We start from the raw sequence: 115343 nt of genomic DNA, 5'->3' as shown, positions 1-115343 counted from the left end.
GTTGATAAAGATAAATTGAAAAAGAATTTAGATACTTTAAAACATGTTTCTGAATCTACAGGTGCGCATATTCTTTTGGCTCAAAAAGCTTTTTCTATGTATAAACTTTATCCGTTTATTGGTGAATATTTAAGTGGAACGACAGCAAGCGGACTATATGAAGCCAGACTGGGATCTGAAGAAATGAGCGGAAAAGAGGTTCATGTTTTTTCGCCTGCTTATCAAGAAACGGACATGAAACAGCTTGTAAAGATTTGCGACCATATTGTATTTAATACTCCGGCTCAATGGAACCGTTTCCGTCATATGGTAGAGAATGCAAAGAAAAGAATCAGTTGCGGAATAAGAGTGAATCCGGAGTATTCAGAGATAGAAACGGATATTTATAATCCTTGTTTTACGAATTCCAGAATGGGAACGACATTAGAGAATTTGAAAGATGCGGATTTAAAAGGGATTGAAGGTCTACATTTCCATACAATGTGCGAACAGAATGCAGATGTTCTGGAGAGAACTTTAAAAGTTGTAGAAGAAAAATTTGGAGACTTGTTGTTTCAAATGAAGTGGATTAATTTTGGTGGTGGTCATCATATTACTAGAACGGATTATGATATTGAGAAATTAATTTCTTGCATCCATTCTATAAAAAGAAAATATGAAGTCGAAGTTTATTTGGAACCGGGAGAAGCAGTTGCTTTGCAGGCAGGTTATCTGGTGGCTACCGTATTAGATGTTATGAAAAATGGTATGGAAATCGCTATTTTGGATACGTCAGCAGCCTGTCATATGCCTGATGTGTTGGAGATGCCATATAGACCTGAAATAGAGGGAGCAGGAGATCCGGGTGAAAAAAAGGTTACCTATCGATTGGCAGGACCTACTTGTCTGGCAGGAGATATCATAGGAGATTATTCATTTGATTATAATTTGAAGCCTGGAGATAAAATAGTGTTTTATGATATGGCAATTTATAGTATGGTCAAGAATAACACATTTAATGGAATGCCTCTTCCTTCCATAGCGATTCAAGAGGGGGATAAGGTCGATGTAATTAAAACGTTTAGTTATGAAGATTTTAAAATGAGGTTGTCATAATAACTGGGATAAGGTCGAAGGGCTTTATCCTTTTCTTTGTGTTATTTAAGCATTTTGAGGGAAGTATATAGGAAAAAAATAGTTAACGAAATTAAAAATTAGTTGACAAATTATTTTTTTGAGAGTAGTTTAATTTAGGAAGGATTTTTTGAATGAGAAATTATTAGGAGGAAAAAATGAGTTTTAATAAAGATATACGTAAGAATATCATTAAAGTTTTGATTACAATAGTAATACTGATTTTATATTTAAAACTGCTTTCTTACGGAAGTTTTACAATATTTAATATAAAGAAATTATGTTGTAGTGTGCTTGTAATAGCATCAATAGCATTAATATGGATAAAAAATCCGTTAAATGAGAAATGGAATCAGATTTTAGCATGGATTTTGTTTTGGTTATCTCCATTAGTAAGTTATGCACTGATTGAGTTTTTTAATGGGACATTCTTCTTTAAAATGGAGTTGTTAAGTATATTTTTGAATCTATTTATTTATATTACTTTATTATTATTATTTCTGCTTATTACAAATAGAGTCAAAATCGCACCATTGATATTGCTTTGGACAAGCTTTTTATTTGGTATTATAAGTTTTAATGTATGTGTGTTTCGAGGTTCTGCTTTAGTTGTTTCTGATTTTGCAGCGATTTCAACAGCAGCAAGTGTAGCAGATGAGTATCATTTTAAAATGCGGGAGATGGATTATTTCATATTTTTTTCCTATTTATTGTTTTCTGTTGCTATATGTAAAGTGAAGTATCATAAAAAGCTGAACTGGAAAATCCGGGTTGCTAATTTAGCAGTATTTCTATTGTTGGCAGGTTATTTTGTTAATACTTTTTATTTAACGAATCAAACCGTGAAGTGGAATTACGGAATTAGTATATGGAATCCCCAAAAGACGTATCGGAAGATAGGAACCGCATTAACGCTGGCGATTAGTGGTAAATTTTTATTTCCAGAAAAACCGGATGGGTATACGGTTGAAAAAGTAAGAGAAATTACTCAGCCTTATATTGAAAAAAAAGAAAAAGAAAGTCAAATATCAGCAGAAAGTCCAAATGTGATTGTTATTATGAATGAAGCTTTCTCAGATTTTAGTATGATTGGAGATTTTAAGGTCAATCAGGATTATCTTCCGTTTTTCAGAAGTTTAAAAGAAAACACAATAAAGGGGAAGGCGTATGTTTCCGTTTTAGGTGGAAGAACTGCGAATTCTGAGTTTGAATTTTTGACAGGCACTACGTTAGCATTTTTCCCAAAATCCTCGGTACCTCTTCAGTTGTATGTAAAGAAGAAAATCCCGAGTATCAATTATATATTTAGGGATCAGGGATATTCCGGAATCAGTGCTTTACATCCATATAAACCAGAAGGGTGGGGGCGTAATAAAGCATATCCGTTATTGGGTTTTGATTCATTTATTACAAGGGATGCATTTAAGGATCCGGAATTGGTGAGAAAGTATATTTCAGATAAGGAGGATTTTAATAAAGTAATTGAAGAATATGAGAATTCACAAAAAGAATCTTCCGCTCCATTTTATATGTTTAATGTAACGATGCAGAACCATGGAGGTTATTCAACGAATTATGATAATCTACCCAGAATCATTAAAGTTACAGATAAAGAGCTAAATCAAGAACAATTTCAGGTGAATGAAGTCGAAAATTATCTCAATTTAATTAAAAAATCGGATTCAGCATTTGAATATTTAATCAAATATTTTGAGAAAGTGGATCGACCAACAATAATAGTGATGTATGGTGATCATCAACCGTTAATTGCAAAGTTTCAAAAAAGATTGTCAGAAAGAGATGGCAGCAGTGAAAAACTATACAATTATCAGGTACCATTTATTATCTGGGCTAATTATGAAATAGATAAGAAAAAGATTGAAAAAACAAGTTTGAATTACCTTTCCTCGCACCTTATGGACATAGCGGGTGTTCAAAAAACTGCTTATCAAGAATATTTATTAGATTTGTATCATGAAATACCGGTTATTAATGCATTCGGATATTTTGGTTCCGATGGAAAGTTTTATGAATTTGATGACATGAAATCTCCATATTATGAAAAAATTAAAGAATATCGATATTTACAGTATAATCAGATGTTTGATACAAAAAATAGAATAGATGCGTTTTTCTTTTTAAATAAAGAATAGAGCGAAAAAAATGCAATCGTATGATTGCATTTTTTTAAAGGAGAGAGTTCAAAACTCTTATCTATATAAAGGTGATAATTATTAGGCGAAGCAAGTCGACCAAGTGCATTTGCAAGCTATATCGGTTGCCTCATAAAATTATAAAATGTGACTCCTTTTGGAGCTAAAAATAGTATATCCAAAAATTGTGAATGGTGTGTGACGAGGTAGTAAAAATCGTATGAATAATAAATAAAAATAAAATAAAGAAAAATGTATTTATAGTTTATAAATATATTACTTATAAAATATTGTAGAATGTAAAATAAATAATAAAATAAAATGGAATTAAGTGATTTAATCACAGACAGATATTTATGAGATAACTATAATATTTATGCAAGTTAAATTTGAGAGAATAAAAAGAAAGGAGATGTGAAGTTGCCATATTTAATATCTTTTTTAGAGGGGATCATTACATTTATCTCTCCATGCTTATTACCGATGATACCTCTGTACATTACGTATTTTGCAAGAGGAAGTGAAAATAAGAAAAAAACATTAATCAATGCGGTCGGTTTTGTTATAGGATTTACAATTGTTTTTGTCTCATTAGGAGCTTTTGCAGGAAGTCTTGGAAGTCTGGTAAGAGGACATCGTAATATAGTAAATATTATAACCGGAAGTGTTGTTGTTGTTTTAGGACTTAACTTTCTGGGAATTATCAAAATAAATTTTTTGAACAGTACTCATAAATTACAGTTTGAAAATAAAGGAAACGGATTTGTAACATCCATTATTTTTGGTATTGTATTTTCCATTGGCTGGACCCCTTGTGTAGGAGCATTTTTAGGTTCTGCACTTATGCTTGCCTCAAAACAGGGTTCAGCATTACAAGGAATATTTATGCTGATTGCATATTCCATAGGTCTTGGAATTCCTTTTATTGTAAGTGCGTTTCTGATAGACAGAATGAAAGGGACATTTGATTTTATTAAAAAGCATTACAATATAATTAATAAAATAGCTGGTATTTTTTTGTTAATAGTTGGAATTGCTATGATGACGGGATATATGGGATATTTTTTATCATTTTTAAGTTAGGTAATTGTAATTATTTTTGAAAGGAGATAGCATGAATAAATATTTGAAACTGATTATCTTGATTGTAGCAATGCTTGTTTTGATTGGAGGAAGTACTTGGGCATATAAAGTATTTACTAATAAGTATAAAGAACAAGACAAATGGCAGATCTCAGACAACAAAGAAACCAATGGTCAGACAACAGATGAAAAGTATAAAGCTCCTGATTTTAAAGTATATGATGAGGATGGGAATACAGTCAATTTAGAAAGTAAGAAAGGTAAACCGGTTGTTTTAAATTTTTGGGCGAGCTGGTGTCCTCCGTGCAGATCGGAAATGAGTGATTTCCAAAATGTTTTTGACGAATTAGGAACCGAGGTTGAATTTATGATGATAAATATGACCGATGGAAAGAAGGAAACGCAGGAAAAGGCAATATCCTATATAGAAGAGCAAGGCTATACTTTTCCGGTATATTTTGATAAAAAACTGGAAGCAGCTAATATTTATCAGGTTTTTTCAATACCTACTACTTATTTTATTGATGCTGAGGGAAATATCTCTACTTATACAAAAAGAGCGATCGATGAGAAGACTTTACGAAAAGCAATAAATTTAATCCAATAATATAAAAAAATTTCCGGTAAACACTGGGAATTTTTTTTCTTATATAGGTTATCCTATTATATTAAAGAAAAGTAAGAGAGGGATTAAAATTGAAAAAATACATTTTCAAATGCTTCAAAACTCCAAAACAATACTATGTTTATGATAGACATACCAATACTGTATTTTCCGTATCAGAAAGTGAATATAATGAATTTTGTCGTATTGAAAATGGAGTATTGGAAGCTGATGAAAGCGATATTTTTCAAAAGTATCAAAAAATGGGCGTATTGCAGGAAAATATAATAGAAGAAATTGAGCATCCGGCTATGATTTATTTAGAACATCATTCAATGAACCGCTTATATCAATTAATCTTACAGGTTACACAGCAGTGCAATTTGCGGTGTAGTTATTGTGCGTATTCTGGAATTTATGAAAATAATAGACAACATTCCAATAAAACAATGGATTTAGAGACGGCAAAAAAGGCAATTGATTTTTTTGTAGAGCGAACATTAGAGATGGATAAAATCCATATCTCTTTTTATGGAGGAGAACCGTTATTAGAATTTGATTTAATCAAAAAATGTGTAGAATATGCAAAAAGCAGAGTGGAAGGTAAAGAGTTGACTTTTGGAATAACTACAAATGGTACCTTATTAACGGATGAAGTAGTTTCTTTTTTATGGGAAAAAGAGTTTCAATTAATGATTAGTTTGGATGGTTCAAAACAAGAACATGATATGAACCGGAAATTTCTTTCGGGAGAAGGTTCTTTTGATATTATCATGGCTCATGTAAAAAGAATCAAAGAAAATTACCCTGAATATGGTAAGAAAATCATGTTTAATACCGTAATTAATCCAAAGGCAAATTTAAGTTGTGTTATGGAATTCTTTAATACAGATGATATATTAGGGGATAATCATATTATATTTAATAGTGTAAGTCCGGATGGATTAAAAGTAAATATGGATTATGATGAAAGTTACAATATTATAAGAAAATATGAATATTTAAAATTACTGCTAATGTTAATAGGGAAAGTTTCAAAAGATAGTGTTAGTAAATTAATGTTAGACGCTTCTGTACAAAATAAGGAGTTTTATAGTATTTTAAATAAACATTATCCAATTTTAAAAAAATTTCATCATAATGGTCCCTGTATGCCTGGAATAAGAAGGTTATTTGTATCCACAGAAGGAAAATTTTTTCCATGTGAAAAAGTAAGTGAAACCTCAGATTTTTACTGTATTGGCTCCTTAGATACAGGATTTTCGTTAGAGAAAATGAAAAAACTATTAAATATAGGTGAGATTACGAAAGAAGAATGTAAAGATTGCTGGATTCTCCAAAACTGCTCAATTTGTGCAGATCAATTTGAATTAAGTGAAGATTGTTCTGTTTGTAAAAAAAGTAAACTTGAAAAATGTGATGCAGAGAAAAACAGAATCATTGATGATATTTACGAAATCTGTGTTTTAAGAGAATTTGGGTATGAGCCATTGGTAGAAAGTGAGGCAGCATTGTGAAGAATTTAGTGGTCTATCCATACAACCACGATGTAGAAATATTGTTGAAATATAAGGAGTGGTTAATGGATTATCATATTACAGGTGCAGTATCTTTTAAAGAACATTCTCTTATCATGGAAAAGCTTCAAAAGAAACATAAGTTTATGGAATCTCAAAATCTCAAGTCTGTGTTGGATTTTGCACAAATTTTATATTTATGTGATCCAATGGGCGAGTATATTTCAGAACAATATTCATTTGCCATAGAGGAGGCTGTGAAAAATAAAAAAGAAATTCTTTTGAGCAGAGCACTTTTTAATAAATTGAACGATCAACTGTTGAAAAAAAACAGATTAAGGCCAGAATGTATTTTGAAAAACGATTATATTATGAAAAATGTATATAATACTAATCGTTTATTAGAACTACCGATTCCTGTGATTGCAATTGCAGGCTTAGGAGAAAAATGCAGTAAATTTGAAACGCAGATCTTGGTGAACCAAGTTGTTAGTGAGATGGGATACCGACCACTTACTTTTTCAACGAATATTTTGGGGAGTCTGTTTGGAATGTATAGCCTGCCTGATATGTTATTTGGGAAAGAGTTTTCATATCAAGAAAAAATTATTCAATTCAATCATTATGTTTATGATATTTGCAAAAGTCAGAATCCGGATGTAATTATAATAGGTTACCCAAGTGGAGTTATGCCTTTGGGTGAACACTATTACAATTATTTTGGGGAGATTCCTTCCATTATGTCGTATGCGGTACCGTCTGATATTGGAATTTTGAATCTTTATTATGCTGAAAATATGGAGGAGGAATATCTTAAGAATTTACAAAATTATTGTATGCAAAAATATAGTTTTCCCGTAGAGGCATTTTGTGTGGCAGCCCAAAGAGTAGAATATTCTCCAGCAGATAAAGTATTTGAGTTCTATTTTTTAGGTGATGAATTTTTGGAAAAGCATTATCCGCAAATAGATCAAAATAGTTTGCGTATGATTAATATAACTGATATATGTGGAGCGAAACAAGTAATTGAATCACTGATTCAGTTATTAGAACAGAATGTTAATAGTTTATAGGAGTTAAAAAAATGATAGAAGAGTTAGAGGATGTTGAAAAACGGATACAAAATACCATCTATAAAATATGTGGTAAAAAAATTGAAGATATAAATTCTAATTTACTGAGTGAAAAAAATCAGGTGATTTTGGTTGACTGGCTGTATGTTTTAGAGGAATTAGAGAAAAACTATCATTATCCGGTATATAAAATATTGGAAAAGAGTAATTATACAATATTTACAATTCACAACTTGGCAAAAAGAATAATATCCTAATGTAATTTGAAAGGAGCATATTTATGAAACAATTGAACAAGCGTTTTGAAAAGCCGATGAATAATGTAACAGCTTATGTAAGATGTTATAGCTGCTATGTGAATTGCTGGTGTAAAAAGGATTCTACTGCAGATTCTCAACAACAGACACAGCAGGCTTGGCAGCGTGCTAATAATTATAACTTCAGTAATGTATAAGCTGTAAAATGTATGTGGGTAGAAATATAGTAATTGCTGTCCTTAATCTGAAATTTAAGATTAAGGACAGTTTTTTTATTGTATAAAATATTAAAAAATTTGTGACAATTCTAAAAAAATCATCATATTATATTCCAACCATGTAGTTAATTTTTAGGAGAGGATAAATATTATGGTAACCAGACAGGAATGTAGTAATACAGTTGATTATTCTACGGTTATAGGCGACGTTATTTTGCCATTTCGTTTTACTTTAAATTTGGAGGATTCAATTCTTTTTCCAGAAGCTGGTGAATTACAAAAGTTTTGTTATGATATTGTAGGGGTAGGAGAAGATACGAGTGAATTTGGCGACTTAAGTCACTTTTTATTTGGTATTTGTGAGAATATTACACTGGATACGATTGCATCTGTAACGGTTGTAATTGATGGAATTCCACAAGAAGTAATTTTGGGTGAAAATGTTGAAATAAAAACGCCTGCTAATCCTGATAATCCAACAGGCTGTTTAGGTCTTAAATTTGATTTTGGACTGAATAAAGCAGGAGGGACAATGCAGGTTTGCTATGAATTAAATCAGACATACGAAGTTGGCCCAGTCAACGTATGTTTATTTGGTGCGAATACTACAGCAACAGGTTTGGCTATTTGTGGTCCGGTTTGTAGTTTGGGACCGGGTTGTGATTCTGTATTTTATCAGATTGAAACGGTTTGTGTTCCAGTAAAAATAACTCCTTTTGCAGATCCGGGAGAAGCTACAGCAACCTGTTGTGGTGAGCCAACTATAGTTAATGGAGGGACATCATGTCCGGGAGCTTCAGGAAGCTGTTTCTTTACAGTTACGCAAAGATTATGCATTAGAATACCAATTTCATTTGGAGCTGTAATTGAAACAGGTGATGCAAAGGTACAATGTGGTGAAGTTACTGAAGTTGAGTGTGATTGTTCCGAACCGGCAATACCCGCAGATGGAATTGGAACTGTAAGAAAACGTAAATGTGGTTGCAATACGGAATCTTTAGATAATATTACTTCTAGCAGATCAATATTTACGAAACCGAAAAAAAGTTAATCTGTAAATGATAAGGAAGAAATCTTAAGGATTTTGTCCTAAGATTTCTTCCTCTAAAAAAATTACCAAATAATTGATAAAATTGGAATAATGAGGAATACTTCTAATAGAAAAAATACTAAGGAGTGTAATTATGAGAATTCCCAGACATATAGGCATTATTCCAGATGGTAACAGAAGATGGGCGAAAGCAAACGGTCTGAAAAAAGAAGATGGGTACGAATATGGTCTGACCCCTGGACTGAAGCTTTTGCGGGAAGCTAAGAAATATGGTGTAAAAGAGATTACTTATTATGGCTTTACGGTTGATAATTGTAAACGTCCTAAGGAACAGGTGAAAGCATTTCAAGAGGCTTGTGTTGAAGCCGTCAAAATGATAGAGAAAGAAGATGTATCGCTTCTGGTAATTGGAAATACCGAATCCGAATGCTTTCCTAAAGAACTGTTAGCGTACACAAAAAGAGGTAATCATATCAATCAGGAAAAGATAAGAGTAAATTTCCTGGTGAATTACGGATGGGAATGGGATTTGAACGATGGTGTCAAATCAAAAGAGGTCTCTCGAATTGATATGATAATCCGCTGGGGAGGGATGTGCCGTTTATCAGGTTTTCTGCCTGTGCAGTCTGTTTATGCTGATTTCTATATTATAAAAGATTTGTGGCCTGATTTTAAGGAAGAACAATTCGCAAATGCATTAGCATGGTATCAAAAGCAGGATGTAACATTAGGTGGATGAACCGTTGCATAATATTTTTCTACTTGAAGAATAATTAACTGATTTTCACCTATACTAAACATATCAAATAGATTAGTACAGGTGATTTTTTTATGGAAGAGAAAGAAAGATGGATTAGTAAAGCTTTTTTTTTAGGAATTGTTTTTTTTCTTGCAATTTTTATGGTGAAACCGATTGGTATATCCAAACAATATAGTATGATTAGCGGTATACTCTATCATTTAGCGGAACCTTCCTTGATCAGAGAAGATTCACATAGAAGTTCAGGGTATCGAAGCAGTAATCTGTATTTTGATAAAAATGAAGGAGAACTTGCCGAAAAAATTAAAAACCCTTGGAATTATGATTTGATTTTTCTGTTTTCTATACCAATTGGCGCAATTATTGCGCATTTATTTTTATCAAAACAGGAAAAAATGTATGCGAGAAAAAATAAGAGACAAATTACTTATGAAGAAGAGTTTATTGAGATTACAAAGGTAAGGTGGAAGCGGTCAAGGAAATTTTTAAGAGCATTTTTGGCAGGAATTTTGCTGCTATATGGAGCAGAATTAGCAAATGCAGACATAGACGGTCAAATTTTAAGTGCTTTGATGCAAGGAAGTATTAGTGCATATTTATTTGCAGCAATTGTATTTGCAGTTGCTATTCCGGTTGCAATTGTCAGTGGATATGATAAGAGCGCATAAAGGATAAAGGAGAGATTACATGAAATACGTAGTTGCAATAATATTAGGAGGCTTACTGGGAGTCGGCTTATATTGGATGGGTGCCTCCAATCCTAAAAAAACATTGAATATGCTAAAATTAGAAAATATGAATATGCTGAAAATATATCTGTTTGCGTTAGGAGTTTCAAGTGTGCTATTGGCGGCTTCTTGTATGATTGGAATTTTTGATAAATCACACTTAAATATTGGCAGTACACATTTAGGAGTGGTACTTGGAGCTCTATTATTCGGATTGGGTTTTGGATGGGCAGGTACCAATCCTGATAGTTGTATGGCTTCCATAGGATCGGATTCCATAAAATGTGGAATTTTTACTTTAATAGGTGGGCTCACTGGAGCGTTTTTTTATACTATCACATACTCTTGGTGGCATGAAATCGGATTTTTTCGTTTGTTCCAATTTCATTCACTCACATTTTTTCAGATATCCGATGATATTCCCGGGTTGTTTTCAATGGGAGAGGAAGGGATGCTGGGTTTAGGAATCATATTTATGATTATTGCGTTGATATTACCGAACAAAGGAGTCAGTGATTAAAAAATCACACATTTGATTAAAACCCATATCATACTAATATAGAAAAGGAGGCGGTAAAATTTGTGCGGAATTGCAGGAATATGTAATTTTCATTATGATTTAAGAAAACATAAAAAAGAGTATAATTTAATTGTCGAGAAAATGGGACAAACAATTCGTCATAGAGGACCTGATGATTCAGGTACATACATAGGGGAACACGCAGCGTTTGTCCATGCACGTCTGGCTGTAATGGATCCTGAGAGAGGGATACAGCCGATGGTGTATAAAAAAGGGAATGAGCAGATCTGCATTATATATAATGGTGAATTATACAATACAGAAGAAGTAAGAAGAGAGTTAACACAAAAAGGATATCATTTTAATACTACTTCAGATACGGAAGTGGTTTTATTAGCTTATGCGGAATACGGTGAAAAATGTGTAGAGCAGTTTAACGGAATTTTTGCCTTTGCCATTTGGGATAGTGTTTTAAAGACTTGTTTTATGTGTCGGGACCGTTTCGGTATTAAGCCGCTTTTTTATTATTGTAATCAAGAACAGGTCATATTTGCATCTGAAATAAAAGCGATTTTTGCAAATTCGGACATAAAACCCGAATTAGATGGGTACGGTCTATGCGAAATTTTTGGTCTGGGCCCGGCAAGGAGTCCGGGTTGTGGAGTATTTAAAGGGATTCATGAAGTTCCACCAGGATACTGCGCGAGAATTGATTACAGTGGCATGAGAGTATACCCTTATTGGGAGCTTCAAGCAGTAGAACATGAAGAAACTTATGAAGAAACAGTCAGCCATACCAGAGAACTACTTTTAGATTCCATTAAAAGACAATTAGTCAGTGATGTACCTATTTGTACTTTATTGTCGGGAGGAATTGACTCAAGTATTGTTTCATCTATAGCCTCGCAAGTAAAAAAAGAACAGGGAGAGACGTTAGATACCTATTCTTTTGATTTTGCCGGAAACAGCAGATATTTCAAGGCTTCTGATTTTCAGCCATCACAAGACAGACCATATGTTGATATGATGACAAAATTCATTCAATCCAACCATCATTATTTAGAATGTGAGATAGAAAACTTGTATGATGAATTAATACCTGCTATGTTAGCAAAAGACCTTCCGGGTATGGCAGATGTGGATTCTTCTTTATTATATTTTTGCAGAAAAATAAAAGAAAATCATACAGTTTGTCTATCAGGAGAATGTGCTGATGAAATTTTTGGGGGTTATCCGTGGTTTCGAAATCCAAAATCATATAGTACCAGGACTTTTCCTTGGTCATCCAATATTCAGACTCGTTTGTCTGTTCTGTCGCCTAATTTAAGAGAAGAATTGCACTTAGAAGAATATATTTCAGCACAGTATGAGAAGACCATAAAAGCGACCCCTCAATTAGGTAATGAATCGGTAGAAGTAATCAGGCAAAGAGAAATTAGTTATCTGAATATCAGATGGTTTATGACGACACTTCTGGATCGGAAAGATAGAATGACGATGGCAAGTGGTTTAGAAGTCAGAGTACCTTTTGCAGATCATCGCTTAGTGCAATATATTTATAATGTACCATGGGAATATAAATATCATAATCAAGTAACAAAAGCACTTTTAAGAGACGCGTCAACTGGATTGCTTCCCAAGGAAATATTGTGGAGGAAAAAAAGTCCATATCCGAAAACTTATCATCCACAGTATGAAAAATTATTAAAAAATTCTTTATGGAATATTTTGTCGGATACGAAGGCCCCAATTCAATCATTGGTTCACACACAATACCTGAAAAACCTTTTAAAATCAAACAATACGCCGTCTACACCTTGGTTTGGACAGCTGATGTCTACCCCGCAATTATACGCTTATTTGATTCAAATGAATGCATGGTTGGAAAGATATAGTCTTCATTTTTAAAAAAAGTAGTTCTATAATGGACTTGAACTGAATAAATATATTAATACAGAAAAATATACGATAGGTCATCAGCGCAATGGGGATATGAAATAAGCGTGATGGCTTGTGAGGAAGGGAGCACATCATTTATGTCAGATAAGGTCATTGAAAACAATCAAGTAACCATTATAGGGGAAATTGTATCAGGATTCCAATTCAGCCATGAAGTATTCGGGGAGGGATTTTATTTTGTTCAGGTATCTGTAAACCGACTTAGCAATATGGCTGATAACATTCCGCTAATGGTTTCAGAAAGGCTCATTGATGTAAAACAAAATTACGAAGGAAGCCTGATTAAGGTAAACGGACAGTTTCGATCTTATAACAGACACGAGGAAAAAAAGAACCGTTTAGTGTTGTCTGTATTTGTAAGGGAACTGGAATTTCTTGAAGAGTTGGAAGATAATATGAAAACAAATCAAATCTTCTTAGACGGCTATATCTGTAAAGAGCCGGTTTACCGCAAGACTCCATTGGGACGTGAAATAGCAGATCTGTTAGTAGCTGTGAATCGTTCCTATGGAAAATCAGATTACATACCTTGCATTTGCTGGGGGAGGAATGCAAGATTCGCTTCGCGTTTTGAAATTGGAGGACATGTCCAAATTTGGGGAAGAATTCAAAGTAGGGAGTACGTGAAAAAAATGGAAAATGAAGAAACTCAAAAGCGAGTTGCATATGAAGTTTCTGTAAGCAAAATAGAATATTTAGATTAGTACAATTGCTTTAAGGACATTTTTGAGATTAAATTTGCAATTTTGTTATGTTATGTGGTATTATAATTCCTATATCTGTAACATTGAACTATGAGATACCAAATCGGTAGATGGAGGTAATTATGGGGAACGGAATTGTTCAAATTTATTGTGGAGTAGGAAAAGGTAAGACTACCGCAGCCTTAGGGCAGGCAATAAAGGAAGCAAGCCAGGGAAAATCAGTTATTATCATTCAGTTCCTGAAAGGTAAGAGTGAAGAAGAAATCCATTTTATCAGTAAACTAGAACCAGATATAAAGCTATTCCGTTTTGAAAAATCAAATGCATGTTTTGACCAGTTAACGAAAGAACAACAGGAAGAAGAGCGGATGAACATAAAAAATGGTTTGAATTTTGCAAAAAAGGTTCTGGATACCGGAGAATGTGACGTCTTGATATTAGACGAAATCCTGGGACTTTTGGATTATAAGGTTATTACCGCAGGAGAATTAATTAATTTAATTCAATTGAAAGAAGAAACAAATGTGATATTAACAGGAAGAACTTTAGATGAAAAATTGATAGCTGTAGCAGATTCTGTATATAATATAGAGATAATAAAGTAATTGACAATATATTTTATTAATGCTATAGTGAGTATAACAATTGAATGAAATGATAGAGGTTGCGTTTTTCATAAGTATATTATTGGATGTGGCAGACACAGTTGAAGATAAAGGAAAGGGAACAACGCCGAAAGAATGTAATTTTCTGCGGTTACATTTTTGGGCATATAATGAATAATTATATGACTGTCATCTGAGAAGATGGGGGGCTATCTAAAGAGTAAATTATTTACAATTAGTAATATGGTTATCTTTAGAGTCGGCTCATTTTAGTCGACTCTTTTAAATTATAGGAAAGGCCTTGTAATATAAAATGTAAAGTATGGTTCTACTATAATAAAAATTACTTAGCAGGATTTTGCCCAAAACCTTATCACATAAGAAGGAGGAAATAAAATGGCAATTTTTACAGGCGCTGGTGTAGCAATTATTACACCTTTCAAAGAGAACTATGAGGTGAATTTTGAAAAACTAGAAGAATTAATTGATGATCAGATTGCCCAAGGTACAGATAGTATTGTAATAGTCGGTACCACAGGAGAAGCATCCACACTCTCACATGAAGAACACTTAGAATGTATTAGAGTAGCCGTAAACAAAACAAACAAGAGAGTTCCGGTTATTGCAGGTACCGGTTCTAACTGTACGGAAACAGCAATTTATCTCTCAAAAGAAGCACAGGCTCATGGAGCAGATGCGGTATTAGTGGTAACGCCGTATTATAATAAAGCCACACAAAATGGATTGATTCAGCATTATTCAAAGATAGCCGGTGCAATAGATTTACCTATCGTTATGTACAATGTACCAGGAAGGACCGGATGTAATATTAATCCGGAAACAGCTGCGACACTTGCAAAAACAGTAGATAATATAGTGGCGGTTAAAGAAGCAAGTGGAAACATCGCAAACGTGTTAAAAATGATGCAGTTAGCAGAGGGACATCTGGATTTATATTCTGGAAATGACGATCAGATCGTACCGATCATGTCAGCAGGTGGAAAAGGGGTAATTTCTGTATTATCTAATATTGCACCCAAACAGGTACATGATATGGCTGCAAAATATCTAGAAGGTAATGTACAGGAAAGTTTAGAATTACAATTAAAAGCACTTCCGTTGATTAGTGAATTATTCTGTGAGGTGAATCCTATTCCGGTCAAAATGGCAATGAATTTAATGGGATGGGGAACAGGATCCGTAAGAGCACCTCTGACAGAACTTGAGCAGGCACATGTAGAAAGACTTTCAAAAGCAATGAAAGAATACGGAATAAAGTTAGTTTAGAGCATAAAATCGGTGGTATCCAATCGGAAACCATCGATTTATGGATAAAGGAGATTAATAGTATGATTAGAGTAATTATGCATGGTTGTAATGGAAAAATGGGACAGGTTATATCTAATTTGTTAAAGGAAGATCAGGAAGCAGAAATTGTTGCAGGAGTTGATGTTTCAGATCATATTCAAAATGAATATCCTGTATTTAAAAATATAGCAGAATGTGATATAGAAGCAGATGTTATTATTGATTTTGCATCTGTGAAAGCGATTGAAGATTTATTGAATTACAGCATTGAAAAACAGGTACCGGTGGTGGTTTGCACAACAGGACTGACAGAAGAACAGTTAGCTAAGATTAAAAAGGCCAGTGAAGAAGTGGCTGTTTTGAGATCAGCAAATATGTCATTGGGTATCAATATGTTAATGAAATTATTACAGACTGCTGCTCAAGTTTTGGTGCCAGCCGGATTTGATATTGAGATAGTTGAAAAACATCATAAATTAAAGTTAGATGCTCCAAGCGGAACTGCAATTGCTTTAGCTGATTCAATTAATGATTCATTGGATCAACGTTATGATTATCAATATGACAGAAGCAGGGAACTGAAAAGAAGAGAGAAAAATGAAATTGGTATCCAGGCTGTCCGTGGAGGAACTATTGTAGGAGAACATGAAGTGATTTTTGCCGGGATTGATGAAGTGATTGAATTTAAGCATACTGCCTATACGAAAGCAATTTTTGGAAAGGGAGCCATACAGGCTGCAAAATTTTTGGCTGGAAAGCCGGCAGGTTTTTATGATATGAGTCATGTAATAGAGGGAAATGTACAATTAAATAAAACTTGAATTAAGGGGACTTATTAAAATGAATAATGTAGAATTTAAATACCTAAAAAGTCTGGCTAAGCAATTTCCAACAATTGCATCTGCAGCAACAGAGATTATAAATTTGAAATCAATTTTAAATCTTCCAAAAGGGACGGAACATTTTCTCACGGATATTCATGGAGAGAATGAGCAGTTCCATCATATTCTGAAAAATGGATCAGGCTCTGTTAGAAGAAAGATTGATGAAGAATTTGGAAATACCTTAAGTAATAAAGATAAAAAATCATTAGCAACATTAATTTACTATCCGGAACGCAAACTGGAGTATGTGAAAAAACAGGAAGAAAACATAGACGATTGGTATCGGATCACTTTATATCGGTTGATTCAGATTTCTAAAAGAGTTTCATGGAAATATACACGATCGAAAGTCCGTAAAGCATTGCCGAAAGATTTTGCTTATGTTATTGAAGAGCTTATAACGGAGAAAGCTGATCTTCAAGATAAAGAAGCGTATTATAACGAAATTATAAATACAATTTTATCGATTCACAGGGCTCCTGAATTTATTGTAGCACTAAGTCATCTGATTCAACGTTTGGTAGTAGATCATCTTCATATTGTTGGAGACATTTTCGACAGAGGTTCAGGCCCACACATTATATTAGATACACTTATGAATTATCATTCTGTGGATATTCAATGGGGCAATCATGATGTATTGTGGATGGGAGCTGCTGCTGGTAACACGGCATGTATTGCTAATGTCATACGTTTATCAGCCAAATATGGGAATCTAAATATGCTGGAAGATGGATATGGGATTAATTTGATTCCTTTAGCGACCTTTGCACTTGAGACCTATAAAGAGGACACTTGTGAGTGTTTTAATATTGATTATATGGAAAAAGATTATAATGTAAAAGACTTAGAGCTGGATCGGAAGATGCATAAAGCAATTACAATTATCCAATTCAAATTAGAAGGACAGCTTATCAAGAACCGTCCGGAATTCCGTATGGAAAAAAGGCTGCTTTTGGATAAGATTAATTTTGATAAAGGAATTGTAACAGTTGAGGGTAAGGATTATCCTATGAAGGATATTAAGTTTCCGACCGTTGATCCTAAGGATCCGTATACGCTTTCTCCAGGTGAGGAAGAAGTGGTAGAACGATTAAGGACCGCTTTTATCAATTGTGAGAAACTGCAAAGACATATCCGGTTTTTATTTTCAAAAGGAAGTTTGTATAAAGTATACAATTCTAATTTGTTATATCATGGATGCGTACCATTTGATGAAGATGGTTCATTTAGAAAAGTTAATGTATATGGCAAAGAATATAGTGGAAAAGCCTTATATGATGTCTTGGATAGTTATGCCAGAAAAGGTTATTATGCAGACGATATGGCAGAAAGAAAAAAAGGACAAGATATTTTGTGGTACTTGTGGTCCTGCGAAGATTCCCCGGTATATGGAAAAACAAAAATGGCTACATTTGAGCGTTATGTTTTATCCGACAAAAAAATTCAGGCAGAGAAAAAAAATCCATATTATACATTAATTGAAGAAGAAGAATTCGTGAATAAAATCATGGAAGAATTCGGTCTGGATACAGAACATTCACACATTATCAACGGTCATATGCCGGTTGAATTGAAAAAGGGAGAGACACCTTTAAAATGTAATGGTAAAGTATTGATTATTGACGGAGGACTTTCAAAGGCTTATCAAAGTAAAACCGGAATAGCAGGTTATACCTTAGTATATAATTCTTACGGTCTTAGACTGGTTGCTCATGAACCATTCGAATCTTTAGAGAAAGTAATCAAAAATGAAACTGATATCCATTCTGAGACTACGGTCGTTGAGCAGGTTATGCGTCGGCGCTTGGTTGCAGATACAGATACAGGAGAGCAAATACGTGAGAGCATAAAAGAGTTAAAAGAATTGTTAAAAGCATATCGTACCGGAATTATAAATGAAACAGATGTATCATAAATAAAACAAGTAAAGGAAATTGCAATCTTAATTTGGAGCGCAGCTTCCTTTTTTGTTTTGTATTAAATTAGTTTTTTTTCTTGATTTTGAAGATAATTACTATACGTTCACAGAAAAAACACACATTGTTGGAATATTCAACACATTTTTTTGGTAATTTAAAGTAGGTTTTAAAAAGGAAAGTCAGGAGGGAAAATCGTTGATTGAAGTAAAAAATTTAGTCAAGAAATATGGAAACCATTTGGCTGTAGATCATTTGGATTTTACAGTAGAAAAGGGCCAAATCTATGGGTTTCTGGGTCCTAATGGCGCTGGAAAATCTACGACCATGAATATTATAACGGGTTATATTTCAGCTACAGAGGGGCAGGTATTAATAAACGGTCATGATATTTTTGAAGAACCGGAAAATGCGAAAAAAGCAATTGGGTATTTACCGGAAATTCCCCCATTATATATGGATATGACCTCAAAAGAATATTTACAATTTGCAGCAGAACTCAAAAAGATTCCCAAAGATCAAAGAAAAAGAATGATAAACGAAGTGATGGAGTTAACAAAGATTGACTCCGTAAAAGACAGATTGATAAAAAATTTATCTAAGGGGTATCGACAGAGAGTTGGACTTGCACAGGCGATTTTAGGATATCCGGAGATAATTATACTAGATGAACCTACCGTTGGACTTGATCCAAAGCAAATAATTGAAATACGAGATTTAATTAAAGAATTGAGTAAAAAACATACCGTTATTTTGAGTTCTCATATTCTATCAGAAGTGAGTGCTTTATGCGACCATGTTTTAATTATTTCCAATGGAAAATTGGTTGCCAGTGATACTCCGGAACATTTAGGAGAATTGATGGCCGGTTCCAATACAGTTGTCTTAACAGTGAAAGGAAGTACTGAAAAGATTAAATCTGTGTTGAACAGTATAAATGAGATACGTGACTATCAAATTACCAAATCAATGGAATCCGGTTCTAAAGATATTAAAATACAAATGAAAAGTCAGACGGATATTCGAGAAAAACTCTTTTTTACATTTGCTGAGCAAAGATGTCCGATTCTAATGATGGATTCAACAAAAATCTCTTTGGAGGATGTTTTCTTAGAATTAACAAGCAAAGAGCAGATAAATGAAGAGATACCGGAAAATTTACAAGAAGAGGTTGAAGTTAAAGTAGAGGAGGAGGAACAAAATGAAAGCAATTTATAAAAAAGAAATAAGATCCTACTTTACATCCGTGCTGGGGTACTTATTCATTGGGTTTTTGTTATTTGTAATTGGCTTGTATTTCACTGCGTATAATTTAAATTACGCTTATCCGGAAATCGGTTATACGTTATCAAGCTCAATTTTTGTATTTTTAATCATTGTTCCAATTTTGACGATGAAGATCATGGCGGATGAAAGAAGGTTGAAAACAGATCAGATGTTATTAACTGCTCCTGTTCGAAATACAGATATAATTATAGGAAAATATCTGGCTCTTTTAACGGTATTTTTGTTACCTGTTATTTTATGTTGTATTTATCCGGTCATTTTGTCTTCTTTTGGAAGTGTGAACTTTAAAATGTCTTATACAGCAATTTTAGGATTTTTCTTATTTGGAGCATTAGCATTAGCTATTGGGATGTTTATTTCTTCTTTAACGGAAAGCCAGGTAATTGCAGCGGTGTTATCCTTCGCTCTACTTTTGATCATGTTTATGATGAATGGAATCACTTCATTTATTTCGGGTACTGCATTTGCTTCACTTGTTGGTCTCATTTTAATTTTGATCATTATAGGATATATTTTATATCATATGACACAGAATTACATTCTGGCAGCAGGTGTAAGTGCGATAGGTGCAATTATCTGCATTATTTTATATGTCATTGATTCTTCCAAATTTGCTGGAAAATTAACAAATATTTTAAGTGTTCTTAATGTAACAGAGAAATTTTCCAATTTTGCCGGCGGAACTTTTGATGTCACTGGGGTGGTTTATTACCTTTCTTTAACAAGCTTATTTTTGTTTTTGACAATACAGGCGATTCAAAAAAGACGCTGGAGTTAGGAGGGAGATATTAAATGATATTCAAAAAAGATATGTTTCAAACAAAGAAGTTTAAAAACGGTTCTTACAGTACGCTTTTAGCTGTGATAGCCATTGCAATGGTTATTGTTCTTAATTTAATTGTAAATGCGATACCTGCTAATTATACAAAGTTTGATGTCAGTACACAAAAGCTGACAAAGATTTCTAAACAGACCAAAGAAATACTTTCTAATTTATCAGAGGACGTTACTATTTACCAGATAACACAACAAAAAAATAAAGATAAGACGATATCAGCACTGTTAGAACGATATAAAGCAGGTTCTTCCCGTATCAAAATAGAGGAAATCGATCCGGCGACGAATCCTAACTTTGCCTCAAATTATACCTCGGATACATTGAAAGAGAATAGTGTTATTATCAAAAGCGAAAAACGTTCTAAAGTAATTCCATATGATTCTATTTATGCATCATCAATGGATAGCGCAACTTATCAACAAACGACTTCTTTCGATGGAGAAGGTCAGATTACAAGTGGTGTTGATTATGTAACTACGAATGATTTACCGGTAGTTTATGAATTAGAAGGACATGGAGAAACAAAATTGTCTGCAGCTTATATCAGTGCAATTGAAAAGCAGAACATTTCAGTTAAATCTGTAAATTTAGTTACTTCAGAAACGCTTCCCAAGGATTGTGATTGTCTCTTTATTATGGCACCAAAGCAAGACTTAACAGAGAGCGAATTGAAAAAGATAAATGCTTATCTGGAAAAAGGAGGCAACATTTTTATTGCTTCCGGGTATGAAAAAACAGATTTAAAAAATTTAGAGTCAATATTGGGCTCTTATCAAATGAAAGTGAAAGATGGACTTATCGTTGAAAATGATAATAGCCATTTTGTAAATCAATATCCATATTATTTAGTTCCGGATTTAACAGAACATAAGGTGACGAGCGATTTGATTTCAGAAAACCTAAGGGTTATTGTTCCAGAGTCTAGAGCAATTGAACTTGTTGAATCAAAAGATAAAAATATAAGCACAACAAGCTTATTGACCACTTCTGATAAAGCTTATAAAAAAGTATTAGAAGGGAATGATACATCTCTGGTTCAAGAAGATTCTGACGAGACCGGTACATTTAATGTAGCAGCTGCAGCAACGAAAAAACTTAAGGATAAGGAATCCCATTTAATTTATTTAGCATCTTCTAAATTTTTTGTGGATGATATTAATCAATTAGTAGCTGGTGCCAATGAAGATTTTGCTATAAATGGACTAAGCTGGATGTGTGAACATGAAAGCGGTATTGCAATACATTCAAAAAGTTTGGATACTCAAAAGCTTGTATTATCAGCAGGTCAAGTTAATTTCTGGAGTTTATTGTTAATGATCGTGATACCAATTACTGTCATTATAGCAGGAATTGTTGTTTGGTTAAGGAGGAGACGTAAATAATGTCAAAGAAAGTAAAGCACCTTATTATAATGGGTGTGGCATTTATTATTTTATTAATCGCTTATGCAGGGGTAAAAAAAATAAATGAAAATCAGACCAAGAAGAAAGAAGCAAAAGAAAAAGCGGAACAAATTACAGTATTAAAAATTCCAACAAGTAATATAACGAGTTTTTCTTATAATTATAATGGAAGTAATTATGTTTTTGAAAAAGATGGAGACACTTGGTTTTGTCAACAAGATAAAAATATAAAGCTTGTACAGGCAGATATAGAGACGATGCTAGGAACTGTAGATGATTTAAAAGCGGAGCGTTTGATTGAAAAATCGGATCAAAATTATGCTGCTTATGGTTTAAATACTCCATCTCAAACGATTAAGATAAAAGATAAAAACGGAAATTCTACGGTCATATTAATTGGTGATATTAATAATACCACAAGTTCCTATTATTTAGCGATAAAGGATCAAAAAACAGTATATGCGGTAGATACTGCAACTGCAACTGCTTTTCAAAAGACGTTAGAAGATTTGAAGCAAAAAGAACAGACACCAGATGAAACACCAGATCAATCCACTACATCTAAATAAATCTTAAAAATTTTGGATATTAAGAATAAATTTTTCCATTATGAACATATTATAGACATAGAATAAATATAAAGGAGAATTTATTTATGAAGAAGTTAAAGAAATTAATTTTTGTTGTACTTATGGCATCTATGTTTTGTTTTTTAACCGCTTGTACTGATAAAGATAAGGATGATAATGCAGGCGCAGATACGACTACAACAGAGGATGCAGCGGACAAAGGCGGAGCAACAGGCGGTACTGCAGATGATAATACAACAACAGATGGTGATACAACAGATACAGTGAATGATACAGATGAAAATGGTACTGTTGAAGATGCAGCTGAAGACGCAGCAGATGATGTTAAAGACACAGCTGAAGATTTAAAAGATGGTGCTGATGAAGCTGCAGATGATGTAACTGAAAATGCAGATGATGCAAATAATGAATAATAAACATAAATAATTTTAGTTTAATAAAGAAAATACTCTTAGTATGGAAATGATTCCAACCAAGAGTATTTTTGTTTGGTTCTATTACATTTCAAAAATTTTTTTCAGCTTTTCTGCTAAGTCGACAGAATTTTGAACGGTAGCAGACAGTTCTTCCATAGCAGCAGATTGGTCTTCGGTAATAGCTAAAGTGGAACTCGAACTCTTTATAGTAGTATCAAGTTTATCAAAAATCTGCGCATTCAGTGAATTAATCAGTTGGGCTGTTTTTTTTGTGCTTTCAGACAAATTCTGGATACGGTTGGCAACGACAGTAAAACCGCGCCCATCATTTCCAAGTCTGGCAGCTTCGATGGAAGCATTGATTCCGATTAATTTTGTTTGATCTGCCACTTTTGTGATATCAACCAATACTTGTGAAATTTGACGTGTCACATTATTAATTTCATTAATCTCAGTACTTAATTCATGCTGACTTGTTGTGATGTTTTGTGCAGATTCAGCCAGGATGTCAACGGTGGTAGAAATCTGCATAAAGTTTTCGGCTAAGCTTGTAGATAAAAGTTCATTTTCTACACGATTATACCCGGTCTGAGCAAGAGCATTTACAACGATGAATAATACTTCAGCAGCAGCTTCAATATTTTTCTTTTGTACGATATCAATTTTCTGTGCAGCACTCCACAACTCGTCTCCTGGAAGGTTAAGCTCATTTGCTACTTTTCGGATATTTGTTTCATTAGGATTTTTGTCTAGAATTTGTCCACCTAATACAGTTCCCAATAACTCTCCTTTTACAATAATTGGAGCAGCAAAATCTATAAGACCTGCATGACATGGTCCGATAAAGGGACGTCCAATTTTGGCAGACTCTTCTCCCATTTTGTTATGGCAGACAGCGCATCCTTTGTCACCAACAGGGGATCTGTGTATGTAATTCTGACAAAATTCACGATAATAACTTGGTTTTGTAATTTCCTTTCCATCACGATCTACGGATACAGCGGCACAATTCATTCCTAATGCAAAGTTGTCCAAAAAACTCTGTAATACATTTACATCTATTATGTCTTCTACATTAAGCTGGGTTAAATCAATTTCCCCATTTTTTAAAGTAATCATATAATGTCCTCCTCGATTCATTAATATATAAAAAATAAAAATTTAGTAACTTACAATAACGTCGTTAGTTATATTTTAATACAAAATTGTGAAAACAGCAAGAAATATTATTAAAAAATGCGAAAATAAAGTCAATATTTCCAATATTATGGAACACAACAAGAAAAGAATGGGCAAAAGTACAAATAATGTTAAAATAAATTTAAAAAAATAGAAAAATATTACAATAAATAAATTTATGGAGTAGAGAAAAAAGTATACTTGTATTTTTAATAAGTTTCGCTATAATTAAAACTAGAAAATAAAAGGGAGGTTTTGGATGAAATTCAGACCCTGTATTGATATACATAATGGATTAGTGAAGCAAATCGTAGGAGGGACTTTGCTGGATAAAGGAGATTATGCGAAAGAGAATTTTGTTTCCGGTCGTGATGCTTCTTTTTATGCTTCTTTCTATAAAAAAGATAATTTAAAAGGCGGACATATTGTTTTATTGAATTCCGAGAATTCGGAGTATTATGAAGCGAGTAGGGAACAGGCAGTGAAAGCATTGAAAGCCTATCCGGGAGGTCTGCAGATTGGAGGCGGTATCAATGACCAAAATGGAGCTTTTTATATTGAAAATGGTGCCACGCATGTGATAGTCACCTCATTTGTTTTTAAAGACGGAAAGATCAACTATGATAATCTGGAGAAAATGCAGAGAGCAGTAGGTAAAAAGCATCTTGTATTAGATTTAAGCTGTAGAAAAAAAGATGGAAACTATTATATTGTGACAGATCGATGGCAGAAGTTCACACAGGAAATAGTTACTCATGAACTACTGGACAAGCTTTCTGAATGGTGTGATGAGTTTTTGGTACATGCTGTAGATGTAGAAGGAAAAGCTTCGGGAATTGAAAAGGAATTAGTTTCTATATTAGGAGAATGGAATGGAATACCGATTACTTATGCAGGAGGAATTGGAACTTTCGGAGATTTAGAAGAGTTAAGAGAACTTGGAAAAGGCAAATTGGATGTTACTATCGGGAGTGCCTTGGATTTGTTCGGGGGCTCTATGGTGTATAAAGAGATACTGAATTTTATGAAGAATTAGGAGTAGCGTATGACGTCTTTATTAGTGAAATTATTTATTAAAAATGAGAAAAATGTTGATGATGTCAAAGTGCGGACTGCATATGGAGTTTTAGCAAGTATCGTAGGAATTTTATGTAATGTGTTTTTATTTGCATGTAAATTAGCTGTGGGTATGCTGTTAAACAGTATTGCGGTAATTGCGGATGCATTTAATAATTTATCGGATGCCGCATCAGCTGTAATTAGTTTTATCGGAATCAAAATGGCAGAAAAACCTGCGGATGAAAAGCATCCCTTTGGACATGGCAGAATGGAATATATTGCTGCTTTTGTAGTTGCATTTTTGGTACTTCAAGTCGGGTTTTCATTCTTTAAAGATTCATTTGATAAGATCAGACATCCACAGCAGATTGTTTTTCAAATATCTTCTATTATTATCTTGGTAGTTTCTGTAATTATTAAGTTGTGGCTGGGGCTCTTTTATAGAAAATTAGGTAAACGGATAAATTCAAACGTTTTACAGGCTACTTCTACAGATGCATTCGGAGACGCTATTATTACAAGTGTTACGATTGTGGCTATTCTGGTCGGATATCTGACTGGTTTAGCGATTGATGGTTATGCGGGGATATTAGTTTCGCTGGTAGTTATCTGGGCTGGAATAGGGATTGCAAGAGAGACATTAGAGCCATTGATTGGCCAGGCAGTGCCGCCGGAAGTATATTTAAGGATTACTCAAAAAGTGGAAAGTTATGAAGGAATTGTTGGTAGTCATGATTTGATCGTACATAATTATGGACCATCAAGAAATATGGCTACAATACATGCAGAAGTATCTAAAGATGCGGATATTGAAGATTCTCATGAGTTAGTGGATATGATAGAAAGAGATGTTTTTAAAGAATTAGGAATTTTTTTAGTAATTCATATGGATCCGGTTGAAGTAAAAGATGAGAAAATCCTTCAAGTGCGGGAACAAGTGCAACAGAAAGTTGAAAAGATAGATCCTAAATTTTCAATTCATGATTTTCGATATGTTGGAGGAACGACACAAATTAATTTGATTTTTGATTTGGTAGTACCAAGAACATATCAACAAGATCAAGATGAAGAAATAAAACATTTTATAGAAGAAGAACTGCAGAAAATAGACAATAGGTTCCGATGCAAGATTACGGTAGAAAGAAGCTTTATTCAGGAAAAGTCTTAAGGTTGACAAAAGACAGTTTCATTGATATTATTTATTAAGAACAAAGGGGTTCTCTGCTATTGAGGACCTTTATTTATAGAAGGTATTGCCTGAGGATCAGGATAATGGGAAAGGATGGTTCTCTTAATAGAAGAGAAATCCTTTTTTTCTGTTACTTCGAAAATGATAGTAACATAAATACAATTGGGAGTTTGGAAATATACTGACTACCGTCTAAAAGGAGAGATTAGGATGAACAAATACAAGAAAGAAGATATTATTCGTATCGTAGAAGAAGAGGATATTGAATTTATCCGTCTCCAATTCACGGATATTTTCGGAGCTTTGAAGAATGTAGCCATTACAGCGAATCAATTGGAAGATACCCTTAATAATAAGTGTATGTTTGATGGTGCGGCGATTGATGGTTTTGTGAGGGTTGAAGAGTCAGATATGTTTTTATATCCTGACTTGGATACTTTTGAAATCATTCCATGGAGACCTCAGCAAGGTAAAGTAGCAAGAATAATTTGTGATATTTATTATCCGGATGGGACTCCGTTCGAAGGTGATCCAAGATATATTTTGAAAAATATGATCAAACAGGCGAAAGAATTAGGATTTGGATTTGATGTGGGTCCCGAATGTGAATTTTTTTTATTTCACATAAACGATAATGGAGAACCGACGACAGTCAGTCATGAGAGAGCCGGTTATTTCGATTTGGGTCCAACTGATTTTGGTGAAAATGCAAGAAGAGATATGGTTCTTACCTTAGCGGAAATGGGATTTGAAATTGAAGCATCTCATCATGAAGCTGCTCCTGCCCAGCATGAAATTGATTTTAAATATGGGGAAGCTTTGAAGACCGCTGATAGTATTATGACATTCAAATTAGTTGTGAAGACGATAGCCAAGCGACACGGTCTGTATGCAACTTTTATGCCGAAACCGAAGATGGGTATCAATGGTTCAGGTATGCATATCAATATGTCTTTATCTAAAGAGGGAAAGAATATTTTTGGTGATAGTGCTGACACGAATGGTTTAAGCGAAGAAGCTTATTATTTTATTGGTGGAATCATGAAACATATGAAAGGTATGACACTTTTTACAAATCCATTAGTTAATTCGTATAAAAGATTTGTACCGGGATATGAAGCACCGATTCATATTGCCTGGTCTCTTAGAAACAGAAGTCCATTGATACGTATTCCTGCCGTTTCCAGTAATCAGATGAGGGTAGAATTAAGAAATCCGGATCCTTCCTGTAATCCTTATTTAGCACTTGCTGTATGTTTGGCAGCAGGATTAGAAGGGATTAAGAATAAAATCATGCCACCTGAAAGTATTGATGGTAATATATTCAATATGACAGAGGAAGAGATGAAAGAAGTGGGAATCCAATCACTTCCAAGAACTTTGAAAGAAGCGATTGATGAGTTTAAGGCAGATACATTTATTCAAAATGTTTTGGGAGAACATATTTCAACAAAGTATATAGAAGCAAAAACAAAAGAATGGGAAGACTATTGTCAGAAGGTATCAGAGTGGGAATTGGAACAATATCTTTATAAGTTTTAATGTATACACGGGGGAGAAAACCTAGGAGTTAAAAAGATCTCTTTCAGTTACAACAGGAATGTAAGAGAGTAACAGGAGGTGTATACATGGCAAATATTGTAGTGCTGTTTTCTAAATTAGAAAATGCCAAGAATATAAAGAATATTTTAGTTCGAAGTGGTTTTTCGGTTGCGGCTGTGTGTACAACGGGTGCCCAGGCAATTCAAAGTGCTGATAGTCTGGATGATGGTATTTTGGTATGTGGATACCGATATTCAGATATGCTATATTCAGAATTACGAGATTATCTTCCCGGAAATTTTGAAATGTTACTGGTTGCTTCCAAACATTTACTGAATGAATGTTTAGGAACGAATATTATGTCTCTGACTATGCCGATTCAGGTACATGATTTGGTGAGTACCGTAGAAATGATGGAGTATAATATTGAGCGTCGCAAGAAAAAACTTCGTTCTAAGCCTAAAGCAAGAAATGAAAAGGATAAGGAAATTCTTTGGGAGGCAAAAGTGCTTTTAATGGAACGAAATAATATGACAGAAGAAGAAGCCCATCGTTATATACAAAAGTCTAGTATGGACAATGGAGTGAATTTGATCGAAACGGCTCAGATGGTATTAAGCCTAATGCGTAGCTAAGATAATAGAATGGAGAAAAATATGAAATTTACAAAAATGCATGGACTTGGAAATGATTATGTATATGTGAACTGTTTTGAAGAAACAATTGAAAACCCGGAAGAGTTGGCTAGGTTTATCAGCGACAGACATTTTGGAGTTGGTTCCGATGGACTTATTTTAATTCATCCATCAAAGGTTGCAGATTTTGAAATGATTATGTATAATGCAGATGGTTCCAGAGGTGAAATGTGTGGAAACGGGATTCGATGTGTAGCTAAATATGTATATGATTATAAATTAACAGAAAAAACAGAAATAAGTGTTGAGACTCTGGGAGGAATTAAATATCTGGAGCTCAATGTAAAAGATGAGAAAGTAGAATCTGTTAAAGTCAACATGGGATCGCCTGAATTGGCTGCAGATAAAATACCTGTTAAATCACAGAATCAAAAAGTAATGAACGAACCTATTGATGTCGAAGGGATAACATATCATATGACTTGTGTTTCAATGGGAAACCCACATGCAGTTATTTTTGTAAATGATATAAAAGATCTAGATTTGGAAAAAATTGGACCTAAGTTTGAAAATCATGAAAGATTTCCGAACAGAATCAATACTGAATTTGTTCGAGTGATTGATAAAGAGACAGTTGAAATGAGAGTATGGGAAAGAGGTTCAGGTGAAACGCTTGCATGCGGAACCGGAGCCTGTGCGACAGTTGTAGCTTGTATTTTAAATGGTTATACGAATGATGAAGTAACAGTTCATTTACTAGGCGGGGATTTGCAAATACAATGGGATAAAAAAGAGAACCTGATTTATATGACAGGACCCGCAACCATTGTATTTGATGGTGAAATTCAAATATAATATTAAAACTAGGAGGAACACATGTTTAAAATTAATGAAAATTTTTTAAAATTGCCGGGAAGTTATTTGTTTTCTACAATTGGCAAAAAGGTCACTGCATTTAAGGAGCAAAATCCAGAGAAAAAGATTATTAGTCTGGGAATAGGAGATGTAACCCAGCCATTGGCACCGGCAATAATTGAAACATTACATGGTGCAGTTGATGATATGAGTAATGCGGAGACGTTTAAAGGATATGCACCTGATTTGGGCTATGAATTCTTACGTACTACAATTGCTCAAAATGATTACAAAGATCATGGATGTGATATTTCCGCAGATGAAATTTTTGTTTCAGATGGTGCCAAATGTGATTCCGGTAATATTCAGGAAATTTTCAGCCAGGAAAATAAGATAGCTGTTTGTGATCCAGTTTATCCGGTATATGTAGACAGTAATGTAATGGCAGGAAGAACCGGAATTTATGATACTAAATCAGAAGTGTGGAGCAATGTAATTTATATGCCATGTACGGCAGAAAATAATTTTGCACCTCAACTGCCAAAAGAAACACCGGATATCATCTATCTTTGTTTTCCGAACAATCCTACTGGTGCTACCGTGAATAAAGCGCAGTTACAAGAATGGGTAGATTATGCGAATAAAGTTGGAGCTGTCATTATATATGATGCTGCATATGAAGCGTATATCTCCGAGGAGGATGTACCACATTCTATTTATGAATGTGATGGAGCAAGAACATGTGCCATTGAACTCAGAAGTTTTTCCAAAAATGCAGGATTTACTGGTGTTCGTCTGGGATTCACTGTTATTCCCAAAGAATTAAAAGCTGGTGATGTTTCTTTACATTCACTTTGGGCAAGACGTCATGGAACCAAATATAATGGAGCACCTTATATTGTTCAAAAAGCGGGAACAGCAGTTTATTCAGAAGCTGGAAAAGCACAGTTAAAAGAGCAGGTAGCTTATTATATGAATAATGCTAAATTAGTTTATGATGGTTTGAAATCTGCAGGTTATACAGTATCAGGTGGTGTCAATGCGCCATATATCTGGTTGCAGACACCAAATAAAATGAAATCATGGGATTTCTTTGATTATTTATTAGAGAATGCAAATGTTGTAGGAACTCCTGGATCAGGATTTGGGCCAAGTGGAGAAGGTTATTTCAGACTTACTGCATTTGGAAGTTATGAGAATACTGTAGAAGCAATGAATCGAATTAAAGCTTTATAATAATATGCCGTCCCAGAATATGAAAAATATTCTAGGGGCGGTTTTTCATAATAGAATTTTAGTCATGTATTTTTTAAAATAACATATACTAGTCAAAAATAAAAGTAAGAGAAAAATTAAATGCGATCAATTAATAATAATATAGGAAATAATATTGTTGTAGGTGAAAAAGTAGAAGTTCCTATAGTTAATGGAGAGTATGTACATTCCATTGATTTTGATAATGCAGCAACTACACCTCCATTTTGTTCAGTACTCAACGATATAAATAATTTTGCGCCGTGGTACTCATCAATACATAGAGGCGCAGGATATAAATCTGAATTATCATCAAAAGTTTATGATAATGCAAGATATCTGGTTCAGGATTTTGTTCATGCCGATAAGGATAAAGATGTAGTTATATTTACAAAAAATACCACGGAGTCCATAAATCTACTTTCTTATGTTTTATCCCAGCAAACCGAACATCAAAATGTAGTTCTGTCAAGTTGGATGGAACATGCTTCTAATGATTTGCCTTGGAGAGGTAAATTTCTTTTGGATTATATAGAAATTGACTCTTTGGGACGCTTATCTCTAAATGACTTAGAAAATAAATTGATAAAATACAAAGGTAGTGTAAAACTGGTCACTATCACTGGAACTGCTAATGTTACAGGTTATATAAATCCGATACATGAAATAGCATCCATTACACATAAATATGGTGCTAAGATCATGGTTGACGGAGCCCAGATGGTTCCTCATATTCCTGTCGATATGATGCCTTTCAATACCCCTGAGCATATTGATTTTTTAGTTTTTTCAGCACATAAAATGTATGCACCTTTTGGAATTGGTGTACTCATTGGTCCCAAAACAGTGTTCAAAAAAAGTGAAGCACTTATACTTGGAGGAGGTACATTTCGTTTATATACACACGGCAAGATACAGTGGTCTGATCCTCCGCTAAAAGACGAAGCAGGAACACCAAATGTTATGGGGGTAGCAGCATTAAGTTCAGCTATACAGACTCTTATTTCTATAGGAATGAATGAAATATTTAGCTATGAAAAGGCTTTATATGACTACATGGTAGAAAAAATGAGTCATATTCCAGGGATATGTTTTTATAGTGATACCAGTAAAGAAGATACGGTTAGTATTGTTCCTTTTAATATGGTTAATATCTCTCACCAATTAATGGCAACTATTCTTGCAAATGAATCTGGTATTGCTGTTAGAAATGGATTTTTCTGTGCACACCCTTATTGTGAACGACTTTTGGGGCTTTCTGAAAGTGATATGGAATATTATTTTAATCATAAAAATGTAAAACTTCCTGGCATGGTCAGAGTTAGTCTTGGATTGTATAATACTTACGAAGAAATAGATAAATTTATAAAAACTCTTTTGTTAATTTCACAAAACCAGGAATATTTTATACAAAAGTATACGGATAAAATTATTGCATTAGAAAATCCGGGATGTTAATGAGGGTAGATAGATTTTTAAAATGAGGAAAAAAATATAGTAAAATTTGTTAAAAACAAAAGTAAATTAATTTTTTATTGTAATTTAAAAATAATTGTGTTAGGATACAATAGTAAATGCGAGGAAAGAGACTCTGTATTATGGAACTTGACAGGAAGAAGACGTCACCGACTGAGAGCGTCTTCATGAGGAATTAGTATAAGGGAACACTCTGGAGCAGACTGGTTGAAAAATTTAGAGTAGGTCAGTACGTTGTACGCGTTAAGTACTTAGAGTGGAGAAATAGATTTATTTCTCAATGCGGGTGGTACCGCGGGAAAAGTATAGTCCCGTCCCGGAATATGTCATGTATTCCAGGGACGGTTTTTTTAGTTTTAAATACCTCCTTGGAAGCAAATATTTGAAAAGGAATGGTGTCATTATGGAATTTATGACAGGTGTTAAGCCAAAAGAAAACAAAGAACTAAGTGAATTGATCAATGGAATGGAAGGTGCTCAGGTAAAAGTTAACGGAGCCGTGCATACAATTCGTGATATGGGAAATATTGCTTTTGTAGTCCTGCGTAAAAGGGAAGGCTTGTTACAATGTGTATTTGAAGAAGGGGAAACTCAATTTGAATTACGAAACCTGAAAGAAGCTTCTACTGTTGAAGTTATGGGTGTTGTTGCAAAATCAGAAAAAGCTCCGAATGGAATTGAAATTTTACTAAAAACGATCACGATTTTATCAGAACCGGCAGAAACTATGCCGATTCCTATTGCAAAATGGAAGATGAATACATCGTTAGAAACAAATTTGAATTTACGCCCCATAGCTCTTAGAAATATTAAAGAGAGGGCAAAATTTAAAATACAAGAAGCCGTAGTAAGAGGGTTTCGAGATTTTTTATTCGAACAGGGCTTCACAGAAATCCATACACCAAAAATCGGTGCAAAAGGTGCAGAGGGCGGAGCCAATATTTTTAAACTAGATTATTTTCATAAACCTGCTGTCTTGGCACAAAGCCCTCAATTCTATAAACAGATGATGGTAGGTGTATTTGACAGAGTATTTGAAGCAGCACCGGTATTTAGGGCAGAGAAGCATAATACAAAGCGTCATTTGAATGAATATACATCTCTGGATTTTGAGATGGGTTATATAGAAAGTTTTGAAGATATCATGGAGATGGAAACCGGATGCCTTCAAAGAATTATGAAGTTAATTGAAGAGAATTATGAAAAAGAAGCTAAGATTTTAGGATTAAATCTTCCAAAAACAGATGAAATTCCGTGTGTACGATTCGATAAAGCAAAAGAGTTGGTATCAGAAAAATATGACAGACCGATTCGTAATCCATATGATTTAGAGCCGGAAGAAGAAATTTTAATCAGTCGTTATTTTAAAGAAGAAATGGATGCTGATTTTGTATTCGTAACCCACTATCCGTCCAAAAAGCGTCCTTTTTATGCGCTGGATGATCCTGAAGATACAACATTTACATTAAGTTTTGATTTATTGTTTAAAGGAATGGAAATAACTACAGGAGGGCAGCGTATTCATGATTATCAAATGTTATTAGATAAAATTAAGGCACGTGGTATGGAAACAGAAGGTATGGAACATTATTTGATGGCGTTCAAGCATGGAATGCCGCCACATGGTGGATTAGGTATTGGATTAGAACGTTTGACCATGAAACTCTTAGATGAAGAAAATGTAAGAGAGACTACTTTATTTCCAAGAGATTTGAATCGATTAGAACCATAAGAGGAAGGTGACGAAATGGCAAATAAAATCAGTGATGAAACAATAGAATATGTCAGTATCTTGTCTAAACTAAAACTTACTGACAAGGAAAAAAAACAGGCTAAGAAAGAAATAGGAAATATGCTTGATTATTTTGACAAATTGAATGAATTGGATACTACAGGAGTAGAACCTATGAGTCATGTATTTCCAATCAATAATGTATTTAGAGAAGATGTTATCAAAAATGAAGATCAAAGAGAAGATATTTTGAAAAATGCACCGGGAGTCAAAGATGGTATGTTTAAAGTACCACGTACAGTAGAGTAAGGAGGACGTAATGAGTATTTTGAGTTTGACCGCTGTCGAACTGGCAGCTAAAATTAAGGCAAAAGAAGTTACCGTTCTTCAAGCAGTAGAAGAAGTAATTTCACAAATAGAAGCGAAGGAAGAATTGTATAAATGCTATGTTACGATAGCAAAAAATAGAGCAATAGAAAGAGCGAAACAGGTGCAGGAGCAAATAGATTCCGGTAATTTGACGGGACCTCTGGCAGGGGTTCCGGTTGCAATTAAAGATAATATGTGTATTAAGGATATGCTTACTACTTGCAGTTCCAAAATTTTAAGTAATTTCATTCCTACTTATTCGAGTGAAGCAGTTATTAAATTGGAAGAAGCAGGAGCTATTATTATAGGAAAGACCAATATGGATGAATTTGCAATGGGAAGTACAACAGAAACCTCGGCTTATGGAGTAACCAAAAATCCAAGAAATCCGGAACATGTACCTGGAGGGTCTTCAGGAGGCTCAGCGGCTGCTGTGGCAGCAGAAGAGTGTTTCTTCGCTTTAGGATCAGATACAGGTGGCTCCATACGTCAGCCGGCATCTTATTGCGGAGTAGTAGGAATGAAGCCGACTTATGGCACAGTATCACGTTATGGATTAATTGCGTATGCATCTTCTTTAGACCAGATAGGACCATTGGCAAAGGATGTGACAGATTGTGCGACTATATTAGAAGTGATAGCATCTCATGATGAAAAAGATTCTACGTCCATAAAAAGAGAGGATACAGACTTTACGAAAGCTTTGGTGAATGATGTAACAGGTATGAAAATAGGAATTCCTCAAGATTATTTCATGAAGGGGCTGGCTCCGCAAGTAAAAGAAGCCATATTAAATGCAGCTAAAGTCTTGAAAGATAAGGGAGCAATTGTAGAGGAGTTTGATTTAGGATTAGTTGAGTATGCCATTCCAACTTACTATACGATAGCAGCGGCAGAAGTCAGTTCAAATTTGGAAAGATTTGACGGCATTAAATATGGTTACCGCACAAATGAATTTGATGGACTTCATGACATGTATAAAAAGACTCGTTCTGAAGGATTTGGAAAAGAAGTGAAAAGCAGAATCATGCTAGGATCATTCGTACTGAGTTCAGGATATTATGATGCTTATTATTTAAAGGCACTTAGGACGAAAGCTTTAATTAAAAAAGCATTTGATACAGCATTTGAAAAATATGATGTGATTTTGGGACCTGTAGCACCAACTACAGCTCCAAAGCTTGGCTCATCTTTAAATGATCCGATGAAAATGTATCTCAGTGATATTTATACTATTTCTGCTAATTTAGCTGGTCTTCCGGGAATTACCCTTCCTTGTGGAAAGGATGAAAAAGGTCTGCCTATCGGGCTTCAGCTGACAGGCAATTGTTATCAGGAAAAGAAAATCATTCAAGCAGCTTATACGTATGAAAAAGCTAGAGGAAAAATTGAATGGGATCAACATAGTGAGGAGGTGTAGAAATGGCAAAACAATATGAAACAGTCATTGGGCTTGAGGTCCATGTCGAATTAGCGACCAAAACGAAAATTTTCTGCTCCTGCAGTACCGAATTTGGGGGAGCTCCCAATTCGCATACTTGTCCGGTATGTACTGGTATGCCAGGTTCTTTGCCTGTTCTTAATAAACAGGTAGTAGAATATGCAATCGCAGTGGGACTTGCTACCAATTGTAAAATTACTCAATATTGTAAGTTCGATAGAAAAAATTATTTCTATCCCGATAATGCGCAAAATTATCAAATTTCACAGTTATATCTGCCGATCTGCCGGGATGGAAAAATAGAAATTGAGACTTCTACAGGCACCAAATCGATTGGAATCCATGAAATTCATATGGAAGAAGATGCAGGAAAGCTAATTCATGATGAATGGGAAAATTGTTCATTAGTAGATTATAATCGTTCCGGTGTGCCTTTGATTGAAATTGTTTCGGAACCGGATATGCGTTCTGCTGAAGAAGTTATTGCATATTTAGAGAAACTAAGACTTATTGTTCAGTATTTAGAAGCTTCTGATTGTAAATTACAGGAAGGATCTATGAGAGTGGATGTTAATCTTTCCGTTCGCGAAGCTGGAGCTGAAGAATATGGAACGAGGACGGAGATGAAAAATCTAAACTCTTTTAAAGCAATTTCAAGGGCAATTGAAGGAGAGAGAGCACGTCAGATAGAGTTGATAGAAGAAGGAAAGCAAGTAATTCAGGAAACAAGACGCTGGGATGACAATAAAGAGCAGTCATTTGCAATGCGTTCCAAAGAAGACGCTCAAGATTATCGTTATTTTCCGGAACCGGATTTAGTACCGATAGAGATTAGTGATGAATGGTTAGAACGTATACGTGCAAATCAGCCGGAGTTACGTACAGAAAAATTAAAACGTTATAAAGAAGAATATGATATCCCAGAATATGATGCACAAATTATAACGGGTTCTAAAAAACTGGCAGATCTTTTTGAAAAGACTTCTGCGATTTGCCAGAAACCGAAAAAAGTTTCTAATTGGCTTATGGTAGAGACAATGCGGTTATTAAAGGAAAATGATATGGAACCGGAAGATATTTCTTTTGCACCGGAAAATTTGGCAAAACTCATAGAATTGGCTGAGAGTGGTACCATTAATAGTACAGTTGCCAAAGAAGTATTTGAAGAAATTTTCAGAAATAATATCGATCCCAATCAGTACGTAGAAGAGAAAGGTTTAAAAACTGTAAATGACGAGGGAGAACTTCGTTCTACAATAGAAAAGATTATCGCTGAGAATCCTCAATCTGTAGAAGACTATAAAAATGGTAAAGAAAAAGCAATTGGTTTTCTGGTAGGACAGACTATGAAAGCTATGAAAGGAAAAGCAAATCCTGGTCTCGTAAATCAAATATTAAAAGAATTGTTATAGTTCATCTACAAAAATACTGACATCAGTAATTAATTGCTGAATATGTCGGTATTTTTGTTTGAGTAAAAGTAATACTAGTAATGACATTAAATCTGGGGAAATTCATATATTATAGTATTAAATAATTGGAGAGATATTAATGTATGATGAAAATAATTTTATATTAAATGAAAGACTCTACATACAACAAAATGAAAAGCAAGCAAGAATATTAGATCCCGATGTCATTAGTGTACCATGGGGCTACCAGGTAGAAGTGTTTGCACAAGGATTGAATACTCCTGTTGGATTAGATTTTAATGAGGAAGGAGATATGTTGATTGCAGAATCTGGTGAAGCGTCAGGGAATGCTCAGGTTTTATTATTAAAAAATGGTGAGCTGGAAAAGGTGGCAGAAGATTTTCATATACCAATTACCGGAATTAATTATTATGATGGTAGAATTTTTGTTTCACATAAAGGAGTTATTACCGTTTTGCATGAGGACGGAATGAGAGAAGATATCATAAGTGGACTACCTAGTAATGGAGATTTTGGTAATAATAGAGTGGAAATAAGCAAGAACAATAAAATGTATTACGGTCAGGGAACGGCTACGAATTCAGGTATCGTTGGTTTGGATAATAAGTGGTTATTTGAACATCCATTTTTTCATGATTTCGTTGGTTCCCCGGTGATTTTAAAAGGAATTAATTATAAAACAAAAAATATATTAATACCTGCTGAAGAAGCTGCTTATACAGGTGCTTTTTCTGCTTTTGGTGTCCCAAATACGAATGAGTATACGATGGAAGAGGGCAGAACGTTGGCTACCGGCAGTATTATGAGAGCGAATCTGGATGGTTCTGAATTAGAAATGGTTGCTTGGGGATTACGTAATCCATTTCAAGTAAAGTTCGATAAGTTTGATAGACTGATTATATCAAATCAAGGTCCTGACAATAGAGGAAGCAGGCCAATTGCAAATGGACTGGATGAATTGCATTTATTTAAAGAAGGAACTTGGTATGGCTGGCCTGATTATGTAGCTGCTGAACCGGTAACAATGCCACGATTTACACCTATAGGTGCGAAACAACCCGATTTATTGTTAGAAACAGTTCCATCAGTTCCGCCATCAGTTCCACCGCTTCCAATTGCAACCTTTCCAGCCGGAGCTAATATCTGTGGTTTTGATTTTAATTATAATGAAGACTTTGGACCTCTAGGTGATGCATATGTTGCACAATTTGGCAGTTTGCAGTTTGAAGAATCAAAAGATTACATTCGTTCAGGTGTAGGACATAGGGTAGTCAGGGTAAATATGAATACAGGTGAAACATCTACATTTGCTATTAATAAAACAGGATTTCCACAAGAGGAAGGCTTTGGAAGACCAATAGACGTTGTTTTTGGACCCGATAGTGCAATGTATATAGCAGATTATTCAACTGACATAGGGGAATTTCCTAACGTATTTTCACCTAATACAGGGGTTATATGGAGAATATCGAAAGTATAATATAGAATATAGCATAAAAATATTAAATAAGGAAATCATTGTACAAAATATATAAAAAGTGTAGAATGGTTATTGGAGATAAACTGAAAACTAAGAACAAACAGAAAGTGGTGTACAACAAAATGAATTATGTCTTAGATACCCACTCACATACAATTGTAAGTGGACATGCATATAATACCATTAATGAAATGGCAATGGCAGCATCAGAGAAGAAACTAGAGTTACTAGCAATTACAGAGCATGCACCAAGTATGCCGGGTTCTTGCCAGGAAATTTATTTTCGTAATTTGAAAGTACTAGAGAGAAATAAGTATGGCGTAGAGTTGTTATTCGGAGCGGAATTAAATATTATTGATAAGTGGGGAAGAGTCGATTTACCAAATCATGTTTTAGAAAAACTGGATATTGGAATTGCAAGTCTTCACCCGCCCTGTATAAAACCTGGAACAATGGAAGAGAATACAGCGGCCTATGTGAATGTAATGAAGAATCCATACATAGACATTATCGGGCATCCGGATGATGACAGGTTTCCGATTGACTATAAAATACTGGTAGAAACAGCCAAAGAACAAAATGTACTGTTGGAGGTCAATAACAGTTCTATTGGACATACAGATCGTAAAGGAGCCAAAGAGCATATTCTTCAAATGCTCAAATTGTGTAAAGAGAAGAATGTTTCTGTTGTCATTGGTAGTGATGCGCATGCAGACACATCGGTCGGAAATCATGGAGCGGCTTTTGCACTAATGAAAGAAGTTGAGTTTCCGGAAGAGTTGGTTGTAAACAGATCAGTTAATGTATTAAAATCATTCTTACACAAATTCTGATAGATCGATGGGACATATTGCTTTACTTTAAAACTTTAGTATGTTAAAATAATGAGATAAGAATAATTAAATTCAAGATTTATGGTGTTGGAGGGAATGGTTATGAGCAAAAAAATCAGAACCAAAGCGGTTGACCATTTATTTCAGGCAATATTAAGCCTAAAAGATGCAGAAGAGTGTTATATATTTTTTGAAGATGTATGTACCGTAAATGAATTATTATCATTATCTCAAAGATTTGAAGTAGCTAGAATGCTGAGGGATCAAAAAACCTATTTAGAAATTGCAGAGGAGACAGGTGCTTCTACAGCAACTATTAGTAGAGTGAATCGTTCTTTGAATTATGGTAATGATGGTTATGATATGGTATTTGAAAGAATGGCTCCAATAAAAGATAATGAATAAGCATGAAATATTTGATAAAAAAGGAGTGCCGCACTAAATAGTGTGGCACCCTTTTCTTATTTTTTTAATACCTTTATGGGTATCTTTTATTTCTCCTGCTTTTTCAAGAGCTATTTTAGCAACAACAGGTCCGATAATGGAATAAATAAATGTGGAACAAAGTATAGTAGTTCGGATACTGCTGGAATAATCCGGAACGATCTTACTTGCTACAACGATTAATCCTAATGCCACTCCGGCTTGGGGCATAAGTGTAGGTCCCAAATATTTGCTTATCTTTTTCTCTTGGTGTGTTATTCTTCCACCAATATAAGCTCCAAACATTTTTCCAATAATTCGAACGATAACATATAATGTTCCGATGAATCCTATACTTTTTAACGCAGATACTTCAAATCCGGCACCAGAGATTATAAAAAATATCATATAGATAGGTGGTGAAAATTCGTCTATAATATCAGATATTTCATCCGTTTCGCTTGATATATTTGCTATAGTTGCTCCAAGTGCCATACAGGCCATTAATGCAGAACCATGCAGCATTTCAGAGCACCAATATATTCCAGTAGTAAAAGCGATAATAATAGGTAGTCGATTAGACTGCTTTTTAAAATATCTTAAAATCAGTTTTAAACCTATACCAAATATAATCCCAAGTAGTAATGATACTCCAATTTCATAGAAAGGGCTTAAAATAGATAGAGCAATATTGGTATTTTTAGTTGATAAAGTTTTTACGATTGTAACTGCAAATCCAAAACCAATTAAAGCTACAGCATCATCAATCGCTACCACACTTAGTAACATGCTTGTTAATGAACCCTTTGCTTTGTACTGATTTATCACCATAATAGTCTGTGCAGGGGCAGTAGCAGCTGCGATCGCACCCAGCATAATAGCAAATTTCGGATCAAATCCACACAAGATAGGAATTACTGACACTAATATAATAGCACCAAATGATTCGCATATTGCTATTATGATTGGCGCAGAACCTACCTTTTTAAAGTATGTGAATTTAAAACCAAGACCAATTGAAAAAGCAATAAATGCCAGTGCTAAATCGGAGATAACACCAAATCCATGAACCATTGCAGTGGGAATAATGTTCATAAAAGATGGACCTAATAATAATCCGGCGATTAAGTAACCAGTTACATTTGGCAGTTTGATCTGTTTTACAAGGCGTCCAAACAGTATACCGCTTAATAACATGATGGCTACTTCTAATATGATTTTATTTTCCATCTTCTTTATAAAATCCTTTCATAAAATCGATCGGAACAGTAAATACGACGCCAGTATCATTTTGTGCAAGGTTTCCGATTACATTTTCAATTGCATCAATTGCATTTTTAACTTTTTCATCCTCCAATACAACTAAAATCAATTTGTTCTTCTTCCATTCAGGTTTCATAAAAGCACGTACGGCTCCTAAAAAAGGAAGTTCATCTTCATCGTAACGGCTGTTCAATAATCTTACCATTCCGACGCTGTCAATAATAGTTGCATCTTTAATATTTTGCTTTATGAATTCAGTTAGTATATCGTCAAGCTTATCCGGTTGACTTAAAACAAAATATAATAATTTCATACTTTTTTCCTCCAATTCTCATAAGTAACAACTTAAGTATAGCACTACGTTGTTACTTTGTAAAGAATTGTCCAAAATGGAAAACTATTCTTTGGGATATAAGAAGTTGTTTACAACATCCGGATTGGAATCTTGTGTGACCAAAAAAATAATATCATTTTCTTGCAACTGCAAATAAGGCCCCGGAGATACCATAGTCTGATGATTCCTATGAACAGCAACAACGGTGGCACCAGTATTCTGCCATAGTTTGATATCTGTAATGTTTTGATTGATGAATGCACAATCGGTTGTAATAAGAATTTGGAAAGGTACAAAGGGATTTAAAGAACGGAAATGTTCAGAAGCTGCTACTAAATCTGTTAAGTATTTATCTAATAGATCCATATCTTTACGTTGTTGATCAATACAAGTTAAAATATTATTTTTAATTAGATCCAATGAAAGATGATTCTTTTGTTGTTCTATAAATTTTTCGGCATTTTTATAAGATTTAATAATAACACCGCTTCCTTTTTCTGAGGTCACAATGTCTAGATCAGTTAACACACAAATAGCTCTTCTAGCTGTTTCGGCAGATACTTTATGCTGACTTGCGAGAGTAGAACGCGCAAATATTTTTTGTCCAACTTCATATTCTCTGCTTGCAATTCTAGTAGCTATTTCTATTGCTATTTGCTGATAACGGGGTATTGTATTCTTCTTATTATTCATATTCCTCCTGTTTTCCATATAATTCTCCTTTCCTGATTTGGCGTTAGCTGTTTCAATTTAAAAAAGATTGCCAGATCATGAAAATTTCCAGCAATCAATCATGTTATTTTTCTTTTAGAATAAATATTAAGTATTGTTTGGTATTTCCGGCATAAGGTCAATGATTTTTTCAATAAGCTGTTTTTTCACATAAACATCGAAAGCAAGCATACATATAAAAGAAAATTTCTGTAAATAATCCTGGTCGATTTCTTTCGCTTCTTCAAATATCGTTGTTGATTTTTTGAATTTCTCTGCGATATCTTTTTTAAGACTTTCAATTTCTTCTTTTTCTAAACCAAATACTTCATTGTAAATAGTCTCTAAATTTAATTCTTCATCTGTCTCAAAATATTTGTTGGTCAATGGATTTAGCAAATTTTGAATATCATTAATACTTAATATATTTTTAAAGTAATATATAAAGATTAACATCAGCATGTGATCTTTAGAGTATTTTTTTTTGGTTGGTGGAGGAAGTAAATTATTTTTCGCATAATTATTAATCATTGTTTTCGTTAATATTTTATCTTCCGGATAACGTTTTGAGGGTTCTAAATGAGAATCCATAAATTTTGTCACCTGATCCATATATAGTTCAATATTAGGGATATCTTCGGCTTTTATATATTCGATTCTGGATAAGCTTTCCAGAATGCTGTTTAAAAAATCTTCTTTGTTAATCGTCATTTCATCACTCCCTGTCTACATTATATAGTATAGAAAACTAGATGACAAGTATTTCGTAAGGATTTTTAATAATTAGAACGATTGACATAACAATAATATTATGAAACAATTAGTTGTAATATAAGTAATGTGACGTTAAATATGATATCAGGTTGAGGAAAAATGATTAATAAAGGAGAATGCTTCATGAAGAGAAAAGAATTAAAATTTTTATTTGCAGGAATATTTGTTAGTATCGGGTTTATGGCTCTTTTAAACTGCTGGCTGGATAAACGAGCCAAAAAAGAAAGTTTCGCAGATGGAATTGAATCAGAAAATAATTTTATTATTGGTAAATGGAAAGCAACTGCTGTTGAAGTTAATGGTCAGAGAATGAAAGTTAATGAAACGACGAACAGTTCACTTATTATTACATTAAAAATCAATAATGGATATGAAGCTACAATAAATTATGAGGGGAATACAGTTATAGGTAATGTAATTCAAAAAGATAACAAATATCTTATTGACACAGATGAAGATGCGATGATCGAATTAAAAATTGATCATGATAAATTAATAGTAAATATAATTAAGGAACCATTGGCTCCCAAAACGGATGAAAATTTTTATTGGATCTGTGAAAGAGTAGGATAAAAATGGGAACATACATTCGAAAAATATTTTCTTTTAATTGACATTCATACGTTTATTCTGTAATATACAAGAGACTAGAAAATTATCAGCGCAGAGTAAGTTTGAAAATAAGGTAGGATAAAATATGAGTATTTATGATACACTAAATTCACAACAACAAGAAGCAGTTTTTCATACAGAAGGTCCGGTTCTCATTTTAGCCGGGGCAGGTTCCGGAAAGACAAGAGTCTTGACCCATAGAGTTGCTTATTTAATAGAAGAAAAAGGAATCAATCCATGGAATATTATGGCTATCACGTTTACGAATAAGGCAGCAGGAGAGATGCGGGAAAGAGTAGACAGCTTAGTTGGGTTTGGTTCTGAAAGTATTTGGGTAAGTACGTTCCATTCGACTTGTGTTCGGATATTAAGACGTTATATTGAGCGTCTGGGATTTGATAATAATTTTACAATTTATGATAGTGACGACCAAAAGTCATTAATGAAAGATATATGCAAACGACTTCAAATTGATACGAAGATATATAAGGAAAAATCTTTTCTGGCTGCTATATCAAAGGCAAAAGATGAGCTAATAACTCCGGAAGAGTTTGCTTTGAAAGCAGAGGGAGATTTTAATCAAAAGAAATATGCTTGTGTTTATGCGGAATACCAAAAGCAATTAAGAAGCAACAATGCATTAGATTTTGATGATTTGATTGTCAAAACAGTGGATTTATTTCAAACACAACCCGATGTCTTGGAGTATTATCAGGAGCGTTTCAAATACATTATGATAGATGAGTATCAAGACACAAATACGGCACAGTTCCAGTTTGTCAGTTTACTGTCATCAAAGTACAAAAATCTTTGTGTTGTAGGTGATGATGATCAATCCATTTACAAATTCAGAGGTGCTAATATTGCTAATATTTTAAGTTTTGAAAAAGTATATCCTACAGCAAAGGTAATTAAACTGGAACAAAATTATCGTTCAACACAAAACATTTTAGATGCGGCCAATCAAGTGATTTGTAATAATACAGAGCGAAAGGATAAATCTCTTTGGACAGATAATGACAAAGGAGACAAAATAGAATTACAGGTATTTAACAGTGCTTATGAAGAAGCTGAATTTATTGTAGGTGATATCAGTCAAAAAGTACGTAACGGTGATTTGGAATATAAAGATTGTGCGATTCTTTACCGAACAAATGCGCAATCCCGTATGTTTGAAGAAAAATTTGTCATTGGAAATATTCCATACAAAATTGTGGGCGGTGTTAATTTCTATGCAAGGAAAGAGATTAAAGATCTGCTGGCATATTTAAAAACGATTGACAATGCCAGAGATGATCTGGCAGTTCGAAGAATTATCAATGTTCCCAGAAGGGGGATTGGACCTACGACTTTAAGCCGTGTTCAAGACTATGCCTTGGATCATGATTTAGGATTTTATGACGCATTAAAAGTGGTGGATGAGATACCTAATATAGGACGGAGCGCAGTTAAGATTCGTCCATTTGTCAATTTTATTCAAATGCTTAGAAGCAAACTGGAATATGTATCCGTGACCGAACTGATGCAGGAAATCATAGAAGAAACCGGATATGTGAAAGAATTAGAAGCAGATAATACAGAAGAAGCTATGCAGAGAATTGAAAACATAGACGAATTAATCAGTAAGATCGTTGCTTATGAAGAAGAGAGTGAAACTCCTACATTAAGTGGATTTCTGGAAGAAGTAGCATTAGTAGCAGATATCGATAATTTAGATGAAGACAGTAATCATGTGGTACTAATGACGTTACATAGTGCAAAAGGATTAGAATTTCCTAATGTATATTTGGCAGGAATGGAAGATGGAATTTTTCCAAGTTATATGACAATAGTGGCAGATGATCCTACTGAAATTGAAGAGGAGAGAAGATTATGCTATGTTGGAATTACCAGAGCACGAAAGTGGCTGACAATAACCAGTGCAAAACAAAGAATGATTCGAGGAGAAACACAATATAATAAAGTATCACGTTTTGTAAATGAGATTCCAAGACAGCTTTTTGCAAAAGAACCACAGAAAGAGAAGGTTAGTGAAGTTCCTAAAAATTTGGTATATGCTGCTGCGAAAAAAAATTTTCACTCCAAGCCATTTGAAGCTAAGCCGATTGCTCCTTCTAAAAATTTTGGTGCTAATCATTCTTCAGGATTAGATTATTCTGAAGGTGATACCGTGAGACATATGAAATTCGGGGAAGGTAAAGTGCTTCAAATCGTTCAAGGAGGAAGAGATTATGAAGTAACAGTTGCATTTGAAAGAGTAGGCACAAAGAAAATGTTTGCTTCGTTTGCGAAATTAAAAAAATGTAATGCCATTTAAATACAATTTTTTATGAAAAAATTTATAGTAAAAAGAATTAGATGGTGTTATAATAAGAACAATATAGATACAATCAAGAATTGTAAATACTTTGAAAGGAGTGTGTGCATTATGGGCAAACTGGAAGATTTAATCAGTGCATCGAAGTTAAGTGAATTATTACAAAAAAAAGAGGAAGAAAAAAGAAATAATACCATCCTTTGGGTATTGGCAATTATTGGAGCCGTTGCAGCTGTTGCAGCAATTGCATACGGAGTATATCGTTTCTTTACTCCTGATTATTTAGAAGATTTCGAAGATGATTTTGATGAAGACTTTGATGAAGATTTTTTTGAAGATGAAGATGATGAAGAACTATAACTAGAATAAAATAGAAATGTATTCAGTGAGGCCGTTGCTAAATTGCTTGAGTCAGTCATAAGCAGTTTGCAACAGCCTATTTTTACTTTACAGATGATAGAGTGTTAAATTGATATATTATAAAAATTTACTAGATAAAATAAATAGTAATTTATTAAATTATGAAGTTGCGGAGGATGTAATGAAAAAAGGACAGATATATGATGGAATAATAGAAAAGATTATTTTTCCTAACAAAGGAATTATTACCATTGAAGAAGAGGTTACGAATCCAGATCAGAAAACAGATGGGAAAGAAATAATAAAGAAAATTCATAAAATTGTAGTGAAAAATGGTATCCCTGGACAAAAAGTCCGTTTTTCAGTCAATAAAATCCGTAAAGGAAATGCTCAGGGAAGACTTCTTGAAGTTCTGGAAAAATCACCTATCGAACTAGATGAAGTGCCCTGTCAGCATTTTGGACAATGTGGTGGCTGCACTTATCAAAATCTAAGCTATGAGGAGCAATTGAGGTTAAAAGAGAATCAAGTAAAAGAACTCTTGGATCAAGTGTTAATGAATGACACAGGAACGCAAGCGTATCTGTTTGAAGGAATTAAAGGAAGTCCGAAGCAATTTGCATATCGAAATAAAATGGAATTTTCATTTGGTGATGAAATCAAAGATGGTCCATTAGCATTGGGAATGCATAAGCGAGGAAGTTTTCACGATATCGTAACAGTATCAGACTGCCAGATTGTAGATCAAGATTACCGCAAAATTTTAAATTGTGTTCTAGAATTTTTCAAGGAGCGAAACATTGATTTTTATCACAAGATGCAGCATATAGGTTATCTGCGACATTTATTAGTACGCCGAGGTGAAAAGACCGGAGAAATTTTAGTCGTTTTGGTTACAACGACGCAGGAGACAATAGATTTATCTGAACTTGTTGATACTTTATTAAGACTTTCTTTAAATGGGGAAATTGTCGGAATATTAAATACTTTAAATGACAGTCTTGCAGATGTAGTGCAAAGTGACAAAACGAACTTACTTTATGGCCAGGATTATTTTTACGAGGAATTATTGGGATTAAAATTCAAAATTTCTCCGTTTTCATTTTTTCAGACAAATTCTTCAGGAGCGGAGCTTTTGTATGAAACTGCACGTGATTATGTAGGAAATCTAAGTGATTCCGCTAGTGAGCCTGATAAAGTTATTTTTGATTTATATAGTGGAACAGGTACTATCGCTCAAATTCTTGCTCCGGTTGCCCGGAAAGTAGTCGGCGTGGAGATTGTGGAAGAAGCAGTGGAAGCTGCGAAAGAAAATGCAAAATTGAATGGCCTACATAACTGTGAATTCATTGCAGGCGATGTTTTGAAGGTTATTGACAGCATTGAGGACAAGCCCGATTTTATCGTACTTGATCCTCCAAGAGATGGGATTCATCCGAAGGCTTTGGAAAAGATTATTGATTTTGGCGTGGATAAAATGGTATACATTTCCTGCAAGCCGACGAGCCTGGTTAGAGACTTGGAGGTTTTGCTGTCTCGGGGGTATTGGGTGGAAAAGGCGGTTGCTGTGGATATGTTTCCGGGGACGGTGCATGTGGAGACAGTATGTTTGATGGAGAGGAAAGCCCAGTAAATCAAAGGTTTGAGGGGATTTGAGCAGGAGATGTAGGTGTGCTTTTACAGTTGGCTGGAGTAAAATATATTTACTCTTACTGAGGTGGGGGAAGGAAAATGAACATTTTGGCAAAAGAGAGGGGAATTTAGAGAAAATGGTGTATTCCTTATGTTATTGAGAAACGTAATTTTATAGTTTATAGGGATGTACTACGGCTAAAATGATTGCAGAACAATTATGTAAAAGGGGCAAAAAAGTTGTATGTGTAGATGAAGGGATGCCAAATCATCCTGCTGATTATGATAATTATGATTTCCCTAATTTTGAAACAGAACGAGATCAGATATTAAATAAATGGCGAGAGTTTGTTGTAAATGCTGATGGAGATACAACATATGTGTTTAATTGTATTTTTCTTCAGAATCCTATGTGTGAAACAATGATACGTTTTGGGATGGACCAAGAAGAATCACGTAAATATATATTTGAAATTGCAGAGATTATCAGACCAATGAATCCTTTGATTTTATACATAGAACAGGAAGATGAGAAAAAAACTATAGAAAAGGTTAAAAAAGAACGTGGCAATGACTGGCTAGATGCAGTCATTGACTATCATGTAAATCAAGGATATGGTAAAAATCAAGCATTATCGGGTTATGAAGGATATATTACATGTCTTGAAGAACGTCAAATAAGGGAAATGGGTATACTTAAAGCTAAAGGATTGGATGCTTTGATTTTAAGTGAAGTAATTACAGCTGAGGAGTTTATGAACTTATTTCAATCCGCATGCTGGTGTTGCCCTACGATTGAACAAATACAGACATCCCTTATAATACCACAAAATCTTTTGTACTTAGACAAGAGGAAAAGCCTATTGCGATGATTAATTTACTTGGAGATTTTGGCATGCATTGGCTTTTAAAGGAGTTTGTTGTTGATTCTAACTACAGGGGAAAATTGATAGGGACTATGTTATATCATTTTTCCGAGAAATATATTCAGTCCACGATGAAAGAAGGATGGAAAGTTGCAATTGATTTAAGATCATCCGTTGGCTTAGAAAAGTTTTATAGCAACCTTGGTTTTTCTGAATGTCCAAATGAAAGTATGGGAAACGGAATGGAAAAAATAATTTTCAAACACTAAAACCACTTTTAAATACAAAATGAATATACTTTTCACATTCGCTTTTTCTCTATATATGGCAGTAAAGATTTTCCCTGCCTAAAGTTATTGTACTTTTTACATTCATCTTGTCAAAACAGTTGCATTTTTTACATTACTTAAATACATTCACCAAAAAGTCAGGAGCCTTACGAAACTCCTTAGCTTTAAAACGCTCACCACAGCTAAAATCCATCTATGACACTTATTTTAGCAAAAATCCTAAGGAATTTATAGAGCTAATTCAAAAAAATAAAGAGAGAAATCTTGAGGAATTATTAGAAATATTAAAATCCTATACTTTGAAAGATAGTAAAATTATTAAATTTCAAAAAATGAAAGATAAGATAGCATTAGGAACAATAACAAGGAGCCAGACCAGTAAATATAATGATATCTGTCTTAGAGGAGGTCATCAATGACAATTACAGAAATGGCATATGAATTAAAATTACCCAATATAAAAACAAACTATCAGATGTTATTAGATGAGACGAACCACACAAAAATGAGTTATGAGGAATTCTAAAGAATCTGTTAGAGAACGAACTATTATTAAGAAGAGAAAACGGAGTAAAGAATCGTTTACGTGCTGCAAGATTCCCTTATAAAAATACATAGAAGACTTTAATATGGAGGGATATAACCGCGATTTAATACATAAATTTGAGGAACTAAGCTGTTTAAAATTTATTGAAGATAAAGAAAATATTATTCTGATTGGAAGTCCTAGATCAGGCAAAACTCACTATTCTATTGGATTAGGAATAAAAGCCTGTATGAAAGGTTTAAGTGTTCTTTTTATATCAGAGACTAATCTTATGATTGAGTTAAAGGAAGCAATGAGTCTTAATCAGCTAAATAGTTATAAAAAGAAATTTGAGAAATATGATTTAGTGATTCTTGATGAATTAGGCTATGTATCATTTGATAAAGCTGGATGTGAGATACTTTTTAATCTGTTATCAAATCGAAATGATAAGGGCTCCATAATTGTAACTAATGTACTAATTGATGCATAAATCTTGACAAATGGCATATAATAAAGTATCATTGTATTACAAAGAGGTGATGCAATGAATCCGTACTATAATCAGAACTATACAAGAGAGCAGATAGATGCTATTCTTGATAAAATAAAAGATTGTGTGGTAAATAATAAATATACGATTGTACTAAACGAAAACAGAAAGGAAAATATAGACTTTATTAATGAATATAATATTCGAAGTGATAAACAAAAATCAATTTTACTACAGCTCAGAACAGAAGATTTTTGTCATACCTTGCAGAATACGAAAATTGGTTTTGAATATGAAGTTCTTTATGTTTTTGTGCCACAGGTTCAATTGTTTAATGCGGACGGAGAAGAAGAAACAGTAGATATTTATACCAAATTTAACGTGATAGATATGTTTAACGGAAGTCGTACAGTTGTAATATCTTTTCATAAACCAAACAAGCCGATTGATTACCTATTTAGGTAAGTCGGAAATTGAAAGGAGGCATTGTTATGAGTGAAAGAAAAGTATTTTGCGAAGAATGTAGAAATGATGTTACTTTTACTATTAATGAAAAGAAAATGGAAGGCACTATTAAAGGTGAAAAATATTCTTATATTGGAAAAGAAGCACATTGTGTAGACTGCGGTTCTGAAATTTATGTTGCAGAGGTAAATGATTTTAATTTGAAAGCGCTATATGATGCATATCGAGAAAAGAATAATATCGTATCACTTGAGGTGATTTTAGCAATTCCAGAAAAATATGCAATTGGAAAACGACCACTTTCCCTTTTGCTTGGTTGGGGAGAACAAACATTTTCCCGATATTGCGATGGAGATATGCCAACAAAGCAGTATTCAGAAACTCTGCAAAAGCTTTATGAAGTTCCAGCCTATTATGCAGAAATATTGGAAAATAATAAAGGAAATCTGAAAACTATTGCATCTTATGAGAAGAGCAAAAGAGCAGTGAATAAACTTCTTGGAAGAACTGAGAGTACAAAGACAAAGATTGATTTGGTAATTGAGTATTTGCTGAGTCAATGTGAAGACATCACACCATTAGCATTACAGAAAGCATTGTATTATATTCAGGGATTTTATTATGCTTTTTATAAAACATTCCTCTTTTCTGAGGAGTGTGAAGCCTGGGTGCATGGTCCTGTCTATCGAGATATATATTTTAGATATCGTGATTATAGATTTGATCCAATAGAAGGAAATGATGAATTTGATGATTCGGTATTCACTTCAAATGAGAAAGCAATTTTGGATAGCGTTATAAAGAATATTTGTTGCTATAGTGGGAAAGTTCTTGTAGGATTCACGCATTCAGAAACTCCGTGGCTGTCAACCAGAGGAGAACTTTCGCCGACTACAGTATCAGACCGAACCATTGAGAAAGAATTGATTGGAACTTACTTTAGTGCTGTTAAAGAAAAGTACAATATGATTAATACAAATGACATTAAGGGTTATGCTCAGAAAATGTTCGAACAGATGTAGAACGCTTAATTTAAAGTTTATACAGACTTTCTTGTAAATTTAAATTTTGCTGGAAAGTCTGTTGTTTTTATATTTAGATTGGATTGGAGGTGAGTTCTTGTGGCGAGATACAGTGATGAAGAAATTCGACAGATGTCAAAAATAACTTGTAAAATTGCTGCTGATTATTTAGGAGTTTCTCCTATGGCAGTGAGTTTCGGTATGCGTGAAGAGAAACTTCCTATAGGTTTTGTTGTTCACAATAAAGATCGGTATACAGATAGTTGGTCATATAATATTGTTCCAGAAAGGCTAATTGCTTACAATCATGGCAAAATTGCAGAACAGACGGAGCAGATAGAAGAATATGATGAATACCTTGTGACACGAATGGTTGAAAAGGTCACAGCATACGAGAAACAATTCACGGTAGAATTTAAGTCAGGAGTGAGCATAGTAATTAAGTGCTCTATCTAAATACAGCATCCATATTACACAAAAGACTAATAGGTATAATGCAATGTTTTTATTTTTTATTGTGTTGTACTAAATAAAAGGTAACATTTGCATCCTCATCTGTGATTGGAATATTGATTCGATTCTTTAGATTAATAAAGTGTTCTTCTGCAAGATTTGTACTAAAACATGGCAAGTTTGATTCTTTTATCAGCTCCTGGAAAGAAAAGTCATCTTTTTGAACAAGAAATTTTGAAGAAGGCAACTTTGTCTTGCAAAAATTCTCCCAAAACCCAATCTCTGGTGATAGGAGACAATTATACCCGTTGATCTGTTTGGAGGTAACTTCACTGTACTCAGCTAATGCATGATCCAAAGGGACATTGATTGAAAGGTGTTCTTCTATATAGCTTGTATTGGTGAAATCTTCGTCATCTATAGGATACGGGAGTATCGCAATATCATATTTATGCAATCTAAAATCTCTTTCAATCTGTTCCAGGTCAGCAATAAGTTTGGATGAAATTGTCTGACCTGGATGTTTTCTTGATAATTCTGGGGTTAGATTCCAAAGAGGGGCAGGCGCACAAGAGATAGCACTGATGGTGTGCAGCTGTCGGTCAAAGTTTATAACTCCACTCTGATATTGTTCAGCAGACTGGAGCAGTTCTTCTGCCATTTTTGCGGCATGGATTCCTACTTCATTAAATTTGATACGGTTTGCACTGCGATTGAATAAAGTAACCCCTAATACATCTTCCAGTCGTTTCATTGTTCGAGTGATGGTAGGCTGGGAGATATGAAATTCCTCGGCAACTTTTGTTAAGGTTCCGTATTTATAAAAAGCATAAGATTCCAGATTTATCTCTCTATGACAATATTTTAATCGGTGGTCCGGTATGGGGACAGTCGATTTCAAACCCGATTCGAAGATTCTTACAAGATGCAAATTTAACAGGTAAGAAGGTATCAGCATTTTGGACATTCTATGACCATGACGAATACTATGATAGAGACATGGATAAAGTTGTAGCAGAGAAAGGTGCCTCTTATATTCATGGACTTGCGATGCCAAGAAGTCTTGTGAGAAATACAGACAAATTGAAAATTGAGATAGATGCCTGGCTGAAAAAAATGATGTAAGACTTGATTAGGAAAAGGAGTTGAAAATGGTATGAAGGTATATGCGATAAACGGAAGTCCGAGATGACAATGTTGGGTATTTGGAGTTTAATACTGCGGTTGAGAAAGATGATTGGAAAGGCTGGTTAAATATTGGAAAGTGAGAGCAGATAGATATCACTAGAGAAAGAAGCACAGTAATTTTCCAAAGTGACTTGCTGAGAATATCTTTTACAGAAGTGGGAGTTGAAGGATCATGTCCGGCAGAAAAAGATAATGATGGTTGTTTCTTTATAGGACAGGTTCCAGAAATAAAAATTCCAGAAATTATAACATCAAATAAAATATTCTGTGACTGTAAGTTTGAATGGATAATTCCTAACGGGGCAAAAGGTTTAAGTGTTGGTAAAACAATTCCTGCTTTTTCGACTGATGTTTTGAAAGTATATCCAAAACAGGAACTCACCATAGAAAATGCAGCTCGAATACCTTGTAGTCAAGTACTTAGTTCATATGTTGTTGAATTTAATAGAGATTAGGTTGAAAGAACTAATAATATATTTTAAAGGTATCTCCCAATTATCTGTAAAGGTTGATAAAGGGTAGATACCTTTTGTGGTTAAATTTTCAATAATATGATATATTAAAAAAATACAGGAAGTTCCACATTATATAAAGAAGCCAGTTGCCTTCAATACAAGTAGATAAATTGTGGAATCCAATGGAGTATAACATTACAGTGCAAGTCGATATGTTTCCTTGAACAGGCAAGGGTAAAAATGTAGTAATGACATACATAAAGTCAACTCGAGCCATGTGGAGACGGTTTGTTTGCTGTCGAGAAAACCGCAGTAAATCAAAGGTTTCAGCCGATTTGAAAAGATAATGGATATGTGCTTTTATTTACGCAGAGTGGCTATGAGGGAATTGATTTTACCCCGGGGTAAAAATTTCGGGGAATGTACATAAACATTTTGGAAAAACGATATTTTAATACAAAGGAGAAAGAAGGGATGGAAATGGAAAGAACTTCAGCGAAAGAAGCAGTAAAGGAATTGACATTAGCATTGATGTATTTGACAAGATTTAGTATTCAAGACAGATCTTGTGCATCCGAAAATAATGCTTGGAAGGGATATCCATTTAAGGTGTTGGATGAATTGGAAGAAGAGGGTATGATTAATCAGGGCAGTCACCGATCCAAGTCTGTGCATATTTATGATGTGGGACTGGAACAGGCAAGAGGCTTGCTTGAAAAATATGGTATAGAAGATTGGGAGGAATAGGATATGATGGATGATTATATATTTGGGAAAATAACGGAATTTAAACAAAATATATGTAATCCAGAAGCACATCTTAATAATATGGCTAGTAATAATAAAGAGTTCAAAAAAAGATGGGAAAAGGACAGACAGTCAATGGATTATGCTGGAATTCTTGATAATGAGGAAGTTCTTCGGCAGGTGGAAATGTTCGAAGGTTCTGTAAATTTTGTAGAGGCTTATGTGAAGCGTGGTCATATTGAAGATGCATATAATATGTGGAAACAATTATATGATGCATTAACAGCATTGTTTAAGATGGCACAAAATATGAATAATAGTTATTGCAAATTTCGTGAGATATCTACTGATGAGGTAGATGAAATATTTGGAAAACTAGAAGCTGTTGCCAAGCGAATGGATCAGGCCAATATGCGTAGAGCAATGCAAGATTAAGAGCATAGGAGTATCAATATGGAAAATTATGATGAGTTTGAATTAAATGGACAAAAATTTAAAGTTACATATAAGAATGATAAAAATATAGTGTGGGCAATTACATATGTTAATGGTATGCAAATAAAGGCCCACGGTGATTGCGTCCAAACCGCATATTGGGCAATCCAGAACCACGTAAATTCCACATTAAATTTTAGATTATAAAATTTTGTTGAAAAATATGAAATGGGGTAATAATCTAGACGGGGTAAAACGTTACCCCTCCCATAAAGTCTATGGCTTACTTTCGCCATGTAGTATAAAATATAAATCTAGGGGCACGTTGAAACAGTTTGTTTGCTTTCAAGGAAACCTTGATTTTATGCGGTGTTGAGGGGATATCAAGTGAAAGATGAACCTGTGTATTATATAGGCAAAGATAAATTTATATTTTCTTTCATGGGGATGGGGTAATGCCAGATTATTTAAATTACTGCTTTCGCCAAAACGTATAGGGGTTTCGCTGAAATGTACATATAAATTAGCGAAATCCTTATCTAAAGATAAAAACATTTAACCAGATAGATTACTTTCGTCAAAGAGAAAGAAATTGACCGACATGTTGCTGGATGATAAAATTACAAAAGAAGCATATGATGAAAAATATGAAGATTTTACAGCAAAAATCAATCGTGCCAAGAAAGAAAAAGAAATTTATGGTTCTACAGTGGATGCAAAACGTGATGTAAGCAAAAGAATGAAGGAAATCAGACAAAGGCTTGCAGAAACAGATGTGTTAGATGAATTTGACCGAGTTGTATTTGAAAGTATTGTAGAAAAAATACTTGTTGGTGAAACAAAAGAAGATGGAACAGTTGATCCTTATAAACTTACATTTGTATTAAAAGGAATTGATAATAGAGTGATTCCAAATGCAAAGAATCGATACACAAATCATTAATGTGCAAGATGGTTCAGTTACTATCTGGAAAATTGATGTAATGGGAAGGAGTATTTCCAAAACGCTACACACTGTGTAGCGAATTGAGCTGGTCACATTATAGATTGCTTATGCGCATTGATAATGTGGAGAGAAGAAATTTTTATCAAGAAGAATGTGTGAAATCCAGATGGAGTGTTCGTCAGTTGGAGAGGCAGATTAATTCCATGTATTATGACAGAATACTTGCAAGTAAAGACAAGGCAAAGGTTGCGAAGGAAATCAATCAGTTAGAACCAAGAGGGATTTAGAAAAGGCTATTATTGATCATTTACAGAAGTTTTTACTTGAATTAGGACGAGGATTTTGTTTTGAAGCAAGACAAAAGCATTTTGTATTCGATAATGAACACTTTTATATCGATCTTGTTTTTTATAACTATATTTTGAAATGTCATGTATTATTCGATTTAAAGATTGGCAAGCTAACACACCAAGATTTAGGTCAGATGCAGATGTATGTAAATTACTACACAAGGGAATTAATGAATGAAGGTGATAATCCTCCTATTGGAATTGTTCTTTGTGCAGATAAAAGTGATGCAGTCGTTAAGTACACCTTGCCTGAAGATAATAAACAAATTTTTGCGTCTAAGTATATGACATATTTACCAACAGAAGAAGAGTTAAAGAGAGAGTTAAAGTTTGATGATTATATTAAACTTGATTCTATTGATGTTAAAGAATAAGATTTAACATGTGATTATGAAAACTAACCATAAATGATTCTAACATGAACCTTATTATTTTCTAATTTATTACTATTAAAATTCTTCCCCCTATAAGAAAATGTAATTTTAGAAACTCGAAAGTGTAGAAAAAAGGGGGTTTTGCGTGTTTTGCTGATTTGCAGAATGGCAGAACCCCTTGTAAAATGGTTACTCTTTGGGAATATGTCTACTGTAAAAAAGTCGCATAGTTGAGTAGACAGGATTGTTTTTGGGCAGGTTGATTAGACAGAAATGTTGTTAAAATAGGCTAATTATTATTACTAAAATATAGGGAAATGATAATTATCAGTTTTCATTGCTAGACGGCAAAGTCTGCATTAGGGCAAAGAAATATTCAGGCTTGCCGGTACTAAAATAATTGTACCAAGCGTCCAGTGTATTTGCTTGAAAAACGCCTAAATGCTCAATAATTTGTTTGGCCCACAACAAGGCCCCTGTTGGGCTTGCAGTAATAAGGTTGTTATCCGCAACAGATGGTTTATCAATATAGAAACTTTGTCCTTTATAACTGGGAGAAAACATTTCAAGAAATCCCGATCCATTACTGGTATGCGGACGCTTATCCAATAATCCAAAGTTAGCAAGAGCAGCGGTAGCCCCGCAGATTGCGCATACCGTAGCGCCTAAAGAGAGAAGCTCGCTTGCCTTCTCGATGATAACACCATGCTTTTGGTCATTCCATGAATCTGCGCCTGGTAATATCAACACGCTTGTTTTGCTCATAACTATATCATCAATTAAGCAATCTGGAACTATTGTCAGTCCGCCCATCGTTTTGATTGATTCCTTTGAGTCGCTGACAGTTTTGAGCGATACAGATGGCGCGCCCTTTTTGAAAAATCGGCCAGAATTCAGCTCCGAAGTTACATAACCCAGCTCCCAGTCGGCCAAGGTATCAAGAACATAAATATAAATTGTAAACATAAATTTCCTCCATTTTCATTGTTTAGGTGATTTGTTTGCTTTATAATAATACCATGTAATTATTGACATCAGTATGGCAACAATTAATAATGGAAAAAGAAATTTTGAAAGGCGGCTATCAGATGAAGGTTGACAGGCTGGTTAGCATTATTATGATACTCCTAGATAAAGAGCGTATTGGCGCACAGGAGTTAGCAGATATGTTTGAAGTTTCACCCCGCACAATCTACCGCGACATAGACGCTATCAATATGGCAGGCATTCCTGTTCGCGGGGCATCGGGAGTGGGCGGCGGTTTTGAAATCATGCAGAAATACAAAATTGATAAAAAGGTTTTTTCGACTGCCGATCTTTCCGCTCTCTTGATGGGACTTTCCAGTCTGTCCAACATAATACGAGGTGATGAACTGGTACATGCACTTGCGAAAGTTAAGAGTTTTATTCCTGCTGACAGAGTAAAAGACATTGAATTAAAAGTAAATCAAATATGTATAGATTTAAGTCCGTGGATGGGTAACAGGAACATACAACCATATTTAGAAATTATCAAAACAGCTATGCAGAAAAGCAAGCTGCTTTCGTTTGAATATGTAGCCCACCACGGAAATAAAACTGCACGAATAGTCGAGCCGTATCAGCTTGTATTGAAAAGTAGTCATTGGTATTTGCAAGGGTATTGCCATGAAAGAAATGATTTTCGTCTATTTAGAATATCTCGCATATCAAATCTACAAATACAAGAGGAAACTTTTGCGGCACGAGATTATCAAAAACCGACTTTAGACTTTTCAGAAATTTGGGAAACTATGCAAACAAAAATTAAAATTCGTATTCATAAATCAATTATGGACAGGTTGCTTGATTTTTGTGCTTATGAAAACTTTTTGCCAGACGGTGATGAGCATTACATTGTTAGTTATCCTTTTATAGAGAACGAATACTGCTACGATATTCTTCTTGGTTTTGGGGATAAATGTGAGTGTTTAGAGCCATTGCATATCCGTACAGAAATGAAGCGTAGAATACATGATATAGCTACCTTATACGAAAACTAGAACATGAATATTTTCATGGCAAAATAGAAAGGTGGCTATTCTAAGTTGATTTTAGTATCGCTACTGCGTAGGAAATATAAATAATTCTCTCTACAACTTCCAATTGCTTCGGGTTGGAATCATATTATAAAGAAGGTGGAATATGTCTGGAAACCCTAAAATAACCCCTTTTTGTTAGGTGAAATACAAATCTAACAAAAGGGGTTCGCTTCATTTCAAGAGTAAATTTATTTTAATTTTCTGGAGAAGATTGAAGTTGGTTTGTGTAGCATACTTCGAGAGAGAAGTTATGCAAAGGGATATAGTGTTTATTAAATAAAAGAACAATATGGTTATTGTCATACAGTGTTTCTTGTATTAAAAAGAAGTTTGAGTTATTTGATAGAGTGTATTTTGTGGATGTAAAATTTCCTGTATTTGTATATGAATAGCTACATCTGCTATCAAGGCTTAAGTCATATATTGTTTTTTCGAGAAAAACTAGGAATGATTCCAGATTAGATAAATCAATTTTATAATTTGAAATCGTCTCTATAGGAATGATTGATAGGGTGTAGCCGATGGCGGCGTTTTTCTTTTTGTACCATCTGTCTGAAATGACGACAGCGGCAGTATCACAATGTACACTTTGTTTCATATAATCACTAGGAGGTTCGATTCTGAATTCTAATTCTGTTGAATCAGAATCTATTGTAGAGCACTTAACAAAGGGATGTTGTATATGTTCTGTTTCATAAAAAGTTGCAGGTGAAGATTGGGATTTGACGAAATTTCCTTTTCCTTGAATATTTTGAACTAAATTATCTTCTTGCAGTAGAGCTAGAGATCTACGTAATGTCATACGGCTTACGTTCATCTGAAGAGCAAGTTCAGGTTCAGAAGGAAGTTGTGTCCCTGGTGGAAATGTTCCGTCCTTAATCATGGAGTAAAGACGGTCATAGACCTTAACGTGTTTTAGTTTTCGCGCCTTTTCTTTTGATATTGTTGTAAGTGTGTTATTCATAGTAAGCTCCTTTTTTAGACAACTTAATATTAATATACATATAATAAATTGAAAAAGATAAAATGTCAATTGTACAATTTTTGAAATACATACTTGTATAAAATGTTTTGTCTGATAAATAAAAAAACAAATAAAAAAACGAGGATATATATACATAATGCACAAAATGCATATGCGAAATTTGTATTAAATGCGTGTTGAAATTATACAAGATGTAATATATTATACAAGTAAATAAAACTTATATAAAAATAATAAAAAGAAAAGGAGAAACAATTATGTAAAATTAATTAGGTGAAGGTAGGACTACAATACAGAAACAATACGTTTATTAATCAAGAAGGATAAAGAAAAATGCTAGAATACAACAAAAGAGAATTAGTAGAAAAAGCGCTAGAGGCAAGAAAATTTTCATATTCACCATACTCGAATTTTAGAGTTGGTGCGGCACTTCTAGCTGAAGATGGTCAAATTATAAAAGGTTGCAATATTGAAAATGCGGCATTCTCTCCTACAAATTGCGCTGAGAGAACAGCTGTTTTTAAAGCAGTTTCAGAGGGCATTACTGAATTTAAGGCAATTGCCATTGTTGGAGGACCAGGAGATGAGGAACCATCAGAAATTGCTGCACCATGTGGTGTTTGTAGACAAGTGTTAAGAGAGTTTTGTGATCCTGAAAAGTTTATTGTACTTTTAGGAAAAGGAGACAAGACATGGAAAGAATATACTTTGGAGGAATTATTACCATTAGGCTTTGCGGGTAAAAACCTATAAGGTTAATTAAAGAAAGTAACAAGGTGGTATGTTATGAGTACTTATGTAATTGAAATGAACCACATCACTAAACAGTTCGGCAATTTTCCAATGGCTCATAGTATTAGGAATGAGACTATGGAAAATGGAGGAAAAAGATGAAAAACGGAATTGATTTACATTTGCATTTAGATGGCTCTCTATCAGCAGATTTTGTATTAGAGCAAGCAAAATTGCAAAACATCAAGTTGCCATCAGAAAACAAAGAGAAACTAATGGAGTACATGTGTGTACCAAAAGACAAAGACTGTAGAGATTTAAATGAATATCTAGAAAAATTCAGTTTGCCTTGCGCCGTGTTGCAAACAAAAGAAGCGATTCAAGGTGCGGTATCAGATTTGTGCGAAAGGTTAGAAACACAAGGTCTAGTGTATGCTGAAATTCGATTTGCACCACAGTTACATTTACAAAAAGGACTTTCTCAGGAAGAAGTTGTTTGTGCGGCTTTAGCAGGAATAAAAAATAGCGATTATTTCCAAGCAAAAATCATTTTGTGTTGTTTGCGTATGGAAGATAATGAAGCAGAAAACATGGAAACAGTACGTTTGGCTGCATGTTATAAAGACAGAGGTGTTGTGGCGGCCGACCTTGCTGGTGCAGAGGCATTACATAAAACAGAAAAGTTTTCAAAAGTATTTGAAACCGCTGTGCAATTAGGAGTTGATTTTACGATTCATGCAGGAGAAGCAGATGGCCCTCAAAGTATGTGGAAAGCACTTGAACTAGGTGCGAAACGTATCGGACACGGTGTGAGATGCTTAGAAGATAAGGAACTAGTGGAATATTTACATGAAAAACAAATACCATTAGAGGTTTGTCCAACAAGTAACTATCAAACAAGAGCAGTGGTTGGAACGTATCCGTTGAAAAAAATGCTCGATGCGGGATTGTGCGTCACATTAAATACAGACAACTTGACTGTATCAAATACAACATTGGAAAAAGAGTTTCAATTTGTAAAGGAAGAGTTGAATATAACAGAGGAAGAAATTTGCATACTGAAAGAGAATGCAAAAAAAGCTAGGTTTTAGAAAAGGGAAGCGGATGGAAGGTAAGATTTCAAAAAAATACAGATGTATATTAGCGTGCGTTGGGATATTTTTTGCAGCAGTAGGAGTAGCCTTCAATGCTAAGGCAGGTTTAGGCAATGATCCAATTGGAGTCTTTTATGATGGAGTAAGAAGTGCATTAAATATGTCAGGAAGCCAACTTGGGGTGGCTTCTAATATTATAAACGCATGCTTATTATTGTTTGTTTTCGTGTTTGGAAGAAAATACATTAACATAGGTACTGTTATTCACTTCTTACTTTATGGGAATTTTGTGACGGTAGGAACATATGCGTATCTATCGATATTTGGGAACTCTGATTTATTATTATATAAGATTATTGCAAGCGTAATAGGATGTTTGTTGTTATATCTCGGTGTTGCAATTTTCATAACAGTAGATATAGGTATTGATGCTATGACGGGAATAGTAATGACATTTAAAGATAAATTCGGATGTGAATTTAAATATGTAAAATGGGGATTTGATATTGTTCTTGTTGTGGTTGGATTTGTGTGCGGAGGCAAAGTTGGGGCAATCACAATTGCTACTGTAATATTTGCGGCTCCACTCATACAGTTTTTCGCTCAAAAAGTAAAAAAACTGTGCATAATGCACAAAATATAGAAAAAATAATTGTAAAACAATGACGAAATTACAATAAAAATGCAAAAAAAGGGACAGGTGTCCTTTAAACAAGGACGCCTGTCTTATATAATGAAACAAACATGACTATTATGTAGATGTATGGGAGGAAACAGAGTGAGCTATGTAATTGAAATGAATCATATTACCAAACAATTTGGCAGCTTTAAAGCAAATGATGATGTTACACTCCAATTAGAAAAGGGAGAGATTCATGCTTTACTTGGTGAAAATGGTGCAGGAAAATCTACACTGATGAGTGTTCTTTTTGGACTATATCAACCAGAACAAGGCGAAATTAAGATGAATGGAAAGCCTGTTAAAATTAACAACCCAAATGATGCCAATGAATTGGGAATCGGGATGGTTCATCAACACTTTAAACTGGTACATAACTTTACTGTTTTGGAAAGTATTGTATTAGGAAGAGAAACAACTAAAATTGGTATCCTTAAAATGGATGAAGCAAGGAAGAAAGTAATGGAACTTAGCAAAAGATACAAATTCAAAATTGATCCAGATGCTTATATTTCTGACATTACTGTAGGGATGCAACAAAGAGTTGAAATTTTAAAAATGTTATACTGCGATAATGAAATATTAATCTTTGACGAACCAACAGCGGTACTGATACCACAAGAAATTTCAGAATTAATGAAAGTTATGAAACAATTAGTTGCTGAAGGAAAATCAATAATTTTCATTACTCATAAGTTAAACGAAATTAAAGAAGTAGCAAATAGATGTAGTGTTCTTCGAAAAGGAAAATACATCGGAACAGTTAATGTAGCAGACATATCAAAGGAAGAAATGTCTGAGATGATGGTAGGAAGAAAGGTTAATTTAGTAGTTAATAAGAAAGAGGCAACGCAAGGGGAACCTGTATTAGAAGTAAAAAATCTTACTGTAAAAGGAAAAACAGCTGGAAAAGATGCTGTAAAAGATGTTTCATTCACTGTTCATAAGGGGGAAATTCTTTGCGTAGCTGGTATTGATGGTAACGGTCAATCTGAATTAATTTATGGAATTACAGGTTTAATGCCAATTGAAAAAGGACAAGTTATCTTAAATGGTAAGGATATTACAAAAGAAAGCATTCGACAAAAATGTTTAGACGGCTTGGCTCATATTCCGGAAGATAGACACAAAGATGGATTAGTATTAGACTACACGTTACAAAACAACTTAGTACTTCAAACATATTATTCGGATAGATTCCAAAAGAATGGATTCCTTAAATTTGATGAAATTAGAGAATTTGCAAAGGGCTTAATTGAAAAATTTGATATTCGATGTGGACAAGGAGAAGATAGTGTTACGAGGGGTATGTCTGGTGGAAACCAACAAAAAGCAATTATTGCGAGAGAATTAGATAGAAATCCAGAAATCGTAATCGCAGTTCAACCAGTACGTGGTTTAGATGTAGGTGCTATCGAATATATTCACAAACAATTAATTGCACAAAGAGATGCTGGTAAAGCAGTTCTTCTTGTTTCATTAGAACTTGATGAAGTAATGAATTTGAGTGATAGAATTGTAGTTATGTACGAAGGTGAAATTGTTGCGGATGTTAATCCACAAGAAATTACAAGAGAAGAACTTGGGTTATACATGGCAGGTGCGAAAAGAGGGGTGAAGAATGAAGAAAATTAATAATGAACGTTTCGTTGGCTTAAGTGCCTCGGTTTTGGCAATTCTTTGCGGTCTTTTGTTTGGATTCATTTTATTACTTGTAACTAATCCAAGTCAGGCTGTAAATGGATTTTTAATGATTGTCCAAGGTGGTTTTACTGATGGAATGAAAGGGATTGGAGACGTACTATATTATGCAACACCTATTATTATGACAGGGCTTTCTGTAGGTTTTGCTTTTAAGACAGGTTTGTTTAATATTGGAGCTTCAGGACAATTTGCAGCAGGTGCTTTTGCTGCTGTATTCGTAGGAATCAAATGGACATTTTTACCAGCAGGTATTCATGTGATAGTATGTTTGATTGCAGCGATTTTAGCAGGAGCTCTATGGGGAATAGTTCCTGGTTTATTAAAAGCTTACTTTAATGTAAGTGAGGTTATTTCAGGAATTATGATGAACTATATCGGTATGTCACTTGTTAATTTATTAATTAGAACTTCAATTTATGATCAATTAAAGAACCAATCATTACCAGTTGCAGAAACAGCAGTATTATCAAAAATGGGATTAAATAAAGTTTTTGATGGTGCAAACATTAATGCAGGTATCATTATTGCTGTTATTTGTGTAATTCTTGTATATATTATTTTAGAAAAAACAACATTTGGTTTCGAATTAAAAGCTTGTGGTTTAAATACAAATGCAAGTAAATATGCAGGTATCAATGAAAAAAGAAACATTGTTCTTTCAATTGTAATTGCAGGAGCATTAGCTGGATTAGGCGGGGCACTTTTATATCTTGCAGGTTCTGGTAAATTCTTGCAAGTACTCGACGTTGTTGCACCAGAAGGTTTCGCTGGTATTTCAGTTGCTCTGCTAGGCAGCTCTAACCCAATTGGTATTTTATTCGCTGGCTTATTCATTGGATATATTACAGTTGGTGGATATAATATGCAATTATATGGATTCGTGTCAGAAGCGATTGATATTATCATTGCAGCGATTGTATACTGTGGTGCATTATCACTATTATTTAAGACATTAATTTACAAATTCCAAATGAAAAAAAGGAACAAAAATAATAAGAAGGAGGAAGCATAATGAATATTTTATACTTTATTATTCAACAAACAATGTACTTTGCTATTCCTCTTCTTATAGTAGCAATTGGTGGTATGTATGCAGAACGAAGTGGTGTGATTAACATTGCCTTAGAAGGTATCATGGTAATGGGTGCTTTCGTAGGGATTTCATTTATCAGTATTTTCCAAGATAGCATGAATGGGCAATTATTATTAATTCTAGCAATCCTTGTATCAGGGGTTGTAGGTGGAATTTTCTCATTACTACATGCGTTTGCTTCTATTAATATGAAAGCAGATCAAACAATCAGTGGTACAGCGCTTAACATGTTTGCCCCAGCATTTGCAATTTATGTTGCACGTATGGTACAAGGAACACAACAAATCGCATTTACAGATACATTCTATATTTCAAAAGTACCTGTACTTGGCGACATTCCAGTAATTGGAGATATGTTCTTTAAGAATTGTTACATCATAACATACATTGGAATTGCAATTTATTTAGTAGCAGCCTATGTGATCAAAAACACAAAATACGGATTAAGACTTCGTGCCTGTGGAGAACATCCCGGAGCAGCTGACTCAGTAGGTGTTAATGTAGCAAAAATTCGTTACTCAGGTGTTATTGTATCAGGTGTGTTAGCTGGAATTGGTGGTATAGTATTCGTAGTTCCAACATCGACTAACTTTAATGCAACAGTTGCAGGATACGGGTTCTTAGCAATCGCTGTATTAATCTTCGGTCAATGGAGAAGTAACAAAATCTTAATGGCAGCATTCTTCTTTGGAATTATGAAAACACTTTCAAGTGCATATTCAGCGATTCCATTTTTAAATGCATTGCCAGTTTCAAGTGAGATTTATAAAATGTTCCCATATATTGCAACTTTAGTATTATTAGCATTCGTATCTAAGAATTCACAAGCTCCTAAGGCTGAAGGAATTCCATATGATAAATCAATGAGATAAGGAGAAAAGAATTATGAAAAAAAGGTTATTAAGTTTATTATTAGCAGGTGTAATGGCAACGACTATGGTAGCAGGCTGTGCTAAAAAACCGGGAGCAGAAGGTGGGGAAAAAGGCGCATCAGAAAAAGGATATGAATTAGCACTTATCACAGACGTAGGAACAATCGATGACAAGTCATTCAACCAAGGTTCATGGGAAGGGTTAGAAACATACGCAAAAGATAATGGTATCACATGCAAATACTACAAACCAGCAGAAAAATCAGATTCAGCATGTTTAACATCAATTGATTTAGCTGTAAAAGGTGGAGCGAAAGTAATCGTAACACCAGGATTTTTATTCGAAGCACCAATTTATCAAGCACAAGAAAAATATCCAGATATTAAGTTCATCATGGTAGATGCTGCACCAATAAGTCCGGAAAAAGAAGTTAAAATTAATGATAATGTATCTTCTGTATTTTATGCAGAAGAACAATCAGGTTTCTTAGCAGGATATGCAGCAGTAGTAGAAGGATACACAAAATTAGGATTCATGGGTGGAATCGCAGTTCCAGCGGTAATCAGGTTTGGTTATGGATTCGTACAAGGTGCAGAAGCAGCAGCCAAAGACCTTAATATAAGTGGCGTAGAAGTAAAATATACATATGTAGGAAATTTTGATGCAACACCAGAAAACAATGCAAAAGCAGCAGCTTGGTATAATAATGGAACAGAAGTAATCTTTGCATGTGGAGGAGCAGTTGGGAACTCGGTAATGAAGGCAGCAGAAGCAGCGGGAAAAAAAGTAATCGGTGTAGACGTTGACCAATCAGCGGAATCAGAAACAGTAATGACATCAGCAATGAAGAGCTTAAGTACATCAGTATACGATACCGTAGCAAGCGTTTATAAAGATAGCTTCCAAGGTGGTAAGTCAGTTACATTAACAGCAAAAGAAAACGGTGTATTATTACCAATGGAAACATCAAAATTTAATAAATTCGATCAAACAAAATATGACGAATTATACAAAGGATTACAAGACGGGACAATCAAAGTTGGAAATGATACAATTGCAACAGATGCAAGTAAATTATCAAGTGACTACGTAAAAGTTGAGTCAATCAAATAAGGGAAAACTATTGGCTGTCATATTTTGATATGACAGCCATATCTTAGAAAGGTCGTTTGGATGTTAGAGTACTTATATAAAAAATTACCAATATTAAAAGAATTGGATAGAATCAAAAGAGCAGAAGTAGAAGAGTATTTTATCAATTCACCAAAATGGCTTTTAGATTCTATTAAGACAGTGAATGTAGATAAAAATATTGTGTTTGTTAGAGAAAATGATCCGGCAAATACAATTTACATTGTTGTAAAAGGAGTTATACGTGCAGTCGACTATCGTATGTATGGAATTGTGTTTGATTTTATGCGTGTAGATAAATTACAAGCGATGGGTAGTATGGAAATCATATTGGACATGGATGTATACCGTGCGTCTTTGCAAACAGTAACAAAATGTACAATGTTGAAAATGTCGCGAGAAGTATTTGAAAAATGGTTACAGGAAGACATAGAGGCGCTAAAGAGAGAAGCGAAGACGATGATAAACTTTTTGATGGAAACAGATAGAAACAATCGTGCATATATCTTTTTACAAGGTGCAAATCGCTTAAGCTTATATTTTGTAGACTTATATAAGAAATATGCGGTAAAAGATATTCTTACTGTAGAAACATCAAGACAAGAGATGTCAGAAATGACAGGGCTTTGTGAAAAAACAATTACGAGAGCAATGAAAAAACTCCAAGCAAATGGTTTTATTAGCAAAGATGGCTATAGCATACAAATGGATAAAACACAATATGAAAAGTTGAGTACAGAAGTATCGAAAGTAATAGAGAGGAGATAGGTATGCAAAATTATACAGGAGAAATTGGATTACAATATCATGTACAACTTAGATCAGGTGATGTAGGTAGATATGTTATCTTACCAGGAGATCCAAAACGTTGTGCAAAAATTGCAACACATTTTGATGATGCAAAATTAGTAGCAGATAGTAGAGAGTATGTTACATATACAGGATATCTTGATGGAGAAAAAGTATCTGTAACATCAACAGGAATCGGTGGACCATCAGCATCTATCGCAATGGAAGAATTAGTAAACTGCGGAGCAGATACATTTATCCGTGTTGGTACATGTGGTGGTATGGAAATTGATATTAAAGGTGGAGATGTTGTAATTGCAACAGGTGCTATCCGTATGGAAGGGACAAGTAAAGAATATGCTCCAATCGAGTTCCCAGCAGTAGCTGATTTAGATGTAACGAATGCATTAGTAAGTGCAGCAAAAGAATTAGGTTATATATATCATACAGGTATTGTACAATGTAAAGATGCGTTTTACGGACAACATGAAGCAGAAAGACTTCCTGTAAGTTATGAATTATTAAATAAATGGGAAGCATGGAAACGTTTAGGATGCAAAGCATCTGAAATGGAATCAGCAGCATTATTTATCGTTGCAAGTCATTTAAGAGTACGTTGCGGATCTGATTTCTTAGTAGTAGCAAATCAAGAAAGAAATGCTGCAGGATTGGAAAACCCAATTGTACACGATACAGAAGCTGCAATTAAAGTTGCAGTAGAAGCAATTCGTAAATTAATAAAAGCAGATAAAGAAAAATAGTGTGAAACATTTCGCGATAAGGAGAAGTATTATGGCTATTAAGTTAGAGTTGATGATGATAGCGAATGAAATTCGCAAGAGCATTGTGACAGGTGTGTTTCATGCAAAGTCTGGTCATCCAGGGGGGGCATTATCAGCAGCAGATATTTATACATATCTTTTCTTTGGAGAAATGAATATTGATCCAAAAAATCCAAAGAAAGCAGATAGAGACCGTTTCGTATTGTCAAAAGGTCACACAGCACCAGGATACTATGCAACATTAGCACACAGAGGATTTTTTCCAGTAGAAGACATGAAAACACTCCGTCGTGTTGGTTCTTACTTACAAGGGCATCCAGATATGAAACATATTCCAGGAGTTGATATGTCTAGTGGTTCTCTTGGACAAGGTATTTCTGCGGCAGTAGGAATGGCAATCTCTGCAAAGCTTTCAAACGAAGATTACAGAGTATATACATTATTAGGTGATGGTGAAATCCAAGAAGGTCAAGTATGGGAAGCAGCTATGCTTGCTGGACATAGAAATCTTGATAATCTTGTTGTAATCGTTGATAACAATGGTCTTCAAATTGATGGTAATATTGCAGATGTATGTTCACCATACCCAATCGACAAGAAATTTGAAGCGTTCAATTTCCATGTTATCAATATTGATGGACATAATTTCGATGAAATTGAAGGTGCTTTCAAAGTAGCAAGAGCAACTAAAGGACAACCAACAGCTATTATTGCAAATACTGTAAAAGGTAAAGGTGTTTCATTCATGGAAGATAAAGCTTCATGGCATGGAGCTGCTCCAAATGCAGAACAATATGCTGTGGCAATGCAAGATCTAGAAGAGGTAGGTGAAGCATTATGTCAGATGTAAAGAAAATTGCAACAAGAGATAGTTATGGTAAGGCATTAGCAGAATTAGGTGCTTCACATCCAGAAGTAGTAGTATTAGATGCAGACTTAGCAGGTGCTACAAAAACAGCGGTATTCAAAAAAGCATTCCCAGAACGTCACATTGATTGTGGTATTGCAGAAGGTAACATGATGGGTGTTGCAGCAGGTCTTGCGGCAACAGGTAAATTTCCATTTGCAAGTTCATTTGCAATGTTTGCAGCAGGACGTGCATTTGAACAAATTCGTAACTCAATTGGATATCCAAAATTAAATGTAAAAATTGGTGCTACACATGCTGGTATTTCAGTAGGTGAAGATGGTGCTACGCATCAATGTAATGAAGATATTGCTCTTATGAGAACAATTCCAGGAATGGTAATTATCAATCCTTCAGATGATTTAGAAGCAAGAGCAGCTGTACAAGCAGCTTACGAACATCAAGGACCAGTTTACATGCGTTTTGGTAGATTAGCAGTACCTGTAATCAATGAAAATGAGGGGTACAAATTCGAATTAGGAAAAGGTATTGTTCTTCGTGAGGGTAAAGATGTCACAATCTTTGCAACAGGTTTAGAGGTAGCTGAAACTTTAAACGCGGCAGAAAAATTAGCAACTGATGGTATCGAAGCAAAAGTTGTTAATATCCATACAATCAAACCATTAGATGAAGAATTAGTAGTAGCTGCAGCAACGGAAACAGGAAAAGTTGTTACAGTAGAAGAGCATTCTATCATCGGAGGCCTTGGAAGTGCTATCTGTGATGTATTAGCAGAAAAAGCTCCAACAAAAGTAATGAAAATCGGTGTAAATGATACATACGGTGAATCCGGACCGGCGATAGAATTGATAAAGAAATATGGTTTAGATGGGGAAAGCATTTATGGGAAGATTAAAAAATTTTATATGGGTTTATGAAAGGAGACGAAAATGGTAAAATATAAACGAATATTTACAATTGTAGTAGATTCCTTAGGTGTGGGTGCACTTCCGGATTCAGCAGATTATGGAGATGTAGGTGTAGACACTTTAGGGCATATTTCAGAACAAGTAGAGACATTTTCTATTCCTAATCTCCAAAAAATCGGTCTTGCAAATCTTCATCCGTTGAAACAAGTTTCAGCAGTTGAAGAACCTATGGGGTATTATGGATATTTAAAAGAAAAGAGTCTCGGAAAAGATACAATGACAGGTCATTGGGAAATGATGGGACTTCATATTACGAAACCATTTAAAACTTTTACAGAAACAGGTTTTCCACAGGAATTGTTAGATGAATTATCAGAAAGAACAGGCCGTACAATTATTGGAAATAAGAGTTCTAGTGGTACAGAGATTTTAGAAGAATTGGCGGAAGAAGAAATTGCAACAGGACATATGATTGTGTATACCTCGGCAGATTCTGTTCTTCAAATTTGTGGAAATGAAGAAACCTTTGGTTTAGATGAACTATATCGTTGTTGTGAAATTGCAAGAGAAATTACAATGAAAGATGAGTGGAAAGTAGGTCGTATTATCGCTAGACCATATGTTGGAAAGAAAAAGGGCGAATTTAAACGTACAGCGAACAGACATGATTACGCTTTGAAACCATATGGGAAGACAGCACTTGATGCGTTGAAAATAGCTGGTTATGATGTTATCTCCGTAGGTAAGATTTTTGATATCTTTGATGGAGAAGGATTGACAGAGTCGAACAAATCAAAAAGTTCAGTACATGGAATGGAACAAACAATTGACATTGCAAAAAGAGACTTTGAAGGATTATGTTATACAAACTTAGTAGACTTTGATGCATTATGGGGGCATAGAAGAGATGTGCAAGGATATGCAAAAGAAATTGAAATGTTCGATGAAAAATTAGGTGAATTATTAGATGTGCTAAAAGATGATGATTTATTAATTATTACTGCGGACCACGGGAACGATCCTACTTATATAGGAACAGACCATACAAGAGAGTATGTACCATTTTTAGCATACTCTCCATCAATGACAAGAAATGGAAAATTAGAAACAAGCGAAACCTTTGCTGTGATTGGAGCGACAATAGCAGAGAACTTTGGAGTGAAAATGCCAGAAGGGACAATTGGAAATTCTACGCTTGAAAAGCTTTTATAGTAAAAAGGAAAAGAAAATTGTGGAAAGAAAGGAAGAAGAATATTTATGAAAGATATATTAAAAACAGTAGATCATACACTTTTAGGTCAAACAGCAACTTGGACTGAAATGAAACAAATTTTAGATGATGCAATGGAATACGAAACAGCATCCGCATGTATTCCAGCAGCTTATGTAAAACGTGCTGCAGAATATGTAGAAGGCAAATTACCAATTTGTACAGTAATTGGTTTCCCAAACGGATATAATACAACAGTTGTAAAAGTATTTGAAACAAAAGATGCAATTGCAAATGGTGCTGAAGAAATCGATATGGTAATCAATATTGGTGATTTAAAAGATAAAAGATATGATGTGATTGAAGAAGAAATTCGTGCAATTCATGAAGCTTGCGCAGGTAAAATCTTAAAAGTAATCATTGAAACATGTCTTTTAACAGAAGAAGAAAAAATTAAAATGTGTGAAATCGTAACAAATGCTGGTGCAGAATATATTAAAACATCAACAGGATTTTCTACATCAGGTGCAACCTTTGATGATGTTGCATTAATGAGAAAATATGTTGGAGCAGATGTGAAAGTAAAAGCTGCTGGTGGTATTACATCATTTGTAGATGCAGAAAAATTTATTAGCCTTGGAGCAGATAGACTTGGTACAAGTAGATTGATTAAAATTGTAAAAAATACAGACACAGGTGCTGGATATTAAAAATAGAGAGGCGTGGAGAGATGTATAACAAATTATTAGCTTGCGTAAATAGCGTAAAAGAAAAAGTGGATTTTCAACCAGAAGTAGGGATGATTCTTGGTTCAGGACTTGGTGATTATGCAAATGATATCGAAATCGTTGATACAATCGAATATACAGATATCGAAGGATTTCCAATTTCGACAGTAAAAGGACATGCAGGCCGTTTTGTATTCGGATATGTTGGAAAAATTCCAGTTGTGATTATGCAAGGACGTGTTCACTTCTATGAGGGATATCAAATGTCAGATGTTGTTCTTCCAACACGTCTTATGGGGATGCTCGGCGTGAAGAAATTGATTTTAACAAATGCTGCAGGTGGTTCAAATGAAAATTACAAACCAGGAAATTTTATGATGATAACAGACCATATTACGACAGGTATTCCTAGCCCGCTCATTGGACCAAACTTGGAAGAATTAGGGCCTAGATTCCCTGATATGAGTGAAGTATATAGCAAACGTTTACAAGAAGTGATTCGTAACAGCGCAAAAGCATGCAACATTGAATTACAGGAAGGTGTTTATGTACAATTCTCAGGTCCGAACTATGAAACACCAGCGGAAATACGTTTGGCACAAAGATGGGGTGGAGATGCCGTTGGCATGAGTACAGCTTGTGAAGCAATGGCGGCTCGCCACATGGGAATAGAAGTGTGTGGAATCTCTTGCATTACAAATATGGCTGCAGGTATTTCAAAAGTGGAATTAGACCACAAAGAAGTACAAGAAACAGCAGATCGTGTTTCAAACGACTTCAAAAAACTTATTACAAATATTGTTGAGAATATGTAAGGAATAGGAGAAATATGGATACACAGATTATTGAAATCATTGGTTATATTGGTTCTATACTTGTAGTAGTTTCCATGTTAATGTCATCTGTTGTAAAATTAAGAATCGTAAATACAGTTGGTAGTGGTATTTTTGCAATCTACGCATTAATTATTCAGTCCTATCCGACAGCACTTATGAATTTCTGTTTGGTTGCAATTAACGTTTATAATCTTAGCAAATTACTAAAGAAGACAGATAAACATTATCAATTGGTAAATAGCAGCTCAAACGATAGCTTATTACAACATTATTTGGACTACTACAAGGAAGACATAAAAAGCTATTTTCCTCAGTTTAACAAAAATTCAGATGCATGTGATGTGGCATATATTGTGTGCTGTGATGCAACACCAGCTGGATTATTCTTAGGAAAAAAAGCTAAAGATGGCAGCATTGAAGTTAAAATGGATTATGCGATACCAACATATAGAGATTGTTCGGTAGGAACATACCTGTATAGAAAATTGAGTCAGGCTGGAATTGAAAAATTAACTTATACAGGTTTTTGTTCGGAGCACGTTTCCTATTTGAATAAAATGGGATTTGAAACACGTGGTAATGATTATGTGAAGCACTTATAGTATGATTATCCTACATTTCATCTACTATTTTTCATGATTCAACTAAATTAAGAACATGTCGTGAGAACGTTCGTTTTCAAGTTATTTGAGAATGGACGGTCTCTTTTTTAAAATTACTTAAATCTTCTTATTCAATCTAAGTTATACTGCGTTGGATGAAGGTGATCCTGATTAGTCAAGTTTTTTGCTAACAATTTCGTAAGGAATAATATAGTTTTCTTTTCATGTAATAAATAGTGAAGATGACGTATAAAATGAGGTAAAGTTACTAACGAAATACAAGGAGAATATAGATATGATACCAGAAACGGGTGAAAGAATATTCAACAATGACTATGTCGATTTGTTTATCCATTTTCCTAGGGATCTAGAATATTTTGAACGTTTTACGGATGCTACTGTCCAATTACTAGATCTTATGACTGCCGTTGTACGAATCCCTAGTACCTATCTGGATAATAGCACCATCTCTAAATATGGATATAGTGCTGTTCCAATATTATCTGGAATTGTTGATCAGGCAGACCTCGAAGCTTCTGGAATTACACGATTAAGAAATATTCCTAATTTAAATTTGAGAGGTCAAGGCGTATTAATTGGTATCCTTGATACAGGCATAGATTATACAAATCCAATTTTTCGCTATCCTGATAATACTACAAAAATTGCTGCCCTTTGGGATCAAACTATATATGGTGAGAACTATTCCACCAATACCTATTACGGGACGGAATATACCAGAGAGCAGATTAATCAGGCACTCCAAAGCCAAAATCCATATGAGATAGTACCATCAAGGGATGAAATAGGACATGGTACAATGCTGGCAGGAATTGCAGCAGGTAATGAAGTACCTGAAAAGGGATTTTCCGGTGTGACACCAGATGCAGAACTGGTTATAGTTAAATTAAAACCTGCCAAGCAGAATTTGAAGGATTTTTGGAAAATTCCTACGGATGCCGTTTGCTATCAGAGTAATGATATTGCATTTGCTTTAGAATATTTAGAAATAACTGCGAATAAGCTTGGTCGACCTATGTCTATCTGTGTTGCTTTGGGATCCTCACAAGGTCCGCATGATAATAGTTTAATTCTAAATTATCTTTTATCTTTAAGATCGGAGAATTTAAATTTTACAATTACAATTGCTGGTGGTAATGAAGGAAATGCAAGAAGACACTATTATAGTGTTATTGACCCTAGCATCGGATATGATACAGTGGAACTGAAAGTTGGAAATAATGAAAAAGGTTTCTCTATGGAATTATGGGGAGATTCTCCCGGTCTTTTTGCTATGGATATCACATCACCCTCCGGTGAATATATTAGTCGGATTATACCGCGAGTAAATGAATATTTTAAAGTATCCTTTATCTTTGATAATACAATTATCCTGATAGATTATCAGGTTGTTGAAGCTCAAAGTGGAGATCAGTTAATATTACTTAGATTTTCTGACCCTGCTCCCGGTATCTGGACTTTTCACATTTATGGAAAGGGAGATTTAAGTTTATCCTTTCATATTTGGCTTCCAATGGATGGATTTATATCCGGAGATACATTTTTTTTGAAATCAGATCCAGATACAACACTTCTTTCGTTTGCAAACGCCACAGAACCTATCACGGTCACGTCATATAACACTGCAAATGACAGCCTTTATCTGAATGTAAGTAAAGGCTATACTAGAACAGGAAATATAAAACCAGAGATTGCAGCTCCGGGAGTTAATATTACCAGTCCCAATTTAGACCAAGGCTTTTCACCCGTTTCAGGAACTAGTCCAGCTGCTGCATTTATTTCAGGAGTAGCAGCAATTATTTTAGAGTGGGGTATCGTAAATGGAAATCTACCTTTAATAAAAACTTCAGATGTGAAAGGGCTAATGATAAGAGGTGCAAGAAGAGATCCAACTTTAACGTATCCAAACCAGGATTGGGGTTATGGTATTCTTAACGTATATCATATATTTGAAAGCCTGCGCAGCAGTATATAGCATTAGAAATAGAAGGTTAGGAGGTGTGAAAGTATGACACAGGAAGAAAAGTACAAAATAATTAATAACGATTATACGGATTTATATATTGAACATAACCGTAATGAAAAATTATTGAACCGATTTCCTGGTGCAACAACTCATATTATCAATGCAAGATATGCAATAGCTTATGTTCCTGTTGATATCCTGGATAAGAACTTCATCAGGAAATATGGTTATTCAACACTTCCACGTTTATATGGACTTACAAGCAAGGTGGCGCTAGAATCAACTAGAGTTCATAGGCTTCGAGCAATACCTGGTTTTAATTTACGTGGAAAGGGAGTGCTTGTAGCTATAATTGATACTGGGGTCGATTATACCAATCCTATATTTATTCGTGAAGATGGCACTAGTAAAATTATAAGGCTATGGGATCAGACAATCGACAGTCTAGACCATTACCCTAAAGATACCTTTTATGGCACAGAATATAGTAGAAAACAGATTAACAATGCAATAAAAAGCAGTAATCCCTATGATATAGTCCCCAGTAAGGATGAAATAGGGCATGGAACCATGCTGACAGGAATCATGGCCGGTTCAGAAGTGCCTTCCAGTAACTTTAGTGGAGTGGCATCTGATGCAGATATTATTGTAGTAAAATTGAAGCAAGCTAAAAATAATTTAAGAGACTTTTTTTTTATACCTTACGATGTTCCTTGTTATCAGGACAATGATATCATTTGGGGCTTAGAGTTTATAATTAAAACTGCGAATCAATATAATATGCCCTGTTCTATATGTATTGGCATGGGATCTTCACAAGGAGCCCATGACGGCAGGGGTCCTTTGGATAATGAGATGTATTTTTTTACAATATTTCCGCATTTTGGGTTTAGTTTATCCGCAGGAAATGAAGGAAATAATAAAAGGCATTTTTTTCATACAACGGATCCTTCCATAAGGTATACTACAGTAGAGCTAAATATTGGAGAAAATGAGCCAGGGTTTTCAATGGAGTTATGGGGGGGCCTTCCAAACACCTATTCCATTGATATGTTATCTCCATCAGGCGAATATATACCAAGAATAACTGAGAGTTTACGTTTCAATATTGAGATTAAATTTATATTTGAAGAAACAACAATATTTGTTGATTACAATCTAGTTGAAACTAATACCGGTGATCAGTTGATCCTATTACGATTTAGTAAACCAGCAGCCGGTATTTGGAGGTTTCGGGTATATAGCCGGGGAAGTGAACCCGGTTCCTTCAATATATGGCTGCCCATGAATGGATTTATTTCCAATCAAACATACTTTTTAAATCCAACTCCATACACTACCATTACCTCTCCGAGTAATACGGCACCTCCCATAACAGTTACTGCTTATAATCCTGAAAATGATCAATTATATAATCAGGCTAGTAAAGGATTTGCCAGAAATGGTGTTATAAAACCGGAGCTTACAGCGCCAGGCGTAAATCTAGTTGTACCAAATTTATCAAAAGGATTTACTACTGCATCTGGTACTGGGTTAGCTGCAGCCTTTACGGCGGGAATAACAGCATTGATGCTGGAATGGGGTGTTGTTAATGGGTATTATCCAAATATCAGTTCTATCCAAATTAAAAAGTATCTTATAAGAGGAGCAAGGAGAAGTCGCCTCCTTCATTATCCAAACCAGGACTGGGGGTATGGAATTATTGATCTATTTAATGTATTTAATACATTAAGATCAAATTTTCCAACAAAAAAGTAATGCCAAAAGTTTGAAAAAAGTTGATAAGTTGTGTTTTGATATAGGATATTATGACTCGTTAATAATTTTAAATTAATATATAGATGTGCCGAAGCAAAAAATCAGTTAACTAAAACTTAGCAGCGTTGACAGTGTCAACCTATTGTCAACGCTGAACAAATCTATTATCATGTAATATAATGACCCCACATGTTACAATATGTAGTAGGTTCTTTTAAATATCGAGATAAAGTGATACTTAATGAAATAGAATAAATTGGCTTTAACAAACAGTGCACACGGAATGCATGTCGAATATGTCTGCAGAGGATTGTTAATCTTGTATTTCATAGTGTGAGTACAGGGATAAAAATTTAATGCCTATTAGGATTAACAAGGGAAGGGGAGAGTTGATATGGTGATAAAACAATTTGGACCTCCTGATTTGCTGCAAAACTTAATAGATTATACGTGGGTGGTAGAACCTAATTTTCTTCATGATGAAGAGCAGATAGATACTATTATGCCTCTAGGTCATATAAATATTATTTTTAATTATGCATCAAATTATATGCTCATTAAAGGGAAAAAAGAAATATTAATCCCGAATGCTGCGATCATCGGTCAGATCAAAAGTGCAAAGCGTGTAAAATATGGGAGAAAGTTAGATCAGATAGGTATTTCCTTAAAACCGGCAGGGTTTAGTTCACTGTTTAATATACCGGGTATTGCAGTTACAGAGCGAATTATGAATGTAAATGAAATTGACGTGACATTTCATGAATTGTATCATGAAATCAAGGAGATAAATGGCACTGAGGAAAAAATAAAAAAAATTTATGAGTATCTCGAATCTAAAATGGTTTCTGAAAAAAATTCCGAGCTTATATGTGAAATGACTACCTATGTTGAGTGCAATTGTGAAAATCTGAATATTGTTGAAATGGCTGAGTTCTTCTGCATCTCAATAAGTGCACTCGAGAGGTTCTTTAAAAAGAATGTTGGGTTGACACCAAAAACATATGGAGATATTTTCAAATTTAGAAAAAATGTTGAAGATAATGTACGAAGAAAGAATATGCAAAATTATTACTATGATCAATCCCATCTGATTAAAAAAGCTAAAAAGTTTTCTGGTAAGACGGTTAATGAATTGAAAAATGTAAAAAAAGAATTAACACTCCAACATCTACTAAATAGTAATGAAATAATTGATACAGACAAAATAGACCAATAGAATCATTAACGCCGATTTTTTACAATACAACCAGACTGCCAAATTGATAAGATTATTATATATCTTAAAAATGAAAGGGTTGGTTGAAAATGCAGATTAGTATGATATATGCAAGTGCGCTGATGTTTATTAATGTTATTGGGAGGTCTGTGTAATTATGTTGTTGAGAAAACCGATTATAATTTATTATTTTTCCGGGTCAGGAAATACACTTCTTATTGCAAGAAAAATGAAAGAGGCTTTTGAAAACCAAAAATTCTTTGTAACATTAAGAAAAATATCTGCATCTGGAGCTGTTGAATTGGAAGAGGACTGTCATTTGGGAATTGTGGTTCCAGTTGCTGTACAGTCAACTTTTCCAATCGTATGGGATTTTATTGACAGACTGCCAGAGGGGAATATGAGACAAGTATTTTTTGCAGATACTATGGAAACCTTTTCAGGTGGCATTGTAGGACCAATGAAAAAATTTCTGGAAGCAAAGGGATATAGCTGTATAGGGGCATATGAATTTAAAATGGCAACAAGTATGCAAACATCGGACAAGAAAGCTGAAATAGGGAAAGAAAAAAATAAAATGGCTTTGCTTAAGGTGGAAGAATATGTTCAGTCGCTCATTGACGGAAGTGCCAAATGGAAACGGATACCAGTTTTATCGGATGCAATGAGATTGATATCCAAGGGACGTTCCATTTGGACAAAAACTAGTGAAAATATAAGGATTGACCACGATAGATGCATCAAATGCCGATTGTGTGAAAAATTCTGCCCTGTAAACGCAATCCAATTAACGGATCAACATATGAAAATACAGCATAAACAGTGTATCTCTTGTATGAGGTGTGTAAATTACTGCCCTCAAAATGCTTTTAATTTAGGTGAAAAACATGTGATTCAAAAAAAGGTTGCTAAAGTAAACGAATTGTAGTCATAGCTCTGATAAATTATAGAATGGTTAAGCACTGTTAATGCCTGTACAAAATTGAATTGTTGAAAGGAGATTTGTTATGAAACATAAAGGATCATGTCTTTGTGGTGAAGTCACTTTTGAGATTGAAGGGGAATTCGAAAATTTTTTTCTTTGTCATTGTGAGAGATGTCGTAAGGACACAGGTTCAGCTCATGCGGCCAACTTATTTTCATCTTCAGCAAAGTTAAAATGGCTGTCTGGTGAAGATAAAGTTAAAATTTTTAATTACCATTTAGAAGGTCATATAAAAAGCTTTTGTTCCAATTGCGGATCGGCACTGCCCAATATTCAGTTTGATGGAAAGCTACTGGTTGTTCCAGCAGGATGTATTGACAGTGATATAAAAATGAAACCACAAGGACACATCTACTGTGCGAATAAAGCAAGTTGGGATAATGACTTAGATATCTTACCAAAATATGATGGACTCCCTGATACTTAAATATTGTGAGACTGTTTTAATATTATTCTACTTTTTTTTTATTATCATATAATTATAACAAAATATTGTGTAAGTTCAAGGTGATTATGGATATATATATTGTTCAACAAGGAGATACGCTCAATTCTATCTCTGATAAATATGGAATTACGGTTGAAAAATTAATACAGGACAATGGATTGATATTTCCATATAACCTAGTTACAGGTCAAGCTATAGTTATTGCAGTTCCTAAGCAGGTATATACCGTAAAAGAGGGAGATACTTTACAAAATATCGTAGATACCTACAATGTGTCACTTATGCAAATATTGAGAAATAATCCATTCCTTTCTGATCGGGAGTATATAAATCCAGGAGAAACCATAGTAATCAGTTATAATACAAATGGTAGCGTTACCACGAATGGGTTTGCTTATCCTTTTATTGAACAAAAAACATTACTTAAAACCTTACCTAATTTGACTTATATATCTATATTAAATTATCAAGTTACAGAAGAGGATGGCCAGGTTTCATTTCAAGATGATAGTGAAATATTAATGAAATCAAAAGAATATGGTGTACTCCCTCTCTTGGTGCTTACTACATTAACCCCTAAAGGAGTGCCTACTTATGAAGCTTCAATGAGAACTTTACTAGATAAAGAATTCCAAGATATATTAATCAATCAATATGTAGAGAAAGCATATTCTAGAGGATATTATGGCGTAAATGTAATATTTAGTTTTTTAAATGAAGTAACTCAATCGCTCTACTTAGATTTTGTAAAAAATATATCATATCGTGCAAAGCAAAAGAAACTGCTACTATTTATTAGCGTTAATTACCAGATTGCTGAAAATAATAATAATACTGTATTTGAAAAAGTAAATTATACAGAATTTAGTAAGTATATAGACGATTTTATATTCTTAAGCTTCGTGTGGGGTACAAATAATAATCCACCAGCACCTGTTTGTAACATTTACTACATTGGGATACTGGTTGATTATCTAATATCTATAGATGTGCCAAAGAGTAAAATTAATATTGGTAAACCTGTTATTGGATATGATTGGAAATTACCGTATATAAATAATGTAACAAGTGCTAACTCACTTAACCTTTTTTCTGTATTAAACGTAGCTTATGAGAATAGTTCTATAATCGAGTTTAATGAAGTATCACAAACGCCCTATTTTTACTACTATAGAAATCTTGGTGATGTACATATAGTTTGGTTTCTAGATTCGAGAAGTTTTAATGCTATAGATAAACTAATTATCGATAAGAGTCTTAATGGTAGTGTGATTTGGAATACTATGATTTATTATCCACAACTATGGATAGTAATATACTCCCAATATGATATAATAAAATTAATTTAATTATTCAGAGGCTCAAGAAGAACTTACTTTTTCAGGTACTTCAGCGCGAATCCAATAAGTGCTGTTTTTGAACCTTGAAAAATGTTAGAATTAAGGATTTTTATTTTAGTTTTTCCTTTTGAGAGCAAACACAGAATAAATACTGTTTATTCTGAATTTATAACTTTACCTAAAATAAAACTAAACATTAAAATAAAGGAGAACTAATATTGTGAAAATTATAGATAATATAACAGAATTAATCTGTTAGTACTAAAAAATACAATTCAGCAACCAGATATCTTTCAAAAGGGAACTGATTAAAGGTTCTAATTATGCTCAGTACATTCAACTTTTTCCCTCCTTATATCTGCTTGTAGTATCAAATGTACTACTCCGGTTTGCTATTAAGCTATTTTAATTCCAACGAAAATGTAAATTATTAAAAGAATTACAATTACGGTAACGAGTGTAAAAAAAACACCTTTCAAAACGGATTTAATCATTCCTTTCCTCCAACTCTTTGATAGCTTCTGCACTACCTCTGCTTCTGCAAGATTTTCAGCTCTGTTTGTAATAAGCAACTCGTTATCCATTGCCTGTAATTCACTACGGCAGCTTTCACACTGCTGAAGATGTTCTTCGACCATGTCTTTACTATCTTTGCTACAAACGCCATCATGGTATAGCGGTAGCAAATCTTTAATAATTTCACAAGAAATATTCATATCATTTCCTCCTGTAATTGTTTTTTTGCTCTGTAATAAATTAGTCTTGCCCAGCTGTCCGTTTTACCGAATAACTCACCTATTTGAGAGAATGGCAAATCGCCAAAAACTCTTAAAGTAAAAACCTCTTTATATGGCTCGCCAAGATCATGTAATAGAAAATGTAATCTTTTAGCAGTCTCCCTATCAAGATATGATTTTTCTATATCAAAGCTTGGGTCAGGATATTCAGTATCAATTTCCGGGGAAAGTCTCTTTTCCATTTTATAATAAGAAAAATAAGTGTTCTTTGCAATTTGGCAGAGCCACACATATAATTTGCAGTTGCCATTAAACTTTTCCATGTGACGCATTGCCTTAAAAAATGTTTCTTGCGTAATTTCCTCGGCGATAGTTTCATTTTGAGATAGTGACAAAATGTATTTATAAACATCGGAAAAGTATTCCGCATATATTTTTTCAAAATCGGGCGTCTGCACTGTATCACCTCCTGTTCATCTATAAGACTTCGCAATTCTAAATCCGTTTCAAAAGTTTTTAATATTTTAAAGATTATTAACAAGCTTCTACTAATCCTTTGGTATCAGTCACATATGACTTATACGGGAAATGCTTTCTAAGTTATTTTATGCACATAATTTTTGTATTCATCTTTCTGAAATCCATACTTTTTGCAGCCTTAGGACAAGAGTTGTATTCCATACTCTTACCATCTGCCCTTTCGTAATAATCTAATTATAATTGTATATGGGAGTACGGATAATAGCAACAAACTGTATGTGAATATAGTGGAGTATGAAAATATGATGGTTACAGAATTACTTTCCTTTTATATGCTACTCATTTATATAAGGCAAGTAGTTTCTTGCAATCATGAAGTTGAATTTCAGAAAAAAGCAAAAGTGGGCAGATGTAGGAAAGGCTACTAAGATATCTATAAGATACTCAAAAAGCAAAAGCTGAAGGCTCGCTACTTTATTGACTTTATAATACCAATACCCATGAGATGAATACTGAGAAAAATAGTAGTACAAAAAATGTTATAGATTATTTATTTTTTTAATGATTATTGGTAGCTGAGCGAAGATAAATTTTCAGTTACAAAAACAAAAGCAAAAACGGTTATATTGCTACTTTGCGTAATACAATCAAACAGTTAGATTAAAATACCGTGTAGAAATAACTGATGTAAATAGTTTACTTCTTCTTTATAATTTTCAGGAGAAATATTTATGGTGTTAATAGCAAAAATAAATTTGAGTATTAGTGCTGTTGGGATTAATGAGTCAATATATCCTGCATTTTTGCCTGCTTCGATATATTGAATATATAAATCTGTTTGCAGCTCTTGAACTCCTTCTGATATAAGTTTCATAAAATTTTCATCTGCTGTTGCAGAGGTAGATAGATAGGCAGAAAGCAAATTATTTATATCTGATGTACATAAAGAGAGAGCGGTAGATAGTTTATCTAAATACGGAAGTTCAGTATCAAGGAGTGCGTATGCTTTGTCTATTGTTTCCTGGACAATTGACTTTACGCATTCTATGACAAGAGAATCTTTGCTACCAAAATAATTGTAAATAGATACTTGGGATACATGAGCAACAGCAGCGATTTCTTTAATACTGGTCGATACAAATCCTTTTTCTAAAAAAAGTTTATTTGCGGATTTGATAATAGCATTTTTTTTCTGGTTTGTCCGAATTTCATATTTACTTAGAATTTGTTCCATTGTAAAATACTCCTTTTATATTTATTTTTTACTATTATAATACATGTTTTGAAATTTGAATAGATATATTTCAAAAATATGTTGACAATGGAAGAAAACTATTATACTATTGTTTTGAAATAAAAGAGCAAATATTTCAAAACATAGGAGAGTCGAATGAAGAGTATAATATACTATTTTAGTGGAACAGGCAATAATTTTGCGATTGCAAAGGAGATTACAAACAGGTTAGGCGATTCTACATTATTACCAATTAGTGGACTATTAAATAACAAGATTATTCCAGAAGAATATGAATGGGTAGGGTTTGTTGTACCAAGTTATTTTTCTCATGTTCCACCATACGTAGAAAAATGTATGAGAGATATTGTTTATAGTGAAAAGCAAAAAATATTTTTAGTAGTGGGATGTGGTGGAAACAGGGGACTTAGTATTCAAGATATGCGAAAACATGTAAATAATAGTAATAAGGATGTTGCTCTTGAGTATATGATTACTCTTCCCGGTAATTATATTCTCTCTTATGGAGCATTTCCTATATGGTATCAAAAATTGTGTATAAAGCTTTCTTGTCGGAAAATTAGAAGGATTACAAGAGATATTACAGATAATAGGATAAGAAAAAATCTAAACAAAGGCATTTTTTATAAAGAAAAATACGAATCGGCATTACAGCAATCAATCGCAAAATTTTCTATAACAGGAAAGCAATATAAGGTGAATGATAACTGCAGTTCTTGTGGTAGCTGTATGAAAATCTGTCCAACAGAAAATATTTCGATGTCAAATGGTAAAGTAGAATTTGGTAATGGATGCAGTCAATGTATGGGATGTATTCAATGGTGTCCGCATAATGCTATAGATTATCAAGGAAAGGCGATAAATAGAAAAAAATATCACCATTTAAACATAAAGAAATATGAGATGTTCATAAGATAATTTTTAACATTAACTTTAGAATTGCACTACAGGATAATTTAGGAGGTAAAAAAATGAATGAAAAGCTCTTCATAGAAATCAATGGGTCAAAGCAAGGCATGTTTTTGCGGAGCGAAAATACTGAAAACCCTGTGTTGCTATATTTACATGGAGGAGCTGGCTCCCCCGAAATTGCATTTGCTGAAAAATACCCGACTGGCTTAGAAAAGCTATTTACTGTTTGCTGGTGGGAACAAAGGGGTAGCGGAATATCATATAACCGTAAAATTACTCCGAAAGAAATGACACTTGAACAGTTGGTTTCGGACACGATCGAGGTGACGAATTATTTACGCAATCGCTTTGGAAAAGAAAAGATATATCTTATGGGACATTCATGGGGTTCTTTGTTGGGTGTGATTACGGTTAAGCAACAACCTGAGTTTTTTCATGCTTATATAGGCATTGGACAAGTAGCACAACAGGAGCGGTCAGAACGTTTGGCATATACATATATGCTTGAGGAATTTTGCAAGTCAAACGACAAAAAAATGATACGACAACTAAAAAAATTTCCAATTGAAACTGGTGGCGACATCAGTATAAAATATCTTGCTGGAGTGCGGAGTGAAGGCATGAATAAGCTTGGTATCGGTGTTATGCGAAGCATGGCATCAATGCTGGACTTTGTTGCAATTGTGCTTAGATATAAGGGGTATACTTTAAGTGAAAAGTTCAAATTTCCGCAAGGCAGCAGCTTTTCTCTTAAATATTTGTGTGATAGTATGATTCAAATGGATTTAATAGAGCAGGTACCCTGTTTGCAGGTGCCTGTGTATATTTTCCAAGGTAGGTACGACTATCAAGCATCTTATGTAGTCGCAAAGGATTTTGCAACGGCGCTAAAGGCTCCCATAAAAGGTTTCTACACATTCGAAAATTCTGCACATAGCCCTTGTTTTGAAGAGCCTGAAAAAATGTGCAATATTTTACGCGTTGATGTTTTGCAAAATCAAGTAAGTTTATCAGACAAGATATAATTGTTTCACCTTATCGTGGAAGAATGAAATAGAATTTCAAATGTTTTAAGTCGAATATCGAATGTCAATTAGTTTTTGCTAGTGCTAAACTCCAAGTATAAAAACGGAAATTATACGCAATTGAAACAAAGGAGGAGTAGCACATGGAAACTAAAAACAAAAGTGGAGTTGTGTATCAAGGCAAGATCCCGGGGAGAGTTAAATATACATTTGCATTCGGTGCACTTGGAAAAGATTTGATTTATGGTATGATTGCAACCTTTTCGATGATTTATTTCACAGATATCATCAAGGTTGCACCTGCTTTTATCGGAACAATGTTTTTCGTAGCAAAATTATGGGATGCTTTTAATGATTTATTTATGGGTATGATCGTAGATAATACGAGAAGCCGATTTGGAAAGTTTGTACCTTGGTTAGTTATTGGGACACTTATCAATTCATTTGTATTTGTTACAGTATTTACAGATTTTCATTTGTCTGGCGTAGGCTTGTGTGTGTTTGCATCAGTTGTTTACATACTTTGGGGAATGACTTATACAATCATGGATATTCCATACTGGTCAATCATTCCAAATTTAACATCAGATCCGCAAGAAAGAGAAAAAGTATCTGTATTACCAAGAATTTTTGCTAGCATTGGTCAGTCACTGATTATCGCAGGTTTTGGTGTACAGATTATCAAAGGCTTAGGTGGAGATTACACAGGATATCATCGTTTTGCACTTATTATAGCAGCTACATTCATTTTCACAATGGCAGTATGTGTAATCAATTTACCTAAGGTTCAACAGGATAGTGAAAAGAAAGAAAAGTTAAAGTTTAAAGACATTTTTACCGTCATAAAGAAAAATGATCAGCTGAGATGGGCAGTGTTGCTGATTCTTTTATATAACGTAGGAATTCAGGCTATTATGGGGGTTGCAACTTACTATTTCTGCTATGTCTGCAACAAAGTGAGTATGCTTTCTGCATTCATGATTAGTGCTTCGGTAGCAGAAGTTGTAGGACTAATGGTATTCCCTAAAGTAACAAAGATTTTATCAAGAAAGAAAGCGTTCTTATTAGCATGTGTGCTTCCACCAGTTGGACTCCTTTTACTTCTTATAGTAGGTATTGTGTGTCCATCAAACGTTGTATTAACTGCAATCTCAGGAATTATTGTTAAGATAGGAACAGGCTTGGAACTGGGGTGTGCAACGGTATTTCTTGCAGATGTTGTTGATTATGGTGAGTATGTATTGGGGGCGAGAAATGAAGGCGTAGTATTCTCGCTTCAAACATTGATAGTAAAGTTTACAGCGGCATTCACATCTTTATCAATTGGATTTGTATTACAGTTAACCGGATATGTACCAAATGTGATACAGTCAATGGCAACACAAAATTCGATTAGAGTACTTATGTGTGTAGTACCTACAATTGGTATCATTCTTGCCTATGTAGTATTTAAAAATAAGTATAAATTAGATGACGCTTTCATGAAAAAAGTTGTAGCAAAGATCTCTGGAAATGGAAATGATTCAGAAGAAGTAATTTAATAAGCAAATGGATAGATACATACATCATCCATCTGCAGACCTTCATCATATCAAAAAAGAAAATATTGGTTTGATTGAGGTTATGGGACTTGCGGTTCTTCCAGCAAGTTGTGTAAGGCAGTCGATTTCTATTGTTCTGGTAGTCGACGTGCCTTGCTTTGTTATGGCGGTTTTGTTATGGTGAAAGTGGAATTGATTAAGCAAGAGTAGCCAGTTTGATGTTATATAAATTTGGAGAGTGTAAGATTGAGAATATTTAGTATTGTTTTAGCAGATGATGAACAAAAAATTCTATATGGAATGAGAAATGGAATTGAATGGGAAGAACTTGGCTTTACCGTTGTGGGAACAGCACAAAATGGTAAGGAAGCCCTGGAACTTATTGAAGAGTATCATCCGGATCTTTTGATTAGTGATATCAAGATGCCATTTATGGATGGGATGGAATTGTCAAAAACGATTCATGAAAATTATATGAATACCAAGATTATTCTTTTTTCGGGTTGGGATGATTTTGAATATGCAAGGATGGCAATTAGTTACGGTGTTTCAGAGTATATAATGAAACCAATTAACTATGACGAAATGAAGCGATTGCTGCTTCATATGTATGCCGAATTTGAAAAAGAATACGATGAAAAAATCAATCGTCAGAGACTGGAAAATGTATATAAGGCAAGCTTGTCATTATTCCGTCAGCGTTTTTTTTCACAGTTGGTGACTGGTACAATTCGACCTGAAATGATTGAACAGAATGTACAGAATCTTGATTTGAACTTTTCATCCATATTTTATTTGGTTGCAGTAAAAATTAGAAATGATAATTCAGATGATGTACTTTCTGAATTATCAATAAAAGAGACAATAAGAGAAGCGCTTGAAAAGGTTTCTGTTGTACATGAATTTAGTATGTACGATAAAGAATTGTATCTGTTGTGTACAAACAAATTGCATAATATTGAAAAAATAACAAAAACCTTAGAAGAGACCTCTGTGTTGATTGAGAAAATCTTTTCTTCTTCAATATCTTGTGGAATTGGTTCGCACTGTCGTGAATTTGAAGATATTCCAAACATGTATACGCAGACCATTGAGGCGTTGGAATATAATCTTGTTATAAAGGGTGAGTGTTATACATATTACAATGATATCCTGCCACTTGCTAAGAAAGTTAATGATTGGTCAGGTGAGGTTGGTGCAATTGAGCATATTATTACTTCTTGCACAGAAGAAGAATTGTGGCTGGAAGTAGAGCGTATCTTAGAAAAAATACACCAGGCACATTACAATCTAAATGAATACCAGGTTGTGATTCTGGAAATTGTATTTGCTATCGCAAGACTTTATAAGAAATATCAGATTACGACGGATGAGGAGTTTTCAGGATCCAAGAAAATGGCTGTGAAAATTCTTTCATTGGACACAGGGGAAGAACTGGATAATTGGCTGGCAAACTATTGTATGCTGATTCGCAGTCTGATACAAAAAAAACAGATAGATAATAACACAATTTTAGTAGATAAAGCGAAGACTTATGTGCAGGAATATTTTGCAGATCCTGGACTTTCAGTAGAAGTTATTTGTTCAGAATTACATGTGAGTTCCTCTCATTTTTCAAAGATTTTTAAACAGGAAACAGGAATGACTTTTTTGAATTATCTGATTGGAATTCGAATGGATGCGGCAAAGCGATTATTAGAAAAAACTGATTATAAGAGCCATGTAATCGGTGAAATGGTAGGGTATTTGGAACCAAACTATTTTAGTTATGTGTTTAAGAAAAATTGTGGTGTATCACCAGCAAAGTATAGAAAATCAGGGGAATAATTGATGCGAAAAAGAAGAGTCAGCGTTAGAATTTTGCTTCCGCTAATAATGTCTATTTCTATAGCTGTGTGTATTCTTACATGTATGTTATTGTTTTCTCATTATCTTTCAGTATTCATCGTGGATAGCGCAGAGAAAGAGGTGAAAAAACAGAAGGAGGCATTAGCTCAAGGAATTGAACAGGAAATTGAAGATATAAGTGATTTAATAAATACAATTTATTACCAGAACATTAAGATCAATGATTTCTCGGATGAAGAATTCAGCAAATTGTTGTGCAACATTTTTAATGATAACAGCGATCGTGTTTATAGCATATCCATCTATGATATAGATGGAAACTGTATTTTTAATACACGTAAGGATAATGAGAAAAATGTTGTAAATAAGGTGTGGTTTAATAATTCCGTTGAGAATATAGAATCGATTCAATTTGGAGATGATGAATTGGTATGTAATACTTCGGTAAAGAGAGTCATCCCTGTTAGCAAGTATATAGAGTATGCAAGGTCTAATCGCATGAACCAGGGCGTGCTTTGTGTTACGTTTTATACAGACTATATTGAACAAATTCTTAATAACTACGGAAGTACATTAAATGAATACTGCTATTTGGTGGATGCAAATAATGAACTTTTGTATCATCCATACATGAGAGCTATTGAGTCAGATTTGTATGAAGAAAAAACGCTAGAGAAGGTACAAAACATTGAAAAGAATAATATTGTTCGCAATGAAGGTACAAATTGGATTATCTATAAACAACAGTTGGGATATACTGGGTGGAATGTTGTAGTTGTGAATTCGTTGTCTTATATTAAGAATGATAATCTAAATATTTATTATGTGGTTTGGTTAATTCTTCTTATTATTGGAGCTGTTTTGATTACCCTTGATGTGGTTTTACTTAAGAATTTCACAGATCCTATTTATAAATTGCTTCGTACGATGGAATCCTTTGGTCGAGGCAACTATGAAATCAAAGCAGATGAGAATGGTATTGGAGAGTTAAAAGTTCTAAGTGAACAATTCAACGTTATGGCTGAGAAATTGCAGAAGCAGATGGATGAAATTCGTAGGAATGAGCATGAGAAACGAAAGATGGAAAAGAAACTGTTACAATCCCAGATAAATCCACATTTTCTTTATAACACATTAGATTCTATTATATGGATGATACAGAGTGGCGAATATTGCGGAGCAGAACAGATGGTTTCTTTACTAGCAAAATTTTTCCGTATTTCATTGAGCCAAGGTAAGGATATTATTCCATTAAAAAAGGAATTGGAGCATGCAACCAGTTATCTTGCCATTCAGAATATCCGATTTAAGGACAAATTTGAATTCCATGTTCATGCGGATTCTGAATTAACCAAGTACCTCTGCCCTAAATTGATCATACAGCCACTACTTGAAAATGCTATTTATCATGGAATGGAAGGTATGTATGATGATGGGGAAATTGACATCAATGTATATGAGAAAGACGGAATTATTAATATAGATGTAGTAGATAACGGACTGGGTATGACTGAAGATAAAATTGATTATATTATGCATAACAAGGTGGTATCTAGTAAACGTGGGTCTGGAATTGGTGTGCGGAATGTAAATGAAAGAATAAGACTGATCTATGGCGAACAGTACGGAATTTCTATGATCAGTGAACTGGACGAGGGAACTACAGCTAAAATTATGATTCCTATGTTGGAGGAAGTCGATGACAAATAGTAGAAGAAAGCATTTAATTATGCTCATGTTAATTGGATTAATTGCTATCTGTTCAACTCTATTAATGTTAAAAAGAAATAATGAACCAGATATAACAACGATTGCAGTAGTCCTTCCACAAAAAGAGACTATAGCCACTTCTAGAATTATGGATGGCATTCGGGATTATGTTTTGAACAATAGTATAGAGCTGGATGTTTTGTATGTAGAGGAGATTACAGAAGATGATATGAACCAGATTCTTTCAGAAGAAACTAAGAATAATGCAATTGGTACAATAATTATCTATCCAGAGAAATATCTAAAGTGTGATGAGGATTATAGATTAATCAGTGAAAATATTATAGCAATTACGGAGTTTATGCAAAATCAGTTTGGAGTATGTGCATACTTTTCAAATAGCTCTAAGGAAAAGGAGGTATATGATGCACCTCTTTCAACTGAAATATTCCAAGAAATCATAAATGGCATTATTACATATATACATCTAAATAATACTTATGCGTTAGGATATAAGACAATTGAGATGATGGATTTGAATGGCAAAAAAGGGAAACTATCTAATGTTGAAATCAAAAGCGTTAAAGTTGATAAGCAAGTGATAGAAAGTGGCGATTTCGATGAATTGCTGGTGGAATAAGAGGGGTGATATCATGTCAAAGGCAGAAAAAAGAGGTAATTTAATAATTGTATTACTGGTGATGCTTCTGTTGGGCATTGGTATTGCGTTGGTAATTCCAAAACCAAAGAACGAATTTGTCCATGTGGGTATTGCTATATATAACATGGAAGATGAATACATGGCGGATATGGTTTATCAGTTGGAAGATGAAATCAGAAATTATGACTTTAGAGGAAAGAAGGTTGTTTTTGAAGTTTTAGATGCAAAAAATAATGCGAACACGCAGGAAAAGCAGTTACAGTATCTGCTTTCAGGTAATTTCGATGTATTAGTAGTTAATATGGTAAAACCGACATCTGCTGCAAATATTTTAAATCGAGCAGTCAGTGATAATATCCCTGTGATTTTATTTAATCGAGAAACGGATGAAAGGGATATGATAATTTCAAATAATGTTTGGTATGTTGGAACGGATGGATATATGGCAGGTGTCATACAAGGTAAAATGATCAAGGATGCCTGGGAAGATGCATATTGCGATATTGATAAAAATAATAATGGAACAATTGATTACATTCTGGTTGAAGGAGAAGCAACACATTTTGATACGATTAGCCGTACGAATGGATTTTTAGAGACGGTAAAAGATTTAAAAATGAACCAGATTGCAACTTTATCTGCTGATTGGAACAGAAAAGATGCATATGAAAAACTTGCGGAACTTGATTCAGAAATCATAGAAGATATTGAAGTGGTTGTCTGTAACAATGATGATATGGCATTAGGTGTGCTGGACTATTTTTCCGATAATCATAGGGAGTTTCCTTTGATTGTGGGAATCAATAATAGATCTGAAGTGAATAAACAAATTAAGAATGGATCCATTTATGGAACGGTGGACAATAACGTAAAAAGTCAGATTTCACGTATATGCAGTTTGCTTAATGATATTATGAATGGAGAAACAGGAAATCAGAAACAGGTTTGGTACAGTGAACCTTTTGGGATAAAATAGGATTATTTCACAGATATTATAACAAAATAGCAAGAATAGATTTTTCTCTGTATCGTATGTCTATAGAGGACTGGCAAATAGTGAGTATGCATCATGTTTGCACAACCTTACAGAGTAAATTATATGTTATTACATAATGTTAAGTTTGAGCAGGAGTTAATTAGTTTGACATTGATGGAAAGGGCTTATTCTATTACATGCAACTTCTTGTTGTAGGAATTACATAATAGATTATTAATATAATTAATGGGGGTTTGCCCGGAAAATTTTTTAAAATCCTTTATAAAGTGAGATTGATCATAGTAACCTGCTTCTAATGCAGTATTGATACAATTGACTCGATTAATGGTATCAGTCAGGTTACCAATCGCTTTTTGGAAGCGGATAAATTGAATTAAATTTTTAGGATTGATTCCGAAATCCTCATGGATTTTTTTGTTTAAGTAGCGTTCCGAATATCCTGTAAGGGTACTTAATTTTGATAGTTTAAGATTGCCACTTGACATAATTATCTCATTGCGTAGAAAATATTTTAAGTTTTTTGTATCTTCAAGGTGCTTTTCAATAACATTTAAGTAGTAAGTCATAAATACTTTTATTTTTTTATCAAAGGTATTAGCATAAAACATATTTTCAATTAAGCGTTTTTTCTCATTACTTACAATCAAATCTTCAAAATCCCATTCATGATTTACAATTTCGCATAATGGGAGACTTCTATCTACTGGATTAGTACCAGGCATAAATCGAACCCCAAAATATTCACCATTTATATCTGTATCCGTTATCCCTTTTTCTAAGCGGGTACCTGCTATTTTGGTTATTAATTTTCCACCCTTCTTCCAAAATAAAATATCAATGCATGCGTCTGGAATTACATCCATTTTCTGCGATTCAGCAGTAAATTGATAAAAATGGGCAACATTGAATTTCATCAATACTTTTTTTGTATAATCTGAGGTAGCGAGAACAAATTCTGGCTGTTTCGGACTCAGTTTTGAATTTAAATTAGGCATAATCAAACTCCTGTATTTGATGACTAGCTGATTAGATAATTTTCTATTATAAGCAAAAAGACACAAAAGCGTATCACGCCTTTGTGTCTCTGACTATAGTCTACCATCTACTAATTAATACGTCAAGTTTGCCATTGAAAAAAGGCTAATTCCGATTTTTACTATAATAAAGACCAAATAAAAGATAAAATATAGAAAAAATTAAGGCAGAGAGGTCTTGTGATACTAGTTATCATAAGACTTTTTTCTTTAGAAGGAGGTTTTAGGTATGGGATATCCAAATATTGATTTTGTATACTTAAGTGAGGAAGATATGATGAAAGCTGGAGTAACTGATATGGCAGGTTGTGTAGATACAATGGAAGAGATGTTCAAGTTACTGAAAATGGGAGACTATAGAATGGGTGGACCGAATGGTAATTCTCATGGTGTTATGATGACATTTCCTGCGGAGTCTCCCTTCCCGAATATGCCGACCGATGGTCCTGACAGAAGATTTATGGCAATGCCGGCTTACCTTGGTGGGAAATTTGATATGGCGGGTATGAAATGGTACGGTTCCAATGTTGAGAATAAGAAAAAAGGTCTTCCCAGATCGATTTTAATGCTGACACTAAATGACAAGGATACAGGAGCACCGTTAGCATATATGTCAGCAAATATTCTAAGTGCGTTTCGAACAGGTGCAGTACCGGGTGTTGGAGTTAAATATTTTGCAAGACAAGATGCCAAAGTAGTTGGTATTATCGGACCTGGAGTTATGAGTAAAACAGCCATTGATGCAACGATGGCAGTAAGATCTGAGATTGAGACAGTTAAGGTGAAGGGTAGAAGTAAAAAATCTATAGATAGCTTTTTCAAATATCTCAATGAGAAATATCCTCAAATTAAGGATATCCGAATTGTTGAAACAGAAGAAGAAGCTGTTAAAGATTCCGATATTGTTCATATTGTGACCTCAAGCCCAACCGGTGATATTTATCAATATCCATATATGAAAGAAGAATGGATAAAACCCGGAGCAATTCTATGCTGTCCCGCTGCCGCAAGATTTGATGATGATTTTATTCTAAACAGAGCAAGAGCAGTAGCGGATAATATTCAGTTATATGAGGCTTGGGAGGAAGAGATGGAATTTCCGGCATATAATTCTATTCCAATTCCAGCAGTTCATTGTATGGATCTGATTGCAGAAGGGAAGATGAAGAAAGATCAAGTTGACGATCTGGGTGATGTCTTAGTTGGTAAAGTTCCTGTACATCGTAAGAAAGATGAAATTGTTATCTTTTCAATTGGCGGTATGCCAATTGAAGATGTTGCCTGGGGAACCATTGTGTATCGTAATGCTTTGGAAAAAGGAATCGGAACAAAACTTAATTTATGGAATATTTCCTATTTGGCATAAGGAATAACGGATAAATTGTCGCAAACGGAAGAATGGAGGTAGTATATTTGAGAATAAGTAATCACCCAATACTTGGTAAGCCGGAAGAAAAAAGAGAAGTGGAATTTACCTATGATGGACAGATAATGAAGGGATTAGAAGGAGAGCCAATCGCAGTTGCACTCAAAGTGGCAGGTGTAAAGATCCATAGATATACAAAAAAGTATCATAAAGCAAGAGGTATCTTTTGTGCAATCGGAAGATGCACCGACTGTGTAATGGTAGTAGATGGTAAGCCTAATGTAAGAACTTGTATCACTCCTTTAAAAGAGGGAATGAAGATTCAGACACAATATGGTGTAGCAGCGAAGGAATCGTAACTGGTGTAGACGTGGAAGGGAGAATCTATGACGCGATATGATTTAATCATTGTAGGAGCCGGTCCGGCAGGTTTATCAGCTGCAATTGAGGCTGCAAAACAAGGCCTTAAGGTTATTGTTTTTGATGAAAATGCAAAACCAGGCGGACAGCTCTTTAAACAAATCCATAAATTTTTTGGTTCAAAAGAACATAAAGCAAAAATCAGGGGCTTCAAGATAGGTGAAGAGTTATTAAAAGAAGCAAATGATTTCGGTGTAGAGGTAGTATTGAATGCGATTGTGATTGGTCTATATTTAGATAAAGAAGTTACCGTAAATATAAATGATGAAATCAGACATTACAAAGGGGATGCAGTGATTGTTGCCACAGGTGCATCAGAAAACATGGTTACTTTTGACGGATGGACATTACCGGGTGTTATTGGTGCTGGAGCAGCACAAACGATGATGAACTTACATAGTGTAAGACCTGGTAATAAAGTATTGATGCTTGGTTCAGGAAATGTAGGTCTGGTAGTAAGTTTTCAGCTATTACAGGCTGGATGTGAGGTAGTAGCATTAGTAGATGCGGCACCAAAAGTTGGCGGGTATGGAGTTCATGCTGCCAAAGTTGCAAGGTGTGGAGTATCTTTCTATCTGTCACATACTATAATTAAGGCAGAAGGAGAGGAATGCGTCAAAGGAGTTACAATTGGGGAAGTAGACAGCAGGTGGAGGCTTGTGCCCGGAACGGAAAAACATTTTGAGGTTGATACCATCTGTCTTGCAGTAGGATTATCTCCAATGTCACAGCTTCTAAAAATGGCAGGCTGTGAGATGAAGAATACTCCGGCCGGATACGTACCGAAATGTGATGAGACCGGTGAAACCAATATTCCTGGATTATTTGCTGCTGGTGATGTTTCTGGTATTGAAGAAGCAAGTTCAGCCATGATTGAAGGACGAATTGCAGGACTTGCAGCCGCAGAGAATTTGGGCTTTCTTGATAAAGAAGAACTTTCTGAAAAAATATACGAACTGAAAAAAGCGCTCCTTAGTCTGCGAGAGGGTATGTTTGCGCCAGGAAACCGAGGTAAAGCAATAGAAAAAACGGAGGAAGGTATCGACCTCTCAATTAATCTTCTGAAGAAAGGTTATGTAGGTGAAACAGAAATTGAAAGATTTCCTGGAGTGACAAGAAAAAAAGGTGTGCATCCTGTAATTGAGTGCACCCAAAACATTCCATGCAATCCTTGTCAGGATGTCTGCCCAAAGAAATGTATTAAGATCGGTGATAAAATAACATCGTTACCTACACTTGATGAGACAAAAGAATGTTCCGGCTGTGGAATGTGCGTGGCAGCTTGTTCCGGTCAGGCTATTTTCCTAATGAATGAAGAGTTTGAACCTGGATTTGCAGCAATTACATTACCTTATGAATTTCTTCCTCTACCATCAAAAGGAGATAAAGGAATGGCGCTCGACAGAAGCGGGAAAGAGATATGTGAAGCAGAAATAATTGATGTAAAAACGAAGCAGGTCTTTGATCATACGCATTTGCTGACAATGAAGGTTCCGGTGAATATGGCAGGTAAATCTAGATTTTTCGTAGTTAGGAGGCAAGAGAATGAGTAACGTAAATAATCGTTTTAAAAAAGATTTAGACAAATTTATTACGGAATTTGATGATGATTTGATTATCTGTCGTTGTGAGGAAGTAACAAAAGGAGAAATCAGAAGGGCTGTTCATGATGGAATGTATACATTGACAGAAATCAGACGTTATCTTCGTTCCGGTATGGGGCTTTGTCAAGGGCAGACCTGCCAAATATTGGTGAAAGGAATTGTTGCCAAAGAACTTGGTATTTCTCCAATGGATTTAGAACCGGTAATCTCCAGGTCTCCAACGAGGCCGATAGAAATGAAAGTACTTGGAAATGAAGGAAAGGAGGCCTTGTGAGAATGAGTCATTATGCAGACGTGATAGTTATCGGTGGAGGAATAATCGGTAATTCAACTGCTTACTACTTAGCTAAAAAGGGTTGTTCCGTCCTTGTTCTTGAGAAAAGTGACCACATGGGAAATGGAGGCTCCGGCAGAAACGGCGGGGGTGTAAGACAGTCAGGGCGTGATAAAAGAGAATTACCGTTGGCAATGTATGGAGTTAAAAATCTGTGGCCGGCACTTTCAGATGAGTTGGAAACGGATGTAGAATATTATCAGGAAGGAAACCTACGACTTGGCAAAACGGACGAACACATTAAGATACTGGAGTGTCTTACGAATGACGCAGCTTCCTTAGGCTTGGATGTCAGAATGATTGAAGGTATACAGGCAAAAGAAATTTGTCCTTATCTGTCAGAGGAAGTAATCGGTGCAAGTTGGTGTCCGACGGATGGTCATGCCAATCCAATGCTTGCAACTCTTGGTTATTACAGGAAAGCAAGACAGTTAGGGGCAAGATTCGTAACTGGTGAAGAGGTTATAGAGATAAAAAAAATCAAAGGGAAGGCAAGACAGGTTGTAACGTCTGAAAATTGCTATGAAACTGAGACAATTATATTGGCTGCAGGCTACGACAGTAGAAAAATTGCAGCTACAGTCGGAATTAATGTTCCGATGCTACAATCTTTGTTGGAAGTACTTGTAACGGAAGCACAGCCTCCAATGTTCTATCAGATGCTTGGTACTGCGGCAGCAGATTTTTATGGACATCAAAGTACACATGGTTCTTTTGTATTTGGTGGTTCTTCTGGATTTGAGGGTGTGAATAAAAACAATGGAACTCCGGTAACGAATAGCATAACGGCCTCCTGTATCTGTAGGGGGATTATGAAATACCTCCCATGCTTGGGGGATGCTAAGATTGTACGTACCTGGGCGGGTTGGATTGATGACTGTGTTGACCATGTTCCTGTCATCAGCAGGGTGGAAGAGGTTCCGGGTCTAATTTTAGCCTGTGGATTCTCTGGTCATGGCTTTGGTATATCTCCGACAGTTGGAACACTATTATCTCAGATGGCAGTAGGAGAAGAAACGGTTCTTGATATTACTGATTTTAGATATGACAGGTTTAAAGCAAAAATTTAGTTATCTATGTTCCAAGTTTTGGCTAGGAATGCTCAATGAATTGAAAAATAGAGGGGGAGTCTTGCAAAATATTTTGCGACACTTCCTCCTACTCGATAATGTATAAAAATAACATACATTAGAAACTTTTGTTAACAATAATAGATAAGTAACCATATTATCCCAAAATATTTCAGTAAACACGGATTGACAACGAAATGTTTTCTGACTATAATGTATGTAAGTGGTCACTACGGTAGGAGATAAATATGCGAGATAATTTATTACATAGAAAAGATAGGCTTATAATAACAACAATTGAAATAATTGATGAACTAGGTATTCAAGGTTTATCTACGAGAGAAATTGCAAAAAGGCAGGGTGTTTCGGAAGCTACGCTATTTAGACACTATAAAAGTAAAAATGAATTGCTGATAGCTGTTTTAGAATATTTTTCTCAATTTGATAAAGATATTTATTATTCAACAAAACTGAAAAAACTTAATCCAAAGAAAGCTATTTATTACCTAATAAGAGCAACTGTGGAGTATTATGAAAACTATCCGGCGATTACATCCATTATGCAATTGACGGATGTGTTGCGATATGACATAGCGTTGTCAGATAAAGTGAATGAAATATATGAAAATCGTATGGAAATTATTAAACAGTTAATAATAGATGCACAGTTATGTGGAGAAATACGGTCTGATGCCAATAGTGAATATTTATCAGTATTAATAATTGGATTAATGCGGGAGATATGTCTTAAGTGGAGACTTGAGGATAGGAATTTCTCATTAAAAGATAGAACAATCTCAACACTTGATATGTTAATAGATGTCTTTAGTACTTAGTTCAAATACATTAATACAAATTACGGTTTAAAACAAAGTGGTTCTCTTCATGCAGGAAGAGAATGTGAGTTTACGACCAAAATATTTACGAAAATAAAGTGTTGATAAACAAAACGACTGCCAAAGTTAACAGGTAACAAAAATCGCCTACATTCGAAAAATTTTGCTCAAGGAAAAAAGTGGGGGATTTTAATAAAATATGAATCTGAAATCATTATATTACTGGATTAGAGATTCCGAGAGATTATAGGAAAATGCGGAGGTAAAATGTGAAAAAAGTACTTATAGTAGATGATGCAGTCTTTATGAGATTGGCAATTAAAAGCATGCTTGAGAATAATGGATTTGAAGATATAGAAGAAGCCCAAAACGGAATAGAAGCTTTGCAGAAATTTAAAGAGCTAAAACCAGATATCGTCACTATGGATATTACAATGCCGGAGATGAATGGACTTGAGGCATTAAAAGCAATCCTGGATTATGACCATAATGCAAAAATTGTTATGGTTTCCTCAATGGGACAGGAGGAAAAGGTAAAGCAAGCTATTATGTATGGTGCAAAATCCTTTATTGTGAAGCCCTTTAAAGAAGAACTTGTAATTAAAGTCTTGAAAAAAATATTAGAGATATAAATATTAAAGATACTAGGAGGTGATCAAATTGCTAGATCAGTATATAAATGAACCTATGCTTGAAATGTTTATATTTGAAACGGAACAACTGATTGTGCAATTAGAACAAATCATTTTGTCCAGTGAAAAAGGAAGTTGTTTTACACCAACTGCCATAAATGATATTTTTCGAATTATGCATACCATTAAAGGTTCCTCCGCGATGATGATGTTTAATAATATCTCGACACTCTCTCATTCTATGGAAGATGTGTTCTATTATCTTCGTGAGGATAAACCAGAGCATGTTGATTGTACAGGACTTTCTGATCTTGTACTTGAGAGTATTGATTTTATCAAGGTTGAAATTGAGAAGATAAAATACGGTAAACAAACTGATGGGGATTCATCAATGCTTACCGATTTATTAAAGGATTTCTTATCTGCTTTAATGAAGGAAAATAACAGCAATACATTTGAATATAAAGTAGGATTGGAAGAAAAAAAGCAACAATATTACATAATGCAAGAAAAAGTGATAACTACAGTATACAAAAATAAATATAAAGCAGTCATATATTTTGAAGAAGGCTGTGAAATGGAAAATATACATGCGTATACAATAATACGTAATCTTAAAGAAATTACAGAGGAGTATTACTTTTTACCAGAAGATATTATTGATAATGATGAAAGTATAGAAGTAATACGTAAAGAAGGATTTCAAATCTTTATAAATTCCGATTATTCCTACCAAAAAATGCATGATTTTCTAATGCAAACTATTTTTCTAAAAGAGCTGGAATTAACCCAATTAGAAAATGACGATGAATTTAAAAGGTTTAAAAAGAAGACGGATCAGCCTGTAATACAGGATAATAAAATTAAAGGACCTGATTTAAATAATCATCAAACTGAAGAAGAACATGATGCTGAGAAATATAATTATTCGTCTGCATCCACACAAAGCATCATAAGCGTAAGTGTATCGAAATTGGATAAATTAATGGATCTAGTCGGGGAAATGGTTATTGCAGAAGCAATGGTGATTCAGAATCCGGATTTGCAAGGACTAGAGCTTGATAATTTTCAAAAAGCTGCTAGACAGTTAAATAAGATTACCAGTGAGATGCAGGATATGGTTATGTCAATTCGGATGGTACCTCTCTCAGCTACCTTTCAAAAAATGCATCGGATTGTACGGGATATGTGCAAAAAGCTGGGCAAGGAAGTAGAACTCAATATTATAGGTGAAGAAACAGAGGTTGACAAAAATATCATTGAACATATCTCGGATCCATTAATGCATCTTGTACGGAATTCAATAGATCATGGGATAGAGTCTTCGGAAGAAAGAGTTGCAAAAGGGAAATCAGCTGTCGGTACGATAACGTTAGAGGCGAAAAATGCCGGTAGTGAAGTTCTTGTTATAGTGAAAGATAACGGAAGAGGGTTAGATAAATCCAAAATATATCAAAAGGCAAAAGAAAAAGGTTTAGTATATAAGAACGAAGATGAAATGTCAGATAAAGAAATTTTTAATCTTATCTTACTACCTGGTTTTTCTACAAACGATATCGTATCTGAATTCTCTGGTCGCGGGGTTGGAATGGACGTAGTATTGAAGAATATTGAAACAGTTGGTGGCTCGTTATTAGTAGATAGCATCCTTGACATAGGTACAACAATTACGTTAAAAATTTCTTTGACCTTAGCTATAATTGATGGGATGAATATCAAAGTAGGAAATTCTTTCTATACGATACCGACTATTGCAATTAAAGAGTCTTTCAGACCGAAACCTAGGGAAATTATTACTGATCCAGATGGTAATGAAATGATTATGGTAAGAGGTAAATGTTATCCAATATTAAGACTGCATGAGCATTATAAGATAAAAACTAAGGTAACTAATTTTATTGATGGAATTATTATTATGGTAGAACAAGAAGATAAGACTCTTTGCATATTTGCGGATGAGTTGCTGGGACAGCAACAGGTAGTTGTAAAAGCATTGCCTGTATATATTCAAAGGTTTAGGAAAGTAAAAGGACTTGCTGGTTGTACCTTGTTGGGAGACGGAAGCATTAGCTTAATCCTAGATGTTGCTGAGTTGGTTAATCTGCGGGCTTAAATTATACGGAAAGGAGAGCAGCCATGGCAGAAATTATTGATAATATTAAAGAATTAGAGGAAGACACACAAAAGGGTAGGTTTTTAACCTTTTCATTAGACAAAGAAAGCTATGGAATAGAAATTAAATATGTAACAGAAATTATAGGGATTCAAGAGATTACTGAAATACCTGAACTTCCAGATTATGTAAGAGGGATTATTAATCTAAGGGGCAAGATCATTCCTGTGATGGATATAAGACTTCGTTTCAAGAAGGAATCTAAGGAATACAATGATAGAACTTGTGTGATCGTTGTTGACATTATGGATATTTCAATAGGTATAGTAGTTGACAGTGTTTCAGAGGTACTAACAATTCCGGAACATGATATTGTTGAACCACCTCAAATGAATAAGAGCTATAATAACAGGTACATAAAAAATATTGGTAAGGTTGGAAATGATGTTAAGTTATTGCTAGATTGTGAAAAGTTGCTTACAGACGAAGAAATAGATGATTTACATGAGTCATTTTAAAAATATAAATCATACACATAGGAGGAATTATTATGAAATGGTTCAATAATATGAAAATAAGAGCAAAGCTTATTAGTAGTTTTATTATTCTTGCGACTTTAACAGGCGTTGTTGGTGTTGTTGGTGTTAGTAATATGAACAGTATTAATCATAGAAGTGAAAGTATGTATAGTGATAATTTCATACCAGTTAAAGATCTTAAAGATATTCAGATTTCTTTACAGAATGTTCGCGCTAATCAAATTTTAGCTGTTTATGAGAGAAATCCAAAAACAATTCGAACAAGATTAGATACAATAAATGAATTGGTTTTAAATAACAATGAATTATTAACCAATTATGAAAAAATAATTCGAGATGAGGAAGATAGAACTCTGTATACAAAAGTAATAGATAGTCTTACCGAGTATCGCACGGTACGTAATGAAAACTTAGATTTATTAAAGAATCAACAATACGATGAAGCATTAGCTACACTCGATAAGGTTACAGAAGCAAGATTAAAATGTGATGAAAATTTGCAGAAGTTAGTAGATTATAACTCAATCCTTGCTACAAATGCCATGCAGAAAAATACTGATGACTTTAGACAACAAACAATTTTTATGATTTCAGTTATTATTATAGGCATAATATTAGCTATAACCCTTGGTTTACTAATAGCAAATTCAATAAGTAAACATCTTAATAAGCTTGTAGTAGCAGCTGATAAGATTGCAGATGGAAATCTGGATGTTACAATTGACATTAATTCAAAAGATGAAGTAGGAATTTTAGGGAAAGCTTTTAAAAAAATGGCAGATAACATTAATGATGTCCTGTCAAATATAAATTCTGCCTCAGAACAGGTATCAGCGGGAGCAAGGCAAGTATCCGACTCAAGTATGGCGCTTTCACAGGGAGCTACCGAACAGGCGAGTTCAATTGAAGAGCTTACTGCTTCATTAGAAGAGATATCCTCACAGACGAATTTGAATGCAGGAAATGCTGATAAGGCAAATGAATTTACAATAAATGTAAAAGAAAATGCTAATCAAGGTAATAACCAAATGAAAGAAATGCTCAAGGCTATGGAGGAGATTAATGATTCTTCTAATAATATATCAAAAATTATTAAGGTCATTGATGACATTGCCTTCCAGACTAATATTTTAGCACTTAATGCAGCGGTAGAAGCTGCAAGAGCCGGCCAGCATGGAAAGGGTTTTGCTGTAGTGGCAGATGAAGTAAGAACACTTGCTGCACGATCAGCAAACGCTGCGAAGGAAACAACTGAAATGATCGAAGGTTCTATTAAGAAAGCAGAAGGTGGAACAAAGATAGCTAAAAGCACAGCGGAATCTCTGAATGAGATAGTAAGCGGGATTGAAAAGGTGGCTAGTATAGTAAGCGATATTGCAACTGCATCGAATGAACAAGCTATTGGTATTAGTCAGATAAATCAAGGTATTATGCAGGTATCCGATGTGGTACAGACAAATTCAGCAACCTCAGAAGAAAGTGCAGCGGCAAGTGAAGAGCTTTCAAGTCAAGCTGAGCTATTAAAAGAAATGGTGGCTAAATTTAAATTAAAGAAAGATTTAATAACAAATAAGTATGATGAAATTAGCCCAGAAGTTTTGAACATGCTTGATAACATGTCAAAAAAGAAGAACATTAATCGCAAAACAGAAATAAACGATGAAACGAATGCTTCGAGCTATGAAATATCACTAAGTGATAAAGAGTTCGGAAAGTATTAATAACTAGTAATAGCATATCTACATAATGAATTTGTGAATTCAGTAATAAATTAAAATGCAGATATTCGTATCAGATTATAGAATTATTAAAATCTGATACGAATATTTATAATGAAAAATATAATGCTAATCATAGGCAGGTGATATGATGATACCTATAACTAATAAAGAATATAGTCTTTTAACAAAATATATTCATAATCATTATGGGATTCGTTTAAAAGCAGAGAAGCAGACTTTAGTAATTGGAAGGCTGCAAAATGTACTGGTTCAAAAAGGTTTTCAAGATTTTTCAGAATATTATAATTATGTTATCTCTGATAAAACAGGTGAGGCAGCTATAACTTTAATCAATAAAATTACTACAAATCATACCTTTTTTATGAGAGAAGTTGAGCATTTTCATTATTTTAGGGATAAGGTGTTGCCATATCTGGTTAAAATTGTAAAGAATAAAGATTTAAGAATATGGAGTGCAGGCTGTTCTTCTGGAGAAGAACCATATACCTTGTCAATGATTATTGATGAGTTTTTTGGAAAAGAAAAGATGTTGTGGGACACGAAAATTTTGGCTACGGATATATCCAGTAAAGTACTTGAGGAAGCTTCCAAAGGTATTTACAATAATCAGAATATAGAAAATATACCATCCTATTGGAAACTTAATTATTTTAAAAAATTAGATAATGAAAATTCAATTTTATTAGATAATATTAGGAATGAAGTAATATATAGAAAATTTAATCTTATGGAAAAAGCATTTCCTTTTAAACGGAAATTTCATGTAATATTTTGCAGGAACGTAATGATTTATTTTGATTCCAATACAAAAAATGAATTAATTAATAAGTTTTATAATTCACTGGAATATGGTGGTTATTTGTTTATTGGACATTCTGAATCAATCAATCGAGAAGAGACAAAATTAAAGTATATAATGCCATCTGTTTATAGGAAGGAATAAAAGTGTGATAGTCTATAAGATCATTCGTACTTAACTCGAGGTGATTGTGTGGAGATTAGAAAAAAAATTAAGGTATTAATAGTTGATGATAGTATTGTATTCAGAGAAGTATTGTCAAAAGGACTTTCTTCCGATTTAAATGTACAAGTTGTTGCTACAGCAAGTGATCCCTTCGATGCAAGGGAAAAAATTTTAAAATATAAACCAGATGTCATGACCTGTGATGTTGAAATGCCTAAAATGAATGGGATTGAATTTATCAAAAGACTTATACCACAATATCCGATACCAACGATTGTTGTTAGTACTGTTAGTGGAGCAGTATTTGATGCTATGAATGCCGGAGCTGTTGATTTTGTTGGTAAGCCTGATGTCAGGTCGGTAAAAAGTGTAGAGAACTTTATTAATGAGTTGCTTCTTAAGGTGAAAATTGCTTCAGTGTCAAAGATTCCAAATTCTAACACAGTAAATTCTGCTAATAAGATTAATAATTCTATGAAAAGTGATAATAATCAGATTATTGCAATTGGAGCTTCGACCGGTGGTACGGAAGCAATTTATCATATACTAAGGGAGTTGCCGTCTCACATGCCTGGAATCGTTATAACGCAACATATACCGCCAATTTTTTCGCGAATGTTCGCTGAAAGATTAAATTATTCAACAAAATTAGAGGTGAAAGAAGCCTGTACCGGGGATTATGTAGAACAAGGTAAGGTAATAATAGCACCAGGAGAAAAACACATGATTCTAAGAAAGAGAGGGAATCGATATAGTGTTGAGTGCTTTGAGGGCGAAAAAGTTAATGGGCATTGTCCTTCTGTCGATGTTCTTTTTGAAACAGTAGCAAAAGAAGCGGGCAGCAATGCCATAGGAGTAATACTAACTGGAATGGGATATGATGGGGCTAAGGGTTTATTATCTATGAGGCGTATGGGAGCAAGAACCTTAGGACAGGACGAAAAATCATCCGTTGTTTATGGAATGCCACAAGTAGCCTTTAATATTGGCGCAGTAGAAAAACAATCATCACTTAATAATATTCCTCAAATGTTATTTTCAATGATAAAATAAGACTTGTACATTGATGAGTCAGGTAGCATCATCAGTCGTACTCTGGTACTGGAAATTGTGACCGGTATAGTCAAATATCATACGCAGCCTATTAGAATATAAAAAGGGGTGATTTACAATGCTCAAAAAAAATTTGTTAGATAAAGCATTCACAGCTGCTGCATTATCATGCATTGGTGATGGAATCATTACAACTGATATTAATGGAAAAATTACTTATTTAAATCGTCCGGCAGAAGAAATTTTAGATTTAAAAGCAGAGAAAGTGCTTGGAAATGATTTTGAGAAAGTAATTATATTTTTAAATGCAGAAACAAAAGCAACAATAAAAAATCCAATTGTAAATACAATTTCCAACGATGCAGTTACTGGCCTTGAGCATAATACTATTATAATTACTGAAAATGGAATTACCAAGTATGTTTCTGCCACTTTCTCTCCTGTAAAAAATGAAGATCACTCTACTATAGGTGTTATATTAGTTCTCCGTGATATTACAAGGTTAAAAACATTGGAGCAAGGGCATATTAATGAAAAAAATAATCTAAGAGCTATATTTAGCAATACTCCTGTAGGAATGATTATGCTAGATGATAATGCTTTAATTACTCAGATAAATGAAACTGCATTATTATATATCAATAAGAAAGAAGAACAGGTTTATAAAAATCACTTTGGTGATACCTTTTGTTGCTCAAACAGTTATGAGAATAGAAGTGGATGTGGTTATGGAACAAAATGCTATTATTGTAATCTTCGGAAAGCAATTGAACTGTCAAATCAACGAGGACAAGGATCAAATAACATTGAATTCAACAAGATACTAATTGTGGATGGAGAAAGAAGAGAATTTTGGTTTAGAGCTAGTGTAACTCCTATTTTAGTAAGTGGAAAGAAAAATACTATTATAACTCTTTTAGATATTACGGATAATAAAAAGAAAGAAATGGAGATTATTAAATCGAGGGATTACAGCATCAATATTCTTGACCAGATTCCCTCTTTAGTTTGGAAAACTGATACGAAGATAGTGTTCAATTATGTTAATAATGTTTGGTATGACTTTACAGGAGTTACACTGGAAGAATCTACAGGTTACGGCTGGACTAATTTAATTCACCCGGATGATTTGGAGCATTATATAAATGTACGAACACATATTATGCAGACCAAGAAAAATTTTCAATTGGAATTTCGTTTACGTCGAAATGATGGTGAATATAGATGGTGTCTGGCTGTAGGAGCCCCATATAACGATTTGGATGGAAAGTATGCAGGGTATATAGGATCAATTTATGATATCAATGACCGAAAAGTGGCTGAAGATGAAATGAAACGGTATCGTCAAACGATTGATAATGCTCGTGATATCATATTTTTTCTTGGTTTAGATGGAAAAATTATTGAAGCGAACAAGGCTGCTATGAAAGCCTATGGGTATACAAAAGAAGAATTATATTCAATGAATATCAGAAATATTAGAGAAAGTTGGGGATATACAGAGAAACAATTGGAACAGGCAAATAAAGACGGAATATTCTTTGAAGTAACACATCGTCGTAAGGATGGTAGTACATTCCAAGTAGAAGTAAGCTCCCAAGGATCTAATATCGGGAAGCAGCGAATTATATTTAGTATAGTGAGAGACATTACAGAGCGCAAGAAGATAGAAAATAAAGTATTGGATAATCAAATTAAATATAGGTCTCTTTTTATGAATATGAAAACAGGTTTTGCCTATTACAAATTGCTATATGATGATAAACATAAGCCGGTTAATTTAAAGTTTATCGAAGTGAATGAAGCATTTCTAAAGTTTTTTGGATTGTCGGATAATAATATTGTAGGAAAAAATCATGCAGATTTATTTCCGCATAGTAATAAGGTCTTATTAGATACTATTGAAAAATATGAATTTAGGCTATTTAAGGGTAAGAATGTTCAAATAGATGAATTTTTTTCTGAAACATATCATAAGTGGTTCGAAATTGCTATCTATAGTCCAAAAGAGAATGAGATCGTAACAATAGTAACGGAAATTACCACTACTAAAGAGACAGAAAGGAAGCTTATAGCAGCGAAAGATATCGCTGAGTCTGCAAATAAAGCAAAGAGTGAATTTTTGGCAAATATGAGTCATGAAATACGTACTCCAATAAATGGTATGGTAGGTATGGTTGATCTTACACTTCTTACACAACTTACTGCGGATCAAAAAGATAATCTTATTACTGCAAAAGCATGTGCAAATTCACTATTAAATATCATAAACGATGTTTTGGATTTTTCAAAGATGGAAGCAGGTAAGGTTACGATAGAAAATATTAACTTTAACATAAAAGAATTGATAGAAGAGATAGTCAGATCCCATTCCCCTCGTATTAATGAAAAAGGACTTGAGCTTAATTACACATTTTCTTCTAATATACCACAGTTTCTTATTGGTGATCCTAATAGGCTTCATCAGGTATTGAATAATTTTATTAGCAATGCAATTAAATTTACAGAGAGAGGTAGTATTAACATTTCGGTTAAGAGTAAGACAGCCTTAAATGATGAGATAGAATTAAAGTTCACTGTGTCAGATACTGGTATAGGGATATCTGCGGAGGATAATAAGAAATTATTCCAAAGTTTTAGCCAACTAGAGAATTCATTTTCAAAAAAATACGGTGGATCTGGGCTTGGACTTGCAATATCCAGGAATCTGATTGAATTGATGGGAGGTAGAATAGGAGTTGATAGTGAAAAAGGAAAAGGAAGTTCCTTTTACTTTTACTTGAAATTTAAATTAGGTTATGACATTGAACAAAAAGTAAATCAAATACCGAAAATAACAAAGTCATTAAAGAAACTTAAAATTCTATTGGTGGAGGATGATTTGGTTAACCAAAAGGTTATTATGAAAATGCTTATAGAAAAAGGCCATGTAATAGAGACAGCGAACAATGGATTAGAAGCAATAGAGTTATTTGAAAAGAATAAGTATGATATTATTTTGATGGATATCCAGATGTCTAAAATGAACGGGATAGAAGCATTTAAAAGAATTAAAGAAATAGAAAATAATATAAATCATACTCCTGTCATAGCTTTAACAGCGTATGCTTTACAAGGAGACAAGGAAAAATTTTTAGCTTTAGGGTTTAATGGGTATATTGCAAAACCTATTCAAATGAGTGAATTATATTATACTCTGGAACGATTAACGGAATTTAAAGATGAGCATGATATTTCAACTCCCATTGATGTTTTACTTGCAGAAAACAGTGATGTTTTATTTACAGATAGAACAATGCATAAACCAAGTGATTCCTTTTCTCAAAATCTGACTGTCATTTCAGAAGATATTAAAATAATGGATTCAGCTATAAAGAATGATAATTTCATGATTATAGAAAACATGGCTCATAATATTAAGTTTTTGTCTAACGAAATAGATGCTATGGACATAAAAGATACGGCATTTAGGATAGAATTAGCAGCCAGAAGGGGTAATTTGGAGGAAATAAGTATCTATATTGAACAGATGAAATCAGAGATACGAATCTACAAGGAGTATAATATGTGATCTAATTTAGTAGCTTTAAGAGGCAAAATAAAAAAAAGAAATATTTAGAGGAGAAAAAATAATGAGAATACTTATAGCCGAAGATGATTTAACCAGTAGAAAATTTTTATTTAAAATCCTTTCTCAATATGGAGAATGTGATTTGGTTGTAGATGGCTTGGAAGCTTTGGATGCATTTTTGATGTCTATCAAAGATAAAAAGCCTTATGAATTAATATGTTTAGATATTATGATGCCAAAGGTGGATGGAGTAAAAGTATTAAAGAGTATAAGAGATTATGAAATTCATAATAGTATTACTCCTGAGAACCGTTCAAAAATAATCATGACAACAGCTCTTGCGGAGACACAATTTGTACAAAATGCTTTTGAAATTGGATGTGATGCCTATGCGGCAAAACCTATTGATATAGTTAAATTTGTTGAGGTTCTACAAAAGTTAGAATTAATACAAGAAAAAGAATAATATATACAAAGGCGATACAAAGTACCGAAGTGTTTTGTGTTTAGTACCGGTAATAATTCAACTTAAGTAGATAAAATTCAAAGTGTATACGGCATAGGGACATCCGTTAAATTTTAATAATATTCCTGTACTTTTATAAAATCTCCGTTGACAAGTATAGCTTGTGAATTACTAATAGGAACAAGCGGCAACGAAGATTCATACTTTGAAATAATCTTCTTAACTGTTTTTTTGAATGGAAAGCAGTTTTGGTGAGGTAATGGATAAAAATCAATAATATCCATAGCATTAAAGTTGTCCAATTGTGGAGCTTTTTTGTTATCATCCATATCTTTTACATATTCAATATTAGGTGATAAAACTATTGAACCAGCTGATTCACCGATTTATAGCTTTCCTGAATTAATTTGTGTTTGGATAATTTTATCAGCTCCTGTTTTTATTAATTCTTGGAGTAGAAAAAAAGTGTTTCCTCCTGTGACATAGATAAAATCATTGTTTTGCAATTTGCTTGTTATATCGTAAGGAGAGGCCGTTGATATTTCAAGTTCATCAATTATCAGTCCCATTTTTTCCAAAGCTTTTCTACCTGATTTTACATAGAAATTAACCTTTTCATGGATTGCAGCGGTTGGAATAAATGTCACGGTTTTATTCTTTAAGTCATCATCGGCAAAAGTCGTAAATAAATTGGCGACATCCTTAAACGAAGATGATAAAAATAGTTTACTCATACTAAATTCCTCCAATTAGTTTATTCTTAGTATAGCATACTAATGTTGACAACTATATGTCAGCAATATAAAATAAGCGTGGAGGAAATTATTATGAAATTTGAACGTATGATTGCTATCGTAATGCTTCTTTTACAGAGAAAAAGGATAAGTGGTAAAGAACTTACTGAAATGTTTGAAGTTTCACTTCGGACAATCTACCGGGATATAGAATCTATTGCTGCATCGGGGATACCTATAACAACAACTCCTGGCGCAGGCGGTGGTATTGAAATTATGGAGCAATACAAGGTAGATAAAGGTATTTTCACAGCAGATGATATAAGTGCAATGTTAACTGGTCTTGGAATTATACGAAATACTCTATCAAGCAAAGACATTACCAATGCACTTGTAAAACTAGAAAGCTTTGTTTCAGAGGAACAGATGAATGTAATTAATATGAAATTAAATCAAATTATGTTTGATCTTTCTTCGTGGATGACCAGCGATGGATCTGGACCTATCCTTGATTTACTCAAATCAGTAGTAGAAAATAAATGCATGATTGCATTTTCATATTTTGGGAGCAGAGGAAAGGAGTGTTTTTCTGGTATTGAACCTCATCGGCTTGTATTAAAAGGAAATCATTGGTACCTGCAGGCTTATCTGCCAAGGAGCCAAGTGTTTCGATTATTCAAGCTGCGAAGGATGTCTGATGTACAAATAGAGTGTAACACATTTACAAGCAGAAATTTGCCGCACCCATACTCTGATTTTACTGATAGGATGAGCAGCAGGATGTTTCCAATTAAGTTACTTATAGATTCTTCAGTGCTTGATAAGATGCTGGATTACTGCACAATGGAAGAGATAAATGATATTGGTAATGATAAATATACTGTGAATTTTAACTTTATTGATGATGATTATGGGTACGGTATTCTGATGAGTTTTGGGAACAAATTAGTCTGCCTTGAGCCGGATTATATTCGTATGGAGCTGAAAAAACGTCTGGAAGCTATGTTATCGCAATATAATGAGAAGATGGAAGCGTAAGGTATAGAAGTCATGAAAAAATAGTTTTTGTTAATCAGCTGTGAGAAGGCATAGAATGGTTTTTAAAATTACCGGGGTTAGTTTTAGAACATGGAAGGATTGCAGAGTCCAGGATATATAAGCATGAAACAATGCTAATTAATCAAGATTATAATTAGAAAAATGGATCAAATCCTTGAAGAATATAATAGTAGGAGGGAAATTATTTTGGAGTTATTTATTGTTGACGCATTTACCAGTCAGATTTTTAAAGGGAACCAAGCAGGAGTTGTATTACTTGGTGATGAAGAAAGTTTCCCTATGGTAGGAACTATGCAAAATATAGCAGCTGAACTTAAACATTCAGAAACTGCATTTGTAAAATATGAAAGTGATAATGTTTTTAAACTAAAATACTATACACCAAATGATGAGATTGAATTATGCGGTCATGCTACGATTTCAGCATTTACAGTATTACGAAATGAAAAAATAATCTCTAATGGAAATTATGTAGCAAAAACATTAGCTGGCGAATTAAATGTTATAGTTGAAACAGAATGTATTTGGTTGGAAACGGCACAATCAAATTTAATTAAGACATTTTCTGATGAGGCCAGTGTAGAATTATATAACGCTTTTAAACTTGATATAAGTGATCGACCTAAATCTTTAATACCATGTATCATAAGTACCGGAGTGTCTGATATATTATTGCCAGTTAATGAAAAGGAAAAGCTGGAGAAGGCTTTACCAGATAGAAATAGAATCGTAGAAATTTCAAGAAAGAATCATGTTGCTGGTATTCATATGTTTTATTGTAGTTCGGAATTGGAAGTAACTGCGTATTGCAGAAATTTTGCTCCATTATATGGTATAGATGAAGAATCGGCTACTGGTACTTCAACTGGTTCGCTTACTTACTACTTAACTAAGTTGGGTTTTGTTAATATTGGTAGTGAAAATATCTTTATTCAGGGAGAAGCTTTAGGAAGACCTGCTATCATAAAAAGCAAGATGAAAAACGAAAAAATAATATATATAGGTGGTAATGCAATTGTTTCCATAAAGGGAAAGATAGCATTATAAATACAATTTAAGTACAGTTTACCATATCTACCATTATTCTTAGAAGAGTAGAAGAGAAGGAAGTATCCCTATCAATGACGGTTTTGATTCTATATCAAAACCGTCGTTAGTCTACTGTATTTTTTACTTTACTTTCGTACTGGTCTGATATATTTAAAAAACCGTTCCGGGTTATAATAAAAGTAAATTATTCTACCGGGAGAAGTATCAAAGCAGTAACCAGTGCCAGTAAAATCAAAAGTTGCCATTGCTTTTTCGATCTTTTCCTCCACACTGTGATTTTCCTGCTCATAATTGAATGGTCCATGTTCAAAAACAATATACTCTTCTTCGGGAACATCAATCATAAGCATTTGTGGTGGTACTTCTCCTTTATAATCAATAGGAAGACGTGCACCAAAACACTCTGTACGTGGGAACCCCCAATCGCAGAGTCTGCCGTCTGGGTCATTAATGTAAGCCATAATCTGACCGCTGCTGCCGTTAGGTTCGCTTCCACCATCATCATCCAATTTCCCCTTGATACTATCAAGTAAGCCGCAAATTGTATCACAGTCCTGTCCCGGAATAAGACTTTGTTTTTGCCAAAAATCCCAATACCCATTACTCTCATAATTTTTAATGTGCAAAAACTTATGTGCGGGAATGGTTATAAAATAAATTTTAACATCATCTTTAGATTTTATCATACCAATCTCTCCTAATCCTAAAAAGTAGCGGTCGAAAGGGTTTATTTTTGTACGAAGAACGACAGGCTTAGGTTTTTTTCGGTATTCACTTGGAGTTACACCATAAGTTCCTTTGAAAGCTCTGGTAAAAGCTTCATGTGATGAGAAACCATAATCAAAAGCAATATCCAAAAGGCTTTTTTCACTATCACGAACTTCTTTTAATGCAAAGGCTAATTTTCTATGCCGCAGATAATCTCTAAATTGCATACCCGATATTTCTTTGAATTTTCTCGTTGTATAAAATTCGGAATACCCCAGCTTGCGAGAAAGAAAGCGCAGAGTCAAGGCTTCATCATTGTAATTTATAATACATTTGTCAATTTCATCAACTATAATTTGGATTTGCTTTTGCCACTCGTACATTTGTCTAATCACCTCGTTTCAATCACTCTACATTTATTATAAAGAAATAAATAGAGAATTGCTTGATTTTATTTGCTATTATTAGTATACATGAATTAGCAAAAAATTTACAATATACATTAATTGAAAACACAAAACTAAAACAAGTGCTTTTCTTGGGCAAAACTTTGTACACTTACCGCAACTAATGCAGGCATCAAGATCAACAGTTGGAGCATCAAATCCACTCTGTTTCAAAGCACCGACGGGACAGATAGTATAGATAATGTAAATAGTATTATCTGTAACTAAATTACGCTTATTGATCTGAAATTGTCATATGTCAATAACGAAAAAAATACTGATCCATTTTTGCAGCATTATCATATAAAGTCTGAACCTCTTTTTTAGATACCATTTTAGTCTTTTTCTTATCCTTTATAAAAGAGAGAAGCAAGAGGACAACGGCAAGTCCATAAAAGATATAGGTATCCATGGGATTACCTCCTTATTAAAAATAAATAGTTATGATTACGTATATTTCACCTTAGATATTTTTTAGAAAGAACTACTCAATAATAAACCAATAATAGCACCATATATTGTAGATCCAATTCGGCTTGAAGTGATCGGACAGGTACCACTTTTGCAGCCGATTTTCTTTTGATAGAGAAATCCCAGTAGCCCACCTATGACAGCACCTGCAATTAGTTTTAGTATCATATTATAATTCTCCTTTCGGTTTTAAGCACTCATTTTATTTGAATTACTTCGTAGGTACGTTACTAATTGAGTACCTGCTTTCGATATTTGCAACAATCCACCAGTACAATCACCGGTGCATATAGACCGGGTATATTGTTACCATATTTTCATCCACAACGATTTTGTTAGTTTGTCACCATAGGAGATTCCTACCACCTCATCATTAATGATGTTGGCACCTTTCCGTGTGACTGGATAGAGTATAGCAGTTATATGGATTCTTTTTCTGTGACTGAGTCACAGGATAGAATGTAAATTATCAAGAATATATACCACAATTCGATAAGAATGGTATGCAAATTTTATAACAAAAAAAGAAGTGCATGTTGCAACACTCCCTAGTTACTTATCTCTATTTAGTTTTTTTATTGCTCCTTCTACCAAAGATACAATAGCTTGTTAATAATAATTAAAAAAATAATAAAAAAAGGGGCTGTGAAAAAA

The 115343-nt window shown here is 34.1% G+C and carries 114 protein-coding genes, 3 pseudogenes, 1 riboswitch and 1 other annotated feature (1 of these 119 running past the window's edge); of the genes and pseudogenes, 100 read left to right on the top strand and 17 right to left on the bottom strand.

Annotated features, from left to right (window positions below; genetic code table 11):
* The 23 genes from nspC to DWV06_RS18250 form a co-directional block, all read left to right on the top strand.
* Positions 1-1095: the 3' portion of a carboxynorspermidine decarboxylase gene (gene nspC / locus DWV06_RS07935; RefSeq protein WP_115481646.1), read on the top strand. 36 nt of this gene lie to the left of the window's left edge; 1095 of the gene's 1131 nt are visible here — the last part of the coding sequence; the start codon falls outside the window, past its left edge; the stop codon is at positions 1093-1095.
* A gap of 176 nt (positions 1096-1271) precedes the next feature.
* Positions 1272-3266 carry an LTA synthase family protein gene (locus tag DWV06_RS07930; RefSeq protein WP_115481645.1) on the top strand — a complete coding sequence of 665 codons (1995 nt, stop codon included), beginning with the start codon at positions 1272-1274 and terminating at the stop codon, positions 3264-3266.
* Between the two features lie 414 nt (positions 3267-3680).
* Positions 3681-4349: a cytochrome c biogenesis CcdA family protein gene (locus DWV06_RS07925; RefSeq protein ID WP_334294005.1), complete on the top strand. Its 669-nt coding sequence runs from the start codon at positions 3681-3683 to the stop codon at positions 4347-4349.
* A gap of 31 nt (positions 4350-4380) precedes the next feature.
* Positions 4381-4956: a TlpA family protein disulfide reductase gene (locus DWV06_RS07920; RefSeq protein WP_115481643.1), complete on the top strand. Its 576-nt coding sequence runs from the start codon at positions 4381-4383 to the stop codon at positions 4954-4956.
* An 89-nt stretch (positions 4957-5045) separates the two neighbouring features.
* The gene (ccpM, locus tag DWV06_RS07915; protein ID WP_115481642.1) at positions 5046-6470 is read left to right on the top strand and encodes a Cys-rich peptide radical SAM maturase CcpM; all 1425 of its coding nucleotides are present in this window, start codon (positions 5046-5048) and stop codon (positions 6468-6470) included.
* The gene (locus DWV06_RS07910; RefSeq protein WP_162300606.1) at positions 6467-7543 is read left to right on the top strand and encodes a TIGR04066 family peptide maturation system protein; all 1077 of its coding nucleotides are present in this window, start codon (positions 6467-6469) and stop codon (positions 7541-7543) included. The genes ccpM and DWV06_RS07910 overlap by 4 nt, the downstream gene beginning before the upstream one ends.
* A gap of 11 nt (positions 7544-7554) precedes the next feature.
* Positions 7555-7800 carry a hypothetical protein gene (locus tag DWV06_RS07905; protein WP_115481640.1) on the top strand — a complete coding sequence of 82 codons (246 nt, stop codon included), beginning with the start codon at positions 7555-7557 and terminating at the stop codon, positions 7798-7800.
* 23 nt (positions 7801-7823) lie between these two features.
* Complete coding sequence (locus DWV06_RS18345) at positions 7824-7997, top strand: hypothetical protein (RefSeq protein WP_155522622.1); 174 nt, start codon at positions 7824-7826, stop codon at positions 7995-7997.
* 172 nt (positions 7998-8169) lie between these two features.
* Positions 8170-9069, top strand: a complete 900-nt coding sequence (locus DWV06_RS07900) for a hypothetical protein (protein WP_193726008.1) — start codon at positions 8170-8172, stop codon at positions 9067-9069.
* Positions 9070-9202: 133 nt separating this feature from the next.
* On the top strand, positions 9203-9808 hold the full coding sequence (locus DWV06_RS07895) for an undecaprenyl diphosphate synthase family protein (RefSeq protein WP_115481639.1): 606 nt from the start codon (positions 9203-9205) through the stop codon (positions 9806-9808).
* Between the two features lie 92 nt (positions 9809-9900).
* The gene (locus DWV06_RS07890) at positions 9901-10497 is read left to right on the top strand and encodes a YeeE/YedE family protein (RefSeq protein WP_115481638.1); all 597 of its coding nucleotides are present in this window, start codon (positions 9901-9903) and stop codon (positions 10495-10497) included.
* 19 nt (positions 10498-10516) lie between these two features.
* The gene (locus DWV06_RS07885) at positions 10517-11077 is read left to right on the top strand and encodes a YeeE/YedE thiosulfate transporter family protein (RefSeq protein ID WP_115481637.1); all 561 of its coding nucleotides are present in this window, start codon (positions 10517-10519) and stop codon (positions 11075-11077) included.
* A gap of 60 nt (positions 11078-11137) precedes the next feature.
* Entirely contained in the window at positions 11138-12985 is a 1848-nt protein-coding gene (gene asnB / locus DWV06_RS07880; RefSeq protein WP_115481636.1) for an asparagine synthase (glutamine-hydrolyzing), read from the top strand.
* A 128-nt stretch (positions 12986-13113) separates the two neighbouring features.
* Positions 13114-13740: a single-stranded DNA-binding protein gene (locus DWV06_RS07875; protein WP_115481635.1), complete on the top strand. Its 627-nt coding sequence runs from the start codon at positions 13114-13116 to the stop codon at positions 13738-13740.
* Between the two features lie 122 nt (positions 13741-13862).
* The gene (locus tag DWV06_RS07870; protein WP_115481634.1) at positions 13863-14345 is read left to right on the top strand and encodes a cob(I)yrinic acid a,c-diamide adenosyltransferase; all 483 of its coding nucleotides are present in this window, start codon (positions 13863-13865) and stop codon (positions 14343-14345) included.
* Between the two features lie 45 nt (positions 14346-14390).
* Positions 14391-14565: riboswitch (Lysine riboswitch) on the top strand.
* 176 nt (positions 14566-14741) lie between these two features.
* Entirely contained in the window at positions 14742-15632 is an 891-nt protein-coding gene (gene dapA, locus DWV06_RS07865; RefSeq protein WP_115481633.1) for a 4-hydroxy-tetrahydrodipicolinate synthase, read from the top strand.
* 62 nt (positions 15633-15694) lie between these two features.
* Positions 15695-16474 carry a 4-hydroxy-tetrahydrodipicolinate reductase gene (dapB, locus tag DWV06_RS07860; protein WP_115481632.1) on the top strand — a complete coding sequence of 260 codons (780 nt, stop codon included), beginning with the start codon at positions 15695-15697 and terminating at the stop codon, positions 16472-16474.
* Between the two features lie 19 nt (positions 16475-16493).
* Positions 16494-18455, top strand: a complete 1962-nt coding sequence (locus DWV06_RS07855) for a fructose-1,6-bisphosphatase (RefSeq protein ID WP_115481631.1) — start codon at positions 16494-16496, stop codon at positions 18453-18455.
* 199 nt (positions 18456-18654) lie between these two features.
* The gene (locus DWV06_RS07850; RefSeq protein WP_115481630.1) at positions 18655-19674 is read left to right on the top strand and encodes an ABC transporter ATP-binding protein; all 1020 of its coding nucleotides are present in this window, start codon (positions 18655-18657) and stop codon (positions 19672-19674) included.
* Positions 19658-20521 (top strand): ABC transporter permease, encoded by an 864-nt coding sequence (locus DWV06_RS07845; RefSeq protein ID WP_115481629.1) that lies wholly within the window; start codon positions 19658-19660, stop codon positions 20519-20521. The genes DWV06_RS07850 and DWV06_RS07845 overlap by 17 nt, the downstream gene beginning before the upstream one ends.
* A 14-nt stretch (positions 20522-20535) precedes the next feature.
* Positions 20536-21963, top strand: coding sequence for a GldG family protein (locus tag DWV06_RS07840; RefSeq protein ID WP_115481628.1), 1428 nt, complete (start codon positions 20536-20538; stop codon positions 21961-21963).
* The gene (locus tag DWV06_RS07835; RefSeq protein WP_115481627.1) at positions 21963-22553 is read left to right on the top strand and encodes a DUF4340 domain-containing protein; all 591 of its coding nucleotides are present in this window, start codon (positions 21963-21965) and stop codon (positions 22551-22553) included. Before DWV06_RS07840 ends, DWV06_RS07835 begins: the two co-directional genes overlap by 1 nt.
* A gap of 86 nt (positions 22554-22639) precedes the next feature.
* Positions 22640-22987 carry a hypothetical protein gene (locus DWV06_RS18250; RefSeq protein ID WP_147289841.1) on the top strand — a complete coding sequence of 116 codons (348 nt, stop codon included), beginning with the start codon at positions 22640-22642 and terminating at the stop codon, positions 22985-22987.
* Positions 22988-23071: 84 nt separating this feature from the next.
* On the opposite strand, the gene DWV06_RS07825 is transcribed toward DWV06_RS18250, so the two are convergent.
* Complete coding sequence (locus DWV06_RS07825; RefSeq protein ID WP_162300604.1) at positions 23072-24109, bottom strand: PocR ligand-binding domain-containing protein; 1038 nt, start codon at positions 24107-24109, stop codon at positions 23072-23074.
* A 319-nt stretch (positions 24110-24428) separates the two neighbouring features.
* Here DWV06_RS07825 and hisA point away from each other — a divergent pair, with 319 nt between their 5' ends.
* The 14 genes from hisA (at position 24429) to DWV06_RS07755 (ending at position 39872) form a co-directional block, all read left to right on the top strand.
* Complete coding sequence (hisA, locus tag DWV06_RS07820; RefSeq protein ID WP_115481624.1) at positions 24429-25205, top strand: phosphoribosylformimino-5-aminoimidazole carboxamide ribotide isomerase; 777 nt, start codon at positions 24429-24431, stop codon at positions 25203-25205.
* Between the two features lie 9 nt (positions 25206-25214).
* Entirely contained in the window at positions 25215-26396 is a 1182-nt protein-coding gene (locus tag DWV06_RS07815) for a cation diffusion facilitator family transporter (protein WP_115481623.1), read from the top strand.
* Positions 26397-26627: 231 nt separating this feature from the next.
* Complete coding sequence (gene glnA / locus DWV06_RS07810; protein ID WP_115481622.1) at positions 26628-27959, top strand: type I glutamate--ammonia ligase; 1332 nt, start codon at positions 26628-26630, stop codon at positions 27957-27959.
* An 86-nt stretch (positions 27960-28045) separates the two neighbouring features.
* Positions 28046-28594, top strand: a complete 549-nt coding sequence (locus tag DWV06_RS07805; RefSeq protein WP_115481621.1) for an ANTAR domain-containing response regulator — start codon at positions 28046-28048, stop codon at positions 28592-28594.
* Positions 28595-28615: 21 nt separating this feature from the next.
* The gene (dapF, locus tag DWV06_RS07800) at positions 28616-29449 is read left to right on the top strand and encodes a diaminopimelate epimerase (RefSeq protein ID WP_115481620.1); all 834 of its coding nucleotides are present in this window, start codon (positions 28616-28618) and stop codon (positions 29447-29449) included.
* 21 nt (positions 29450-29470) lie between these two features.
* Entirely contained in the window at positions 29471-30685 is a 1215-nt protein-coding gene (locus DWV06_RS07795) for an LL-diaminopimelate aminotransferase (protein ID WP_115481619.1), read from the top strand.
* 120 nt (positions 30686-30805) lie between these two features.
* A complete protein-coding gene (locus DWV06_RS07790; RefSeq protein WP_115481618.1) occupies positions 30806-32161 on the top strand; it encodes an aminotransferase class V-fold PLP-dependent enzyme in 1356 nt (451 codons plus the stop codon).
* A gap of 112 nt (positions 32162-32273) precedes the next feature.
* Positions 32274-32501 (top strand) — a binding site (T-box leader).
* Positions 32502-32582: 81 nt separating this feature from the next.
* A complete protein-coding gene (gene aspS / locus DWV06_RS07785; RefSeq protein WP_115481732.1) occupies positions 32583-33911 on the top strand; it encodes an aspartate--tRNA(Asn) ligase in 1329 nt (442 codons plus the stop codon).
* Positions 33912-33926: 15 nt separating this feature from the next.
* Entirely contained in the window at positions 33927-34220 is a 294-nt protein-coding gene (gene gatC, locus DWV06_RS07780) for an Asp-tRNA(Asn)/Glu-tRNA(Gln) amidotransferase subunit GatC (protein WP_115481617.1), read from the top strand.
* A gap of 10 nt (positions 34221-34230) precedes the next feature.
* The gene (gene gatA / locus DWV06_RS07775) at positions 34231-35700 is read left to right on the top strand and encodes an Asp-tRNA(Asn)/Glu-tRNA(Gln) amidotransferase subunit GatA (protein ID WP_115481616.1); all 1470 of its coding nucleotides are present in this window, start codon (positions 34231-34233) and stop codon (positions 35698-35700) included.
* A 2-nt stretch (positions 35701-35702) separates the two neighbouring features.
* Positions 35703-37133 (top strand): Asp-tRNA(Asn)/Glu-tRNA(Gln) amidotransferase subunit GatB, encoded by a 1431-nt coding sequence (gene gatB, locus DWV06_RS07770; protein WP_115481615.1) that lies wholly within the window; start codon positions 35703-35705, stop codon positions 37131-37133.
* Between the two features lie 139 nt (positions 37134-37272).
* Positions 37273-38634 carry a PQQ-dependent sugar dehydrogenase gene (locus tag DWV06_RS07765; protein ID WP_115481614.1) on the top strand — a complete coding sequence of 454 codons (1362 nt, stop codon included), beginning with the start codon at positions 37273-37275 and terminating at the stop codon, positions 38632-38634.
* A 122-nt stretch (positions 38635-38756) separates the two neighbouring features.
* Complete coding sequence (locus tag DWV06_RS07760; RefSeq protein ID WP_115481731.1) at positions 38757-39467, top strand: phosphatase; 711 nt, start codon at positions 38757-38759, stop codon at positions 39465-39467.
* 102 nt (positions 39468-39569) lie between these two features.
* Entirely contained in the window at positions 39570-39872 is a 303-nt protein-coding gene (locus DWV06_RS07755) for a YerC/YecD family TrpR-related protein (RefSeq protein WP_115481613.1), read from the top strand.
* A gap of 33 nt (positions 39873-39905) precedes the next feature.
* On the opposite strand, the gene DWV06_RS07750 is transcribed toward DWV06_RS07755, so the two are convergent.
* The 4 genes from DWV06_RS07750 to DWV06_RS07735 form a co-directional block, all read right to left on the bottom strand.
* Positions 39906-41120 carry a cation:proton antiporter gene (locus tag DWV06_RS07750; RefSeq protein WP_115481612.1) on the bottom strand — a complete coding sequence of 405 codons (1215 nt, stop codon included), beginning with the start codon at positions 41118-41120 and terminating at the stop codon, positions 39906-39908.
* A complete protein-coding gene (locus DWV06_RS07745; RefSeq protein WP_115481611.1) occupies positions 41110-41466 on the bottom strand; it encodes a hypothetical protein in 357 nt (118 codons plus the stop codon). The genes DWV06_RS07750 and DWV06_RS07745 overlap by 11 nt, the downstream gene beginning before the upstream one ends.
* 84 nt (positions 41467-41550) lie before the next feature.
* On the bottom strand, positions 41551-42180 hold the full coding sequence (locus DWV06_RS07740) for a TrkA C-terminal domain-containing protein (RefSeq protein WP_235828918.1): 630 nt from the start codon (positions 42178-42180) through the stop codon (positions 41551-41553).
* Positions 42181-42306: 126 nt separating this feature from the next.
* Complete coding sequence (locus tag DWV06_RS07735) at positions 42307-42909, bottom strand: DUF1836 domain-containing protein (RefSeq protein WP_115481609.1); 603 nt, start codon at positions 42907-42909, stop codon at positions 42307-42309.
* A 186-nt stretch (positions 42910-43095) separates the two neighbouring features.
* On the opposite strand from DWV06_RS07735, the gene DWV06_RS07730 reads away from it, so the two are divergent.
* The 10 genes from DWV06_RS07730 to DWV06_RS07685 all read left to right on the top strand — a co-directional run bounded on the left by DWV06_RS07730 (position 43096) and on the right by DWV06_RS07685 (position 52011).
* On the top strand, positions 43096-43545 hold the full coding sequence (locus DWV06_RS07730; RefSeq protein ID WP_115481608.1) for a hypothetical protein: 450 nt from the start codon (positions 43096-43098) through the stop codon (positions 43543-43545).
* Between the two features lie 124 nt (positions 43546-43669).
* The gene (gene pcrA, locus DWV06_RS07725) at positions 43670-45901 is read left to right on the top strand and encodes a DNA helicase PcrA (RefSeq protein ID WP_115481607.1); all 2232 of its coding nucleotides are present in this window, start codon (positions 43670-43672) and stop codon (positions 45899-45901) included.
* A gap of 111 nt (positions 45902-46012) precedes the next feature.
* On the top strand, positions 46013-46261 hold the full coding sequence (locus DWV06_RS07720; protein WP_115481606.1) for a DUF4366 domain-containing protein: 249 nt from the start codon (positions 46013-46015) through the stop codon (positions 46259-46261).
* Between the two features lie 181 nt (positions 46262-46442).
* Positions 46443-47894 (top strand): 23S rRNA (uracil(1939)-C(5))-methyltransferase RlmD, encoded by a 1452-nt coding sequence (gene rlmD, locus DWV06_RS07715; RefSeq protein ID WP_115481605.1) that lies wholly within the window; start codon positions 46443-46445, stop codon positions 47892-47894.
* Between the two features lie 202 nt (positions 47895-48096).
* Positions 48097-48765, top strand: coding sequence for a P-loop NTPase family protein (locus DWV06_RS07710; protein WP_205027756.1), 669 nt, complete (start codon positions 48097-48099; stop codon positions 48763-48765).
* The gene (locus tag DWV06_RS07705; protein WP_115481604.1) at positions 48762-49028 is read left to right on the top strand and encodes a GNAT family N-acetyltransferase; all 267 of its coding nucleotides are present in this window, start codon (positions 48762-48764) and stop codon (positions 49026-49028) included. Before DWV06_RS07710 ends, DWV06_RS07705 begins: the two co-directional genes overlap by 4 nt.
* 650 nt (positions 49029-49678) lie before the next feature.
* The gene (locus tag DWV06_RS07700) at positions 49679-50068 is read left to right on the top strand and encodes an ATP-binding protein (RefSeq protein WP_115481603.1); all 390 of its coding nucleotides are present in this window, start codon (positions 49679-49681) and stop codon (positions 50066-50068) included.
* Positions 50069-50122: 54 nt separating this feature from the next.
* A complete protein-coding gene (locus DWV06_RS07695; RefSeq protein WP_115481602.1) occupies positions 50123-50533 on the top strand; it encodes a hypothetical protein in 411 nt (136 codons plus the stop codon).
* A 26-nt stretch (positions 50534-50559) separates the two neighbouring features.
* Positions 50560-51555, top strand: coding sequence for a type II toxin-antitoxin system antitoxin SocA domain-containing protein (locus DWV06_RS07690; RefSeq protein ID WP_115481601.1), 996 nt, complete (start codon positions 50560-50562; stop codon positions 51553-51555).
* Positions 51556-51654: 99 nt separating this feature from the next.
* Positions 51655-52011 carry a hypothetical protein gene (locus tag DWV06_RS07685; RefSeq protein ID WP_115481600.1) on the top strand — a complete coding sequence of 119 codons (357 nt, stop codon included), beginning with the start codon at positions 51655-51657 and terminating at the stop codon, positions 52009-52011.
* Between the two features lie 49 nt (positions 52012-52060).
* Here the strand turns inward: DWV06_RS07685 and DWV06_RS07680 are convergent, their stop codons facing one another.
* On the bottom strand, positions 52061-52909 hold the full coding sequence (locus tag DWV06_RS07680; RefSeq protein ID WP_235828923.1) for a LysR family transcriptional regulator: 849 nt from the start codon (positions 52907-52909) through the stop codon (positions 52061-52063).
* Between DWV06_RS07680 and DWV06_RS18815 the strand changes: the two genes are divergently transcribed.
* From DWV06_RS18815 to DWV06_RS19015, 7 genes and pseudogenes are all read left to right on the top strand, one after another.
* Positions 52810-53133 (top strand): flavodoxin family protein, encoded by a 324-nt coding sequence (locus DWV06_RS18815; RefSeq protein ID WP_235828924.1) that lies wholly within the window; start codon positions 52810-52812, stop codon positions 53131-53133. The genes DWV06_RS07680 and DWV06_RS18815 overlap by 100 nt on opposite strands.
* Positions 53134-53327: 194 nt before the next feature.
* The gene (locus DWV06_RS07675; RefSeq protein WP_115481598.1) at positions 53328-53651 is read left to right on the top strand and encodes a hypothetical protein; all 324 of its coding nucleotides are present in this window, start codon (positions 53328-53330) and stop codon (positions 53649-53651) included.
* 474 nt (positions 53652-54125) lie between these two features.
* Positions 54126-54398: a DUF6429 family protein gene (locus tag DWV06_RS07670; protein ID WP_235828917.1), complete on the top strand. Its 273-nt coding sequence runs from the start codon at positions 54126-54128 to the stop codon at positions 54396-54398.
* A 3-nt stretch (positions 54399-54401) separates the two neighbouring features.
* On the top strand, positions 54402-54833 hold the full coding sequence (locus DWV06_RS07665) for a hypothetical protein (RefSeq protein WP_115481597.1): 432 nt from the start codon (positions 54402-54404) through the stop codon (positions 54831-54833).
* A gap of 18 nt (positions 54834-54851) precedes the next feature.
* The gene (locus DWV06_RS07660) at positions 54852-55040 is read left to right on the top strand and encodes a hypothetical protein (protein WP_115481596.1); all 189 of its coding nucleotides are present in this window, start codon (positions 54852-54854) and stop codon (positions 55038-55040) included.
* A gap of 385 nt (positions 55041-55425) precedes the next feature.
* Positions 55426-55776, top strand: a complete 351-nt coding sequence (locus tag DWV06_RS07655; protein ID WP_147289839.1) for a hypothetical protein — start codon at positions 55426-55428, stop codon at positions 55774-55776.
* Positions 55777-55847: 71 nt separating this feature from the next.
* Positions 55848-56503 (top strand): annotated as a pseudogene (locus DWV06_RS19015) (PDDEXK nuclease domain-containing protein); the annotation flags it as partial.
* Positions 56504-56830: 327 nt separating this feature from the next.
* Here DWV06_RS19015 and DWV06_RS07645 read toward each other — a convergent pair.
* Complete coding sequence (locus DWV06_RS07645; RefSeq protein WP_115481594.1) at positions 56831-57469, bottom strand: type 1 glutamine amidotransferase family protein; 639 nt, start codon at positions 57467-57469, stop codon at positions 56831-56833.
* A gap of 122 nt (positions 57470-57591) precedes the next feature.
* Here DWV06_RS07645 and DWV06_RS07640 point away from each other — a divergent pair, with 122 nt between their 5' ends.
* The gene (locus DWV06_RS07640) at positions 57592-58524 is read left to right on the top strand and encodes a helix-turn-helix transcriptional regulator (protein WP_115481593.1); all 933 of its coding nucleotides are present in this window, start codon (positions 57592-57594) and stop codon (positions 58522-58524) included.
* A gap of 232 nt (positions 58525-58756) precedes the next feature.
* On the opposite strand, the gene DWV06_RS07635 is transcribed toward DWV06_RS07640, so the two are convergent.
* Positions 58757-59527 (bottom strand): GntR family transcriptional regulator, encoded by a 771-nt coding sequence (locus DWV06_RS07635; protein ID WP_115481592.1) that lies wholly within the window; start codon positions 59525-59527, stop codon positions 58757-58759.
* 354 nt (positions 59528-59881) lie between these two features.
* Here DWV06_RS07635 and DWV06_RS07630 point away from each other — a divergent pair, with 354 nt between their 5' ends.
* The 21 genes from DWV06_RS07630 (at position 59882) to DWV06_RS07530 (ending at position 81320) form a co-directional block, all read left to right on the top strand.
* Positions 59882-60301 (top strand): cytidine deaminase, encoded by a 420-nt coding sequence (locus DWV06_RS07630; RefSeq protein ID WP_115481591.1) that lies wholly within the window; start codon positions 59882-59884, stop codon positions 60299-60301.
* A gap of 137 nt (positions 60302-60438) precedes the next feature.
* On the top strand, positions 60439-61371 hold the full coding sequence (gene add, locus DWV06_RS07625; protein ID WP_115481590.1) for an adenosine deaminase: 933 nt from the start codon (positions 60439-60441) through the stop codon (positions 61369-61371).
* Between the two features lie 13 nt (positions 61372-61384).
* Positions 61385-62017 carry a YczE/YyaS/YitT family protein gene (locus DWV06_RS07620; RefSeq protein WP_115481729.1) on the top strand — a complete coding sequence of 211 codons (633 nt, stop codon included), beginning with the start codon at positions 61385-61387 and terminating at the stop codon, positions 62015-62017.
* A gap of 135 nt (positions 62018-62152) precedes the next feature.
* Entirely contained in the window at positions 62153-63688 is a 1536-nt protein-coding gene (locus DWV06_RS07615; protein WP_115481589.1) for an ABC transporter ATP-binding protein, read from the top strand.
* Positions 63675-64769: an ABC transporter permease gene (locus DWV06_RS07610; protein ID WP_115481588.1), complete on the top strand. Its 1095-nt coding sequence runs from the start codon at positions 63675-63677 to the stop codon at positions 64767-64769. The genes DWV06_RS07615 and DWV06_RS07610 overlap by 14 nt, the downstream gene beginning before the upstream one ends.
* Positions 64769-65722, top strand: coding sequence for an ABC transporter permease (locus tag DWV06_RS07605; protein WP_115481587.1), 954 nt, complete (start codon positions 64769-64771; stop codon positions 65720-65722). The genes DWV06_RS07610 and DWV06_RS07605 overlap by 1 nt, the downstream gene beginning before the upstream one ends.
* A gap of 13 nt (positions 65723-65735) precedes the next feature.
* Positions 65736-66836 (top strand): BMP family lipoprotein, encoded by a 1101-nt coding sequence (locus tag DWV06_RS07600; protein ID WP_115481586.1) that lies wholly within the window; start codon positions 65736-65738, stop codon positions 66834-66836.
* Between the two features lie 60 nt (positions 66837-66896).
* Complete coding sequence (locus DWV06_RS07595) at positions 66897-67622, top strand: Crp/Fnr family transcriptional regulator (RefSeq protein WP_115481585.1); 726 nt, start codon at positions 66897-66899, stop codon at positions 67620-67622.
* Positions 67623-67624: 2 nt separating this feature from the next.
* Positions 67625-68404 (top strand): uridine phosphorylase, encoded by a 780-nt coding sequence (gene udp, locus DWV06_RS07590; RefSeq protein WP_115481584.1) that lies wholly within the window; start codon positions 67625-67627, stop codon positions 68402-68404.
* 31 nt (positions 68405-68435) lie between these two features.
* Positions 68436-69275, top strand: coding sequence for a transketolase (locus DWV06_RS07585; RefSeq protein WP_115481583.1), 840 nt, complete (start codon positions 68436-68438; stop codon positions 69273-69275).
* Positions 69263-70210: a transketolase family protein gene (locus DWV06_RS07580; protein WP_115481582.1), complete on the top strand. Its 948-nt coding sequence runs from the start codon at positions 69263-69265 to the stop codon at positions 70208-70210. The genes DWV06_RS07585 and DWV06_RS07580 overlap by 13 nt, the downstream gene beginning before the upstream one ends.
* 12 nt (positions 70211-70222) lie before the next feature.
* Positions 70223-71413, top strand: a complete 1191-nt coding sequence (locus DWV06_RS07575; protein ID WP_115481581.1) for a phosphopentomutase — start codon at positions 70223-70225, stop codon at positions 71411-71413.
* A 45-nt stretch (positions 71414-71458) separates the two neighbouring features.
* Positions 71459-72121 carry a deoxyribose-phosphate aldolase gene (deoC, locus tag DWV06_RS07570; RefSeq protein ID WP_205027755.1) on the top strand — a complete coding sequence of 221 codons (663 nt, stop codon included), beginning with the start codon at positions 71459-71461 and terminating at the stop codon, positions 72119-72121.
* 20 nt (positions 72122-72141) lie between these two features.
* On the top strand, positions 72142-72954 hold the full coding sequence (locus DWV06_RS07565; RefSeq protein WP_115481579.1) for a purine-nucleoside phosphorylase: 813 nt from the start codon (positions 72142-72144) through the stop codon (positions 72952-72954).
* A 14-nt stretch (positions 72955-72968) separates the two neighbouring features.
* Entirely contained in the window at positions 72969-73577 is a 609-nt protein-coding gene (locus DWV06_RS07560) for a YgjV family protein (protein WP_115481578.1), read from the top strand.
* A 295-nt stretch (positions 73578-73872) separates the two neighbouring features.
* Positions 73873-75573: a S8 family peptidase gene (locus DWV06_RS07555; RefSeq protein WP_115481577.1), complete on the top strand. Its 1701-nt coding sequence runs from the start codon at positions 73873-73875 to the stop codon at positions 75571-75573.
* Between the two features lie 33 nt (positions 75574-75606).
* Positions 75607-77322, top strand: a complete 1716-nt coding sequence (locus tag DWV06_RS07550; RefSeq protein WP_115481576.1) for a S8 family peptidase — start codon at positions 75607-75609, stop codon at positions 77320-77322.
* A gap of 394 nt (positions 77323-77716) precedes the next feature.
* Positions 77717-78538, top strand: a complete 822-nt coding sequence (locus DWV06_RS07545; protein ID WP_115481575.1) for a DUF6597 domain-containing transcriptional factor — start codon at positions 77717-77719, stop codon at positions 78536-78538.
* A 157-nt stretch (positions 78539-78695) separates the two neighbouring features.
* Complete coding sequence (locus DWV06_RS07540) at positions 78696-79466, top strand: EFR1 family ferrodoxin (protein ID WP_115481574.1); 771 nt, start codon at positions 78696-78698, stop codon at positions 79464-79466.
* 79 nt (positions 79467-79545) lie between these two features.
* Positions 79546-79950, top strand: coding sequence for a GFA family protein (locus DWV06_RS07535; protein ID WP_115481573.1), 405 nt, complete (start codon positions 79546-79548; stop codon positions 79948-79950).
* A gap of 86 nt (positions 79951-80036) precedes the next feature.
* On the top strand, positions 80037-81320 hold the full coding sequence (locus tag DWV06_RS07530) for a LysM peptidoglycan-binding domain-containing protein (RefSeq protein WP_115481572.1): 1284 nt from the start codon (positions 80037-80039) through the stop codon (positions 81318-81320).
* Positions 81321-81706: 386 nt separating this feature from the next.
* Here the strand turns inward: DWV06_RS07530 and DWV06_RS07525 are convergent, their stop codons facing one another.
* The 3 genes from DWV06_RS07525 to DWV06_RS07515 form a co-directional block, all read right to left on the bottom strand.
* Positions 81707-82027 (bottom strand): zf-HC2 domain-containing protein, encoded by a 321-nt coding sequence (locus DWV06_RS07525; RefSeq protein ID WP_115481571.1) that lies wholly within the window; start codon positions 82025-82027, stop codon positions 81707-81709.
* Complete coding sequence (locus tag DWV06_RS07520; RefSeq protein ID WP_115481570.1) at positions 82024-82506, bottom strand: RNA polymerase sigma factor; 483 nt, start codon at positions 82504-82506, stop codon at positions 82024-82026. The genes DWV06_RS07525 and DWV06_RS07520 overlap by 4 nt, the downstream gene beginning before the upstream one ends.
* Before the next feature lie 677 nt (positions 82507-83183).
* Complete coding sequence (locus tag DWV06_RS07515) at positions 83184-83762, bottom strand: TetR/AcrR family transcriptional regulator (protein WP_115481569.1); 579 nt, start codon at positions 83760-83762, stop codon at positions 83184-83186.
* Between the two features lie 156 nt (positions 83763-83918).
* On the opposite strand from DWV06_RS07515, the gene DWV06_RS07510 reads away from it, so the two are divergent.
* The 8 genes from DWV06_RS07510 to DWV06_RS07480 all read left to right on the top strand — a co-directional run bounded on the left by DWV06_RS07510 (position 83919) and on the right by DWV06_RS07480 (position 92456).
* Positions 83919-84701, top strand: a complete 783-nt coding sequence (locus tag DWV06_RS07510) for an EFR1 family ferrodoxin (protein ID WP_115481568.1) — start codon at positions 83919-83921, stop codon at positions 84699-84701.
* Between the two features lie 53 nt (positions 84702-84754).
* Positions 84755-85720, top strand: coding sequence for an alpha/beta fold hydrolase (locus DWV06_RS07505; protein ID WP_115481567.1), 966 nt, complete (start codon positions 84755-84757; stop codon positions 85718-85720).
* Positions 85721-85863: 143 nt separating this feature from the next.
* Positions 85864-87261 (top strand): melibiose:sodium transporter MelB, encoded by a 1398-nt coding sequence (gene melB, locus DWV06_RS07500; protein ID WP_115481566.1) that lies wholly within the window; start codon positions 85864-85866, stop codon positions 87259-87261.
* A gap of 7 nt (positions 87262-87268) precedes the next feature.
* The gene (locus DWV06_RS18340) at positions 87269-87445 is read left to right on the top strand and encodes a hypothetical protein (RefSeq protein WP_155522621.1); all 177 of its coding nucleotides are present in this window, start codon (positions 87269-87271) and stop codon (positions 87443-87445) included.
* Positions 87446-87507: 62 nt separating this feature from the next.
* Positions 87508-89088, top strand: coding sequence for a response regulator transcription factor (locus DWV06_RS07495; RefSeq protein ID WP_115481565.1), 1581 nt, complete (start codon positions 87508-87510; stop codon positions 89086-89088).
* 3 nt (positions 89089-89091) lie between these two features.
* Positions 89092-90819, top strand: coding sequence for a cache domain-containing sensor histidine kinase (locus tag DWV06_RS07490; RefSeq protein ID WP_115481564.1), 1728 nt, complete (start codon positions 89092-89094; stop codon positions 90817-90819).
* Positions 90809-91459, top strand: coding sequence for a hypothetical protein (locus DWV06_RS07485; RefSeq protein ID WP_115481563.1), 651 nt, complete (start codon positions 90809-90811; stop codon positions 91457-91459). The genes DWV06_RS07490 and DWV06_RS07485 overlap by 11 nt, the downstream gene beginning before the upstream one ends.
* 13 nt (positions 91460-91472) lie before the next feature.
* Positions 91473-92456 carry a substrate-binding domain-containing protein gene (locus DWV06_RS07480; protein WP_162300602.1) on the top strand — a complete coding sequence of 328 codons (984 nt, stop codon included), beginning with the start codon at positions 91473-91475 and terminating at the stop codon, positions 92454-92456.
* A gap of 185 nt (positions 92457-92641) precedes the next feature.
* On the opposite strand, the gene DWV06_RS07475 is transcribed toward DWV06_RS07480, so the two are convergent.
* Entirely contained in the window at positions 92642-93472 is an 831-nt protein-coding gene (locus DWV06_RS07475) for a helix-turn-helix domain-containing protein (protein ID WP_115481561.1), read from the bottom strand.
* 268 nt (positions 93473-93740) lie between these two features.
* Between DWV06_RS07475 and DWV06_RS07470 the strand changes: the two genes are divergently transcribed.
* The 14 genes and pseudogenes from DWV06_RS07470 to DWV06_RS07405 all read left to right on the top strand — a co-directional run bounded on the left by DWV06_RS07470 (position 93741) and on the right by DWV06_RS07405 (position 110221).
* Positions 93741-94877 carry a tyramine oxidase subunit B gene (locus DWV06_RS07470; RefSeq protein ID WP_115481560.1) on the top strand — a complete coding sequence of 379 codons (1137 nt, stop codon included), beginning with the start codon at positions 93741-93743 and terminating at the stop codon, positions 94875-94877.
* Between the two features lie 47 nt (positions 94878-94924).
* Positions 94925-95236: a (2Fe-2S)-binding protein gene (locus tag DWV06_RS07465; RefSeq protein WP_115481559.1), complete on the top strand. Its 312-nt coding sequence runs from the start codon at positions 94925-94927 to the stop codon at positions 95234-95236.
* A 27-nt stretch (positions 95237-95263) separates the two neighbouring features.
* Entirely contained in the window at positions 95264-96850 is a 1587-nt protein-coding gene (locus DWV06_RS07460) for an FAD-dependent oxidoreductase (protein WP_115481558.1), read from the top strand.
* Positions 96843-97175 (top strand): (2Fe-2S)-binding protein, encoded by a 333-nt coding sequence (locus DWV06_RS07455; RefSeq protein WP_115481557.1) that lies wholly within the window; start codon positions 96843-96845, stop codon positions 97173-97175. The genes DWV06_RS07460 and DWV06_RS07455 overlap by 8 nt, the downstream gene beginning before the upstream one ends.
* Positions 97176-97177: 2 nt before the next feature.
* The gene (locus DWV06_RS07450) at positions 97178-98305 is read left to right on the top strand and encodes an NAD(P)/FAD-dependent oxidoreductase (RefSeq protein ID WP_115481556.1); all 1128 of its coding nucleotides are present in this window, start codon (positions 97178-97180) and stop codon (positions 98303-98305) included.
* Positions 98306-98553: 248 nt separating this feature from the next.
* Positions 98554-99141 carry a TetR/AcrR family transcriptional regulator gene (locus DWV06_RS07445; protein WP_115481555.1) on the top strand — a complete coding sequence of 196 codons (588 nt, stop codon included), beginning with the start codon at positions 98554-98556 and terminating at the stop codon, positions 99139-99141.
* Between the two features lie 269 nt (positions 99142-99410).
* On the top strand, positions 99411-99773 hold the full coding sequence (locus tag DWV06_RS07440) for a response regulator (protein ID WP_115481554.1): 363 nt from the start codon (positions 99411-99413) through the stop codon (positions 99771-99773).
* Between the two features lie 28 nt (positions 99774-99801).
* Positions 99802-101886 carry a chemotaxis protein CheA gene (locus DWV06_RS07435; protein ID WP_115481553.1) on the top strand — a complete coding sequence of 695 codons (2085 nt, stop codon included), beginning with the start codon at positions 99802-99804 and terminating at the stop codon, positions 101884-101886.
* A gap of 23 nt (positions 101887-101909) precedes the next feature.
* The gene (locus DWV06_RS07430; protein WP_115481552.1) at positions 101910-102404 is read left to right on the top strand and encodes a chemotaxis protein CheW; all 495 of its coding nucleotides are present in this window, start codon (positions 101910-101912) and stop codon (positions 102402-102404) included.
* 53 nt (positions 102405-102457) lie between these two features.
* Positions 102458-103813: pseudogene (locus DWV06_RS07425) on the top strand (methyl-accepting chemotaxis protein); the annotation flags it as partial.
* A 478-nt stretch (positions 103814-104291) separates the two neighbouring features.
* Complete coding sequence (locus DWV06_RS07420; RefSeq protein ID WP_331463297.1) at positions 104292-105110, top strand: CheR family methyltransferase; 819 nt, start codon at positions 104292-104294, stop codon at positions 105108-105110.
* Positions 105111-105158: 48 nt separating this feature from the next.
* Positions 105159-106184 carry a protein-glutamate methylesterase/protein-glutamine glutaminase gene (locus DWV06_RS07415; protein ID WP_115481549.1) on the top strand — a complete coding sequence of 342 codons (1026 nt, stop codon included), beginning with the start codon at positions 105159-105161 and terminating at the stop codon, positions 106182-106184.
* 118 nt (positions 106185-106302) lie between these two features.
* Positions 106303-109755 carry a PAS domain-containing hybrid sensor histidine kinase/response regulator gene (locus tag DWV06_RS07410; RefSeq protein ID WP_115481548.1) on the top strand — a complete coding sequence of 1151 codons (3453 nt, stop codon included), beginning with the start codon at positions 106303-106305 and terminating at the stop codon, positions 109753-109755.
* A gap of 61 nt (positions 109756-109816) precedes the next feature.
* A complete protein-coding gene (locus DWV06_RS07405; protein ID WP_115481547.1) occupies positions 109817-110221 on the top strand; it encodes a response regulator in 405 nt (134 codons plus the stop codon).
* A gap of 113 nt (positions 110222-110334) precedes the next feature.
* On the opposite strand, the pseudogene DWV06_RS07400 reads toward DWV06_RS07405, so the two are convergent.
* Positions 110335-110955: pseudogene (locus tag DWV06_RS07400) on the bottom strand (Type 1 glutamine amidotransferase-like domain-containing protein).
* Between the two features lie 93 nt (positions 110956-111048).
* Between DWV06_RS07400 and DWV06_RS07395 the strand changes: the two are divergent.
* Both DWV06_RS07395 and DWV06_RS07390 read left to right on the top strand, forming a co-directional pair.
* The gene (locus DWV06_RS07395) at positions 111049-111993 is read left to right on the top strand and encodes a helix-turn-helix transcriptional regulator (protein ID WP_115481546.1); all 945 of its coding nucleotides are present in this window, start codon (positions 111049-111051) and stop codon (positions 111991-111993) included.
* A gap of 207 nt (positions 111994-112200) precedes the next feature.
* Positions 112201-113061: a PhzF family phenazine biosynthesis protein gene (locus DWV06_RS07390; RefSeq protein WP_115481545.1), complete on the top strand. Its 861-nt coding sequence runs from the start codon at positions 112201-112203 to the stop codon at positions 113059-113061.
* A 128-nt stretch (positions 113062-113189) separates the two neighbouring features.
* Here the strand turns inward: DWV06_RS07390 and DWV06_RS07385 are convergent, their stop codons facing one another.
* The 4 genes from DWV06_RS07385 to DWV06_RS07375 all read right to left on the bottom strand — a co-directional run bounded on the left by DWV06_RS07385 (position 113190) and on the right by DWV06_RS07375 (position 114857).
* Positions 113190-114155, bottom strand: coding sequence for a helix-turn-helix transcriptional regulator (locus tag DWV06_RS07385; RefSeq protein ID WP_115481544.1), 966 nt, complete (start codon positions 114153-114155; stop codon positions 113190-113192).
* Between the two features lie 81 nt (positions 114156-114236).
* Positions 114237-114392 (bottom strand): 4Fe-4S binding protein, encoded by a 156-nt coding sequence (locus DWV06_RS19090; RefSeq protein WP_235828916.1) that lies wholly within the window; start codon positions 114390-114392, stop codon positions 114237-114239.
* 85 nt (positions 114393-114477) lie between these two features.
* Positions 114478-114630, bottom strand: coding sequence for a hypothetical protein (locus tag DWV06_RS18335; RefSeq protein WP_155522620.1), 153 nt, complete (start codon positions 114628-114630; stop codon positions 114478-114480).
* A gap of 62 nt (positions 114631-114692) precedes the next feature.
* Positions 114693-114857 (bottom strand): DUF6132 family protein, encoded by a 165-nt coding sequence (locus DWV06_RS07375; protein WP_162300601.1) that lies wholly within the window; start codon positions 114855-114857, stop codon positions 114693-114695.
* Positions 114858-115343: the final 486 nt, after the last annotated feature.

Origin of the sequence: Anaerosacchariphilus polymeriproducens (genome assembly GCF_003363435.1) — a bacterium.
Classification (GTDB): Bacteria; Bacillota; Clostridia; order Lachnospirales; family Lachnospiraceae; genus Anaerosacchariphilus; species Anaerosacchariphilus polymeriproducens.
The sequence above is the reverse complement of the archived record's forward strand: the minus strand, read 5'-3'. Positions and strand labels throughout refer to the sequence as shown.

Coding starts and splice junctions, on each gene's coding strand:
- DWV06_RS07845 (WP_115481629.1), top strand. CDS start 19,658: ATGAAAGCAATTTATAAAAAAGAAATAAGATCCTACTTTACATCCGTG.
- DWV06_RS07645 (WP_115481594.1), bottom strand. CDS start 57,469: ATGTTTACAATTTATATTTATGTTCTTGATACCTTGGCCGACTGGGAG.
- DWV06_RS07525 (WP_115481571.1), bottom strand. CDS start 82,027: ATGAATATTTCTTGTGAAATTATTAAAGATTTGCTACCGCTATACCAT.
- DWV06_RS07805 (WP_115481621.1), top strand. CDS start 28,046: ATGGCAAATATTGTAGTGCTGTTTTCTAAATTAGAAAATGCCAAGAAT.
- DWV06_RS07485 (WP_115481563.1), top strand. CDS start 90,809: ATGACAAATAGTAGAAGAAAGCATTTAATTATGCTCATGTTAATTGGA.
- DWV06_RS07620 (WP_115481729.1), top strand. CDS start 61,385: ATGGAAGGTAAGATTTCAAAAAAATACAGATGTATATTAGCGTGCGTT.
- DWV06_RS07705 (WP_115481604.1), top strand. CDS start 48,762: ATGATTAATTTACTTGGAGATTTTGGCATGCATTGGCTTTTAAAGGAG.
- DWV06_RS07815 (WP_115481623.1), top strand. CDS start 25,215: ATGACGTCTTTATTAGTGAAATTATTTATTAAAAATGAGAAAAATGTT.
- DWV06_RS07490 (WP_115481564.1), top strand. CDS start 89,092: ATGCGAAAAAGAAGAGTCAGCGTTAGAATTTTGCTTCCGCTAATAATG.
- hisA (WP_115481624.1), top strand. CDS start 24,429: ATGAAATTCAGACCCTGTATTGATATACATAATGGATTAGTGAAGCAA.
- DWV06_RS07895 (WP_115481639.1), top strand. CDS start 9,203: ATGAGAATTCCCAGACATATAGGCATTATTCCAGATGGTAACAGAAGA.
- deoC (WP_205027755.1), top strand. CDS start 71,459: ATGAAAGATATATTAAAAACAGTAGATCATACACTTTTAGGTCAAACA.
- DWV06_RS07875 (WP_115481635.1), top strand. CDS start 13,114: ATGTCAGATAAGGTCATTGAAAACAATCAAGTAACCATTATAGGGGAA.
- DWV06_RS18335 (WP_155522620.1), bottom strand. CDS start 114,630: ATGGATACCTATATCTTTTATGGACTTGCCGTTGTCCTCTTGCTTCTC.
- DWV06_RS07635 (WP_115481592.1), bottom strand. CDS start 59,527: ATGAATAACACACTTACAACAATATCAAAAGAAAAGGCGCGAAAACTA.
- DWV06_RS18340 (WP_155522621.1), top strand. CDS start 87,269: ATGGATAGATACATACATCATCCATCTGCAGACCTTCATCATATCAAA.
- DWV06_RS07530 (WP_115481572.1), top strand. CDS start 80,037: ATGGATATATATATTGTTCAACAAGGAGATACGCTCAATTCTATCTCT.
- DWV06_RS07510 (WP_115481568.1), top strand. CDS start 83,919: ATGAAGAGTATAATATACTATTTTAGTGGAACAGGCAATAATTTTGCG.
- aspS (WP_115481732.1), top strand. CDS start 32,583: ATGGAATTTATGACAGGTGTTAAGCCAAAAGAAAACAAAGAACTAAGT.
- DWV06_RS07765 (WP_115481614.1), top strand. CDS start 37,273: ATGTATGATGAAAATAATTTTATATTAAATGAAAGACTCTACATACAA.
- DWV06_RS07610 (WP_115481588.1), top strand. CDS start 63,675: ATGAAGAAAATTAATAATGAACGTTTCGTTGGCTTAAGTGCCTCGGTT.
- DWV06_RS07730 (WP_115481608.1), top strand. CDS start 43,096: ATGAAGAGAAAAGAATTAAAATTTTTATTTGCAGGAATATTTGTTAGT.
- DWV06_RS07885 (WP_115481637.1), top strand. CDS start 10,517: ATGAAATACGTAGTTGCAATAATATTAGGAGGCTTACTGGGAGTCGGC.
- DWV06_RS07375 (WP_162300601.1), bottom strand. CDS start 114,857: ATGATACTAAAACTAATTGCAGGTGCTGTCATAGGTGGGCTACTGGGA.
- DWV06_RS07630 (WP_115481591.1), top strand. CDS start 59,882: ATGCTAGAATACAACAAAAGAGAATTAGTAGAAAAAGCGCTAGAGGCA.
- DWV06_RS07580 (WP_115481582.1), top strand. CDS start 69,263: ATGTCAGATGTAAAGAAAATTGCAACAAGAGATAGTTATGGTAAGGCA.
- DWV06_RS07430 (WP_115481552.1), top strand. CDS start 101,910: ATGGCAGAAATTATTGATAATATTAAAGAATTAGAGGAAGACACACAA.
- DWV06_RS07695 (WP_115481602.1), top strand. CDS start 50,123: ATGAATCCGTACTATAATCAGAACTATACAAGAGAGCAGATAGATGCT.
- DWV06_RS07760 (WP_115481731.1), top strand. CDS start 38,757: ATGAATTATGTCTTAGATACCCACTCACATACAATTGTAAGTGGACAT.
- DWV06_RS07795 (WP_115481619.1), top strand. CDS start 29,471: ATGTTTAAAATTAATGAAAATTTTTTAAAATTGCCGGGAAGTTATTTG.
- DWV06_RS07930 (WP_115481645.1), top strand. CDS start 1,272: ATGAGTTTTAATAAAGATATACGTAAGAATATCATTAAAGTTTTGATT.
- DWV06_RS07595 (WP_115481585.1), top strand. CDS start 66,897: ATGTTAGAGTACTTATATAAAAAATTACCAATATTAAAAGAATTGGAT.
- DWV06_RS07605 (WP_115481587.1), top strand. CDS start 64,769: ATGAATATTTTATACTTTATTATTCAACAAACAATGTACTTTGCTATT.
- DWV06_RS07410 (WP_115481548.1), top strand. CDS start 106,303: ATGCTCAAAAAAAATTTGTTAGATAAAGCATTCACAGCTGCTGCATTA.
- DWV06_RS07840 (WP_115481628.1), top strand. CDS start 20,536: ATGATATTCAAAAAAGATATGTTTCAAACAAAGAAGTTTAAAAACGGT.
- DWV06_RS07555 (WP_115481577.1), top strand. CDS start 73,873: ATGATACCAGAAACGGGTGAAAGAATATTCAACAATGACTATGTCGAT.
- DWV06_RS07690 (WP_115481601.1), top strand. CDS start 50,560: ATGAGTGAAAGAAAAGTATTTTGCGAAGAATGTAGAAATGATGTTACT.
- DWV06_RS07545 (WP_115481575.1), top strand. CDS start 77,717: ATGGTGATAAAACAATTTGGACCTCCTGATTTGCTGCAAAACTTAATA.
- DWV06_RS07665 (WP_115481597.1), top strand. CDS start 54,402: ATGATGGATGATTATATATTTGGGAAAATAACGGAATTTAAACAAAAT.
- dapF (WP_115481620.1), top strand. CDS start 28,616: ATGAAATTTACAAAAATGCATGGACTTGGAAATGATTATGTATATGTG.
- DWV06_RS07405 (WP_115481547.1), top strand. CDS start 109,817: ATGAGAATACTTATAGCCGAAGATGATTTAACCAGTAGAAAATTTTTA.
- DWV06_RS07720 (WP_115481606.1), top strand. CDS start 46,013: ATGGGCAAACTGGAAGATTTAATCAGTGCATCGAAGTTAAGTGAATTA.
- DWV06_RS07475 (WP_115481561.1), bottom strand. CDS start 93,472: ATGCCTAATTTAAATTCAAAACTGAGTCCGAAACAGCCAGAATTTGTT.
- DWV06_RS07740 (WP_235828918.1), bottom strand. CDS start 42,180: ATGAATAATAAGAAGAATACAATACCCCGTTATCAGCAAATAGCAATA.
- DWV06_RS07385 (WP_115481544.1), bottom strand. CDS start 114,155: ATGTACGAGTGGCAAAAGCAAATCCAAATTATAGTTGATGAAATTGAC.
- DWV06_RS07920 (WP_115481643.1), top strand. CDS start 4,381: ATGAATAAATATTTGAAACTGATTATCTTGATTGTAGCAATGCTTGTT.
- DWV06_RS07735 (WP_115481609.1), bottom strand. CDS start 42,909: ATGACGATTAACAAAGAAGATTTTTTAAACAGCATTCTGGAAAGCTTA.
- DWV06_RS07515 (WP_115481569.1), bottom strand. CDS start 83,762: ATGGAACAAATTCTAAGTAAATATGAAATTCGGACAAACCAGAAAAAA.
- DWV06_RS07870 (WP_115481634.1), top strand. CDS start 13,863: ATGGGGAACGGAATTGTTCAAATTTATTGTGGAGTAGGAAAAGGTAAG.
- DWV06_RS07535 (WP_115481573.1), top strand. CDS start 79,546: ATGAAACATAAAGGATCATGTCTTTGTGGTGAAGTCACTTTTGAGATT.
- DWV06_RS07600 (WP_115481586.1), top strand. CDS start 65,736: ATGAAAAAAAGGTTATTAAGTTTATTATTAGCAGGTGTAATGGCAACG.
- DWV06_RS07460 (WP_115481558.1), top strand. CDS start 95,264: ATGACGCGATATGATTTAATCATTGTAGGAGCCGGTCCGGCAGGTTTA.
- rlmD (WP_115481605.1), top strand. CDS start 46,443: ATGAAAAAAGGACAGATATATGATGGAATAATAGAAAAGATTATTTTT.
- DWV06_RS07420 (WP_331463297.1), top strand. CDS start 104,292: ATGATGATACCTATAACTAATAAAGAATATAGTCTTTTAACAAAATAT.
- DWV06_RS07575 (WP_115481581.1), top strand. CDS start 70,223: ATGGTAAAATATAAACGAATATTTACAATTGTAGTAGATTCCTTAGGT.
- dapA (WP_115481633.1), top strand. CDS start 14,742: ATGGCAATTTTTACAGGCGCTGGTGTAGCAATTATTACACCTTTCAAA.
- DWV06_RS18250 (WP_147289841.1), top strand. CDS start 22,640: ATGAAGAAGTTAAAGAAATTAATTTTTGTTGTACTTATGGCATCTATG.
- melB (WP_115481566.1), top strand. CDS start 85,864: ATGGAAACTAAAAACAAAAGTGGAGTTGTGTATCAAGGCAAGATCCCG.
- DWV06_RS07790 (WP_115481618.1), top strand. CDS start 30,806: ATGCGATCAATTAATAATAATATAGGAAATAATATTGTTGTAGGTGAA.
- pcrA (WP_115481607.1), top strand. CDS start 43,670: ATGAGTATTTATGATACACTAAATTCACAACAACAAGAAGCAGTTTTT.
- DWV06_RS07560 (WP_115481578.1), top strand. CDS start 72,969: ATGGATACACAGATTATTGAAATCATTGGTTATATTGGTTCTATACTT.
- DWV06_RS07855 (WP_115481631.1), top strand. CDS start 16,494: ATGAATAATGTAGAATTTAAATACCTAAAAAGTCTGGCTAAGCAATTT.
- DWV06_RS07905 (WP_115481640.1), top strand. CDS start 7,555: ATGATAGAAGAGTTAGAGGATGTTGAAAAACGGATACAAAATACCATC.
- DWV06_RS07700 (WP_115481603.1), top strand. CDS start 49,679: ATGGAGGGATATAACCGCGATTTAATACATAAATTTGAGGAACTAAGC.
- DWV06_RS07755 (WP_115481613.1), top strand. CDS start 39,570: ATGAGCAAAAAAATCAGAACCAAAGCGGTTGACCATTTATTTCAGGCA.
- DWV06_RS07750 (WP_115481612.1), bottom strand. CDS start 41,120: ATGGAAAATAAAATCATATTAGAAGTAGCCATCATGTTATTAAGCGGT.
- DWV06_RS07450 (WP_115481556.1), top strand. CDS start 97,178: ATGAGTCATTATGCAGACGTGATAGTTATCGGTGGAGGAATAATCGGT.
- DWV06_RS07445 (WP_115481555.1), top strand. CDS start 98,554: ATGCGAGATAATTTATTACATAGAAAAGATAGGCTTATAATAACAACA.
- DWV06_RS07540 (WP_115481574.1), top strand. CDS start 78,696: ATGTTGTTGAGAAAACCGATTATAATTTATTATTTTTCCGGGTCAGGA.
- gatB (WP_115481615.1), top strand. CDS start 35,703: ATGGCAAAACAATATGAAACAGTCATTGGGCTTGAGGTCCATGTCGAA.
- DWV06_RS07825 (WP_162300604.1), bottom strand. CDS start 24,109: ATGATTACTTTAAAAAATGGGGAAATTGATTTAACCCAGCTTAATGTA.
- DWV06_RS07550 (WP_115481576.1), top strand. CDS start 75,607: ATGACACAGGAAGAAAAGTACAAAATAATTAATAACGATTATACGGAT.
- DWV06_RS07710 (WP_205027756.1), top strand. CDS start 48,097: ATGATTGCAGAACAATTATGTAAAAGGGGCAAAAAAGTTGTATGTGTA.
- DWV06_RS07470 (WP_115481560.1), top strand. CDS start 93,741: ATGGGATATCCAAATATTGATTTTGTATACTTAAGTGAGGAAGATATG.
- DWV06_RS07395 (WP_115481546.1), top strand. CDS start 111,049: ATGAAATTTGAACGTATGATTGCTATCGTAATGCTTCTTTTACAGAGA.
- DWV06_RS07565 (WP_115481579.1), top strand. CDS start 72,142: ATGTATAACAAATTATTAGCTTGCGTAAATAGCGTAAAAGAAAAAGTG.
- DWV06_RS07660 (WP_115481596.1), top strand. CDS start 54,852: ATGGAAAATTATGATGAGTTTGAATTAAATGGACAAAAATTTAAAGTT.
- DWV06_RS18345 (WP_155522622.1), top strand. CDS start 7,824: ATGAAACAATTGAACAAGCGTTTTGAAAAGCCGATGAATAATGTAACA.
- DWV06_RS07585 (WP_115481583.1), top strand. CDS start 68,436: ATGGCTATTAAGTTAGAGTTGATGATGATAGCGAATGAAATTCGCAAG.
- DWV06_RS07455 (WP_115481557.1), top strand. CDS start 96,843: ATGAGTAACGTAAATAATCGTTTTAAAAAAGATTTAGACAAATTTATT.
- glnA (WP_115481622.1), top strand. CDS start 26,628: ATGAACAAATACAAGAAAGAAGATATTATTCGTATCGTAGAAGAAGAG.
- udp (WP_115481584.1), top strand. CDS start 67,625: ATGCAAAATTATACAGGAGAAATTGGATTACAATATCATGTACAACTT.
- DWV06_RS07745 (WP_115481611.1), bottom strand. CDS start 41,466: ATGAAATTATTATATTTTGTTTTAAGTCAACCGGATAAGCTTGACGAT.
- DWV06_RS07835 (WP_115481627.1), top strand. CDS start 21,963: ATGTCAAAGAAAGTAAAGCACCTTATTATAATGGGTGTGGCATTTATT.
- add (WP_115481590.1), top strand. CDS start 60,439: ATGAAAAACGGAATTGATTTACATTTGCATTTAGATGGCTCTCTATCA.
- DWV06_RS07505 (WP_115481567.1), top strand. CDS start 84,755: ATGAATGAAAAGCTCTTCATAGAAATCAATGGGTCAAAGCAAGGCATG.
- gatC (WP_115481617.1), top strand. CDS start 33,927: ATGGCAAATAAAATCAGTGATGAAACAATAGAATATGTCAGTATCTTG.
- DWV06_RS07640 (WP_115481593.1), top strand. CDS start 57,592: ATGAAGGTTGACAGGCTGGTTAGCATTATTATGATACTCCTAGATAAA.
- DWV06_RS07480 (WP_162300602.1), top strand. CDS start 91,473: ATGTCAAAGGCAGAAAAAAGAGGTAATTTAATAATTGTATTACTGGTG.
- gatA (WP_115481616.1), top strand. CDS start 34,231: ATGAGTATTTTGAGTTTGACCGCTGTCGAACTGGCAGCTAAAATTAAG.
- DWV06_RS07890 (WP_115481638.1), top strand. CDS start 9,901: ATGGAAGAGAAAGAAAGATGGATTAGTAAAGCTTTTTTTTTAGGAATT.
- dapB (WP_115481632.1), top strand. CDS start 15,695: ATGATTAGAGTAATTATGCATGGTTGTAATGGAAAAATGGGACAGGTT.
- DWV06_RS07670 (WP_235828917.1), top strand. CDS start 54,126: ATGGAAATGGAAAGAACTTCAGCGAAAGAAGCAGTAAAGGAATTGACA.
- DWV06_RS07900 (WP_193726008.1), top strand. CDS start 8,170: ATGGTAACCAGACAGGAATGTAGTAATACAGTTGATTATTCTACGGTT.